A 108,772-nucleotide genomic window follows, 5' to 3' on the forward strand; every position below is an offset into this window, starting at 1 on the left:
CAGCCCGAGCAGGAGTACGCCGGGAACACCGCACGCCACCAGCACGAGTACGAGCCCGACGGCGGCCCAGAGCCGCCACCGCCGCCGCCGGGTGGCCGGAAGCTGCGGGCCCTCGGCTCGTTGACTGCCCCCGGTTCGGTCGTCGCCCTCGGCTCGGTCGTCGCGGTCGGCTCGGTCGTCGCCGTCGGCTGGCCGGGTGCCGTTCGGCCCGGCCGTTCCGACCGGGGCGTTGTCGACGGCGGGGGCCGGGTGGCCGGGTGGACCGTCGCCGTCCCGTGGCGCGGTGGCCGGCGGCTCGTCGCCGCTCGACGCCGCGCCGGCGGGCTGCTGGTCACCGTCGGTCACCGGCGAAGGGTACGACCAATCGGGCGTTCCGGGAAGACTCCCCGCGCGTCCCCGGAGCCAACTCGCTGTCGCGGCGCCTGTCGAGCTGATGTCACGGACGACTCAACCGCGAGGCGACCCGGCGGCCGGCAGCGACCTCCCCGCCGCCGCGCGCGACTGGTCACCGCCCCCGGCGAGATCTTGGTAGGAAGCGGCCCCTATGGGGGCCATGATCGTCCAAGATCCAGGATGGGTGAGGCGGCGGACGCGCGCCTGGGTGCACGTGGACGTTCGGCGGGTTGGGCGTGAGTCGTTTGCGACGTCAGCTCGACAGGCGGGCGACCAGAGGCGCCGCCCGGCCGCCGGGTCGGCTCGGGTCAGACCTTTTCGCCGGAGACGGTGAGCAGGGTCTTGTCGAGGGCCCAGAGGGCCACCAGGATCGCGCCGGGCACCGGCCGGCCGGCCAGGGCGAGCAGCACCCCGCCGGTGACGAAGCAGGCGGCCTGCACGCCCAGCTTGGCCGGCGCGGGCAGCGTCACGCCGGCCCGGGGCGAGCAGAACAGCCCCCAGACCACGGCGATCACCAGCGGCGCGCCGAGCCCGGCGAGCAGCCGCACCGGCCAGCCGGCGTCGAGGGTGAACCCCCACCAGCCGGCCGCCGCGAGCAGGGCCAGCTCCAGCAGGAAGATGAGCGTGAGCAGGGCGGCCTTCACCGGGACCTCCAGTTGCGGTACGCGGTGTCCAGCGCGGCCACCATCTCGTCGAAGGACCGGTCGATGTCGCGGGGCAGCCCGAACCCGCCGGCCGCCTCGAGGGTGATGAAGCCGTGCACGGCGGCCCGGAACATCCGGGTGGCGTCGACCGCCGCGTCGCCGCTGACGTCGTACCCGCGCAGGATCGCGTAGATGGCGCCCACGGCCCGTTCCGCGGCGGCGAGATGCTCGGGGTCGTCGGGGTCCGGCGCCCGCTGGGTGGCCGGGTAGCGGCCGGGGTGCCGGCGGGCGTACTCCCGGAGGGCGCTGGCGGCGGCGCGCAGCGCGTCGCCGCCGGCCCGGCCCGCGGCGGCGCTGGTCAGCTCGGCGGCGACCTCCGCGGTGGCCAGCACGGCCAGCTTCTGGTGCAGCGCGTCGACGCCCCGGACGTGCTTGTAGAGGCTGGGCAGCGCCACACCGAGCCGGGCGGCGAGCGCGGCCAGGGTGAGCCGGTCGTGGCCGACCTCGTCGGCGAGCACGGCCGCCTCGCGGACCACGGTCTGCGGGGTCAGGCCGGCCCTAGGCACGGGTGGTCACCGCCAGGAACTCCAGCAGGTCGGCGGCGGTGGCGTCGGGCTGGTCGGCGTGCGGGTAGTGACCGGAGTCGGCGATCATGCGCGCCTCGGCGGTGGCGAAGTGCCGGCGGGCGGCCCGCGCCTCGGCCCCGGGGTCCGGGAAGTCCGGGTCCTTCGTGCCCATGAGCACCAGCACCGGCTGCCGCACCTCCCGGGCCCGCGCGGTCCAGTGCGGGTCGACCGGCGCCACCACGCCGCGCACGGCGGCCATCCGGCCGCGCAGCTTGGCGACCAGCTCCGTCCGGTACGCGGCGTCGTCGGCCGGGCGCCCACACGGGAACAGGGTGCGGTGGAACATCCCGAACAGCCGTGGGCTGCGCAGCACGACCGCCTGGGTGGCCCGCAGCAGCGGGTTCGGCTTGGGCGGGGCGACGAACGGGCTGACCTGCACGATGCCGGTGACCAGCGCGGGGGCGTCGGCGGCGGCGAAGACCACGGCGGCGGCGCTGGACGAGCTGCCGACGAGGGTGGCCGGGCCGCCGCCGAGCGCCCGGACCACGGCGAGCAGGTCGCCGCCCACCTCCGCGGGGGCGTAGCTGGGCCAGCGCGGGCTGGAGTCACCGTGCCCGCGCACGTCGACCGAGGCGGTCCGGTAGCCGGCCGACACCAGCCGGGGCACCAGGTGCCGGAAGGACGCCCGGTTCTCCCCCATGCCGTGCGAGAGGACCACGAGCGGCCCCTCCCCGTGCACCTCGTACGCGATGGTTCCGCCGTCCCGCGCCACCTGGCTAACCGTCATAGCCATAAAGCTAATGCCATTAGCTTTCGGCGTCAAGGCCCCGGAACGCGGAACGGGCCGGCAGGACGACGTCCCACCGGCCCGTTCCGTTCAGCTCACTTCTTCGACATCAGGGCGCGGCCGAAGAACATCATGTTCGCCGGGCGCTCGGCCAGGCGGCGCATGAGGTAGCCGTACCACTGGTCACCGTAGGGGACGTAGGTGCGCACGGTGTAGCCGTCACCCACGAGGCGCTTCTGCTCCTCCGGGCGGATGCCGAAGAGCATCTGGAACTCGAACCGCTCCGGGCCGCGGTCGAACCAGCGGGCCCGGTCCTCGCCGATGGCGATCAGGCGCGGGTCGTGGGTGGCCAGCATCGGGTAGCCGTCCCCGGACATCAGCACGTTCAGGCAGCGCACGTACGACTTGTCGACCTCACGGGCGGACTGGTAAGCCACCGACTCGGGCTCCTTGTACGCGCCCTTGCAGAGCCGCACCCGGGAACCGGCGCCCGACAGCTCGCGGCAGTCCGACTCGGTCCGCCGCAGGTACGCCTGGAGCACCGCGCCCGTCGACGGGTAGTCCTTGCGGAGCTTCGCCAGGATGTCCAGGGTCGAATCGGTGGTGGTGTGGTCCTCCATGTCCAGGGTGACCGTGCTGCCGGCCGCGTCGGCCGCCGCGCAGATCGCCCGCGCGTTGTCGTACGCGAGCTGCTCGTCGAACATCTGCCCGAGCGCGGAGAGCTTCACGCTCACCTCGGCGGCCGGGGTGAGCCCGGCGGCGCCCAGCAGTCGCAGCAGCCTGAGGTATTCGTCCCGGGTGGCGTTCGCCTGCTCCGGGGTGACGGTGTCCTCACCGAGGAAGTCGAGGGTGACCGCTTGGCCATCGGCGACGAGTACGCGGGTCGCGCGCAGCGCGTCGTCGGTGCCGGCGCCGGCGACGAACCGGCGGACGACGTCCCGGGTGAACGGGGCCGTCGCGACGAGCCGCTCGACCTGGGATGACCGGGAGGCGGCGAGGATGACGGAACGGAGCATGAGCCGAGCGTAACGCCCGGCGGTGGGCCCGCGCCGGGGGGCGGCGGGCAACGTCACGCAGCGTTCCGGCGGGCACCGCGGGGCGGCCCCGCTGGCGGGGATCCGCTACAACCATCACGTGGAACGACGCCCCCGACGCCGGCTCCGGTCGGCCACCGTGCAGCTCGGCGCCCTGACCGCCCTGGCCCTCGCCCTGTCCGGCTGCAACAACGGATACGACGACGACGATGACGACTGCGCCCTCGGTCCGGCGGGCGGGGGCGGCGACACGGTCGCCCTGGCCCTGCGGGTCCCCGCGCCGGCCACCGCCGCCCGGGACACCCCGGCGCCGGTCGCCGCGCCCCTGCCCGAGCGCGGCGGCTTCGGCACCCACCTCGCCTCCTGCGGGGGCTGACGTGCGGCGCGAGGCCAGCACGCCGCGCCCGGACTGGGACGCCACGGTCCGGGCCCAGGGCCTGGTGTACGTCGACACCGAGCTGCCCGACGGCGGCGTCATGTCGTACTGGGACGAGACCGCCGCGTACGCCTTCGAGCTGGACGAGGTGCTCCGGCTGGAGGAGGCCACCGAGGAGCTGCACCGGATGTCGGTGGCCGCGGCCGAGCACGTGGTGGCCCGCAACCGGTACGCCGAGTTCGGCATCCCGGAGTGGGCCGCCGAGGCGGTCGCCCGGTCGCTGCGGGAGGGGCCGCCGACCCTCTACGGCCGCTTCGACCTCTGGTACGACGGCAGCTGGCCGCCGAAGCTGCTGGAGTACAACGCCGACACCCCGACCGCGCTGGTCGAGGCGAGCATTGTGCAGTGGTACTGGCTGGAGCACACCCGGCCGGACGCCGACCAGTGGAACAGCCTGCACGAGCGGCTGGTCGGCGCCTGGGCGAAGATCGGCGCCGGCCTGCACGACCCGCGGGTGCACGTGGTCTGGTCCGCGGAGGAGGAGTCCGGCGAGGACCAGATCACCGCCGGCTACCTGGCCGAGACCGCCCGCCAGGCGGGGCTCGACGTCACGCTCCTGCCGATCCAGCGGGTCGGCTGGGACGGCCGGCGCTTCGTCGACGCCGCCGACCGGCCCGTCACCACCTGCTTCAAGCTCTACCCCTGGGAGTGGATGCTGGCCGAGCCGTACGGGCCGCCGGCGCTGGAGCCGGGCACCCCCACCACCTGGATCGAGCCCGCCTGGAAGCTGCTGCTGTCGAACAAGGCGCTGCTGGCGGTGCTCTGGGAGCTCTACCCGGGCCACGACTACCTGCTCCCCGCCTACCTCGACTCGCCGCGCGGGATGACCGGGTACGTGGCCAAGCCGCTGTTCGGCCGGGAGGGCGGCTCGGTGCGCATCGTCACCGGCGGCACCGAGATCACCAATCCGGGGATCTACGGCGACGAGGGCTTCTGCTACCAGGAGTTCCGGGCGCTGCCCGAATTCGGGGGCAGCCGGATGGTGCTGGGCAGCTGGATCGTGGACGGCGAATCGGCCGGCGCGGGCCTCCGGGAGAGCGAGAGCCTCATCACGGACGGTTACGCGCGGTTCCTGCCCCACTACATCGACGCGCCGCGTACCCCGTGAGTCGTCTACCGTTGGGGTCGTGAACTTCGACGCGTACGCCCGGACCGGTGTTGATCTCGTCAACGCCCGCCTGGACGACCTCGACGACCTGCGGGCCATCTTCCCGGACGACAACGCGTGGATGCGCGACGAGGTCGCCGACCGGGACCTGGCGATCTTCCGGCGGGCGCAGAAGCGCCTGCGCGACGTCTTCGAGTACGGCACCTCGGGCCGGGACGCCGAGGCGGTGACGGAGCTGAACACGCTGCTGGAGGCGTTCCCCGTCCAGCCGCGCATCTCCGGCCACGACTCCTCCGACTGGCACATGCACGTGACCAGCCGGGGCGCCTCGGTCAGCTCCGAATACCTGGCCGGCGCGGTCTGGGGCCTGTCGGTCTGGCTCTGCGAGTACGGCAGCGCCCGGTTCGGGGTCTGCGCCGACGAGCGCTGCGGCAACGTCTACCTGGACACCTCGTCGAACTGCTGCCGGCGGTTCTGCTCGGAGCGCTGCGCCACCCGCTCGCACGTGGCCGCGCACCGGGCCCGCAAGCGCGCCGCCGTGGGCGACCAGGTGACCGTCCCGACCCAGCCCGAACCGCTCACCCCGGTCAGCTGACCGGCACGTCCCCGGCGTCAGGCGTCGACCGGGGAGGGGGCGGTCAGGTGGGCCCGGGCGAACTCGAGGGACTCGCGCAGGTCCGCCTCGCGGACCGCGCGGCTCTTCGCGCCCCGGGTGGTCACCTCGACCGCCACCGAGCCGGCGAAGCCCCGCCCGGCCAGCGAGCGGAGCAGCTCCGCGCAGGGCTGGCCGCCGCGCCCGGGCACCAGGTGCTCGTCGCGCCCCTCGCCGGTGCCGTCACCCAGGTGCACGTGGGCCAGGGCGGACCCCATCCGGTCGGCCATGGCCAGGGCGTCGGTGTGCGAGGCCGCGCAGTGCGACAGGTCCAGCGTGTACGCGGCGTAGCCGGTGTCGGTCGGGTCCCAGCCCGGCACGTACGGGACGAACTGCCGGCCGGCCATCCGCACCGGGTACATGTTCTCCACGGCGAAACGCAGCCCGTCGAAGCGGCCGGCGATCCGGTCGAGGCCGTCGGCGAAGTTGCGGGCGTAGTCACGCTGCCAGGTGAACGGCGGGTGCACCACGACGGTGGGCGCCTCCAGCGTCTCGGCCAGCTCGGCGGCCCTGCGCAGCCGCTCCCACGGGTCGGGGCTCCACACCCGCTGGGTGACCAGCAGGCAGGGCGCGTGCACCGAGAGGACCGGGACGCCGTAGTGGTCGGCGAGGCCGCGCAGCGCGCCCGGGTCCTGGCTGACCGGGTCGGTCCAGACCATCACCTCGATGCCGTCGTAACCGAGCGTCGAGGCCAGCTGGAACGCCGCCGCGGTCCGCTCAGGGAAGACCGAGGACGTGGACAGGAGCACCGGAACGCGGGAAGTCACGCCCCTCAGGGTAGCCGCACCCGCCACCGCGCATCGGGACGAGCATCCGCAAAATACGTAGAACGGCAGGCCAGGATCACATCGGCGCCAGCTGATCCAGCCGGCGCAGGATGACCCCCTCGCGCAGCGCCCAGGGGCAGATGTCCAGGCTGTCCACGTCGAGCCGGCGCATCACCGCCTCGGCCACCACCGCCCCGGCGAGGAGCTGGTGGGCCCGCTGCGCGCTGACCCCCTCCAGCTCGGGCAACTGGGCCGGCGGGATGTGCCGGATGAACCCGAGCACCTGCCGCAGCCCGGTGCGGGTCAGGCTGCGCCGCGCCCAGAGCCCCGCCCCGGAGGGCGCCGCGCCGGCCAGCCGGGCCAGCGTCCGGAACGTCTTCGAGGTGGCCACCGGACGCTCCCAGCCGACCTCGGTGAGCTGCTCGACCACCGGGTCGAGCTGGGCGTCGACGTACTCCCGCAACTCCTCGACGGCCTCGGCCGGCGGGGGAACGATGCCGGCCGCGTCGACCTTCAGCCGCTCGCGGCTCAGCCGCCCCGCACCCAGCGGCAGCGAGACCGCCACGTCCGGGCCCTCGTCGATGCCGGCAGCCAGCTCCAGCGAGCCGCCCCCGATGTCCATCACGAGCAGCCGGCCGGCGGACCACCCGAACCAGCGCCGCACCGCCAGGAAGGTCATCCGCGCCTCGTCCGCGCCGGAGAGCACCTCCAGGCGTACGCCGGACTCGTCCCGGACCCGGGCCAGCACCTCGCCGGCGTTGGTGGCGTCACGGACCGCGCTGGTCGCGAAGGCCAGCAGGTCGTCGGCCTCCAGCCCGTCCGCGGCCGCCCGGGCCATGCTGACGGCCTTGACCAGCCCGTCCGCGCCCACATCGGTCAGCGCGCCGTCCGGGCCGATCTGCTCGGCCAGCCGGAGCACCACCTTCTCGGAGTGCGCCGGCCACGGGTGGGCGCCGTGATGGGCGTCGACCACCAGCAGGTGCACCGTGTTGGAACCGACGTCGAGGACACCCAGTCGCATGGTGACGACCCTAGGGCCAACACGTTTCGCCGGCTCGCCAGCCGGGTGGGGTCACCCCGCGTACGCTGGTCCGGGTGACTGGGCAGATCGAACTTCACGTGCTGGTGGACGACCCCGACGACCCGCGCAGCCGGGAGGTCGGGCTGGACTTCCCCCGGGAGTGGATCGAGTTCGTCGACCCGGCCGACGCCAAGCACCTGGTGCGGGCCGACCTGACGTGGCTGCTCTCCCGCTGGACGTGCATCTTCGGCCGGGGCTGCCACGGCATCGTCGCGGGCCGGGCCGCGGACGGCTGCTGCTCGCACGGCGCGTTCTTCACCGACGGCGACGACGAGAAGCGGGTCCGGGCGGCGGTCAAGCGGCTCACCCCGGAGACCTGGCAGCACTTCCGCCGGGGCTTCAAGAACTGGACCGAGAACGACACGATCGACGGGAAGAACCCGGCCCGGCGGACGGCCACCCGCGCCGTCGACGCGCCCTGCGTCTTCCTCAACGACGCCGACTTCCCCGGCGGGGGCGGCTGCGCCCTGCACGCCCAGGCGCTGCGCGACGGGGTGCACCCGCTGGAATACAAGCCGGACGTCTGCTGGCAGTTGCCGATCCGCCGCGACCAGGACTGGCACAAGCGGCCGGACAACACCAAGGTGCTGATCTCCACGCTCGCCGAGTTCGACCGGCGCGGCTGGGGCGCGGGCGGTCACGACCTGGACTGGTGGTGCACCTCCTCCACCGACGCGCACGTCGGCGCCGAGCCGATGTACATCTCCTACGGTCCGGAGCTGACCGCCCTGATCGGCGCCCCCGCGTACGCGAAGCTGGCCGAACTCTGCGCGGCCCGACTCCGCCAGGGCCAGGTCGCCCCGCACCCGGCCACCGAGGGCTAGTCCCGCCCGGCGACCGGCAGCACGACGACGCCGTCGTCGTCACTGTGCACCTCGGCTCCGGGCGGGAAGACGCAGTTGCCGAACGACACCGGCACGTCCCGCTCGCCGGCACCGGTCTTGGCGCTCTTGCGCGGGTTCGTGCCGAGCGCCTTGATGCCGATCGGCAGGGCACCGAGGGCGACGACGTCGCGGACCGCGCCGTTGATCACCACGCCGGCCCAGCCGTTCTCCGCGGCGGTGCCGGCGATGAGGTCACCCATGAGGGCGGTGTGCAGCGAGCCGCCGCCGTCCACCACCAGCACCCGTCCCTCCCCGGGTTCGGCCACGATCGACTTGACCAGGGCGTTGTCCTGGAAGCAGCGCACCGTGACGGCCCGGCCGGCGAAGGCCCGGACACCGCCGAACTGGCGTAGTTGGGTGTCGCACGAGCCGAGGGCGTCGCCGTGCCGGTCGTAGAGGTCGGCGGTCGTGGGGGTCTCCATGGTCGTACCTTCTCTCTCATTCAGGGGTTCGGGTCCGCGGGCGGTGACCGGTGCAGGCGGGTGGCGGCGACGGCCGCGCCGGCCAGGCCGGCCGCGGTGCAGCCGAGGACGCCGGCCGCGCCGGTGCCGGCGGCGAGCGCGCCGGCCGCGCTGGGGATGAGAACCTGACCGAGCCGGTTGCCGGTGAGCCGCAGCGACATCGCCCGGCCGCGCAGCCCGGGCGGGGCCACCTCGGCCAGGAACGACATGGTCAGCGGCTGGCCCGCGCCCAGCCCGAGCCCGGCCACCGCGACCACGACCACCAGGACCGCGAACGGCAGCGGTGGCAGCAGCAGGGCCAGCCCGACGGCGGAGAGCACCAGGGTGCCGACCAGCACGACCCGCCGGCCGAGGGCCGCCACCAGCCGGCCGAGCAGGAGCCGGGACGCCATCGAGGCGACCGCCCGGACCCCGAGCAGGATGCCGATCGCACCGGCGGCGATGCCGCGTTCCGCGCCGAGCGCGGGCAGGTAGACCAGGGTGATGTCGACCGCCGCCAGGACGACGCAGCTCACCGTGAGGGCACGGGCCAGGCCGGGCTCGCGGAGCAGGTCGCGCAGCCCACCGGCGCCGGGACCGTCGGCGGCCTGCCGGTGGTGCCCGGACGGGCGCAGGAACAGCGCGACGACCAGCAGCGGCAGCGCCACCACCGTGGCGCCGAGGAAGATGGCCCGGGTGTCGGGAATCGTGCGGTCCCCGCCGAAGAGCACGATCAGGCCAGGGCCGAGCGCCTGCCCCAGCGAGGCCGCGAAGGTGTAGTAGCCGAACGCGGCGTCGTACCGGTCGGCCGGGGTGCGGTTGGCGACCAGCGCCTGCTGGGCGACCACCGCGCAGAGGTGCGCGGTGCCGAGCGCCATGCTGGCCAGGACCAGGCCGGCCACCGAGCCGGCGAGCAGCACGAAGCCGAGGCCGGCGGCGACCAGCAGGGCCGACCCGGCGAGCGCGACGCGGCGCTCGCCGAGCCGGTCCACGGCGTGCCCGGAGGGCACGGCCAGCACCAGGGGTACGACGGCGAAGCTGGCCCCGAGCAGGCCCAGCCACGCCCCCGGCACGTCCAGCTCCAACGCCCGGTACGCGGACGCCGGCCGGAGCATGAAGGTGACCGCCTGCACCGCGACGGTGTGCGTGAGCAGAAGGCCGGTCTGGGCGCGCCCAGGGACCCCCGAGCCCCCGGGCGCCACTCAGTCGGCCTTCACGGCGAGCACCGGGCAGGGCACCCGGAGCAGGATCTCCTGCGCGGTCGAACCCATGATCAACTTGCCGACCGGGGAGCGGTGCCGGATGCCGATCACGACCAGCGACACGTCCTCCCGCTCGGCGATAACCGGCTCGTCGCGGAACCGGGCCTGCTCGATCGCGGCCCGCAGGGCCGCCTCGCCCAGCGGCGAGGGGACGTACCCCACCAGCACCGTCATGCCGTCACCGACCTCCCGCGCAGCGGACGGACGACGAACCGGCCGATCAGCGGCCAGAGGAGCACCACGGCGACCGTGGCGTAGATCAGCCAGGACACCCAGCCACCGATCAGCCCGTGCAGCTCACCGCCGGAGAGCTGCAACGCGCGCCGGCCCTGCAGCTCGGCCCGCGGGCCGAGGATGGTGCCGACGATCAGCGGCAGGATCGGCAGCCCGAAGCGGCGCATGCCGAAGCCGAGCAGGCCGAGGGCGAGCAGCAGGTACAGGTCGAACGGCTGCGCGTTGACCGCGTACGCGCCCATCGAGGCGAAGAAGAGGATCCCGGCGTAGAGATAGGGGCGCGGGATCCGCAGCAGCCGCGCCCAGGCCGGGGCGAGCGGCAGGTTGAGCACCAGCAGCAGCAGGTTGCCCACGAAGAGGCTGGCGATCAGCGTCCAGACCAGGCTGGACTCCCGCGTGAAGAGCAGCGGGCCGGGCTGGATGCCGTACCCCTCGAAGGCGGCCAGCATCACCGCGGCGGTGGCGTTGGTCGGCAGGCCGATCGCCAGCATCGGCACGAGCGTGCCGGCGGCCGAGGCGTTGTTCGCGGCCTCCGGCCCGGCGACGCCCTCGATCGCCCCCCGGCCGAACTCCTCCGGGTGCTTCGTCAGCTTCTTCTCGGTCACGTACGACAGGAAGGTGGGGATCTCCGCCCCGCCCGCCGGCACCGCGCCGAACGGGAACCCGAACGCCGTGCCGCGCAGCCACGGCTTCCAGGACCGCTTCCAGTCCTGCCTGCCCATCCACGGCTGGCCGACCGGGATCACCTCGCCGGACTTGCGGCGCAGGTGCGCGGCGATCCAGAGCGCCTCGCCCACGGCGAAGATGCCGACCGCCACCACAACCACGTCGATGCCGTCGGCGAGCTGCGGCAGCCCGAAGGTGAGCCGCTGCTGGCCGGACTGGTCGATGCCGATCACGCCGATCACGAGGCCGAGCAGCAGCGAGGCGAAGCCGCGTACCCGGGACGCGCCGAGCACCGCGGTGACGGACACGAACGCCAGCAGCATCAGCGCGAAGTAGTCGGGTGCGCCGAGGCTGATCGCGAACTGCACCACCGGCGGCGTGACCACCACCAGCAGCACGGTGGCGATGGTGCCGGCGACGAACGAGCCGATCGCGGCGGTGGCCAGCGCCTGTGCGGCCCGACCTGCCTTCGCCATCTTGTTGCCCTCGATCGCGGTCACCACCGACGAGGACTCGCCCGGGGTGTTCAGCAGGATCGAGGTGGTCGAGCCGCCGTACATGCCGCCGTAGAAGATGCCGGCGAACATGATGAAGGCCTGGGCCGGCTCCATCCCGTAGGTGACCGGCAGGAGCAGCGCCACGGTCATGGCCGGGCCGATGCCGGGCAGCACGCCGACGGCGGTGCCGATGGTCACCCCGATCAGCGCGAACAGCAGGTTCATCGGGGTCAGCACGTTGGCGAACCCGTCGAGCAGATTGGCGAAGTTGTCCATCTACAGGATCCCTTGCAAAACGCCGGCGGGCAGGTCGACGCCGAGCCCGATGGCGAAGGTGTAGAACGTGATCAACGACAGCGCGACGGCGATCAGCAGGTTGCGCACGTAGTGCCGGTTGCCGAGGGCATAGGCCGAACCCCAGAAGAGGATCGTCCCGCTGATCACCCAGCCGAGCCGGTCGATGAGCACGGCGTTGACCAGGAACGCGCCGATCAGCAGCAGCACGGTGCGCCAGTCGATGGGAAGGCTCAGATCGACGTCCTCGCCGGCCTCCGGCTCGCCGGCGCCGCCCCGGGCCACGTCCACCGCGTAGATCGCCGCGATGACGAGCAGCAGCACGCCGAGCAGGATCGGCACCGGCTTGGGGCCGATCGGGTCGGCCGTGTTGATCGCGCTCCCGATCCGGGTCGTGGCGTCGAAGATGACCAGCGCGCCGACCAGGGCGAGAAACGCACAGACGCCGTACTGCGCCCGGTCGGGCCGCGGTGCCGGCTCCGCTCCGTCCGCGGCGGCCTCCGGGCCCGGCTGCGCCGGGATGTCCGGTACGGCCGGGGGCCGGGACGGCAGGTCGCCGTCCCGGTCCGGTCGCGTCGTCAGGTCGCTCATGCCAACCCGAGCTGCTTGAGCACGTCGGCCACGGCCTTGTCCTGCTCGGTGAGGAAGCTGCCGAACTCGTCGCCGGTGACGAACGCGTCGGTCCAGCCGCGCTTCTTGAGCTCGGCCTTCCACTCCTCCGACTCGTGCATCTCGGTCAGCACGTCGATCCAGACCTTCTTGTCGGCGTCGCTGATGCCGGGCGGCGCGACGATGCCCCGCCAGTTCGTGAAGACGAGGTCGATGCCGGCGGACTTCAGGGTCGGCACGTCCTTGAGCGCCTCGATCGGCGCCTCGCTGGTGACCGCGAGGACCCGGATCTGGCCGGCCTCGACCTGGTCGAGGAACTCGCCGAACCCGCTGGCGGCGAAGGCCACCTTGCCACCGAGGACGGCGGGCAGCAGTTCGCCGCCGCCGTCGTACGAGACGAAGTTGACCTGGCGGGGGTCGATACCGACGGTCTTGGCGAGCTGCATGGGCAGCAGGTGGTCGGGGCCGCCGGGCGAGGACCCGCCGCCGACCGCGATGCCCTTCGGGTTGGCCTTCCACGCCGCGACCAGGTCGTTGATGGTCTTGTACGGGGAGTTCTTCGGCACCACGATGGCGCCGGCCTCCTCGATCAGCTTGGCCAGCGGGGTGGTCTGGGTCAGCGTCGCCGACGACTTGGAGGTGTACGAGGCACCGACCACGCCCAGGCCCATCTGCATGGCCAGCTTGCCGTTGCCCTTCTCGTTCACGGTCCGCTGGAGGCCGACCGTGCCGCCCGCGCCGGGCAGGTTGAACACCTGCACGCCGGTAGCGATCTTGGCGTCCTCCATGACCTTCGCGGCGGTCCGGGCGGTGGTGTCGTATCCGCCACCCGGGGTGTTCGGGACCATGATCCGCAGTCCGCTGACCGGCTTGCCGTCGCTTCCGGAGCCGGCCTCGTCCTTGTCGGCCGTGGCACCACAGGCTCCCAGGGCGAGCGCCGTCGCGGCGGCCACGCCCATGACCAGCAGGTTTCTCCTAGTTGCCATCATGTTTCTCTTCCGTTTCGAATGAGTCCGGCGGCAAGATGATGGCCTTCGGGCGGGTCTCCCGTCTGCGTTGTGTCACCAGCGGAAGTTGAGGTCTTTGTGGTCGCGGTCACGTCCCGGCGCCGTACGCTCGCCGGGCAGTTGCTGATTCTCCAGCTCGCGATCATCGTCGTGGTGCTGGTGGCGGTGGCCGCCGTGTCACTGGCCCAGTCCGAGGCCACCTTCAAGCGGGTGGAGGGGGATCGGGTGGCGGCGCTCGGCGAGCAGCTCGCCGCCGACAGACTGCTGCGCGACCGGCTCAACCAGCCGGCGCCGGCCGAGACGATCGCGCCGCTGGTGCAGAACATGGCGACCCGGTCAGGGGTGACCTCGGTGACCGTGGCCGACGCGCGGGGCCGGGTGGTCAGCTCCACCAACCCGACCCTGGTCGGCTCGCTGCTGGGCGACCGCCTGGTGGGTGAGGGCCGGAGCTGGTTCGGCGAGCTGGAGATCGACGGATCCCGGGAACTGGTCGCCCAGGTGCCGGTGCTCGGCGCCCGCGAGGAGAACCTGGGGCGCCTTCTGGGCGTGGTGGTGATCGGCGAGAAGTCGCCGACCTGGTCGGAACGGCTGGTGGGAGCCTCGTCCTACCTGCTCACCTACCTGGGCATCGCCTGCGGCCTGGGGGTGGTCGGGTCGTGGCTGCTGGCCCGCCGGATCAAGCGGCAGACCCTCGGGCTGGAGCCCCGGGAGATCGCCGGCCTGGCCGAGCACCGGGAGGCGTTGCTGCACGGCATCGCCGAAGGGGTGATCGCGCTGGACCCGCAGCACCGGATCACTCTCGTCAACGCGGTCGGTCGGCGCCTGCTCGACCTGCCCGAACACTGCCTCGGCCGCAGCCTCGCCGAGCTACGGATCAACGGGCGGCTGCGGGACGTGCTGGCCGGGGCGGGCAGCGGGCCCGAGGCCCGGGACCAGGTGGTGGTCCGGGGCGGGCGGGTGCTCGTGATGAACCGGATGACGGTCCGCAAGGACGGTCGCCGGCTCGGCTCCGTCACCACCTTGCGGGACCGGACCGAGCTGGCCCGGCTGGAGCAGGAGATCGGTGGGTTCCGCAGCACCACGGAGCTGCTCCGGGCGCAGACCCACGAATTCGCCAACCAGTTGCACACCATCTCCGGGCTGATCCAGATCGGCGAGCACGACGAGGTGGTCCGGTACGTCGACGCGCTGAGCCGGCACCGTGCCTCGCTCGACCTCACGGTGACCAGCCGGATCCACGACACGGCGGTGGCGGCGCTGCTCATGGCCAAATCGGCGCTGGCCGCCGAGCGCCGGGTGGAGTTGCGGGTCTCCGAACGGACCGGGCTGGACCGGCTGCCGCCGGAGCTGGCCGCGGACGTGGCCACCGTGCTCGGCAACCTGCTGGACAACGCCGTCGAGGCGGTGGGTGGCGACCTGTCCGACCGCCCCGCCTGGGTCGAGGTCGAGCTGCGCCAGGACGCCGCCTCGGTCGAGATCGTGGTCCGCGACTCCGGGCCAGGGGTGGCACCGGAGCTGGCACAGGAGGTCTTCACCCACGGTTTCACCACCAAGGCGGCCGAGGGCGGCGAGCGCGGCATCGGCCTGGCGCTCACCCGGCTGGTCTGCCACCGTCGCGGGGGCGAGGTCGCGGTGACCAACACCGACGAGGGCGCGATGTTCACCGCCCGGATGTCGGGCTGAGCAGCGTGCCGGAGGGAGCGCGATGATCGACGTACTCGTCGTCGACGACGACTTCATGGTGGCCCGGATCCACCGCGGCTTCGTGGAGCGGATCGCCGGCTTCCAGGTGGTGGGCACGGCCAGCACCGGCGAGGAGGCGGTCGCCGCGGTCGACCGGCTCCGCCCCGACCTGGTTCTGCTCGATCTCTACCTGCCGGACATGTTCGGCCTCGACGTGGTGACCCGGCTCCGGGCCGCCCGGCACGACTGCGACGTGCTCGTGATCAGCGCCGCCAGGGAGGCGGAGGCGGTCCGCCGGGCGGTCCGCTACGGCGCGGTCAACTACCTGCTCAAGCCGTTCGGCTTCGACGAGCTGCGCACCCGGCTGGAGCAGTACGCCGTCCGCCGTACCGCGCTGCGCGCGGCGGTCGTCGCCGACCAGGCCGACGTCGACCGGGTGCTGTCCCGCAGCGGCTCTCCGGCCGCCATCGCGAGCCTGCCCCGGGGCCTCAGCCCGGAGACCGCCGAGCTGGTGGAACGCGCCCTGCGCGAGCACTCCGGGACGCTCTCGGCCAGCGAGTGCGCCGACCGGGTCGGCATCTCCCGGGTCAGCGCCCGCCGCTACCTGGAGCACTTCTCCGCCGCCGGGCGGGCCGAGGTCACCCTGAAGTACGGGGCGGCCGGCCGCCCCGAACGCCGCTACACCTGGCTGGCCTGATTCTGTACGGCCGGCTCGGCACCGCCCTCTTCATCATCAAGGTCGTCCGCTCGCCCCGTTGATCATGAAGTTATTGCCCGATGGAAGCGCTATCCCAGGCAATAACTTCATGATCAACGGGCTGGGTCGGCTCGGGCTGGGCTGAGACGCGCTGGCCGGCACCCCGGTTGTCGGGGTGCCGGCCAGCGGTCGTTGTCTGGTCAGCTGTTCCAGTGCTGGGCGACGATGTCGGTGGCCTGCTGCTCCCACTGGGCGTAGGCGTCCGGGTAGGCCGAGACCTGCACGGTCTGCGCGGCCTCGGTCAGCGGCATGCTCTCCCAGCCGTCGACCTGCTTCAGGCCCTTCAGGAACGCCAGGGTGGAGTACTCGGGGTTGGTGATCTGCTCCGGCGTGCCCCAACCGCTGGTCGGGCGCTGCTGGAACAGGCCCAGCGAGTCGTGGTCATTCTTATCGCCGAGGTGGCCCAGGTTCTCCAGCTTCGACTCCTGCAGGCTCGTGGCGATGGAGATGACCGCGGCCCGCTCGGGCAGGCCGGCCTTCTTCGTCGCCGCGATGATCGCCTTGGCGTTCGCGGTCTGCTCGTCGTTCAGATCGATGTGCGACTGGGCGCCCTGCACACTCACCGCCACCGGCGCGGTATGCACCGGCTCAGCAGCGTGGGCGGCGATCGGACCGGCGAAGACACCACCGGTGAAAGCCAGACCAGCAATACCCAGCACACTCTTACGCAGCATCGTGTTCATTACGGATGGCTCCATTCGGGGGTTGGCGCACACAGCCGATGGGGGTCGGCGGTGTATCGGTGTGCGCAAGCACCGTCAGGCGCTCAAGAAAGTCTTGGGGGGATCAGCCGGCGCGCGGGGCGAAGCCACTTCGCAGCGCCGGGACCATGTACAACGACCGGCGGCCCACCGTCATTCCGGGCCCGGCACACCCACCTCACCGGCAGGCGGCCCACCCCGTCGAGCAGGGCCTGGTCCTCGGCCGTTCACGGGATACAACGACCCCCGCCCGCCCACCATTCCACCGTCGGGATGCCGCCGGTCACACGGCGAAACGGACATCCCGCCCAGGCCGACACGGTCGGTGGAACGGTATGGAGGTATCCCGGCACCGGAGACACACATGGCGTTCCACTCAGCGGGGCGGGGCCGGCGCGAGAGCGGACATTCGATCCCAAGCCGAGCCGGCCCGGGGCTGGGGCACCCGGGCTGAATCGGCCGCCGGTAGCCGGGCGAAGCCCGGTGGGGTCCGCGGTTCGCGTACCCCTTGGGGTTACGGGCGTGGAACCCGGCCGGCGGGCGAAGGCCGCGGCCCTGGCGAGCGGCGGCCGACTCACTCCGGTTCGCGGCGCCGGCGGCAACCACGTACTGCCGGACCCCGCGAACCCGTCACGGCTCGAACTTGTAGCCCAGGCCCCGGACCGTGACGATGTAGCGCGGGGCGGACGGCTCCGGCTCGACCTTGGAGCGCAGCCGCTTCACGTGCACGTCCAGCGTCTTGGTGTCGCCCACGTAGTCGGCGCCCCAGACCCGGTCGATGAGCTGCCCGCGGGTGAGCACCCGGCCGGCGTTGCGGAGCAGCAGCTCCAGCAGCTCGAACTCCTTGAGCGGGAGCTGCACGGCGCCGCCGTCGACGGTCACCACGTGCCGCTCGATGTCCATCCGGACCGGCCCGGCCGCCAGGGTCGGCCCACCCGACTCGGTCGCGTCGGCGGTCTGCCGGCGCAGGACGGCCCGGATCCGGGCGACCAGCTCACGCGGCGAGTACGGCTTGGTGACGTAGTCGTCGGCCCCGATCTCCAGGCCGACCACCTTGTCGATCTCACTGTCCCGGGCGGTGACCATGATGATCGGCACGTGGGACCGCTGCCGGAGCTGGCGGCAGACCTCGGTGCCCGACATCTCCGGCAGCATCAGGTCGAGCAGCACGATGTCGGCACCGGTCCGGTCGAACTCGGTGAGGGCGGAGGGACCCGTCGCGGCGACGGAGACCTCGAAGCCCTCCTTGCGGAGCATGTAGGACAGGGCGTCGGAGAACGATTCCTCGTCCTCCACCACCAGTACGCGGCTCAACGGGTGTTTCCTTTCCTGTCGGTCAGACCTGCCGGAGCTCGGCCGGGCCGGCCTCGATCTCAGCGGAGGAGAGTGTCGCCTCCAGGTCGTCCGGGGGGCGGGTGGGCAGCCGGAGGGTGAACGTCGACCCCCCACCAAGAGTGCTCGACACATCCACCCGGCCGCCATGGTTGCTGGCGATGTGTTTGACGATGGCCAGACCCAGGCCGGTGCCCCCGGTTGCCCGGGAGCGGGCCTGGTCGGCCCGGTAGAACCGCTCGAAGATCCGGTCGACCTCGTTCGGGGCGATGCCGATGCCCTGGTCGGCGACGGCGATCTCGACGTGCTCCTCGGTGGCCCGGGCGGTCACCCGGACGGTGGTGTCCTCGCCCGAGTAGTTGACGGCGTTCTCCACGAGGTTCGCCACGGCGGTGGCGAGCTGGGTGTCGCTCCCGTACGCGGTGAGCCCGCGCTGCCCGTCCACGACGATCTCCACGTGCCGGGCGCTGGCCGCCGTGCGGGTCCGGTCGATCACCTCGGCGATCACGCAGTCCAGCGAGACGGGCTCGGGGGCGGGCTGCGGCTCGGCGCCCTGGAGCCGGGTCAGCTCCAGCAACTCCTGCACCAGCCGGCCGAGCCGGGTCGACTCGTGCTGGATCCGCTCGGCGAACCGCCGGGCGGCGACCATGTCCTCGGACAGCTCGGCCGGCCCGTCGCCCGCCGGTTCGGTGGCGTCCACCAGCGCCTCGGCGAGCAGTTGGAGGGCGCCGATCGGGGTCTTCAGCTCGTGGCTCACGTTGGCCACGAAGTCGCGCCGTACCCGGGCCAGCCGGTGCGACTCGGTGACATCTGCCGCCTCGATCGAGATGTAGCCGGCGCCCAGCCCCATGGCGCGCAGGTGCACGCCGAGCGGGTTGTCGCCCGCGCTGTCGCGACCGCGGGGCAGGTCCAGCTCGATCTCACGGCGCACGCCCGTGCGGCGGACCTGCCCGGCGAGGGTACGGATCAGGGGGTGCGCGGCGATGGAGCCGGGTGTCGCCCCGGTGCGGAGCAGGCCCATCGCCCGAGCGGCGGGGTTCACCAGCACCGGCATGTCGTCCGCGTCGAGCACCACCACGCCGGCGCGCAGGGCGTCGACGGTCTTGCGGCCGAGCCCGGAGAGCCCGCCCTGCTGGTCGTCGGGAATCGCGAGCCTCCCTGAACTGCGGCGGGAGGTCCTGCCTCCCGGCGACGCCGACCGGCGTCGCCATTCCTGAACGGGTCCGGACAGCAGCAGGCCGGCGACCAGTCCGGTCACCAGCGCCACGGCCACCGCGACCGCCACCGCCCATTCCACTCGGCGATCGTAGGGTCATTGTTAACCCGGCGATCGGGCAGAACGGGACGAATCACTCTCACTTTCGGGAATGTTCACTCGCGGGTCCCGCGTCGTTCACCCGCGTTCATCTTGACGCCGGTTCCCCGGGCCTACCGTGGGTCGCGCACCTGCTCACGCCGTATCCGGCCATCCGGTCGGTGCGGCGAACACCGACCCCCCAGGAAGTGACGATGCGCGACGAGTTCCGGGCCGACCTGCAGATTGTCAGCCAGCTGCTGGTGGACATGGCCGAGGGGGTGCGGGCGGCCATGCGGCAGGCCACCCGGGGCCTGCTCACCGCGGACCGCTCGGCGTCCGAGACGGTGATCGCGCGGGACGCCGAGATCGACGAGCTGTACCGGCACGTGGAGGAGCGGGTCTGCGACCTGCTGGCCCGGCAGGCGCCGGTCGCCTCCGACCTGCGCGCCATGATCACCGCCCTGCACGTGGCCGCCGACCTCGAGCGGATGGGCGACCTCGCCGACCACGTCGCCAAGACGGCGCTGCGCCGGCACCCGTCACCGGCGGTGCCCGCCGAGCTGCGCCCGGTCTTCACCGACATGGCGGCCATCGCCGACCGGATGGCCGAGAAGATCGCCTCGGTGCTGGCGAAGCCCGACGCCGACCTGGCCGCCGAGCTGGACCGCGACGACGACACCATGGACGACCTGCACAAGAGCCTCTTCGGCGTGCTGCTCGGCGACGACTGGCCGTACGGGGTGGAGACCGCGATCGACGCGACCCTGCTGGGCCGCTTCTACGAGCGCTTCGCCGACCACGCGGTGAACGCCGGCGAGCACGTGGTCTACCTGATCACCGGCGAGACCACGCCCTCGGCGGGCTGAGCCGGACACGACGAAGGCCCCCGGTCACCCGGGGGCCTTCGTCGTCGGGTCAGCGGCCCTGGTTGGCGACCGCGGCGGCGGCTTCCTTGGCCGCGTCCGGGTCCAGGTAGGTCCCGCCGAGGACCTGCGGGCGCAGGTTCGGGTCCAGGTCGTAGCGCAGCGGGATGCCGGTGGGGATGTTCAGCTTGGCGATCGCCTCGTCGGAGATCTCGTCGAGGTGCTTGACCAGGGCGCGCAGCGAGTTGCCGTGCGCCGCCACCAGCACGGTCCGGCCGGCCAGGATGTCCGGCACGATCGAGTCGTACCAGTAGGGCAGCATCCGGTCGACGACGTCCTTGAGGCACTCCGTGCGCGGCATCAGCTCGGTGGGCAGCAGCGCGTAGCGGGGGTCGCCGACCTGCGACCACTCGTCGGCGTCGTCGATGGGCGGCGGCGGGGTGTCGTAGGACCGGCGCCAGAGCATGAACTGCTCCTCGCCGTACTCGTCCAGGGTCTGCTTCTTGTTCTTGCCCTGCAGGGCGCCGTAGTGGCGCTCGTTGAGCCGCCACGACCGGCGCACCGCGATCCAGTGCCGGTCCGCGGCGTTCAGCGCCAGCTCGGCGGTGCGGATCGCACGGCGCATGACGCTCGTGTGCACCACGTCGGGCAGCAGGTTGTGCTCGCGGAGCAGCTCACCGCCGCGCCGCGCCTCGGTCTCGCCCTTGGCCGTCAGGTCGACGTCGACCCAGCCGGTGAAGAGGTTCTTGGCGTTCCAGTCGCTCTCGCCGTGCCGCAGCAGGACCAGCGTCCCGACGGTGGGCCCCTCGCTCGCAGTCATGCGGATCATCCTGCCGTACCGCGTCGGCGGACACGCGGGGACGGGTCGTGACGACCGCCACGTGGAAAAGCTGATGACCGGCGTTCCGGGGCGGCACTAGGTTGTAAGGCACAGAGGATAGCTCGGTCATTACCAATCGGGGGCGCGGGGATGCGGACGGTGCGGGGCTGGTTCCGGGACACGACAGGCGGGCTGCCGAGGACCTTCTGGTACCTCTGGACCGGCACCCTCATCAACCGGCTCGGCTCGTTCGTCCTGGTCTTCCTGGCCATCTACCTCACCCAGGAGCGCGACTTCTCGGCCTCGCAGGCCGGCCTGGTCATCGGGCTGTGGGGCGTCGGCGGCGCGGTCGGCACCACGATCGGCGGCACCCTGACCGACCGGTGGGGACGCCGGCCCACCCTGCTCACGGCGCATCTCGGCGCGGCCACCATGATGGTGGCGCTCGGCCTGGCCCGGCCGCTCTGGGCGGTGGCGCTGGGTGCGCTGCTGCTCGGCACCTTCGCCGAGGCCGCCCGTCCCGCGTTCGGCGCCATGATGGTCGACGTGGTGCCGGAGAAGGACCGGCTGCGCGCCTTCTCGCTGAACTACTGGGCGATCAACCTGGGCTTCGCCTGCGCCGCGGTGCTGGCCGGCGTCGCCGCCCAGTCCGGCTACCTGCTGCTCTTCCTGGTCGACGCGGCGACCACGCTGGTCACCGCACTGATCATCTTCACCCGGGTCGGTGAGACCCGGTCGGCGCACGCCGGCTCGGTGAGCAAGGGTGCGGCCGCCCCCGCGGGCGCCCTGCGGACCATCCTCGGCGACCGGGTCTTCCTGGGCTTCGTGGCCCTCAACCTGTTCGGCGCGCTGGTCTTCCTCCAGCACATCTCGATGCTGCCGATCGCCATGGGCGACTCCGGGCTGAGCCCCGCGACCTACGGCTCGGTGATCGCGCTCAACGGCGTGCTGATCGTGGTCGGCCAGCTCTTCGTGCCCAAGCTCATCAGGGGGCGGAGCCGCTCGCACGTGCTGGCGCTCGCCGCGCTGGTCATGGGCGCCGGGTTCGGGCTCACCGCGTTGGCCGACACCGCCTGGCTCTACGGCCTGACCGTGCTGATCTGGACGGTCGGCGAGATGCTCAACTCGCCGTCCAACGCGACCCTCATCGCCGAGCTGTCGCCCGCCGCGCTGCGCGGCCGCTACCAGGGGGCCTTCTCACTCTCCTGGCAGCTCGCCGGCGCGACCGCGCCGGTCCTCGGCGGCCTGCTCCGGGAGCACGCCGGCAACACCGCGCTCTGGCTGGGCTGCGCCGTGGTCGGCGCCGTGATGGCGGTGGCCCACCTGATCTCCGGCCCGGCCCGGGAGCGGCGCGCGACCCGGCTCCGCGGCGCGGGCGCCCTGGTCACGCCGGTCACCGTGGTCCGGACCCCGGTGCCGGAGGCGGCCGAGGCCGCGGCCACCGCGCCCGCCGAACCGGTCCGCGCCGGCTCCTGAGGTACGCCATCCGGCGGTCGTGACCAGCGCCACCAGGCGAACGCCGGGACGGGCCACTACGGTCAGCAGGGCGGATCGGTTAACAAACTTTCCCAGGAGGACGGGTGCGCGGCCTGCGGCGCTGGTGGGACGACACGGCCGGCGGGCTCCCCGCCACCTTCTGGTACCTCTGGTCCGGGCTGCTCATCAACCGGGCCGGCGCCTTCGCCATGCTGTTCCTGTCGCTCTACCTGACGGCCGCGCGGGGCGCCTCGGCGTCGCTCGCCGGCCTGGTGGTCGGGGCGTACGGGGCCGGCGGCGCGGCCGGCACGCTGCTCGGCGGGGTGCTGGCCGACCGGTGGGGCCGGCGGTCCACCCTGCTCGCCGCCCACCTGGGCGCGGCCGGACTCATGGTGGCGCTGGCGTTCAGCCGGCACCTGGCCGTCATCGCCGTGCTGGCCGCGCTCGTCGGGGTGGTGCACTCGATGCCCAGCCCGGCGTTCGTGGCCGCCATCGTGGACGTGGTGCCGGAGGCCCGCCGCTCCCGCGCGTTCAACCTCCAGTTCTGGGCGTTCAACCTGGGGATGGCGGTGGCCTCGCTGCTGGCCGGGGTGCTCGCCGAGGCGAGCTTCCTGGCGCTGTTCCTGGTCGACGCCGCGGCGACGCTGGCGGCCGCCGTGGTCATCGCGCTGAAGGTCCCGGAGACCCTCACCCGCCGCCCGGCGGTCACCGTGCGCGCGGTGGCGGGCCGGCGGCCCGGGCTGCACACCGCGCTGACCGACCGCACCTTCCTGACCTTCGTCGGGCTGACCTTTTTGCTGGCCGTGCTCACCATGCAGACCTCAACGATCATGCCGCTCGCGATGCGGGCCGACGGCCTGAGCCCCTCGGCGTACGGGCTGGTGGTGGCGCTCGGCGGCGCGCTGATCGTGGTCGGGCAGCTCTTCGTGCCCCGGCTCATCGAGCCCTTCCGGAAGTCGACCGTCCTGGCGGTCTCCACCGGGCTCATGGCGCTCGGCTTCGGGGCGCTGACCGTCGCCGACGGACTGCCGCTCTACCTGGGCGCGGCGGTGGTGTGGACGGTCGGCCAGATGCTCGCCGCGCCGCCGAACGCGCAGATCAACGCGGATCTCGCGCCGCCCGAGCTGCGCGCCCGCTACCAGTCGGTGTTCTACCTGACCTTCCCGGCCGCGTCCTTCGTGGCGCCGGCGCTGGGCGGGCTCAGCCTCCAGCATCTGAATGAGCGACACTGGCTGGTGGTGGGCGCCCTGGGCCTGGTCGCGGCGGCCGGTCATCTGCTGGCGGGGCCGCCCCGGGAACGCCGGGTCGCCGCGCTGCGGGCGGCGGCGGAACGGTCGAAGACGGTGCCGGCGGGGCGCTGACCCTCCCCGGAAACGGCTCGAGCGCCCACCACGACCCCCGTCGTGATGGGCGCTCGCACCGTACGCCCGGCGGCGGCGGGCGACCCTCACCCCCGTAAGCGTCGCCCGCTCGCGCCGCCGGTTCCACGGATGGCACCGTCCCCCAACGGTGTGCTCCATCCGATCCTCGCACCTCGCTTGCGCGGATCTGATCGATCCGCCGCTCCCCCGAACGATTCCAAGCGTGGCGCGGTGCAATAAAGTTAGTTCGCCCGGATTCCGGATTCAACCCGGATCGCTGTCTTACCCGTCACAGCATCCGTGTCGGAAACCCGGCTGTCCCTGCTCCGGTCTCTTCCCTGGCCAACAAGCGAATCCCCGTCGGCCATTCCCCTAAACCTCAGCCGTCCTCGCGATTCGGGTTCTCGGTCCGGAAGAAGTTGCTCTGCCGGCCGTCCCGCATCTGCTCCTGGTAGATCAGGTTCAGGCCGCGCAGGTCGAACGTCCGGAACCAGTCGTCCCAGCTCACCTCACGGATTCGGCTGCTCTCCCGGTATCCGGGGATGTTGAACGTCAGCACGCCGGGTCGGTCGCCGCGCTCGGTGCCGGCGATCGTGGCCGGCTTGGCGTTGCGGGCCCGGGCCCAACGCTGGATGACCTCGTGGTTGGTCGTCACCAGGCTCCGCCCCGGACGCTCGGGACGATCGTCCAGGGACATGATCTGCTGGGACGAACTCACCGACCGGGACGCCGACCGCCCGCTCCGGATCCGGGTGGTCGTTGCGGCCGTACCCCGTGCCCGGGCCGGCCCGGCCGCGGCGGGCGCCTTCTTCGCGGGCGCCGCCTTGGCAGCCGTCTTCCTCGCCGGGGCCGCCTTCGCGCGGGCGCCCGCCGCCTTCCTCGCGGGCGCCGCCTTGGCGCGGGTGCCCGCCGCCTTCTTCGCGGGCGCCGCCTTCGCGCGGGCGCCGGTGGCCTTCGCGGCCGGTGCGGCCTTGGCCCGCGACGGCGCGGTCCGGCGCGCCGCGGTCGTCTTCTTGGCCGCGGCCGTCTTCTTCGTCGCGGACGGCCGGCCCGCCGGGCCGGTGCTCTTCCGGGCCGCCCCGCCCTGTTCGGACCGCAGCGTCCGGACCATGGTCTTCACCAGGTCCGGCTTGCGCATGGCGGAGATCCCGGAGACCCCGCGCCGGCGCAGCTGGCCCCGGATGTCGTCGACCCTCATCCGGGAGATCTCGGATTCGTTGATGCCCGGGGTGTTCGGAGTCTGGTTGCCGGGCTTGCGTTTGGTCGCAGTCGTGCCGCGACTTGAGCTGTTCCGCTGAGCCATGGGACACGCTCCTCGACAGTCCGTCCTCGGCACGCGGTGGGTCCCAAGTGCCGCACCGCGCGGTGCGGCATACCCGTCAGGACGGGTCCGAACCTCCGGCGGCCGAGCCGGCCGGGGCCGAGGGCTCGAAGAGGTGGGCGAACGCGGCCAGATTGGCCGTCGACTCGCCCCGCTTGACCCGCCACTCCCACTCCCGGCGGATGGCGGTGCCGAAGCCGATCTCCAGCATGCTGTCGAAGGACTCGTCGGCGTAGGTCAGCACCGCCCCGAGCAGGCGGTCCAGCTCGTCCTCGTCGACCCCGGACAGGTTGACCCGCCCGGTCAGGTAGACGTCGCCGACCGCGTCGATGGAGAAGGACACCGCGTACATCCGGGCGTTGCGCTGGAGCAGCCAGGCCCACAGCTCCTCGCGGCGCTCGTCGGGCTGGCGCATCACGAACGCCTCGACCCGCAGCGCGTGCTCGCCGACGATGAGGTTGCAGATCGTCTTGAGCTTGTGGGTGCCCGGCAGGGTGACCGCGTACGACGTCTCGCCGGTGGACTCCCACTCCAGCTCGCGCTCGGCGCAGACGGCCTCGATCAGCGCGGCGACCTCACTCCTGCGGCTCATCGCACCCACTCTACGGCCGAGCACCGGAGGCCGCCGGGCCGGCGGCGCTCACCAGGAACAGGTGAGGGCGGGGTCGCCGAGCCGGCCGGCCAGCCGGACCCGGTGCTCGGCGATCGCCTCGCCGTAGACGGCGAGCAGGCTGGAAGCCGTGCGATTCCAGGAGAAGTCGCGGGCGTGCCGTTGGGCGCCCCGGGCCAGGGTGGCCCGGCGCAGCCGATCGGGCAGCAGGCGGGCCAGCGTACGGGCCCAGTCGACCGGATCGTGGCCGTCGATGAGGACGCCGCTGACGCCGTCCCGGACGGCGGTGACCAGCCCGCCCACGGCGGCGGCCAGCACCGGCGTGCCGCAGGCCTGGGCCTCCAGCGCGACCAGCCCGAACGACTCGTTGTGCGAGGGCACCGCGACCAGGTCGGCCGCGCGGTAGAGGGCGGGCAGGTCGTCGCCGGTCTGCGGCGGGAGGAACCGCACCCGGTCGGCCACGCCGAGCGAGCCGGCAAGCTCGATGAGGGCGGTGGGCCGGTCCAGCCCGGTGCCGCTCGGGCCGCCGCAGATCACCACGGTCACCTCGTCGGCGAGGGCGGGTTCCCGCTCGCGCAGCGCGGCGACCGCCCGGATCAGCACGTCGGGGGCCTTGAGCGGCTGGATCCGGCCGACGAAGGCCACCACGTAGCCGCCGGTCGGCAGGCCGAGGCGGCGGCGGGCCGCCAGCATGGCCGCGTCCCGGTCGCCGGGGGCCGGGCGGAAGCGGTCCAGGTCCACGCCGGGCTCCACCACGGCCACCCGGGCCGGCTCGGCGTCGTACCGGTCGATGAGGTCGCGGGCCTCGACCCGGGTGTTGGCGACCAGCCGGTCGGACTCGGCGACCACCTGCTCCTCGCCGATGACGCGGGCCTTGGGCTCGGGCCGGTCCCCGGCGGCGAGCTGGGCGTTCTTGACCTTGGCCAGGGTGTGCGCCGTGTGCACCAGCGGCACGCCCCAGCGCTCCTTGGCCAGCCAGCCCACCTGACCGGAGAGCCAGTAGTGCGAGTGGATCAGGTCGTAGTGGCCCGGCGGGCGGGCCGCCTCGGCGCGCAGGACCCCGGCCGTGAAGGCGCAGAGCTGGCCGGGCAACTCCTCCTTGGTGAGCCCCTCCAGGGGCCCGGCCATGACGTGCCGGACGCTCACCCCGGGCGCCATCTCGACCACCGGCGGCAGGTCGCCGGAGGTGGCCCGGGTGAAGATCTCCACCTCGACGTCGGCCTCGGCCAGCCGCCGGGCGACCTCCAGGATGTAGACGTTCATGCCGCCGGCGTCGCCCGTGCCGGGCTGGTGCAGCGGCGAGGTGTGCACGGAGAGGGTGGCGATGCGGCGCGGCCGGGGCCACGGCAGGGCACCTCGCTGACGACCGACACCGGTGTGCAAATCCGCCACGTCCGCTCCCTCTGTCACGGTTGATGCCGTCCCGCACGACCGGCGCTTCTCGGTCAACCTCCGCGCCGGATGTCATCTTCCCCATCGGGCTTCGGAAATGCGCCGCGGCGGGTCCCCGGCGTGACGGACCTCATCACCGCGCCGAGCGGGGCGGCGGGTGAGAATGACCGGATGACCTCAGTCGCCATCGTCACCGGGGCGTCCAGCGGGATCGGCGCGGCCACCGCCCGCCGGCTGGCCGCCGAAGGTTTCCACGTGCTCGCCGCCGCGCGGCGTACCGACCGGCTGGCCGGCCTGGTCGCCGAGATCGAGGCGGCCGGCGGCGCGGCCACCGCGGTGGAGTGCGACGTGACCTCCGACGGGTCGGTCGCCGGTCTCGCCGCCGCGGCCGCCGCCGCGCCCGGCCCGGTCACCCTGCTGGTGAACAACGCCGGTGGGGCGCGCGGCCTCGACCCGGTGGAGTCCGCCGACGTCGGCGACTGGCAGTGGATGTACGACGTCAACGTGCTCGGCACGCTCCGGGTCACCAAGGCGCTGCTGCCCGCGCTGGAGTCCTCCGGCGCCGGCACGGTCGTGATCGTCAGCTCCACCGCCGGGCACGTCGTCTACGAGGGCGGCGGCGGTTACACGGCGGCCAAGCACGCGCAGACGGCGATGGCCGGCACGCTGCGGCTGGAGCTGTGCGGCCGGCCGGTCCGGGTGATCGAGATCGACCCGGGCATGGTGAAGACCGAGGAGTTCGGCCTGGTCCGCTTCGGCGGCGACGCCGACCGGGCCGCCGCCGTCTACGCGGGGGTGGCCGAACCGCTGGTCGCCGAGGACGTGGCCGACTGCGTCGCCTGGTGCGCCACCCGCCCGCACCACGTCAACATCGACCAGCTCGTGGTCCGCCCGCTGGCGCAGGCCGCGCAGCACAAGGTGCACCGGACCTCCTGATGGTCCGGCCGCTCGGGGTCGTCACCCGGGGCACGACGAATCCGAACCGGCTCCGGCGGGTCGACAACTGGATCGCCGCGGCCTGCGGCGACGCGCTGCGCGCCGCCGCCGACCCCCTCGTGGTCGACCTGGGCTACGGCGCCACCCCGGTGACCGCCGTCGAGCTGCGGGCCCGGCTCGCCGCCGCCGTCCGCGCCGACGTCCGGGTGGTCGGGCTGGAGATCGATCCGGTACGCGTGGCCGCCGCCCAGCCGGCCGCCGACCCGCCCGGGCTCACCTTCGCCCGGGGCGGCTTCGAGCTGGCCGGGCTGCGTCCCGCCCTGGTGCGCGCGTTCAACGTGCTGCGCCAGTACGACGAGGGCGAGGTGGCCGACGCCTGGCGTACGGTCACCGGTCGGCTCGCCCCGGGCGGGCTGCTGGTCGAGGGCACCTGCGACGAGCTGGGGCGGCTCGGCGCCTGGGTGCTGCTCGACGCCACCGGCCCGCGCACGCTGACCCTGGCCGCGAAGCTCACCACCCTGGAGAGCCCGGCCCAGCTCGCCGAGCGGCTGCCCAAGGCGCTCATCCACCGCAACATCCCCGGCGAACCGATCCACGACCTGCTCCAGGCCCTGGAGAGCGCCTGGCACGCCACCGCCGGCTACGCCCCCTTCGGTCCCCGCGACCGCTGGACGAGGACGGTGGCCGCCGTGAAGGCGGCCGGTTGGCCCGTCCTGGACCGCCCCCGCCGCTGGCGCCTGGGCGAACTGACCCTCCCCTGGCCGGCGATCGCCCCCGCGGGCTAGATGGCGCAGTTGATCAGGACGGGTTCGGGGTGCAGGGTTACTCCGAGGCGGGTCTGCACGCCGTCGCGGATTTCCCGGGCCAGGGCGATCAGGGACGCCGTGCTTGCCGCGCCGGTGCGGTTCGTCAGGGCCAGGGTGTGCTTGGTGGAGATGGCGACGCCCTCGGGGCCGGTGTGGCCCCTGCCGAAGCCGGCCTTGTCGATCAGCCAGGCCGCGCTCACCTTGACCATGTCCCCCGGGCACGGCCAGGACGGCGGCTCGCCCAGGTCGGCGGCGCGCTCCCGGAGCCGCTCGTACGCCTCCGGCTCCAGCACGGGGTTGGTGAAGAACGAGCCCACCGACCAGGTGTCCGGGTCCTGCGGGTCGAGCACCATGCCCTTGCCGGCGCGCAGCCGCCGCACGGTGGCCCGGGCGTCCGCCAGCGGCACCCGGTCGCCCACCTCGACGCCGAGCGCGCGGGCCAGCTCGGCGTAGCGCACCGGGCCGGACAGCGGCGAGCGGGTGAGCCGGAAGTCGACCGAGAGCACCACCCAGCGGTCGCTGTACTTGAAGATGCTGCCCCGGTAGGCGAACCCGCAGTCCGCCGCCGGGATGCGGACCACAACGCGCCGGGTGCGGTCGTACGCCTCCACGGCGGTGATCGTCTCGGCCACCTCCTGGCCGTACGCGCCGACGTTCTGGATCGGGGTGGCGCCGGCCGAGCCGGGGATGCCGGAGAGGCACTCCAGCCCCGACCAGCCGCGCTCGACGGTGGCGGCGACCAGGTCGTCCCAGGGCTCGCCGGCCTCGACGCGTACGGTGACCGTGTCGGTGTCCTCGGCGACCACCTGGAAGCCCCGGGAGCGGATGAGCACGACGGCGCCCGGGAAGCCCTGGTCGCCGATCACCACGTTGCTGCCGCCGGCCAGCAGCAGGACGGCCTGCTCCCGGGCCTCCGCCTCCTGGACCTTCCGGACGATCTCGTCGGCGCTGGTGGCGACCTCCAGCCGCCCGGCGGGGCCGCCGAGGCGCAGCGTGGTGTAGCGCGCCAGGGTGGCCGGGTCGGTCGGGGCGGCTCCGGTCGTCGGTTCGGCGTAGACGTCTGACACGCCTCTCACCCTAGGCTGAGGGGTAGCCGCGGCACCCACTGGTGGCCCGGTCACCCCCGGGAGGATTGCGATGAGCAGACTGCACGGCACGAAGGACTTCTGGATCGGCGCGTTGCGGACGGAGGGTCCCGCCTTCGCCGCCGCCGTCGCGGAGGCGCCCCCCGACACTCCGGTGCTGTCCTGTCCCGGCTGGACGGTCTCCGACCTCGCCCATCACCTCACCAGGATGTACGTCTGGGCCCGCACGGTGTTGACCGCCGGGACGACCAGCCGTCCGGAGCGGCACGACCCGGAGCCGCCGGCCGGCCTCACGCCGGCTCAGTGGTACGGCCAGGAGTACGAGCGGCTGCTGGCGCTCTTCGAGACGCTGGACCCGGAGGCGCCGGCGTGGAACTTCGCCCCGCAGCCGAAGAAGGCGGCCTTCTGGCCGCGCCGGGCGGCGCACGAGACCGCGGTGCACCGCTGGGACGCCCAGCTCGCGATCGGCGCGGGTGAGCCGATCGAGGCGAAGCTCGCGGCCGACGGGGTGAGCGAGGTGCTGGACACCTGGCTGCCGGCGGGCCGGCGGGTCCAGCCCGGCCAGTGGCACGGGGTGGTCCAGCTGACCGCGACCGACGCCGCCCAGGAGTGGTACCTGCGGCTGCGCGGCGAGGGGATGGCCCTGCTGGACACCGCGACGATCCTCGACCACGACGAGCACCACGCCCGGGCGCAGATCACCGGCACCGCCAGTGACCTGCTGCTGGCGGTGATGGGCCGGATCAGTTTCGACGCCCTCGGGGTGGCGGGCGACCGCCGCCTGCTCGACGGGCTGCGGGTGGGCTGACCCCGCCGGGGGGTCGTGCGGCATCGGGCGGAGAGCGGCGTTTCCCACCGGAGCGCCACTCTCCGCCTTTTTCCGGACGCTCTGAGAGCGCTCTCTTGACACGGTCCGGGGCAGCCACCACCCTGTCGTGAGAGCGCTCTCTGAGTACCGGAACCGCCCGCCACCACCCGATACACCTAGAGGGGTCAGATAAGAGATGGTCACCTTCACGCGCCGCCGCCTGGCCGCGGTGGCCCTGGTCGCCACCACCGCGCTGCTGGGCGCCACCGCCTGCGGAGGCGGTGACGACGAGGCCGCCGCCGGTGGCCCGGTCACGCTCACCGTCGATGTCTTCGGCCAGTTCGGCTACGCGGAGCTCTACAAGGAGTACATGGCCAGCCACCCCGACGTGAAGATCGTCGAGCGGGGCACCGGCAGCAACCTGGACGAGTACTCGCCGAAGCTCACCCAGTGGCTCGCCGCGGGCAAGGGCGCGGGCGACATCGTCGCCATCGAGGAGGGCCTGCTCGTCGAGTACAAAGCCAACCCGCAGAACTTCGTCAACCTGCTCGACCACGGCGCCGCCGACCTGAAGGGCAACTTCCTCGACTGGAAGTGGAACCAGGGGCTCACCGCCGACGGCAAGCAGCTCATCGGCCTCGGCACCGACGTCGGCGGCATGGCCATGTGCTACCGCAAGGACCTGTTCGCCAAGGCCGGCCTGCCCACCGACCGCGAGGCCGTCTCGAAGCTCTGGCCCACCTGGCCGGACTACATCAAGGTCGGCGAGCAGTTCAAGGCGAAGAACACCGGCGCCGCGTTCCTCGACGCGGCGACCAACACGTTCAACACCATCCTGCTCCAGACCGCCGGCAACACCACCGGCTACAGCTACTACGACACCGGCGACAAGCTGGTCGTCGACAGCAACCCGGCGGTCCGGCAGGCGTACGACACCACCATGGACATCATCGACTCCGGCCTGTCCGGCCGGTACGGGTCGTGGTCGGAGGAGTGGGTGTCCGCGTTCAAGCAGTCGAAGTTCGCGACCATCGCCTGCCCGGCGTGGATGACCGGCGTCATCGAGGGCAACGCGGGGCCGGGCGCCAAGGGCAAGTGGGACATCGCCCAGGTCCCCGGCAACGGCGGCAACTGGGGCGGCTCCTTCCTGGCGGTGCCGAAGCAGGGCAAGCACCAGGCCGCGGCGATCGAGCTGGCGAAGTTCCTGACCAGCGCCAAGGGCCAGCTCGGCGCGTTCAAGGCCAAGGGCCCGCTGCCCTCCTCACCGCAGGCGCTGGCGGACCCGGCCATCGTCGACTCGACGAACGCGTACTTCTCGACGGCACCGGTCGGCAGGATCTTCGCCGAGGGCGCCAAGAACCTGAAGCCGGTCTACATGGGCCCGAAGAACCAGGCCGTCCGCACCGAGGTGGAGAACGCCGTCCGCTCGGTGGAGCTGGGCAAGCGCAGCCCGGAGCAGGGCTGGAACGACGCGGTCGGAAACGCCGAGAAGGCCGCTGCCAAGTAACCCGAGCCAGGCGTGCGGGCGGTCCCCGGTCGACGGGTGCCGCCCGCACGGCGGAAAGGAGTCCCGGGCCATGGCAGTCCAGCTCGACGCCCGCCCGCCGGTCGCACCGACGCCCGGCACCACCCGCCCCTCCCGAAGCGTCCGGCTCAGCCGGTTCGACACGAGGTACTCGCCCTACCTGTACATCGCCCCGTTCTTCCTGCTCTTCGGGGTCTTCGGGATCTACCCGCTGGCCTACACCTTCTGGGTCTCGCTGCACGACTGGGACCTGCTCGGCGCCGACCACCCGTTCGTCGGGCTCGACAACTACAGCGAGTTGCTGGCCGACCCGGACTTCTGGCACTCGGTGGTCAACACCCTGGGCATCTTCGTCATCTCCACGGTCCCGCAGCTGCTGCTCGCGCTCTGGCTGGCCAACCTGCTCAACCGGCAGCTCCGGGCCCGGACCACCTGGCGGATGGCGGTGCTCATCCCCAACGTCACCTCGACGGCCGCGGTGGCGATCGTCTTCGCGGTGCTCTTCGGCCGCGACTTCGGCATGATCAACTGGTTGCTCGACCACGTCGGCGTCGACGCGATCGACTGGAAGGCCAACCGGCTCGCCTCCTGGGTGGCCATCTCCGCCATGGTCGACTGGCGGTGGACCGGCTACAACGCGCTGATCTTCCTGGCCGCCATGCAGGCCATCCCGCGCGACCTCTACGAGTCCGCGGCCATCGACGGCGCCGGCCGCGCCCGGCAGTTCTGGTCGATCACCGTGCCACTGCTCAAGCCGACGATCATCTTCGCGGTCATCATCTCCACCATCGGCGGCCTCCAGCTCTTCACCGAGCCCCGCCTGTTCAACTCGGGCACCAACGCGATCCGCGGCGGGCCGCAGCGCGAGTCGCAGACCGTGACCATGTACATGTTCGAGAACGCCTTCGCGCCGCACTACAACTTCGGCTACGGCTCCGCAATCGCCTGGCTGCTCTTCGCGCTCATCGCGGTGGTCGCGGCCGTCAACGTCCTGCTCCTCCGCCGCCTCGGCGGCGGCGCGCGCAAGGAGGACCCCCGATGACCCGCCTCTGGTCGGCCGGCCGGCTCACCTACCTGGCGCTGGCCGTCACGGCCCTGATGTCGATCTTCCCGATCTACTGGATGTTCGTGGTGGCCAGCCGGACCAGCGACGCCATGGGCCAGGTCCCGCCGCCGCTCACCCCGGGCGGCAACCTCGGCGCCAACATCGCCCGGCTGTTCACCAACACCGACGCGTACTTCCTCACCGGGCTGGTCAACTCGGCGATCGTGGCCGGCACGGTGACCATCTCCGTGGTCTTCTTCTCCACCCTGGCCGGGTTCGCCTTCGCCAAGCTGCGCTTCCGCGGGCGCAACGCGCTGCTGCTGGTCATCGTGGCCACCATGATGGTGCCCACCCAGCTCGGCGTGATCCCGCTCTACCTGTTGATGACGAAGCTGAACTGGAACGACCGGCTGCCGGCGGTCATCGTGCCCGCGCTGGTCACCGGGTTCGGCGTGTTCATGATGCGCCAGTACGCCGGCCAGGCCGTCAGCACCGAGCTGATCGAGGCCGCGCGGATGGACGGCTGCAACACCGCGCGGATCTACTGGAACGTGGTGCTGCCCGCGCTGCGCCCGGCCGCCGCCGTGCTGGGCCTGCTCACCTTCATGACCACCTGGAACGACTTCCTGTGGCCGTACGCCGTGCTCAACGACCCGGAGAACCCGACCGTGCAGCTGTCGCTGCGCGCCCTGTCCGACGGCTACTACCAGGACATGTCGCAGGTGTTCACCGGGACGGCCATCGCCACCCTCCCCCTGCTGCTGGTGTTCGTCGCGTTCGGGCGGCAGATCATCGGCGGCATCATGGAAGGCGCGGTGAAGGCGTGACGGAACTCCGGTTCCCCGAGGGCTTCGTCTGGGGGGCGGCCACCGCCGCGTACCAGATCGAGGGCGCCGCCCGGGAGGACGGCCGCGGCGAGTCCATCTGGGACACCTTCAGCCGTACGCCGGGCCGGGTGTTCCAGGGGCACACCGGCGACGTGGCCTGCGACCACTACCACCGGTACGCCGAGGACGTCGCGCTGATGGCGGACCTGGGGCTGCGGGCGTACCGCTTCTCGGTCGCCTGGCCCCGGATCCGGCCCGACGGCACCGGCCCGGTCGACCCGCGCGGCCTGGACTTCTACGACCGGCTGGTGGACGCCCTGCTGGCCCGGGGCATCGACCCGTTCGTCACGCTCTACCACTGGGACCTGCCGCAGGCGCTGGAGGACCGGGGCGGCTGGACCGTCCGGGAGACCGCCGAGCACTTCGCCGACCACGCCCTCGCCGTGCACCAGCGCCTCGGCGACCGGGTCCGCACCTGGACCACGCTGAACGAGCCGTGGTGCTCGGCCTACCTCGGCTACGGCAACGGCGTGCACGCGCCGGGCCGGCGGGACGCGGGAGCGACGTTCCGGGCCGTACACCATCTGCTGCTCGGGCACGGCCTGGCGGCCCGGGCGCTGCGGGCGGCCGGCGCGGAGGCCGTCGGGATCACCCTCAACCTGGCCGACGTGCGGCCGGCCGACGGCGGCAGCGCGGCGGACGCCGCCGCCGTGCGGCTGGTCGACGGCCTGCAGAACCGGATCTTCCTGGGCCCGCTGACCGGCGCCGGCTACCCGGACGACGTGCTGGCCCACCTGAGCCGGATCGTCGAACCGGACTTCCTCCGGGACGGGGACGAGAAGCTGATCGCCGCGCCGCTCGACCTGCTGGGGATCAACTACTACTCGCCCACCTACGTGGCCGGCCGGACGGGCGGCGCCGGGAACAGCGCGTACCCGGGCACCGCGGGCAGCGTCGAGTTCCTGCCGCCGGTCGGGCCGCTCACCGACACGGGATGGATGATCGAGCCGGCCGGCCTCACCCGGCTGCTGGAGCGGGTGGCCGCCGACCACCCGGGCCTACCGTTGTTCATCACGGAGAACGGCGGGGCCTTCCCCGACCGGGACATCGACGGGACCGGCCGGGTGACCGACACCGACCGGATCGCCTACCTCGACGGGCACCTGCGCGCGGCGCACGACGCGGTCTCCCGCGGCGTCGACCTGCGCGGTTATCTCGTATGGTCGTTGCTGGACAACTTCGAATGGGCCGAGGGCTACCGGAAGCGGTTCGGGATCGTCCACGTCGACTACCTGACCCAGCGGCGCACACCGAAGGAGAGTGCCCGTTGGTACCAGGAGGTGATCTCCCGGAACGGGCTGTGACGAGGTGGTGGTGACGGGGATGACGACGGCACAGCGACCGACCCTGGAGGCGGTGGCCAGACGGGCCGGGGTGTCCCGGGCGACGGTCTCCCGGGTGGTCAACGGCTCCACCACCGTCGCCGAACCGATCCAGCAGGCGGTCCGCCGGGCCGTCGAGGAACTGGGGTACGTCCCGAACCTCGCCGCCCGCAGCCTGGTCACCCAGCGCACCGACTCGATCGCGCTGGTCCTGCCCGAGGCGGCCACCCGGGTCTTCTCCGACGACCAGGTGTTCCCGGGGATCATCCGCGGCGCGGCCCAGGAACTGGAGGCGGCCGACAAGCAGCTCGTGCTCATGCTGGCGGGCTCGCCGGCCGGGCACGAGCGGGTCGAGCGCTACACCACCGGGCGGCACGTCGACGGGGTGCTGTTCGCCTCCCTGCACGGCGAGGACCCGCTCCCCGGGCGACTGGCCCAGCTCGGCATCCCCGTGGTGTGCAGCGGCCGCCCGCTGGACGGCGCCCAAGTCCCGTACGTCGACGTCGACCACGTGGGCGGGGTCGCCGAGGCGGTCCGCCACCTGATCGCGAACGGTCGGCGGCGGATCGCCACCATCGCGGGGCCGCAGGACATGGTCGCCGGCATCGAGCGGTTGATCGGCTACCGCGAGACGGTCGCCGCCGCCGGCCTGCCGGAGCTGGTGGCGTACGGCGACTTCACCCGGGAGTCCGGCACGGCGGCCATGCGGCAACTGCTCGCCGCCGACCCGGAGCTGGACGCGGTGTTCGCGGCGTCCGACCTCATGGCGCACGCCGCGCTGCGCACCCTGCGGGAAGCCGGCCGGCGGGTGCCGGACGACGTGGCGATGATCGGGTTCGACGACATCGAGACGGCGGCGTACACCGAACCGCCGCTGACCACCGTGAAGCAGCCGATAGTGGAGCTGGGGCGGGCCATGACCCGGCAACTGCTCCGGATCGCCGCGGGCGAGCAGGTCGAGCTGGCGCTGCTGCTCCCCACCGAACTGGTCGTCCGCGACTCGGCGTGACCGGCCGCCCGGTAAACCCGTCGCGGGCGGGTGGGCGGCGGCCATAGGGTCGGCCCGATGACTGAGAACCCGATCCGACCTGCCCGCCCCGAGGACGCACCCGGTGTGGTGGCGCTGCGCGCCGTCGTCCACCCGTACCTGGTGCGCGGCGTCGAGTCGACCCGCCGCATGATCGCCCAGCCGCCGCCCGGTGAGGACTGGGAGGCCTGGGTGGCGGAGGTGGACGGGCAGGTGGTCGGCTGGGTGTCGGCGTACCGGAACAGCCACACCTCGGAGGCGAACGTCGGCGAGGTCTCCACCCTGCACGTCCACCCGGCGCACCGGCTCCGGGGAGTCGGCACGGCCCTCCTGGACGCCGCGCTCGGCCACCTGCGCCACATCGGGGCGAAGCGGCTGCTCACCTGGTCCCAGCCCGAGTCGCTCCCGTTCGCCCGCCGGCACGGCTTCGCGCCCAGTCGCGAGCTGCGCTACTCCGCGCTGGACCTCCGGCCCGCCCCGCCCATGCCCGAGCCGCCGCCCGGCGTGCGGCTGCTGCCGGCCGCCGAGGTGGACCCGCGCCGGATCCACCGGGTGGACGCCGAGGCGTCGGTGGACGAGCCGGGCGACGTCCCCACGGACGCGCTCGGCTACGAGATCTGGCACCACGAGGTCTGGGAGAACGTGGGCTTGGACAAGGGCGCCAGCACGCTGGTCGAGATGGACGGCACGCTGGCCGCCGTCAGCCTGGTCAAGCGGGACGGCGACCGGATGTGGTCGGACTTCACCGGCACCGTCCCGGAGCACCGTGGCCGAGGGCTGGCCCGCCTGGCGAAGCAGGCGGCGCTGCACCGGGCGGCGGCCAACGGGGTACGCACCGCGTACACCTCGAACGACGAGGCGAACGGGCCGATGCTGGCGATCAACACCCGGCTGGGCTACCGGCCGGTGGGCAGCCAGTGGTCCTGCCTGCGCGACCTCGACTAGCGCCCCGCGGCGACCCGGACAGCGGTCGCGTAGGTGTCGGCGCCGAAGAGCACCAGCCGGGCCTCGGTCACGTACGCCGGGGTGGCCGCATGCAGCGCGGCCAGCGCCTGCGCCACCGCGTCCTCGACCGGCCAGCCGTAGATGCCGGCGGAGATCAGCGGGAAGGCGACGCGCGCCGCGCCCAGCCCGTCGGCGACCCGGAGGCTGTTGGCGTAGCAGTCGCGCAGCAGCACCGACCGGTCCTCGCGCGGGGAGAAGACCGGCCCCACGGTGTGCACCACCCAGCGGGCCGGCAGGTGGCCGCCCGTGGTGGCGACCGCCTGGCCGGTGGGCAGGCCGTCCGGGTAGCGGGAGGCGCGCAGTGCCCGGCACTCCTCCAGGATGGCCGGTCCACCCGCGCGGTGGATCGCGCCGTCCACGCCCCCGCCGCCGAGCAGCGACGAGTTGGCCGCGTTGACGATGGCGTCGACCTGCTGCGCGGTGATGTCCCCCTCGATCAGGACCGTCTCCATGTCACCCCTCCTCGACGACGGACTGCCCGAGCGCCCGCCGGGCCAGCAGGGTGGCCCCGGCCACGGCGGCCGGCATGACCAGCACCGCGCCGAGCGGGATCAGGAAGCAGACGAAGACCGCCACCCCGAACCCCAGGGTGGCCGGCCGGTCCGCCCTGAGCAACGACCGCCGCTCCGGCAGTCGCATGCCGCGCCGGTAGAACGGTGCGCCGACCAGCTCCAGGGCGAGGAACCAACCACCCACCAGGGCGCCGACCACCGGGACCACCGTCTGCCCGACCACCGGGATGAAGCCGGCCGCGAACAGGGGTACGCCGACCAGCGCGGAGATGGCCACCAGGCGCAACGAGTCGAGGATGCTGCGCCGCAGCGAGGCCCAGAACGGCACCTCGACCGCGCCGGGCGTACCGCCGAGGCGGTCCTCCACCCGCTCGGAGATCTTCTCGTAGAACGGGTCGCCGACGGCCAGCGTGACCGCCGTGAAGGTGAGCACCCCGAGCAGGCCGGCCAGCCCGACGACGGCCAGCCCGGCCGCCACCCGGATGAGGCTGCGCCAGGTTTCCGACCAGTCGTCCGCGAACGGGGTGACCAGCGCGGCCAGGTCGTCCACGAAGTACAGCAGGGTGGCGAACAGGGCCACGAAGATCGCGCCGGTGATCAGCGCCGGCACGACACCGAGCAGCATGAGGCCGGGGCTGCGGACGTAGAGGCCGAGACCGCGCAGCAGCAGGCCGGCGCCGGCGAGGAAACGGGTGACGGCGCCGGTCACGGGCGCGGCGAGGCGGGGTGCGTCCACGACGGCACAGCCTAGTGGCCACGCACACCCCGCCAGCCTGTTAGGAGGGGGCCCCTGTACTACCGGAGGCGTTAATAGGGGGCCCCTCCTTTCACAATGGGCGGGTGCGCGCGTCCCGGTTGATCTCTTTGGTGCTTCTGCTTCAGGCGCGGGAGGCGATGACCGCGGCCGAGCTGGCCCGCGAGCTGGAGGTCTCCGAGCGCACCGTCTACCGGGACGTGCTGGCGCTCTCCGCCGCCGGGGTGCCGGTCTACGCCGACCGCGGCCGGGCCGGCGGCTACCGCCTGCTCGGCGGCTACCGGACCCGGCTGACCGGGCTGACGCGGGACGAGGCGGAGGCGCTCTTCCTGGCCGGGCTGCCCGGCCCGGCCGGCGACATGGGGCTCGCCGACGCGGTGGCCGGCGCCGAGTTGAAGGTGCTCGCCGCGCTGCCGCCGAGCCTGCGGGACGCGCCCGCCCGCACCGGCCAGCGGTTCCACCTGGACGTGCCGGGCTGGTTCCGGGAGTCCGGCCCGCCGCCGTGGCTGGCCGAGCTGGCCCGGGCGGTCTGGCGGGACCGGCAGGTCGAGCTGCGGTACCGGCGCGGCGAGCGGGAGGTGACCCGGTCGGTCGCACCGTACGGGCTGGTGCTGAAGAACGGCGTCTGGTACCTGGTCGGGCGGGTCGGCGACGGGTGGCGGACGTACCGGGTGGACCGGGTGGTCGGCGTCGAGGTGAGCGACGAGGGCTTCGATCGGGACGAGGGCTTCGACCTCGGGGCGTACTGGCGGGAGCAGGCCGAGGCGTTCCTGCGGGACATCCTCCGGGCCGAGGTCACCGTGCGGCTCAGCCCGGCCGGGCTGCGCGCGTTGCGGCACCTGGTCGACGCCCCGTTCGTCCACGCCGAGGCGGTCGCCGCCGCCGGCCGGCCCGACGGGCAGGGCCGGGTGGTGCTCCGGCTGCCCGTCGAGTCGGTCGAGGTGGCGTACGCCCAGTTGCTGGCGCTCGGCCCCGAGGTGGAGGTGCTCGACCCGCCGGAGCTGCGGGCCCGCTGCGCCGAGGCGGCCCGCCGCGCGGCCGCGCTCTACGCCGGGGAGCCGGACGCCGGTCAGCGGTAGCCGGCGTCGTTCGCCGGCTTGCCGGGCCGGACCACCTCCTCGTAGTAGCGCGCCCAGTGCGGGCGGGTGCCGTCGAGGTCGGTGAAGCCGTACACCTGGGCCAGCCCGCCGCTGTCCACGGACTTCCCGTTCCAGCGGGCCCGGTCCGGGTCGGCGGCCAGCGCGGCCACGGCGCGCCCCACGAAGGCCGGCGTCTCCGACATGACGAAGTGCGGGTCGGTCGCCGCGCCGTCACGCCAGGTCGCCTCGGTGACGCCGAAGTGCTCCAGCATGGCCTCCGAGCGCAGCCAGCCCGGGGTGAGCGCGACCGCCGTGGCGCCGTGCGGCGCCAGCTCGTGCGCCTGGCTGAAGGCGAGCCGGTTCACCGAGACCTTGGCCAGGTCGTAGAAGACCGAGAGCCGGTACTCGGTGTCGTTGTACTCCTTGGTCCCGTCGCCGATCTCGACGACGAGGCCGCCCGGGTTGCGGATCAGCAGCGGCAGGGCGAAGTGGCTGGTGATGATGTGGGTGTCCACGGCCAGCCGGAGGGTGCGGAAGCCGGCGTCCAGGGGTTGCTCCCAGACCGGCTTCTCCCAGGTGATCAGCGGGTCGGCGCCCCAGATGTCGTTGACCAGCACGTCGAGCCGGCCCTGCTCGGCGTCGATCCGCGCGACGAGGCGGCGGACCTGCTCGGGGTCGAGGTGGTCGACGGCGACGGCGATGCCGCGGCCACCCGCCGCGGTCACCCGCTCGGCGGTCTCCTCGATGGTCTCCGGCCGGCCCATCTCCGACCGGCGCTCCCGGGTGGAGCGGCCGGTGGCGTAGACGGTGGCCCCGGCGGCGCCGAGCTGGACGGCGATCTGTCGCCCGGCGCCCCGGGTCGCGCCCGCAACGAGCGCGATCTTCCCTGTCAGCGGTGTCGTCATGGGACCACCGTGGCACCGATACCTGACAGCGGAGGTCCGGATTCGGCGGCGTCACGCGAACCGCCCCGGCCGGCCTCAGTCGACCAGGCGCACCCGCACCCGGCGGTTGGCGCGGCCCTTGCTCTCCACCTTGACCACCTGGACCTTGCCGATCTGGGCCGTGGAGGCGACGTGGGTGCCGCCGTCGGCCTGCACGTCCAGCCCGACGATGTCGACGATCCGCACCTCCTGCTCGTCCGGCGGGATCAGGTTCGACTGGGTGCGGATGATGTCCGGCAGGGCCAGCGCATCGGCCCGGGGCAGCACCCGGACGGCGACCGACCGGTCGGCGGCCACCTCGGCGTTGACCAGGTCCTCGATGCGGGCCTTGAAGTCCGGCGGCACCTCGGGGAGGTTGAAGTCCATCCGGGCCTCGCCTGGTTCCATGTTCCCGCCGGTGACCAGCGCGCCGAAGTCGCGGAACACCACCCCGCACAGCACGTGCAGGCCGGAGTGGGTGCGCATCAGCATGGTCCGCCGGGTGTCCTCGACCGCGCCGGCGACGGCGGTGCCGACCGGCGGCACCGGGTCACCCTCGGCCGGAACGAGCCAGAGGTCGTCGCCCTTGCGGGTGCCCACGATCCGGGTCTGCACCCCCTGCCAGAGCAGCACCCCGTGGTCCGGCGGCTGCCCGCCGCCGCCCGGGTAGAAGGCCGACCGGTCCAGCACGATGCCCTGCTCGGGATCGGCCGCCAGCACCGTGCACTGCCACTCCCGCAGGGTGGGGTCGGCGAGGTCGAGACGGTGGGTGCGGCCGTGGTGTGTGACGCCCATGACCGCCGACGTTACCCGTTGAGGAACGTCGAGATCCGCTCCCGCAGGTCGGCGCGTTCCGTCCAGAGCACGCCCGGCCGGTCGTACACGTGCAGGGTGGCCCGGGGCAGCGCGGCGGCCAACTGCTCGGCGACGGCGACCGGGTGCAGGTCGTCACCCGCGCAGCCGATCACCAGGGCCGGCGCGGTGACCCCGGCGAGCACGCCGGCGTCGCGCAGCGGGGCCTGCTCGGGCAGGCCGGCCAGGCCGGGCGCGAGCCCGTCGCGGAGCAGCTGGTCGAGCCGCTGCCGCAGGTAGGCCCAGCCGGCCGGGGTGTTGCGGACCGACGGCGGCAGCTCCAGCGACACCACGTCGGCCAGCGCGGAGGCGTCCCCGTCGGCCACGGCGTCGAGCAGGTCGGTGAGCCGCGCCCGGGCCACCTCGCCACGCGGGGTGTCCAGCACCGCCGGCAGGAAGAAGACGAGCTTCTCGAAGCGTTCGGGGCTCTCGGCGAGCAGGCGGCAGAGCGCGCCGGCGCCGAGGCTGGCCCCGAAGGCCCGGGTGGCGCCGCCGAGGTCGGCCACGGCGCGGAGGTCACGGGCCAGGTCCAGGTAGTTCCACGGGCCGGGCGGCGAGTCGGACCGGCCGTGCCCGCGGAACTGGAAGAAGAGCCGCCGGCCGCTGACGCCGCTGCCGAACGGGCGGGTGGTGGCGATGCCGTTGCCCAGCCCGTGCGCGAACACGGTGACCGGGTCACCGGTGCCGGTGACCAGGCGCTCCAGGCGCACGCCGTGCGGGGTGGTGACCAGCTCGGTCTCCGGCTCCGGCAGGGCCGGCCGGCCGGTTCGGGGCGCGCCGGGGCCGGGGCCCCAGGTGCGGGGGCCGCCGTCGGGCGGCGGTGGCCAGCGGAAACCTCTCACCAGGAGCCTCCGCCGCCGTGCAGGTCGCGCAGCCCGACGCGGACGTCGAGCAGGTAGATCAGCGCCGCCGCGATGCCGATCAGACCGAAGATGCTCAGCACGCCACCCCCGACACCGAGCAGGGTCAGCACCATGCAGACGGCCAGGATGGCGATCCACCCGCCCTTGGGAAGGGTGCCGATGGCCGCGAAGGCATCGGAGCGCTGGGTGATCGCGTGCACCAGGGAGACAGCCTCGATGACCAGAGCGAACACGAGCAGGATCAGCTCGATCACGAGGCGGACGTCGTCGAAGAAGAGCGGCGCGGCGTAGGCCATGTCGGCAAGCTTATGCCGAGACCCCGGAAACGTCCGACAGGACGGCGTCCGGGGTCTCGGTCCAGGTTCGACCTACTCGGCGGCGGGGCGGGTGCGCTTCGTGGTCTTCGGCAGCTTCGCCGACGGGGTCGCCTTGGCGGCGGTCGCCTTGGTGGCCCGGGTCCGCTTCACGGCGGCCGGCTTGGCCTCGACGACCTCGGCCACCTCGGCCGGGGTGGGCACCGCGGCCGGCTGGGCGGCCGGCGCGGCCGGGGTGCTGTCGGCCTCGGTCGCCTCGATGTCGGCGTTCACCGTGTCGGCGGCCTCCAGCACGCCCGCGCCGACGACCCGCTCACCGCGGGCGACCAGCTCGGCGTACGCGGCCAGGGCGCGCTCCTGCGCGGCCTGCGCGCCGGCCAGCACGGCGGCGGCGTTGCGGCCGGCGGCCTCCCGCAGCTTGTCCAGGTTGGCCGCCTCGCGGAGCTTGTCCAGGTTGGCGGCCTCGCGGAGCTTGTCCAGGTCGAGGTCGCCCGAGCCGGCCTTCTCCCGCAGCCCGGTCGCGGTCAGGTTGGCGGTGCGCAGCGTCTCGGTCGCCTTCTGGCGCAGCTCGAAACCGGTGACGACGGCCTTGCCGCCGAGGTCGGCGACGACGCGGGTGCCGAGGTCACCGACCACGGTGGGCAGCTTGCGCAGCTGCTGGAGGGCCAGCTCGCCGGCGCCGGCGGCGGCGTAGACGGGGGCCGGGATGCGGTTGGTCTTCGGCTGGGTCATGACTGCTCCTCTTCGGCCGCACCGGCGGCCTTCCGGACCACCCTGCGGGCGGTCTTCTTCTGGGGGACGGCGGTGGTCGGGGCGGGCGCGTGGCCCGCCTCGGTGACGGCGACCGACTCGAGGACCGCCTCGGTCGGGGTGCCGTCCGGTGTCGTGGGGCCGGTCGCGGCCGGCGCGACGGTGGCGGGGGCCTCCGGCGCGGTGGCCGGCTCGGCCGGTTCCGTGGCCGCCTGGGCCGTCGCAGTCGCCTCGGCGGCCGTCGCGGTCGCCTCGGCGGCCGTCGCGGTCGCCTCGGCGAGGCGCGCGTTCTCCCGGCGGAACGTCTCGTAGATCTGGGTGAGCGACTGCTTCTGGGCCATGGTCAGCTCGGGGTCGACGGCGATCGCCGCGAGCACGCCCTGCCCCTCCTTGTCGTCCAGCAGCCCGGCCCGCAGGTACATGGCCGGGGTGGAGACGCGCAGGGCGCTGGCGAGCTGCTGGAGCACCTCGGCGCTCGGCTTGCGCAGGCCGCGCTCGATCTGGCTCAGGTACGGGTTGCTGACGCCGGCCTGCTCGGCGAGCTGCCGCAGTGAGATCTTCGCGTTGCGGCGCAGGTCGCGAATGAACCCGCCGACGTCGGGAAGGTCCTTGCTGGTGGCCATGACTCCACGCTAACCCGTGCTGCTAGCTGCTGCAAGCAAAATGCTTGCCAGAGTTAGCAAGGTCACCGATAGCCGGTTGCGCGCCCGATGCCCGATCCGTACGGTGCCCCCGTGGCGAAGATCGAAGTCAACGGTGCCCTGCTCACGTACGACGAGGTGGGCAGTGGCAGCCCCGTGGTGCTGCTGCACGCCGGCATCGCGGACCGGCGGATGTGGCGCGGACAGGTGCCCGCGCTCGCCGCCGGGCACCGGGTCATCGCCGTCGACCTGCGCGGCTACGGCGACTCCGAGCTGCCACCCACCCCCTTCGCGCACCACGACGACGTGATCGGCCTGCTCGACGGGCTGGGCGTGGCGCAGGCCGCCCTGGTGGGCTGCTCGTTCGGCGGCAAGGTCGCGGTGGACACCGCGCTCGCGTACCCGGAGCGGGTCGCCGCGCTGGCCCTCTTCGGCGCCCCGGTCTCCGGCAACGAGTGGTCCGAGGAGACCGAGCAACTCTGGGAGCAACTGGTCGGCGACGTCGACCCGGAGGACTTCGGCGCGACCGCGGCCGGCGAGGTGCGGTTCTGGGTGGTCGGCCCGACCCGCGAGCCGTCCGACGTCGACCCGGAGCTGATCCGGTTCGCCGAGGAGATGGACCGCCGGGCGCTCGCCGCCGAGCAGGCGCTCAGCGCGGTCGAGGCCGGCGAGCTGGACCCGCCGGCGATCGACCGGCTGGCTGAGCTGCGGATGCCGGTGCTGGCCGGCGCGGGCGCGGACGACCTGGCCGACATCCGCCGGCTGGCCGACCGGATCGCCGCCGAGGCCCCCCGGGGCGAACGGCTGCCGGACGTCCCGGACGCCGGTCACCTGCTGCCGCTGGAACGCCCCGAGCCGGTCAACGCCGCGCTGCTCGACTTCCTCCGCTGACCGCCCCGGTCACCAGACCGGGCGGACCGCCCCGACCGAGATCCCGCCGCCGAGCAGCGGGATCTCGGCGTACTCGGCCAGCACCGGGGCCTCGACGCCGAGTCGGCGCAGGGCCGACACCAGCACCGGCATCCGGGCCCGCCCGGCGCCGTCGTCGATTTTGAGCGCCACCGCGCCGACCTCCGGCACCGCCGCGGCGATCACGCCCTCCGCGCCGACCTTGGCCAGCAGCCCGGGTACGCCGCGCATCAGCCGGGTGTCGTCGGCCTGGGTGCCCCCCACCAGTTCCGGGTACGCCCGCATGGCGTCGGCCACCGTCCGCTCGACGGTGCCCGGCTCGGCGGAGACCAGCCGCAGGAACGCCCGCGCCAGCCCGGTCAGCGAGACGGCCAGCACCGGAGCGCCGCAGCCGTCCACCCCGACGGCCGCCGCCCTCTCCCCGGTGAACTCCTCGATCGCGGCGGTGAGCCGCTGCTGGAGCGGGTGCTCCGGCCGCCAGTAGCCGTCCAGCGGCCAGCCGGCGGCCAGGCAGGTGAGCAGCATGCCCGTGTGCTTGCCGGAGCAGTTCATCAGGACCCGGGACGGGCCACCCCCGGCACGCAGCACCGCCTCCCGGGCCGCCTCGCCGACCGGCAGGTCCGGCGGGCAGTGCAGCGCTTCCTCGGCCAGGCCGGCGCCGCGCAACAGGGCACGGACCCGCTCGACGTGGAACTCCTCGCCGGCGTGGCTCGCCGAGACCAGCGCCACGTCGGCCGGGTCGGTCAGCGGCAGGCCGGCCCGGAGCATCCCGATCGCCTGCATCGGCTTGTTGGACGACCGCGGGAAGACCGGCGAGGTGGCGTCACCCGCCCCGGACACCGGCGCGCCGACGGCGTCGAGCACCGCGACGGACCCACGGTGGAAGCCCTCCACGAACCCGGACCGGACCACCTCGGCGAGCGGCACGCCGCCCTCGTACGTCTTTCCCACGCAGTGGACGGTACCGACGGGCTCGACGGGGCCGGCACCGGGGTGACCAGGGACGCCGGCCGCCGACGTACAGGGGTGGCGGGCCGGCCGTCGCTTACACGCCGAGCAGCGCCCGGGCCTCGGTGGTGGTCAGCGGGGGGCGCTGGGCGAGCTGGGCGAAGCCGACCGCGCGGGCGACCAGTTGCATGTTGGACTCGACCGGCCGGCCCTTCGCGTAGGTGACCGTGTCCTCCATGCCGACCCGCAGGTGACCGCCGGCCGAGAGCGAGGCCAGCAGCACGGGGATCGTGGTGCGCCCGATGCCGGTGGCCGAGAAGGTGGTGCCCTCCGGCAGGTCGCGCAGCATCTGCTGGGCGGCCACCAGCGTGGCCGTGGTGCCCGGCATGCCGCCCGGCACCCCCATCACGAAGTCGACGTGCACGTGCCCGCCGTGCGGCAGGCCGTACTTGCCGAGCAGGCGCTGGAGCGCCGTGAGGTGACCGAGGTCGAAGATCTCGTACTCGGGGACGACCCCCCGCTCCTGCATCCGGGTGTGCAGGTCGACGATGAACTCCCAGCGGTTGAGGAACACGTCGTCGCCGAAGTTGACCGTGCCCATGGTGCAGGAGGCCATGTCCGGGCCGGCGTCGAGCACGGCCAGCCGGGCGGCCTCCGGGTCGGTCACCGCGCCGCCGGAGGAGAGCTGCACGATCAGGTCGGTGCTCTGCCGCAGCGCCGCCACGGTCTCCCGCAGCCGACCCTGGTCGAGGGTGGGCTTCGCCTCGTCGTCGCGGATGTGGACGTGGATCACGGCGGCGCCGAGCGCCTCGCACTCCTTGGCGGTCAGCAGCAACTCGTCGAGGGTCACCGGCAGCGCCGGCACCTCCGTCTTGGCCGACTCCGCGCCGGTGGGGGCAACCGTGATCAACGTCCCTGTGGTCATGCCGGGATCCTAAACCGCCGGCTCCCCTCCGGTCGACAGCCGGAAGCAGCAGAATCGGCCGCGACGGCGACCAGAAGCAGAAGATTTTCCGCTTCACCGCCGCCTGCGCGGCATCCCTTACGCCGGATCGATGGCGGCAGCCGTCTCCTCCACCATCAGCGGGGCATCCTCGGCAACGTTCCGCTTGACCACGGCGAGGGCGATCTGGCCAAGCTCGAAGTGGTGCACCGCGGTGCCCACGAAACCGACCGCCCGGCCGTCCAGCGTCACCGGCGTGCCGACGGCCGGCAGCTGGTCGGTGGTCACCCCGTCCAGGTGCAGCAGGACGAGCCGGCGCGGCGGCTTGCCCAGGTTGTGCACCCGGGCCACCGTCTCCTGACCCCGGTAGCAGCCCTTGTCCAGGTGCACGGCCGACCCGATCAGGCCCACCTCGGCGGGAATCGTCCGGTGGTCGGTGTCCACCCCGGCCCGGGCCTGCCGGGCGGCCACCCGCACCGCCTCGTACGCCCACAGCCCGGCCACCGGCACACCGGCGCCGCGCAGCTCGTCGACCACCTGGGTCATCGCCGCGCGAGGCACCAGCAGGTCGACGCCGAGCGCCACCCGCCGGGCCCAGCCGCCGACCGGCAGCGGCTTCACGTCGTACACGACGGAGGGCCGGGACGGCAGCTCGCCGGAGCGGAACTTCGGACCCGGCACCGCGACCACGTCGGGCGCGGCCAACCCGGTCACCCCGAGGGTGTCGAGCGCGCCGGTGGCCTCCGGCCCGACCAGCGAGAGCAGCGCGTGGTCGGCCGTGACGTCGCGCGGGTCGACCTTGCTGAAGAAGCGCATCTTCTCCAGGTAGGACAGGAGGCCCCCGGTCATCCCGGGCTCGGTGTCCAGCCAGGTGGTCTCGCCGTCCTCGGCGACCAGGGCGTGCTGCTCGACGTGCCCGTGCGGGGAGAGCACGAGCAGCTCGCTGCCCTGCCACGGCCGCAGCGCGGCCAGGTGCTGGCTGGTCAACGTGTGCAGCCAGGTCATCCGCTCCTCGCCGGGGACCGCGATCACGCCCCGGTGCGAGCGGTCGACCAGGCCCACGCCGGTGGCGAGAAGGCGCTGCTCGCGCATCGGGTCGCCGTAGTGGGCGGCCACCGGGCCGACCCCCGCCGCCCGGTGGGCCGGCTCCGGCTGCTCCCGGGTCTCCTCGTCGATGGCCTCGGCGGTCACCGCGCCCGCGATGTCGATCATTTCTGTTCCCCGTCCTCGCACTGGCCGCAGACGCCGAACAGCGCCACGTGCCCGATGTCGACCTGGAATCCCCGCTGCGCGGCCAGCTGGTCGGCCAGCGGCCGGAGCAGCTCGGGGTCTATCTCGTCGATCGCACCGCACTCCCGGCAGACCAGGTGGACGTGCTGGTGCTCACCGGCCGCGTGGTAGGTCGGCGAGCCGTGCGACAGGTGGGTGTGGGTCACCAGACCGAGGCGCTCCAGCAGCTCCAGCGTCCGGTAGATGGTGGTGATGTTGACCCCGGCAGCCACCTCACGCACCGCCGTGTGCACCTGCTCCGGCGTGGCGTGCCCCAGGTCGAGGACGGCCTGGAGGACCAGCTGCCGCTGCGCCGTCAGCCGCAGCCCACGGGAGCGGAGCAGTTCCGCCAGGGAGGATTCTGACACCGTCCGATCATAGTTCGGCCGCCGCGCCGGTCCGCCCGCCGCCGGGGTACGCCACTACGCTGCGCTCGTGGTGGCGACGCGGGTGGCCGTGCCGGGCCGGGGCGTCGTGCCGGCCGGTGAGGCGGTGCTGCGCGGCGACGACCGGGGCGTGCTGCACGGCGACGGCCTCTTCGAGACGATGCACCTGCGCGGTGGGGAGCCCTGGCTGCGCGACGCCCACCTGGCCCGGCTGCGGGCCGGCGCGGCGGCCATCGGGCTGGCCCTGCCCGCCACCGGCGTGCTGGTCGAGCTGCTGGACACCGTCCGCGCGGGCTGGCCGTCGGAGGTCGAGGGCGCGGTGCGGCTGGTCTGCACCCGGGGGCCGGAGGGCGGCGGGCCGCCGACGGTCTACGCCACGCTGGGCGAGGTGCCGGCCGCCGCGCGGCGGGCCCGGCGGGACGGGGTGACGGTCGCCACCCTGCCGCTCGGGGTGGCCGCCCGGTCCCGCCCCGAGCTGGGCTGGCTCCCGGCCGGTGTGAAGTCCACCTCGTACGCCCTGAGCACGGCCGCCCGCCGCTGGGCCGAGCGGGCCGGGGTGGACGACGTGCTCTGGGTCTCCACCGACGGCTACGTGCTGGAGGCGCCCACCGCCAACGTGGTCTGGCTCAGCGGCGCCACCCTGTGCACCGTCCCGGCGACGGAGACCGGGGTGCTCCCCGGGGTGACCGCCCGCTGGCTCCTCGACCACGCCCACGAGCTGGGCCTGGCGACGGACGAACGTCTACCCACCCCGGCCGACCTGCACGAGGCCGACGCCGTCTGGCTCACGTCATCCCTCCGCGGCCTGGCAGAGGTGACCTCCCTGGACGGAACCCCCCGCCCGCGCTCCCCCCTGACCGCACCCCTCCTCACCCTCCTGGGCTTCCCCCGGCCCTGACCGGCCGCCCACAGGCGGCGTTGATCATGAAGTTATTGCGCCGACACGCCGATGCGGCGGGCAACAACTTCATGATCACGAGGGCTGGGCGGGGGTGGGCCAGGGCGGGAGGGTGGGGTCAGCCGGCTACGCGGGTCAGGCGGGCAGACAGGTGCGGGCTCAGCGGGTGGCCCAGGGCGGCCATCTCCTGGGCGTACAGGAGGGCGCCCTCCACGATGCCGAAGAGGCGGGCGCCGGCCGTGACCTCCTTCGCCGTGGCGGTACGGACCACCGCGTCGGTGGCGAACTCGATCTGGGTGCCCTTGCGCTTGCCGATGTGCAGCTCCATCACACCGGTGGGCGTGGTCATGAGCGCTTCCAGCTCGTCGGTGACCCGGTCGCCGTCCAGCACCGGACGCCACCAGCCCACCTCACGGCCGGCCGGGCGGACCGGGCGGCTCTGCTCGTCGAGGATCCAGGCACGGGACTCGTAGAACAGGAACGGCCGGCCGTCGTGGCTGATCCGGATCTCCTGGGCGAAGTCGAAGTCCTCGATGGTGGGGAACCCGCCGCGACCCCGCCCGCGCCACACCCCGATGTACGGCAGCAGGCCGTCCAGGCTCCGGTGCAGCTTCGGGCCGACGCGCAGGTCGTGGCTCTCCTCGTACGGGTACGGGTCGACCGGCGGCGCGTTCAGCCACGGCGGCTGAAGCGGGTTCTCACTCACCATTTTCCTCTCGAAATGCGTACTGCGACGTAGACCAGGCCACCGGCGAGCGCGCCCAGGCCGGCGACCAGCAGGCTGACGAACCCGATCTCGGTAACCATCCCGGCCATCCTATGCTGGGCGTCATGGCCCGCACTCTCGTCGTCAAGGCCACCGCCGGAGCCGACGCCCCGGAGCGGTGCGCGCAGGCCTTCACGGTCGCCGCCACCGCGGCCGCCGCCGGGGTGGAGGTGTCGCTCTGGCTCACCGGGGAGTCGACCTGGTTCGCGCTGCCCGGGCGGGCACAGGACTTCGAGCTGCCGCACTCCGCGCCGCTCGCCGAACTGCTGCACGTCATCCTGACCACCGGCAGGGTGACCGCCTGCACCCAGTGCGCGGCCCGCCGCGACATCGGACAGGACGACGTCATCCCCGGCGTACGGATCGCCGGGGCGGCGGTCTTCGTCGAGGAGGCGATGGCCGAGGGCGCCCAGGCCCTCGTCTACTGACCCGCCCCGGGCCGCCCGGAGAATGTCCGTTCCGCGTGGACTGCCGATCCTGACCCGACATGTCCGGCTGCTGCCTACGATCCTGATGTGGGCGAGGCGATCGAGCAGTTCTTCGCGTCACTGCCGGCGCGTGCCCCGGCGGTGCTGCGCGGGCCCACCCGCGGCCGTCTCCAACTGGACCTGACCACCGGGAACCGCACCGAGCATTGGTTCCTGGAGATCGCGCCGGGATCCGTCCGGGTCAGCCGGGAGCAGTTGCCGGCCGACGCCGTCTTCACGGTCAGCGCCGAGCTGTTCGAGGAGCTGATCACGGGCCAGGAGGCCGGCATGGCGGCGGTGCTGCGCAACGAGGCCACGTTCAGCGGCACCGTGGTGCTCTTCCTGATGTTCCGCCGGTTCTTCCCCGGCCCGCCCGGTGTCCGGGACCCCCGGGAGACCGCCCGCGAACACGTCCGGCGGTCGGCATGAAGGAACGGGTCAGCATCCTGGACGGCAACACCTTCCTGGTCAGCGACCGGCGCGGCGACATCGAGCCGTCGTTCGACTTCCCCACCGGGCTCTTCTCCTTCGACACCCGGTTCATCTCGACCTGGCTGCTCACCCTCAACGGGCAACGGCTGCACGCGCTCTCGATCGACGACTCGCTGTCCTACCGGACCCGGTTCTTCCTGGTGCCCGGTGAGCCCACGCACTACCTGGACGCCAAGGTCTCGATGATCCGCAGCCGGTCGATCGGCGGCAGCTTCGAGGAGGAGCTGACCCTGCTCAACCACTCCGGGCAGGAGGTGGAGTTCGTCCTCCGGCTGGACATCGGCTCCGACTTCGCCGACCTGTTCGAGATCAAGCACCAGCGGCAGAAGAAGGGGCACACCACGCCGACGGTCAGCGAGAACCAGCTGCGGCTCACCTACCGGCGGGAGGGGTTCCACCGGGAGGCGGTGGTGGCCAGCAGCGAACCCACCGAGGTCGACCGGGAGGGGATGACCTTCCGACTCCGGGTCGGGCCGCACGGCGAGTGGACCACCCAGCTGCACGTGGCGACGAAGATCTTCGGGGCCCGCGGGGAGGACATCCGGTCCACCCTGCCGCTCGGCGGGCAACGCTCGGTGGGAGCCATCCACGCCGAGCAGAACGCGCTGATCGAGCGGGCTCCGAAGCTCGGCTGCGACTGCCAGCCCCTCGCCGGAGCGTACCGGCGCAGCCTCAACGACCTGGCCGCCCTCCGGTACGAGTCGATCGCGCTGGGCGTGCGGCTGCTCGCCGCCGGCCTGCCCTGGTTCATGACCCTGTTCGGGCGGGACAGCATCTTCACCTCGCTCCAGGTGCTGCCGTTCCTGCCGGAACTCGTCCCGCCGACCATCCTCATGCTGGCCGGCCTCCAGGGCAGCCGGCTGGACGACTTCCGGGACGAGGAGCCCGGCAAGATCCTGCACGAGCTGCGCTACGGCGAGACCGCCGGCTTCGAGGAGCAGCCGCACTCGCCGTACTTCGGCTCGGCCGACACCACCGCGCTGTTCGTGATCCTGCTCGACGAGTACGAGCGGTGGACCGGGGACACGAAGCTGGTCAAGCAGTTGGAGCACGAGACGCGGGCGGCGCTGGCCTGGCTCGACACGTACGGGGACCTGCTCGGCACGGGCTACGTCTGGTACATGACCCGCAACCCGGAGACCGGCCTGTCGAACCAGTGCTGGAAGGACTCCTGGGACTCGATCTCCTACTCCGACGGCCGGCTGCCGCCCTTCCCCCGGGCCACCTGCGAACTGCAGGGCTACGCGTACGACGCCAAGCTGCGGGGCGCCCGCCTGGCCCGGACCTTCTGGAACGACCCGGCGTACGCCGACCGGCTGGAGCGAGAGGCGGCGGCGCTGAAGGAGCGGTTCAACCGGGACTTCTGGATCCCCGGGCGGGAGTACTACGCGCTCGCCCTGGACCCGGACGGGCGGCACGTGGACGCGCTCAGCTCCAACATCGGCCACCTGCTGTGGAGCGGCATCGTCGACGAGTCCCGCGCGGCGACCATCGCCGGGCACCTGCTCGGGCCACGGCTCTTCTCCGGCTGGGGCGTGCGGACGCTCGCCGACGACCAGGGCCGCTACAACCCGATCGGCTACCACGTGGGCACGGTCTGGCCGTTCGATAACTCGATCATCGCCTGGGGCCTGTGGAAGTACGGCTTCCGGGACGAGGCCGGGCAGATCTGCGACGCGATGCTGAGCGCGTCCCGCTACTTCGACGGCCGGCTCCCCGAGGCGTTCGCCGGCTACGAGCGCGACCTCACCGACTATCCCGTGGAGTACCCGACCGCGTGCAGCCCGCAGGCCTGGTCCGCCGGCACCCCGCTCCTGCTGCTGCGGGTGATGCTCGGCCTGGAGCCGCAGGGCGAGCACCTGATCATCGATCCCGCCGTGCCGGGCGGGATGGGCCGGGTGGAGCTGCTGGACATCCCCGGCCGGTGGGGCCGGGTGGACGCCCTGGGGCGCAGTCGCGGGCCGCACGACGAGCGCCACGGGCGCTGACCGGCCGGCTCAGCCCCGGCAGGTGGTGGTGACGGCCACCCGTACCCGGTCGTCGACCCGCTCGGCCAGCACCGCGAAGCCGCCTCGCAGGGCGTACTCCTCGGCGGAGTCGCGGAGCACCCGGGAGCCGTCGGCGGCGTCCCGGAAGGCCGCCGCCAGCGAGGACCCGGCCGGCCCGCCCGCCGTCTCGGCCCGCGCCGTGCGGGCCGTTCCGCCCCCGGGGCAGGGCGCCGCGAGCACCTGGACGGGACCGGCCGCGCCGCCCCAGCGGCGCACGGCCCGGTCGGCCTCCGCGGTCTCGGCCGCGGCGTCGGCCGCCGGGGGCCGGTAGCCCGCCCCCACCGGCCGGCAGCCGGTGGTGGCGGTGAGCAGCACCCGGCCCGGCCCCGTGGACCGGCCCTCGACCGCGACGAACTCCCCGGCGTCGGCGCGCAGCCGCGGCTCGCCGTCGAACGTCGAGACGCCCGCCCGCCAGTCCGGCGGCAGCCGGTCGGCCACCCGCTGGAGCAGCTCGCGTCCGTCGTCGCCGGCCGTCACGACCGTCACGCCGCGCTCCAGCTCGGCGCCCTCGTCCAGCGGGGTGACCCGGCAGCCCCGCTCGATCCGGTCCGGCAGGAGCGCCGGCACCCCGTCCCGCCCGACCGCGGCGGTCAGCCGGCCGAGTGCCCGGTCCACCACGGGCCCGGCCTGGTCCAGCGAGCGCTGCTCCTTCACGGTCGGCGGGTCGTGCCGCACCGACCACCAGGTCAGCCCGGCGAGCAGCACCGCCCACGCCGCCGTGGCGGCCACCAGCCAGCGCAGCCAACTCCGGCCGGCGGCCGGCTGGTCGGGACGGGTCGGCGGGGCGTATCCCGCCTGGACGGCCTCACTCACCGGGCCATGGTGTCACGCCGCGACGACCGTCCGGGCCGCGCCTCGGCCCACCCGACAACGAGCCGGTCGCGGACCGCCGGGACAGTCCCGGAAGGGGCGCCGGAACGGCTCGTGGCCCGTCGCCCCTCGACACTCCGCGGAGCAGGGCGGCGGGCGCCGGAACGGCTCGTGGCCCGTCGCCCCTCGGGGCGACGGGCCACGATCAGAGCGTGGGTCAGGCGGCGACCGTGACGGTCACCTCGTTGATCCCGCGGGCGGCGGTGACGGCGGTGTCGCCGTTGCCGTGCCGGGAGAGCGCCCGCAGGGTCCAGCTGCCCGGCGCGGCGAAGAACCGGAACTGCCCGGTCGGGGAGGTCACCACCTCGGCGGTGAACTCGCCCGTCGAGTCGAGCAGCCGGACGTACGCGCCCGGCACGGCCTCGCCGGACTCGGCCGTGACCAGGCCGGTGATGACGGTTTCCTTCTCCAGGTCCAGGCTGGCCGGGAGGGGGGCGGCCTGGTCCGGGGCGGCGCAGCCCGCGGCGGTGGGAGCGGTCATGAGGATCACGCCTCCCCCGGCTCGTCGCCGAGCGCGACCGGCACGCCGACCAGCGAGCCGTACTCGGTCCAGGAGCCGTCGTAGTTCTTCACGTTGCGGTGGCCGAGCAGCTCCTGGAGCACGAACCAGGTGTGCGAGGAGCGCTCGCCGATCCGGCAGTAGGCGATGGTCTCCCGGCTGTCGTCCAGCCCGGCGTCGGCGTAGATCCTGCGCAGCTCGTCGTCGGACTTGAACGTACCGTCCTCGTTGGCGGCCTTGGACCACGGGACGCTGATCGCGGTCGGCACGTGGCCGGCCCGCTGGGCCTGCTCCTGCGGGAGGTGGGCCGGGGCGAGCAGGCGGCCGGCGAACTCGTCGGGGCTGCGCACGTCGACCAGGTTCTTCGTGCCGATCGCGGCGACGACCTCGTCACGGAAGGCGCGGATCGAGGTGTCCGGCGCCTGCGCGACGTACTGCGTCGCGGGGCGCTGCACCGGGTCGGTGACCAGCGGGCGGGCGTCCAGCTCCCACTTCTTGCGGCCGCCGTCGAGCAGCTTGACGTCGCGGTGGCCGTAGAGCTTGAAGTACCAGTACGCGTAGGCGGCGAACCAGTTGTTGTTGCCGCCGTAGAGGATGACGGTGTCGTCGTTGCCGATGCCCCGCTCGGAGAGCAGCGCCGCGAACTGGTCCTGGTTGACGAAGTCCCGACGCACCGGGTCCTGGAGGTCGGTGCGCCAGTCGAGCTTGACGGCGCCGGCGATGTGGCCGGTGTCGTAGGCCGAGGTGTCCTCGTCGACCTCGACGAAGACGACGCCCGGGGCGTCGATGTTCTTCTCGGCCCACTCGGCCGAGACGAGTGCGGTGTCGCGACTCATCAGATCACTCCCTGTGAGGATGGATGGTGAGCCAGCGCGCGGAGATCGAAGTCGGTGATTGTCGCACCACGCGCGGGACCCAGAGCTAGGAACGGATCACGGGTACGTGCGACGGCGCCGCTGCCGGGCGATCAGGGGGAGAACCGGAGGGTACGCGGACCCTGTGTGCCGGTGGCCGCTAAGCGGCCGAGGACAGCCCCGCCGTCAGATGACGGGGCGACACAGGCAGGTGGCCACGCGGCACAGGTCGACCGCGCGCCGTTTGGTGAGGAGCGTCCCCATGGACAGGGACACTACCAGCCGGCCCGGACGCTGCCACCGGGCCGACCAGCATCCGGGACACGGCCGGGGCGGTGGGCGGAGGCTCAGCCGGCGGAGTTGATGGGCACGTTCCGCGCGTCGGCGGTGACCACGAGGCCCTCCGGCCTGGGCTCCACCTTGCGCACGTTGAGCTGGAAGGGCAGCTCCGGCAGGGGCACGTCGACGGAGATGCCCTTGGCGTAGTTGGCCAGCAGCGTCTTGGCGAGCGGCAGGTTGGGCAGGCCCTCGGCGGTCACGTCGTTGAAGCGCAGGGCCACCTTGCCGCCCGCGACCGTCACGTCGGCGGTGCCGTTGACGGTGAGCTTGGCGCCGAGGATGTCGACCGGCGCGGTGACCGCGAGCTTGCCGTTCCGCTCGCCCAGGGTGAGCCCGGGGCGGTCGAGCAGCTTCGCCAGGCTGTCGTAGGTCACCGTGCCCCGGCCGTCCACGGTCTCGGCCACCACATCGCCCTGGCCGGAACGGAGGGTGTCCAGCGACGCCGTGACGTCGTGGGCGTCCACGTCCAGCCGCGGCACGCTGACCGCGTCGCCCTGCACCTTGCCCTGCACGTCGGTCAGCACGATCGAGATGCGCTCGTACTTCCCGGCGAGCACCTGGGTGAGGAACGGGAAGCCACCGACCTCGACCTGGGGCGCCGAGGACTGCGCGTCCTGCTTGGCGACCTCCTTCTTCACCTGGTCGGCGATGGCCCGCTCGGCGACGCCGGCGGCCACCCGGTCGGCGACGACCAGGAGCCCGGCCAGGACCAGCAGCAGGACGACGAAACCGACCAGCAGCTTCCGGCCCCGCCGCCGGGGTCGGCCCTCATTCGCCGGGTACGCCTCTGCCACGCCGCCTCCTGCCCTCGTCGATCGCCGCGCCTCGCGCCGCAACCGTACTTACCCGACGCGCCGTTTCCCCAACCGCGCGCTCAGAGGAAGAGCACGCACATGGCGTACGCGGCCGGCGCGGCGAGCGCGAAGCCACCCAGCGGGCCCTGCATGTGCCGGGCCACCCACATGGTCGGGGGCTCGCCCGCCATGAGCCGGCCCGCCTCGGCGTACCCCACGGCGAGGTCGGCCAGGACGGCGGTGCCCGCCGTGACCAGGCCGACCAGCGCGGCGCTGGTCGGGGTGAAGCCGACCAGGTAGCTGCCGAGCACGGCGCTGGTCAGGGTGCCGAGCATGGCGCCGGCCACGACGCCGGCGGCGCCCCGGGGCACCTGCGGGGCGAGCCGCGGCCAGGGGGCCACCGCGTCGGTCAGCCGCGCCACCAGCAGGGCCACCCCGGTGGCCGTGAGGCAGACGGTGATCGCCTGGGTGCCCTTCGGGATCCGGCTGAGCACGATCAGCGTGGCGAACGCGACCACCCCCACGACGATGAGCAGGGTGCTGCCCAGCGAGTCGGTCACCCGGACCCGGTCCACCCGGCGGAAGAGCTGGCCGAGCACGGCGAGCACGAAGCCGGCGGCCGCCGCGTAGCCGAGGGGGGCCAGGCCGGCGATGTCCGACTGCACCGCGGCGGCGTCGGCGATCCCGGCCGCCGCGGCGCTGACCAGCGCGACGACGAGCAGCGCGGGCGGCCGCATGGCCATCGTCCACGCGAGCACGAAGAGCAGTTGGACGCCGAAGATGATGAACGCGAAGGGCAGCCGGTGCCCGGGGCCGGCGGTCTGCGCGCCGAGCACCAGGCCCACGCCGAGCAGCGCGGCGAAGCCGGCGACGGTCAGCGCGAGCGGGCGGCGCACCGGGACCGGGGGCACCTCCTCCTCGGGCGCCTCGTCGGCCTCGTCGTCGGGACGCCGGCCCGGGCCGCCCTTGCGGAGCCGGCGGGGGCCCTTCCGCTCCCGCCCGCCGCTGTCGTCGGCCGGGCCGGTGCGCGGGGCCGGCGGGTAGCCACGGGCAGGGCCGGCGGGCCCGGGGGCCGGGCCGGCGGACCATGGTTCACGGCCGGTGTCGGGCGAGGTGGAGGGAAACACGCACCGATCGTGCCAGACCCGGCCGGTCGGGCGGAGTCACGGTTTCGGCAACGTTAAAACCTGTGCCGCGATCGGGGGCAGAACAGACAAACAGGAAAGGGTACGGAGGTGACGGCCGGGCGATCCGCTACGCTCAAGCCGTTACCCGCCCGTCAGCGACGCCGGGACCCACGCAAATTCTCAGCGTCACCCGTCACGGGTTGCCGCTGGTCGCGCGCGGCCTGAGTGCCGCCGGGACGGAGGTGATCGTGTGGAGCTCCTGCTGCTGGTGACCGCGCGCGCAGGTGAACCATCGGCGGTGCTGCCGGCGCTCGACCTGCTGCCGCACTCGGTCCGCACCGCGCCGCGCGACGTCCGCACGCTGGTCTCCGGCCCGACCCCGGACGCCGTCCTGGTGGACGCCCGCGCCGAGCTGAGCGAGGCCCGGGCGACCTGCCGGATGCTGCACGCCACCGGGCTGGGCGTGCCGCTGGTCGCGGTCGTCACCGAGGCCGGGCTGATCGCGCTGAACGCCGACTGGGGCGTGGACGACGTGATCCTGGCCGGGGCGGGTCCGGCGGAGGTGGAGGCCCGGCTGCGGCTCGCGGTCGGCCGGCTGAGCAACGCGACGGCGGGCGCCGGCGGTTCGATCCGGGCCGGCGAGCTGACCATCGACCCGGACACCTACGCGGCCAAGCTGAAGGGCCGCCCGCTCGACCTCACCTACAAGGAGTTCGAGCTGCTGAAGTTCCTCGCCCAGCACCCGGGCCGGGTGTTCACCCGGGACCAGTTGCTCCGCGAGGTCTGGGGCTACGACTACTTCGGCGGCACCCGCACGGTCGACGTGCACGTCCGGCGGCTGCGCGCCAAGCTCGGCTCGGAGTACGAGTCGATGATCGGCACGGTGCGGCAGGTGGGCTACAAGTTCGTCGTGCCGCCGTCGCGCTCGCTGCCGGAGTCGGAGCCCGCCCCGCTGCCCGTCTGACCTCGGCACTCTGGGGCGTCCCCCATCGGGGATGCTTCCCCCCTTTTGCCCTTTTTGCCCACTCAGTCAGACCTACTCTGACTGCCGGATCTGCCGGGCGAAGGGGGCGACGGTGCGTGCTGTGACCACGGGGGCGAAGAACGGCCGGGCCGGCTGATGTCGGCTTCGACACTGCGCGCGGCCGGGATGGTGACGGTGGTGGTGGCCGCGCTGCTCGGCTCCGCGTTCGCGCTCGGGCGCAGCCTCATGCCCGAGCAGCCGCACCGGGGCAGCGGCGTGGCGGCCAGCGTCCACGCCCCGCACTACGGCGACCAGCCACCCAGCACCGAGTTCCCCGGCCCGCCGGCCGGCCACGGCGAGCCGAGCCCCGACGCCAGCCCGAGCGCCCCGGACAACGGCCGCCGGGCCGACGACAGCGAGGGCCCGTACGGCGCGGAGGTCAGCACCGGCTCGGCCCGGATCGCGCTGACCTTCGACGACGGTCCCGACCCACAGTGGACACCGCAGGTGCTCGCCCTGCTCAAGGAGTACGGCGTGCACGCCACCTTCTGTGTGGTCGGCGAGAACGCGGAGGCCCACCCGGACCTCGTCCGGTCGATCGTGGCCGACGGGCACAGCCTCTGCAACCACTCCTGGAACCACGACATCACCCTGGGCGAGCGTTCACCGCAGGCGATCCGGAACGACCTGATGCGCACCAACGACGCGATCCTGGCCGCGGCGCCGGACGCGCGGATCGCGTACTTCCGGCAGCCGGGTGGCGCCTGGACGTATCCGGTGGTGTCGGTCTGCGAGGAGCTGGGCATGACGCCGCTGCACTGGGCGGTGGACCCGACGGACTGGCAGGTGCCCGGCGCCGACAAGATCACCGAGACGGTGCTGACCCAGACCAGGCCGGGCTCCATCGTGCTCATGCACGACGCGGGCGGCGACCGCTCCGGCACGGTCGAGGCGTTGCAGCGCCTGCTTCCCGAACTGCTGCACCGCTTCCAGCTCGAGGCGCTGCCCACCGGCACCACGTGAGCACCGCCACCGTCCGGTGCCCGCGTCCGGCATGATCGGCGGCCCCCCGGCCGCTACGGTGGCGGGATGAGCAGCACCACGCCGACCGCCGACCGTGTCGCCCGCGCCGACCGGCTGGCGCCGGTCGAGGTCGCCGAGGTGCTGGCGCTGGCCCGCACCGCCGGCGACGCGGACGGCGCGGACCCGCTCGACGAGCACGTGCTGCTCCGGCTGCGCGACCCCGAGGCCCCCGCCGTGCACCTCACCGCCCGGGCCGCCGACGACACCCTGACCGGATACGCGCACCTCGACACCACCGACCCCGCCGAGGGGATCGGGGTGGAACTGGTGGTGCATCCGGCGTACCGGCGGCGCGGCACCGGACGGGCGCTCGCCCGGGGCGTGCTGGCCGCCGCCTCCGGACCGCTGCGCGCCTGGGCGCACGGCGACCACCCGTCGGCCGCCGCGCTCGCCGTCGACCTGGGCTTCACCCGCGCCCGGGTGCTCTGGCAGCTGCGCCGCCCGCTGACCGCCGCGCTGCCCGAGCCCGCCCTGCCCGAGGGGGTACGGCTGCGCGCGTTCCGCCCCGGCGAGGACGACGACGCCTGGCTGGCGGTCAACAACGCGGCCTTCGCCCAGCACCCCGAGCAGGGCCGGTGGACCACCGACGACCTGCGGCTGCGCCTCGCCGAGCCCTGGTTCGACCCGGCCGGTTTCCTGCTCGCGGAGGATGCGGCCACCGGCCGGCTGCTCGGCTTCCACTGGACCAAGGTGCACGAGCGCCCGGGCTCGGCCCGGATCGGCGAGGTCTACGTGCTCGGGGTGGACCCCTCCGCGCACCGCGGCGGCCTCGGCCGGGCGCTCACCACGGCGGGCCTGTCCTACCTGCGCCACCGGCGGGGGCTGGACCGGGTGATGCTCTACGTGGACGACTCGAACGCCGCCGCGGTGGCCCTCTACGAGCGGCTGGGCTTCGCCCGCTGGTCGGCGCACGTCAACTACCACCTCGGCTGACGCCCCGGCCATCTCCCCGCCCGCCGGACAGCGGTCACGGCCGCGTCACGCGGTGGACTCGGCCGGGTAACGGCTGCCCGGAAAAATCGTACTATTAGCGATAGCGGGCTGCCGGTTCACGAAATGGACAACCGGCACTCAGGCGACGGCCACCCGGCTGGCCGCGCCTGTTCATCTTCCGTTCATTTCCGACCGGCGAACCGTCTACCTGGCACTTCTACCTTTCCTTTCAGCCGGTCAGCGCCGGCACCCGGGAGACCGGGCGACCTGACAAAGACGTGAAGGGAAACCCCTCAGGTGAAGCTCCAGCGGCACGGCGCCATTGCCTGCCTCGCTCTTACCGCGGTGCTCGGTCTCAGCGCCTGCGGCTCGGACAACAACGAGCCGACCGGCACCTCCGCCTCCGGCTCCGCCGCGGCGGTCGACTGCGGCAAGGGCACGCTGAACGCGCAGGGCTCCTCCGCGCAGAAGAACGCCATGTCCGAGTGGATCAAGGCGTACCAGCAGCAGTGCGCCGGCACCACGATCAACTACGAGCCCACCGGCTCGGGCGCCGGCATCCAGGCCTTCATCGCCGGCACCGCCGACTTCGCCGGCTCCGACTCCGCGCTCAAGCCGGAGGAGCAGCCGCAGGCCGACGCCAAGTGCGCCGGCGGCCAGGCCCTCAACCTGCCGATGGTCATCGGCCCGGTGGCCATCGTCTACAACGTCGGCGGCGTGGACAACCTCCAGCTCACCCCGGCCACCCTGGCGAAGATCTTCGCCGGCACGGTGACCAAGTGGGACGACCCGGCGATCAAGACCGACAACCCGGACGCCAAGCTGCCGTCCACCGCGATCCAGGCGGTGCACCGCTCCGACGAGTCGGGCACCACCGACAACTTCACCAAGTACCTGTCGAAGACCGCCGAGTCCGACTGGACCTTCGGCAACGCCAAGGCGTGGAAGGCCCCGGGCGGCGTCGGCGCGGCCAAGTCCGACGGTGTGGCCGCCAAGGTCAAGAGCACCGAGGGCACCATCAGCTACGTCGAGTGGTCCTACGCCGAGAACGGCGGCCTCAAGAAGGCCAAGGTCAAGAACGGCGCCGGTGAGTTCGCCGAGCTGACCGCCAAGTCGGCCGGCAAGACCATCGCCGGGGCCAAGATCGAGGGCCAGGGCAACGACCTCAAGATGTCGATCGACTACAAGACCACGGAGGCCGGGGCGTACCCGATCGTCCTGGTCACCTACGAGATCGTCTGCAGCAAGGGCCTCGCGGCCGACAAGCTGCCGGTGGTCAAGGGCCTGCTGGGCCACGCCGCCAGCGCCGAGGGCCAGCAGGACCTGGTCGAGCTGGGCTACGCCCCGCTGCCCGACTCGGTCCGCGCCAAGGTCGAGACCGCGGTCAAGAGCCTCTCCTGACGCACTGACCACACACCTCCTCTATCGAAGCGAGCGAGCAGATGGGTGACACCCCTCACCGCTCGGCGCACGCCGGCACCGGTGGGACCCGCGTGGCCACGAGCCACGAGTGGCCCGCCGGTGCCTCGGCGCGTGTGGCCGAGCCCTCCGGCATCCCTGGCATCCCCGACAACGGCCTGGGTGGCGGCGGCGGGCTGCCCCGGGCCCGGGCCTTCGGCGCGGAACGCGCGTTCCGTGGCCTGACCCTGGCCGCCGGCACCACCGTCCTGGTGGTCATCGCGGCCATCGCGATCTTCCTGATCGCCAAGGCCGTGCCGGCGCTGCGGGACAACACCGAGTCCTTCTGGACCTTCGAGGGCTGGTTCCCGAACGACGACCCGCCGAAGTTCGGCATCGGGGCGCTCGCCTTCGGCACCGTGCTCACCGCGCTGCTCGCCCTGCTCATGGCGGTGCCGGTGGCGCTGGGCATCGCCCTCTACCTGTCGCACTACGCCCCGCGCCGGCTGGGCAACGCCCTCGGGTTCCTCATCGACCTGCTGGCCGCCGTGCCCAGCGTGGTCTTCGGGCTCTGGGGCCGGGACTACTTCGCCCAGCCGGTCGCCGACCTGTCGGCCTGGCTGCACCGGTACTTCGGCTGGATCCCGATCTTCGGCGACGGCCCGTACGGAAACTCGATCCTGCTCGGCTCCGTGGTGCTGGCGATCATGGTGCTGCCCATCGTCACCTCGCTCTCCCGCGAGGTGTTCCGGCAGACCCCGACCGCCAACGAGGAGGCCGCCCTCGCCCTGGGCGCCACCCGCTGGGAGATGGTCCGCACCGCCGTCCTGCCCTACGGCCGGCCCGGCGTGATCGCCGCCGTGATGCTGGGCCTGGGCCGGGCGCTCGGCGAGACCATCGCCCTGGCGCTGACCCTCGGCTCCACCTACGCCATCTCGTTCAACGTCCTGCAGAGCGGCGGCAACTCGATCGCCGCGAACATCGCGAACCGGTTCGCCGAGGCGAACGACACCGGCCGGGGCGCCCTGATCGCCTCCGGCCTGGCGCTCTTCGCGATCACGCTGATCGTCAACATCACCGCGCGGGCGATCATCTACCGCCGCCGCGAGTTCACGGAGTCGGCGGCGTGAGCGCGAGGAGAGAGCCGGGGTTGCGAGCCCCGCAGTCGCGAACTGAAGGAAGCCCCGCATGACCACCACCGTCACCTCCCACCGCCCGCAGCCGCCGGCCCAGCCGCTCACGCTGCGCGCCCGGCGACTTCCCGCGTACGCCGCGCCCGTCATCGCCGTGGCGGCCCTGCTGGTTTCGGCCGGCATCGTCTACGGCGCCGGCATCGGCGGCCCGGTGCTGGTCGTGGTCCTCGGCGCGCTGCTCTACCTGGGCGGCCTCTACGCCGCCGCGAACACGGTGGAGGGCCGTCGGGCCGCCCGCAACCGGACCTGGAGCGCGCTCATCCACTCCGCCTTCGTGCTGGCGGTCCTGCCGCTGGCCTCGGTGGTCTGGACACTGGTCAGCAAGGGCTCCGAGCGGCTGGACGGCAACTTCTTCGGCACCTCGATGAACAACATCGGGGCCCGGGACGCCAACGGCGGCGCCTACCACGCCATCATCGGCACCCTGGAGCAGGTCGGCATCGCCACGCTGATCACCGTCCCGCTCGGCGTGCTCTGCGCGATCTACGTGGTCGAGTACGGCCGGGGCCGGTTCGCCTTCACCATCCGCTTCTTCGTGGACGTGATGACCGGCATCCCGTCGATCGTCACCGGCCTGTTCGTGCTGGCCTTCTGGGTGCTGATCGTGTCGCCGTGGTTCAACGACGGCCGGCCGGGCTTCTCCGGCTTCGCCGCCGCGCTGGCCCTGAGCGTGCTCATGCTGCCGACCGTGGTCCGGTCCACCGAGGAGATGCTCCGCCTCGTGCCGGCCCCGCTGCGCGAGGGCGCCTACGCCCTCGGCGTACCGAAGTGGAAGACCATCCTGCGGGTCGTCCTGCCGACCGCGCTGCCCGGCATCGTCACCGGCATCATGCTCGCCATCGCGCGGGCGGCCGGCGAGACCGCGCCGGTGCTGCTCGTGGCCGGCGGCGGCGCCGCGATCAACTTCAACCCGTTCGAGAACAACCAGTCGTCGCTGGCCCTCTTCGTCTACCAGCAGGCCGGCGAGGCGTCGAAGTACTCGCCGGCACGGGCGTGGACCGCGGCGCTGACCCTGGTCGCCCTCGTCCTCGTCCTCACCGTCGCGGCGAAGTTGCTGGCCCGTCGCAACCGGCTCGGCCGATGAACCCCGGAGGTACCACCACCATGGCCAAGCGCATCGAAGCCACCGACGTCACCGCCTACTACGGTGGGTTCAAGGCGATCGAGAACATCAACCTGACCGTCGAGCCGAAGACGGTCACCGCCCTGATCGGCCCGTCCGGCTGCGGCAAGTCCACCTTCCTGCGGTCGGTCAACCGGATGCACGAAGTGCTCCCGGGCGCCCGGGTCGAGGGCAGCCTGACCATCGACAACCAGGACATCTACGACCGGGACGTCGACGTCACGGCGGTCCGGCGGATGATCGGCATGGTCTTCCAGCGGCCGAACCCGTTCCCCACCATGAGCATCTTCGAGAACGTGGTGGCCGGCCTGCGGCTCAACGGTGTGCGGCGCAAGTCGATCCTGGAGGAGGCGGCCGAAAAGGCGCTCCGCTCGGCGAACCTCTGGGACGAGGTCAAGGACCGGCTCGGCAAGCCGGGCGCGGGCCTCTCCGGCGGTCAGCAGCAGCGGCTGTGCATCGCCCGCACCATCGCGGTCGAGCCGCAGGTGGTGCTCATGGACGAGCCCTGCTCGGCGCTGGACCCGATCTCCACGCTGGCCATCGAGGACCTGATGTTCCAGCTCAAGGACAAGTTCACCATCATCATCGTCACGCACAACATGCAGCAGGCCGCCCGGGTCTCGGACCGCACCGCCTTCTTCTCCATCGAGAAGACCGGCGACCCGGGCCGGCTGATCGAGTACGACAACACGCAGAAGATCTTCAGCAACCCGAGCCAGAAGAAGACCGAGGACTACATCACCGGCCGCTTCGGCTGAGGCGCAAGGAAGGGCCCCTTCTTAACGCCTACGGCATAGGAAGGGGCCCTTCTTAACGCGCTCCCCTGCTCAGCGCAGCGCGGCGAAGAACTCCCGCAGGTCCGCCACCAGAAGGTCGGGCACCTGGTGGGCGGCGAAGTGCCCGCCCCGGTCGTACGTGTGCCAGGAGACGATGTTCTTGTGGTCGCGCTCGGCGAGCGTGCGGATCGACTGGAAGTCCCAGGCGAAGTTGGCCAGGCCGAGCGGCACGGTGGTGGGGTCGGGCACGGTGGTGCCCCGCCCGTTGACCTTCTGCGTCGGGTGCACCGCCTCGGCATCCTCGTAGTAGTAGCGGGCCGCCGAGGCGGCCGTGTTGGTCAGCCAGTAGATGGTCGTGTTGGTGAGCACGTGGTCGACGTCGATCTGGTCCCCCATGAGCTGGCCCAGCCAGCCGAGCAGGCCCACCGGCGAGTCGGCGAGGGCGTGCGCCACGTTCTGCGGCTCGGTCGAGTGCAGCTTGTCGTAGCCGCCCCGCCGCTGCACGAACCAGTCGGCGAACGCCACCTTGCCCCGCTCCTCCTCGGTGAGCGCGGCCAGCTCGGCCGGGTCACCGGACGGCAGGGAGAAGACCTGCGTGACGTGCACCCCCAGCACGTGCTCCGGGTCGGCCCGGCCCACCTCGGGCGACACGAACGCGCCGAGGTCGTTGCCGGCCGCGCCGTACCGCTCGTAGCCGAGGCGGCGCATCAGCTCGGCCCACGCGCGGGCCACCCGGTGCCGGTTCCAGCCGCGCTCCCGGGTCGGCCCGGAGAAGCCGAACCCCGGCACCGACGGGATGACGAGGTGGAAGGCGTCGGCGGGGTCGCCGCCGTGGGCCCGCGGGTCGGTCAGCGGACCGATCACGTCCAGCCATTCCGCGACGGTGCCCGGCCAGCCGTGGGTGAGGACCAGCGGGGTGGCGTCCGGCTCGGGCGACCGCACGTGCAGGAAGTGCACCCGCTGCCCGTCGATCTCGGTGGTGAACTGCGGGTACGCGTTGAGCCGCGCCTCCCACTCCCGCCAGTCGTAGGCGGTGCGCCAGCGCTCGGCCAGCCGCCGCACCCAGCTCAGCGGGACGCCGTACTCCCAGCCGGGCGGAATCGGGCCGGCGGGGGCGGCCGGGTCCGGGTCGGCGGGCAGCTCCTCGGCCCAGCGGGTCCGGGCCAGCCGGTCGGCGAGGTCGTCCAAATCGGCCTGCGGGACGGCGATACGGAACGGGACGATCGCGGTGTTGTCTGCCATGCCTCTGAGCGTAGGAACGAATTAGGAACACTCCGTTCCTAATACGCTGGCAGAATCCGCGAAATGTTGGAGACCTCGGCGCGGCTGCTGCGCCTGCTGTCGCTGTTGCAGACCCCACGCGACTGGACCGGCGCCGAACTGGCCGAGCGCCTCGCGGTGAGCACCCGGACCGTCCGCAACGACGTGGAGCGGCTGCGCGAGCTCGGCTACCCGGTGCACGGCACCCGGGGCGCCGTCGGCGGCTACCGGCTGGGCGCGGGCGCGGCCCTGCCCCCGCTGCTCCTCGACGACGAGGAGGCGGTGGCGGTGGCGGTCGGGCTGCGCACCGCCGCGGGCGGCAGCGTCGCCGGCATCGAGGAGACCTCGCTGCGGGCGCTGGCCAAGCTGGAGCAGGTACTCCCCCACCGGCTGCGCCGCCGCGTCACGGCCCTGCACACGCACACCGTCCGCGTGCCGCACGACCAGCCCGGCCCGACCGTGGACGCCGGAACGCTCAGCGTGATCGGGGCCGCCTGCCGGGACCGGGAGCGCCTCCGGTTCGACTACGTCCGGCACGACGGGACCGCGGACCGGCGGGACGTCGAGCCGTACCGGCTGGTCAACTGGGGCCGGCGCTGGTACCTGGTGGCCTTCGACCCGGCGCGGGCCGACTGGCGCACCTTCCGCGTCGACCGGATCAGCCCGCGTACCCCGACGGGTCCCCGGTTCGCGGCCCGCGAGCTCCCCGGTGACGTGGTGGACCGGGTCCGGCACGGCGTCTCCTCGGCCGCCTGGCGGCACCGGGCGCGCATCCGGGTGCACGCCCCCGCCGAGGTGGTGGCCGACCGGATCAACCCGGCCGTCGGCAGCGTCGAGCCGGCCGGCGACGCGGCCTGCCTCCTGCACACCGGAGCCGACCGGCTGGAGACGATCGCGGTCTGGCTCGGCCTGCTCGACCTCGACTTCACCGTCGAGGACCCGCCCGAACTGGCCGACCTGCTGCGTACCCTCGCGGCCCGCTACCTCCGCGCCGCCGGCTGACCGTCAGGAGAGGCGGAAGCGGGGCGCCTCGGCGTCGGAGAGGTCGAGGTGCGGGGTGACCGGGGTGCCGGGGTCCCGTTCCGCCGCCGCGCGGGCCACTCCGGCCAGGTCGCCGGCGGCGGCGACCTCGCCCAGGGTGACCATCGTGGGCGGAAGCATGGTCAGCTCGCCGGCCTCCGCCCGGGCCAGGGCGTCCGCCGGGCGCAGCCACAGCGTGTGGTCGGCCTCGCCGGAGACGTCCCGGGTCCGCTGCCCCTCCGGCAGCAGGGCGACGAAAAAGTACGTGTCGAAGCGGCGCGGCTCGAACTCCGGGGTGATCCACCGGCTCCACGGCAGCAGCAGGTCGGACCGGAGCGTGAGGCCCTTCCCGGCCAGCAGGTCGGCGAAGCCGGCACGCCGGGCCACGAGATCCTGCCGGGCCGCCTCCCAGTCGTCCCCGCTCACGTCCCCCACCACGGTCCCGCCGTCCGGGCCGGCCAGCAGCACGCCCGCCTCCTCGAAGACCTCCCGGGCCGCGGCGCACACCACCGCCTGCGCGGCGGCCGGGTCGAGGCGGAGGCGCTCGCCCCACCCGGCCGGCGTCGGGCCGGCCCAGCCCAGGTGAGCCTGCGAGTCGGAACGGTCCACGCCGCCGCCGGGAAAGGCGTACATCCCCCCGAAGGTCATCGCGGCCACCCGGCGGATCAGGTAGACCTCGAAGTCGGCGCCGGCCGGGCGGAGCAGCAGCACGGTGGCGGCCACTCGCGGCACGGCCGGCACACCGCCCTCGGCACGGAACCGGCGGGCGTGCTCCACCAGGGCAGGAGGTGCGGCGAAGCCGTCGATCGTCATGCCCCGAGCCTAGTTCCCGTCCAGTGGATCATGCATTCGGCGACGGGACGGTGTCAGACCGGGTCGCTACGGACCCCGATCTTGGAGACTTGCCGTTCGCCACGAACGTCAACTTCCAAGATCTCGCCGGCAAGGCGGCGTCCGGCGCCGGTCGGCGCCACCTCGCCAAGAAGCGGCCGGGAGGGCCCCGGCTGGCACCGATCGACACGCTCACAGTCGGGCGCATCTGGGATGCCGCAGAGGTCAGGGCATACGCCGAACGACGCGGCCAGCGCCTCGCCGACGAGGAGTAGCCAACCCCGATCTCGATCCGGGGCATCCGCGAGGAGCGGGCTCACGGGGCTGCGCGCACCGACGCCGCATGGCAGGGTCGTGGCCCATGATCGATGAGTTCGCGAAAGAGTACCTGCACCACGACCTGCGCCACATCCGCGAGACGATGCTGTGGAAGCTCGACGGATTGTCCGAGTATGACGTCCGCCGCCCCCTGACCGCGACGGGGACCAACCTCCTCGGCCTGGTCAAGCACCTCTCGTTCACGGAGGCCAGGTACTTCGGCGAGGTCTTCGACCGGCCGTTCCCCGAGCCCCTGCCCCGGTGGGACGCCCCCGACGACGGCACCGACATGTGGGCGAGCGAGCACGAGACGCGCGAGGAGATCATCCAGCGCTACCGGCGGGTGTGGGAGCACTCGGACGCGACGATCGACGCCCTCGCGATCGACTCGCCCGGCCATGTGCCCTGGTGGCCACGCCCCAACGTGAAGCTGTTCAACATCCTGGTCCACGTGCTCACCGAGACGAGCCGGCACGCCGGTCACGCCGACATCCTGCGCGAACAGCTCGACGGCTCCACGGGGGCGGCAGCCGAATACGCCCACCTGGAACCCGACCGGGCGACCTGGGCGGCGCGGGTCGCGACGATCGAGGCGGCCGCCAGAGCAGCGGGCGCGCCGCGCTGAGCTTCCCGACGGGTGGATCTTCGTCCCGCCCGTGCGACGGTCCGGGATAGCGTGCCGGCATGACGCGTTCAAGTCACGCCACCGGTGCGGTAATCACGGATGCGGCAGGCGCCCAGCTAGAGGGGCTGTGAGAGGCCCTAGAAATGCCAAACAGCCCCGGCCTAGTTGGACTAGGCACCGGGGCCGAGCGGGCGCGGGAAGGGGTCCTGCGGGGGTCAGGCGCGACGGCGGCGGCTCGTCGGAACGGGCCGACAGGCCGGGTGGCGTACGGGGTGCGGCTCGCCGAGCTGGTCGGCGATCCACGCGCACAGGTCGTCGATGAGGTCGGGCGGGAAACGGGGCGGCGTCGGGTCGTCTCCCTCGTGGGCGCTCATGGGGTCGGAGGATACGCCGAACGCCCCGCCGGAGGAGTCGTCTTTTACGGCGGCGGGTCCTACTTGGAGACCCCGCGCTCGTCTATCCGATTTGAAGTGGTTGGGCCGTGAGATCGGCGCCTCGTGCGCCGGTTCACGTCAGCGCGCCCAAGTTTCCCTGTGTCAGCTTCGGCCACTACAGTTTCAAGCATGCCGGAGATGGTGCAGCCCCACGTCAAGCTGATCGCGTGGACCCAGTTCCAGGCCCCGGACGACGTGCCGTGGTCGACCGACGCCGAGGGCGACCAGGCGCTGACCGACGCCCAAGGCGGCCGAAGCCTCCGGTGAAACAACGACGGCACCCGTTGACGCGGGTGCCGTCGCGAAGAAACACCCGTTGACGCGGGTGCTTAGTTACGAGCAGTTCAAATCCGTTCGCCCAAGAACAGAGGAGGTCCTACTCGCATGTCCACCACTCTACGACCCGGCGGGAGCCGACGTAAGAAGCACCCCCGGAACCGTGGTGTGTCGCATCTCTGGCTAACCCTAATCATGGCAGCGGGTTTCGCCGGTTACCTCGCCCTCCAGTATCCGCAGGTGCAAACGCCGATACTCGTCGCCGTGGGAGTCCTCACCGTGCTTATCCTGATGGTCGACCGGGACCGGGACCGGGAGTAGCGACCGCCGAAGGCCCCCGGCTGACCGGAACGACTCCGGCGGCCGGGGGCTTCTGCATGTCCAACCTCGGCGGTGCGGCTGTTCACCAACGACTTCAGCATGGACATGTTCATGGTCGACCCGACGAACCTCGTCGACTTAACGACTACCGGCATCGCCGACGACCCGAGGCTGCACAAGAAGGTCGTCGGCGACCAGGGGCCGGCACCTCCACGCCCTGCCGACCACCGGCATCATCGACGTCTTGAACCTGCGCCTGTTCATCGGCGACCAGGGCTTGGACTACAACATTCAGATCGCCTACCTCGACTTCCTCTACGTGGTGAAGCTACGCACCCTCGAGTACAACCTGAGGCTGCACAAGAAGTTCGTCGAGGCGGCCGGGGACGCTCGCGGGGTGGTGGGGTGCGGGTGCAGGCGGTCAAAACCCGAACGTCTCTCGCTCGGTGGGCGCAGTTGGCCGGTAGATGGCGTCGGGGTTGGCCGCGATCCACGCGGCGGCCAGGGCGTCCCAGTCACGGCGGCCGTACCGCATCGCGTAGAGGCGGGCCTCTACGTAGACCATCCAGGGGTTGACGGTCGGCGCGTCGGTCGTCCAGCCGGTGTTAGCTCGCCGGGGCTGGACGCGGGCCAGCGGGTCGAAAGGCGGCGCGGTCTCAGGGCGCGCGGCGTACCACGCTCGGGCGGCGGCGACGGTGAGGTCGGCGCGGTCGACGCCGGCCGGGAGCAACGTCGCCGCGTATCGCTGGGCCGCTCTCCGGACGGCGTCCAGGGTGCGCGAGGCGTCGTCGGGGCCGTCGGGGTAGTCGGACGGTCGGAAGGGCGGCCACTGGCGGCCACCGAAGGCGACGGCGACGGCGGCTTCGCGCCCGCGGCCGGCGCGGAGGGCTGCGCGGCGGCTCATCCGTTCCGCCTCCAGCGCTGGCCGACGAGAGCGCGGCCAGCATTCGACGCGGCCGACGGCTCGGCGAGGTGCAGGCCGACGCTACGGAGGGCCGTCACGGCGGCGGATCGCGCCATGCGGGCCTCGCCGACGAGCGGGTTAGCGACGAGCTGGCCTCGGTAGCCGGGGACGATCCACTGGTCGCCGATCGCCTCCTCGGCGCGGTCGGCCAGGGATACGAGCTTGACGGCCTGGACGAGGGCGCCGAAGCCGACGGCGGTGATCGTGTTGCCGTTCTCCTCCAGGACGTCGTGCCAGAGGTCCAGGGCGTCGGACGTGAGGCCACCGGGCGGGGTTACGGAGGGTGATTCGGGAGGGTTGGGGACGGGGGTTAAGTCCGTTTCACGCATGGATTCTCCAAAGTGTGCAGAGGGTCGACACGTATGGCGAGGCCGCCACGCTAAGCCGCTTCGGTGTCGGGCCGGGTCGGGCAAGGGCCCCTTCCCCACCCCTGGTCACGCTGAGTGAAGTTCACGCAGAGTCAGTCGTCGGCCAGCTCGGCCACGCGGTCGAGAGTGAGGGCGTGGCCGAGCGGCACGGGGTCGCCGACGCGCTCCAGGTCGACGGCTCGACGTGCGTAAGACGTCTTACGCATGAGGGCGACGCGCCGCGCGCACGGCGACGCCGGCCCAACCTCGCCGAGGGATAGCGAGGCCGGGCCGGGTGCCGGGGCAGGGGCAGGGGCAGGGGTGGGCCGGGGTGGGGTGGGGTGGGGTGGGGTGGGGCGTCAGTCGTCGGCGGCCTGGGCGTCGGGTGCGGTGCCGGCCTCGGCGGCGGCGATCGTCGACTGTGCCAGGACGAGGCGAGCGACCTCGCGGCTGATGGCCGACGGCGTCTGCGCCTTCACGTACGGGGCGAGCGCCGGGCTCAGCCCGTAGTGCGCGAGCCGCTGCTCGACGAGGTCGTCTCGGGTGAGGCGCTTCTCGGTCTCGCGGTGGCGAGCGATCTCGGCGGCCTCGGCGACGGCGCGGTCGGCGCGCTCAGTGGTGCGGTTTACGTCCGGCATCGTTACGCCTTCGTCTCGTAGCGGCCCAGGGCCGGGTTCCACACGATGCCGCCGGCCTTCGGCGCGTCGGGGTCGTCGTTGAAGTGCGCGAGCCGGGCACCGCGGCCGAGGTCCGGCGCGGCGAGCGGGTCGGCGGCGTACGCCTCGGCCGGGATACCGGCGGTCGCCGTGCGGACGTCCCGCCAGGCTTTGTCGACCCGGGCCGACAGGTCGTCGCGGGTGATCGCGTCCTGCCGGGAGACCTTCGCGTAGTGGTCGCCGACCAGCGCGACCATTGCGCGGCGGCGGTCGACGTTCGGCTCGACGTGGGCGGCGACCGTATCCAGGTTGGCGGCGGCCAGCATGACGGCGCGCGCACGGGCGTACGCGTCGGCGGCCTCCTGGGCGGCCCGCTCGGCCTTGGCGGCCAGCTCGGCGAGCGGCGCCAGGATGATCGGCCGCAACTCGGCGCGGTGGGCAGGGATGCTTGCCTCGGCGGCGCGAGCGGCGACCTGGGCGCGGCGGGTACACGCCCTTACCTCGGCCTGGGCGTGGGCGAGCCGGGCGGCCGTGTGCGCGGGGTCGATCGCGGCCGGCAGCTTGGCCTTACCGTCGCGGATCGCGGCGGCGATCTCGGCCTTGTTGTCGGCGGCGGCGTCGTTGATCTCGTCGATCTTCGCGAGGGCCGCGCGAGTCGCGTCCTGGGCGTCGTCGAACGCGGCGAACGTGTCGCGCACGGCGGCCGGGCATCGGGGGTCCGCCAGGACGGCGGCGGGCAGGGTGGCGTCCAGGGTGACGAATTGGCCGTAGGTGTGCATAGGGGCGGTTCCTTTCGTGGTGGGCGGTTACTGGCCGTCGGCCGGGCGGTCGGCGGCGGGGTCGACGTAGGCGTAGACGGGCGTGCCGCACAGGACGGCGACGAGCCGGTAGCCGGCGCTCATCGTGGCGACGGACGCGGCGTTTACGGGCCGCTCGTGAGTGGAGGTCGGCGGGGCAGCGGGCAGGCGAGTCGACCGGCGCGGGTTGCGGGTCGCGGAATTGCGGCGGGGCACGGCGGGTTCCTTGGGGGTCAGGCGGTGGGGCGGATGAGGTTGCGGCGGTGGCCGTGTTCGCTCTCGGCGACGATCTCGGCAAGGGCGCGAGCGACCCGAGCGTCGGGCCGGGCGACCGGCGGCGGGGTCGGTAGGTCGGGCGCCGACGAAGGCGGGCGGCGGTAGTCACGGGGCATTGGGCGGAGTCCTTCGCGGGGTGTGCGGGGTGTCGGGGTCGGTCATGGGCGGGCCTCTCTGGGCAGGGGCGACGGCCCGACCTCGCGGGGAAGCCGGGCCGTCGAGCGGGCGGGACTACATGGCGCGGTGACGGGCGAGCCGAGCGAGTCGGGCTTCGCGCTCCTCGGGCGTCGCGGGCGGGAGGAGGTCGAGCGACAACCCGTCCGAGCGGGCGGTCGTCTCATCACGCGGGGAAAGAGCGAGGTCTTCTGTTCTCGGACCGAACCCGAACCCGGACTGTGGACTCCCCTTAAGGGGGGAGTCCGAGTCCGGGTTTAGTTCGGAGGATTTACTTGGACTAGTCCGGGTTGAGTCCGGGTTTAGTCCGGGTTCCGGGTTAGGTTCGTCGGCCCGGAACGGCCGTGCGGACACGAGCCGCGAGCCGCCGCCCCGTCCCTGGCGCCGCTCCTCGGTGACGTAGCCCTCCTCGACCAGCAACGCGAGCGCCTGGGCCTTGCCGGCAGTCGCGCCGGGTACCTCAGCCTTGAGGGCCGTCCGCGTGGCTTCGGTATTCGTCTCGATCCACTGCGAGATGCGCTCCATAAGGACCGTCGGCCGGAAGGGCCTCGCCTCGCCTGTCTCGGCGTCGTACGTCTCGGGGTTGTCGACCACGTAGGCCGTGCGGCCCGGCGTCGTCGAGTCCAGGACGACCCGCGCGGCCTCCTGGGTCCGGTCGGCCTTCGACCACATGCCCGCGTGCGACCGCACCCAGCCGGGCCGGTCCTTGGCGACGCGGAGAACGATGATCCCTCGCTTGCCCGGCGCGATCGGCTCGACGGGGGCGACGTTGTACGCGATGCCGTCAAGTCCCGCCATCTTGTGCTGCGACCCGATCGCGAACCGGCCGCGCCCGTCGTTGGACTTGGTGACGTGGTCGACGCACACCACGGCGGCCGTCGTCTCGTCGGCGATGCGCCGGGGCACGGCTCGGATGAACTCGGCGACCTCGGTCCCGCTGTTCGGGTCGAAGCCGTAGACCATGAGCGCGTCGGTGATTCCGTCGACCGTGGCGAAGCGGTAGCGCTCGCGGAGAACGCCGGCGAACTCCCGCTCGGCGTCGGTGCCGGGCAACGGCTTCTCGCTCGGGCGGATGTACGTCAGGCCGTCGGCCAGTACGCCGAGCGGCACGCCGAGGGCCAGTAGGCGACGCCCGACGGTCTGTAGGTCGCTCTCAAAGTCGACGAACAGCGCCCGCTCGCCCGCGTTCAGCGCCTCGGCGGCGGCCAGCAGGGCGACCCAGGATTTACCGGACTCGCTCTCGCCCATAAGCCAGTGCACGCGGCCGGGGTAGAACAGCGCGATGCCGTCGGCGCGGCGCAGAATCTCGGTCCGCTCGGGCTCGTAGTCGCCGGACAGGGCGGCCAGGACGTCTTGCGGCGCCCAGCTCGTCGCGGTCTTGCCGGCGCTCTCGTCCATCTTCAGGGCGTGCCGGACGGAGAACGTCGTCTCGCTCGCGCCGGGCAGGACGTCGGCGGCGGCCAGGTCCAGGCCAGCGACGATCGCCCCGGCCGAGCAACTACCGGACAGGCACCACACGCGGGCCGTGCCGTCGTAGTCCGGGTCGAGGTGGAGATACCGCCAGCGGTGGCAGACGGGGCACATGCCGGTCCGCCGGAACGTGAGGCCCTCCTCGGACCGGGCGTCGGACCGCTTGGCGATCGTGTCGAAGGCGGTCATCAGTGGCCCGCCTCGGAGGGGACCGGCCCCAGGTCGAGCACCGGGCCGACGTGTGGCCGGCGGTGGACCGTTCCGCCGAACATTGCGAGGGCGACGTCGCGGAGTTCCTTACGCGTGAGCGGCTTGGGCGCGTTGACGCCGCGCAGGGGCGGATATTCGCGGAGGTGCGCGAGGCGGTATGTGGCGTCCAGCTCGTCGAGGAAGAGGCGAGGGCGGCGGCCGTCCGGCGCGTTGACGTACTGGCCGTTTACACGCGCCCGGTCGCGGGCGTCGAGCAGGACGGCCTGGGCGACACGGGTCCGCTCATCGTTGCGGAACTTGGCCCACGCGACGGGGTCGGCGGCGATCACTGGGATGACTCCTTCAGAGCGGCGAGAATGCGGGCGGCCTCGGGCGAGGTCTTGGCGTACGCCTCCAGGCGGTCGACGACGTCCAGGCGCAAGAGCTGACGGCCGCGGTAGGCGGCCTGATTGCATCGGGCCGAGCAGTAGATCCGGCGCGGGTCGGCGTCCTCGGCGATCGGGTGGTCGGGGTTCCACTGGCAGGCACGCATGAGCGACCTCCTTTCGGTTTGTTATCGAGGAAGGGCAAGAAAAAGGCGCCCCCGCCGGGGAGCCAGGGCCCAGCGGGGGCACCAACGCGAGCGGGCCACCGTCGCCAGAGGGATAGCCGCTTGCGTGCATTGGGGGCGAGCAAGCGGGCCGGCGCCCACCTTCGAAAACACCGGCCCGCCGCGCTCAAACTCGCGAGCGGCCTCGCCCAGAGGCACCGCGAGGAGCAGAGGGGAAAACCCCTCCTCACTCCATAGCAATACGGCGACAGGCCGAGGCCTCGGCGTCAGTAGTTCGCCGGGAAGCCGGCCAGCGCCTCGGGGTGATACTCGGCGAGCCACTGGGCCGCGGGGTCGTTGCCGCGACGTCCGGCGGTCCGCTCGCAGTACCCGTCGGGGACGAAGCCCGACGCGGCCAGGCTGAAGACGGCCAGGCCTTCGCCGTGGACTTCGGCGGCCAGGTCGTCAACGTCGTACGTCCAGTCATCTACCGCGCGCCGGACTTCGACGCGGGGACGCGTCGCACGCCGGGCAACAAGCTCGCGGACGTGGTCGGGCACCTCGACCGGCGGGGCGGCATCGCGCGCGCGGTAGGCCCGCTTGTCCTCGGTTTTCTGCGCGCGGCGGCACGCCGGGTGATAGGTGGGCCGGCGGCCTCGGCCTGAGTAGGTGATCCGCTCGTGGCAGACCGGACACGGGTCGGGGAGGAGGATTTCCATGGGTGGGCTCTTTCGGGGCTAGGGCCGTCGGGTGCGGCCCTCGTAAGTCAGGGCGCCGGGTCGCGCGCTGGAGCGCTGCGGGGTCCGACGTTGTTAGCTGGCCGTTGTCGGCCGTTTGCGAGTCGGCCACGCGACGGGCTGTGGGCTCGGTCACCGGGCCTATGCGCCAGCGGGGGGGCGAGCGGTTCACGTCCGCCGCTGGCGCATGGGCTAGCGGCTCCCGGTATTCAGAACCGCTGTCGACCGGCCCACGCGGTGCTCTCGGTCCCATGTGTATTGACCATTGATGGGACTATCGATGTGTGGGGGATGCCATCGCTTGGTACGGCGCGGTCCTGTCGACTGCCTCGCTGTTCGTTGCGTTCATGGCCTGGCGCAGTTCTGGTCCTCGGACCAAGGCAAGAGTCCTGATCGTGGAGCCGCCAGACGGGCGCAAGCTGCACGTCGAAGTGACGAACACCGGGCGAGCTGACGTCTCTATCGACGAGATTTGCCTCGCGTACGGAGTCCCGTCGCCGAATTCGGTACTAGAGTCACTACCTCGTCACATACGGGCCGAGCCGCTGGAGGGGCCAGCCTTACCACATCGCCTACTCGCCGGCTCCTCGTCTACTTGGTGCATCTCGCCCGCCTCGCTGGAGTCGAAGCTCGGCCATCAACTCGAAAGGTCGGACAAGATTTTTGCGGTCGTCCATACCGCGCACGGCAACGTCAAGGGGGACGTCGTGTTTCCGGGGGCGATCATCCCCGTGTACGTCCGCCGCGCCGCCGGCTGGCTGGATCGCTTCGATCGAGCCATTGCTCGGCTTGACGAGAGACAAAGACGGTGGGAGGGGCAGGGCCGGGAGCGCCTTCGGCGCTGGGATGAGCGCCTAGACGCGTCGGAATCCCGACACGAGGATTGAGCCGAAGCCGCCCTCGGCGGTGTGCCGGGGCGGCCTCGGGGACGGTGCGGGTCAGTCGGCGAGGGGGTGTTTAAACCCGTCCAGCGGGCCGGTCACAGGCCGGTCGTGCTGGGTCTTGTTCAGGACCTCGGCCCAGGCGTCGACCATCGGGCGGCCGTCGCGGGCGAACTCGCGGAGGATGTCCTCCACGATCTCGCGCACGATTCCGGCCACTTCGCTGAGGCCCGGCCGGGGAAGCCAGCCGATCGCGGTCCAGTCCTTCCTGGTGAGGTGGCCGACGACCTCGCCGACGCAGCGGATCGTGAAGATTTCGCCCACGCCGGTGTAGTCGTGCGACGGGTAGGCGGGCGGGGCATAGACAAGCTCGGCCGGTTGCGGTCTCCAGGGCATCGGGGCTCCTCGGTTGGGCGGGACGGGGCCGGCGGCCGTGGTGGACACCGGCCCCGCTGGCGGACGTTAGGCGGCGGCTACGACAAGAGCGGGCGTCGCGACAGACTGGCGCGGCCAGTGTCGCTGCGCCGTGCGGACACTGACGCCGAGGTCGGCGGCGACGCTCGCCGGGGTCGCGCCCGGCGCGGCGGCAGCGTCGCGGATGACGTCGGCGGACGACAGTCGCGACGGGCGGCGGGTCGGTGTCACGGCGGCGACCGGGGCGACGACACGGGCGGACGACAGATCGGCGACGGGGGCCGGGGGCACGTCGGCGACCGGGGCGGGCGTCACGTCGGCCACCGGGGCGACGACACGCTCGGGCGTCGCGGTGTCGGCGACGGTGGCGGGCGACGACGAGAAGACGAGCTTGACCAACGCCATAAAGGCCAGCGCCGGGACGGCCGACAGGATGCCGCCAGATAGGCCCGGCTTCGCGACGGCCAATTGCGCGGCCAGCGACAGACCGGCGGCGACGACGAGAAGCGCCAGCGGGTAGCCGGCCGGCTTGGCGGCGCGGCGACGTCGGCGGATGTCCAGCAGCGCGGCCACGGGGACGAGCTCGGATATGCACGCGTTGGCCCAGCCGAACCAATCCGGCGTACCGGCGGGGCTGTTGGTCATCGTCCAGTCGTGGACGTGTGTAAACGACGCTGCGCCAGCGGCCAGGCCGACGACGAGCAGGATCGCCACGAGGACGACAGACTCGGCCCGCTCGGCGCGGGTCGGTCGGTAGGTAGGCTCGGACATAGCGGAACCTCCAGAGTTCCGTTAGGGCCTCGGCAGCGCTGCAATCGCTCGCCGGGGCCTGCCTTATTCGGGGGTCAGTTCTCTTCCGTCGGGCGCACCCACGCGATCGAGACGCGGGACGCAACCGGCGTCCGGCGTCCGAGCGTGGGGGCTTTCGCGACCGTGATGCGGCGGACGAACAGAGCGACCATGGCGCGCCGTTCAGGCAGGGCGGCGCGGTCCCACCACGAGCCGGGGCCGATCGGGTCCTCGCCGGGCTCGCCGAGCCATTCCCCGATCGGGAGGGTCGGCGAGGCGGTGGCGTCGATGGCGGCAAGCTGGGCGGTTAGCGTCTCGATCCGCCCGCCGAGGGCGCGCTCCTCCTCCAGGAAACGGCGCTGGCCGATCGTCCCCGAGTAGCCGCCCTTCTTGCGGTCGTCGTACAGCGTGTCGAGGCTGCGCTCGGCGTCGTCCAGCTCGCCCGCGATCGCGCCACGCTGGGCGGCGGTCGCCGGGTCGGCGCTGGCGAGGCCGAAGAGGCGCGTAGCTTCGGCGATCGTCTCCAGGACGTCGAGGTCGTCGGCGGTGTCGGCGGTGGCGATCAGGGCGAAGATGCGCCGGGCGACGTAGTCGTCTAGTAGGTCCTGCTGGACGGTGCAGTCTCCGGCGTGCTGGTCGGGCTGACGCACTCCAACGGGCCGAGTGCACCGATACGCAGACCATCTGAGACTGTCGTTCCGGCGGTGCGACTTCATCCGTGCGCCGCACCCGCAATGCAGGATTCCGAGCGATGACAACAGCGACGGCGCGGGGGATGCGGTGGGGGCAGTCTGCGGCGTGCGGCCTGCGAGCCGGTCCTGTAGCTCGTACCAGGTCGCCGGGTCGATGATCTCGGGGTGCGCCTTGACGGGCTTACCCTCCTCGTCGCGGATGATCCGGTAGCCAGCGATTCCTGTGCTCTTCCGGCCGTCCGGGCGGACGGTGTAGACCACCTCTGCGCCGAACCCGGCGATGCGTGGGTCGCGCAGGATGCGCGCGAGGGTCCGGGGCGACCACTGGCTACCGGCGTCTACCTTGCCGACCGTGGCACCTCGCGTCGGCACGTCGGATTCGTTGAGCCACCTTGTGACTGCCAGCAGCGGTGCCGGACGGACCGGGTCGAGCACTCGGGCGACCATGTCGCGAATCACGGCGGCTTCGTCGTCGCGCCGGGTGAGGATCTGCACGGCGATCGGGCGCCCGTCGGCGTTCGTGCGAGTCTCGGGGCTCAGCGCGAACCCGTATGGTGGCTTCCCCGAGGTGTACCCGCCGAGGGCCTTGGCGGCGTCCTTCGCGCCCTTGACGGCAATGCTCTTGTTCTTGGACTCACTGTGCGCGGCGTCCAGGCGCATGATCAGGTGGATGAGATCCATAAGGTTGCCCTTGCGGAACTCGCCCTCGGTGACCGAGATGATCGTGACGCCTCGGTTAAGGAGGTCGGTCACGACCGGGATCGCGTCGAGGGGGTCCGCACGGGAGAAGCGGCTCACGTAGTAGACGATGATCGTGTTTACACGCCCGGCGCGGCAGTCGGCGATCAGTCGCTCAAAGCCGGGACGCTCGGCCCCACTGAACGCGGAGATGCCGAGGTCTTCGTAGCTACCGACCCAGGTCGCCTTCATCTGCTCGGCGCGGGCACGATTGGCGTCGCGCTGGGTCGCGGGGGATGCCTCGGACTTGTTCTCGCGGGCCTTGGATTGCCGGACGTAGCCGGCGGCGCGTACTTGAAGGGGTGACATGGTCGCGAAATATACCCCCGGTGGCATGACACGTTGGGGAATCCTGGCCACCGGAACCATCGCCGCCCGCTTCGCCGAGGACCTGCGGCTGGTGCCGGGGGCCGAGCTGGTGGCGGTCGGCTCGCGTACCCGGGAGAGCGCCGAGCTGTTCGCGAAGCGGCACGGCATCCCCCGGGCGTACGCCTCCTGGGCGGAACTGGCCGCGGACCCGGACGTGGACGTCGTCTACGTCGCCACCCCGCACGCCGCGCACCACGAGGCGGCCCTCACCTGCCTGGCCGGCGGCAAGGCCGTGCTGGTGGAGAAGCCCTGCACGCTCGACCTGGCCACCACCACGGAGCTGGTCGAGACGGCCCGCGCCCGTGGCCTCTTCCTCATGGAGGCCATGTGGATGCGCACCAACCCGCTGATCCTCCGGGTGCTGGAGCTGATCGCGGACGGCGCGATCGGTCCGGTGACGCACGTCCGGGCGGACTTCGGCGTGGCCGGCCCGTTCCCGCCGGAGCACCGGATGCGGGCCCGCACGCTGGGTGGTGGCGCCCTGCTCGACCTCGGCGTCTACCCGCTGAGCCTGGCCCACCTGCTGCTCGGCGTGCCGCAGCAGGTGCACGCCTGGGCGCAGCTGGGCCCGGAGAAGGTGGACGAGAACACGGGCATTGTCCTGGGCTGGGACTCGGGGGCCGTCGCGACGCTGAGCTGCGGGATGGTCGGCGCCACCGCGATCACCGCCGCCGTCACCGGCACGACCGGGCGGATCGACCTGCCGGAGCCGTTCTACCGGCCCGATGCCGCGGTGCTGCACCGGCTCGGCGCCGAGCCGGAGACCATCTCCGCCGACCTGACCGGCGGCGGCTACCAGTACGAGGCGATCGAGGTGCAGCGCTGCCTCGCGTCGGGGCTGATCGAGAGCCCGCTGGTGCCGCACGCCGCCACCCTGGAGGTGATGGGCCTGCTGGACGACATCAAGGCCCGGATCGGCGTCACTTACGCGTGAGGAAAGGGCCCCTTCTTAACACCCCAGGGCGGGCTGTTAAGAAGGGGCCCTTTCTCTACCGGAAGCGTTAATAGGGGGCCCTTCCTTACGGCTCAGAACAGCGGGCGGACCAGCAGGTACGCCAGGCAGGCGATGGCCGCGGCGGCCGGGAACGTGATGATCCAGGCGATCACGATGTTGCCGGCCACGTTCCAGCGGACCGCGGAGAGCCGCTTGGTCGCGCCGACACCCATGATCGCCGAGGTGATCGTGTGGGTGGTGGAGATGGGGGCCTTCAGCACCAGGGCGTTGAAGTAGAGCACGGCGCTGGCCACGGTCTCGGCCGCGAAGCCCTCCGCCGGGCCCAGGTCGATGATCTTCCGACCCAGGGTCCGGATGATCCGCCAGCCGCCCGCGTAGGTGCCGGCCGCCAGCATGGCCGCCGAGGTCCAGAACACCCACTGCGGAATGTGCGTCTTGTTGTCCTGGTAGCCGCCGGTGTAGAGGGCCAGCACGATGATGCCCATGGTCTTCGCGGCGTCCTGCATGCCGTGGCCGACCGACATGGCGGCGGCCGAGGCGGTCTGCGCCCAGCGGAAGCCCCGGTTGAGCTTGCCGGGCTGCCCCTTCCGGAACAGCCACAGGATGCCCAGCATCACCAGGAAGCCGAGGATCAGGCCGACCACCGGCGACAGCACCATCGGGATGAGGACCTTCTCGACGATGTTGCCCCACTGCACGACGCCGTCGGCGGCGAAGAGGGTCGCCCCGACCAGGCCGCCGAAGAGGGCGTGCGAGGAGGACGACGGCAGGCCGAAGTACCAGGTGATCAGGTTCCAGGCGATCGCGCCGAGCACGCCGGCGAAGACCACCCCCAGGCTGGCCACCCCGGGCGGCAGGGTGACCAGGCCGTCGCCGACCGTCTTGGCCACCCCGGCGCCGAAATGCGCGCCGACGAAGTTGCCGACGGCGGCCAGCGCGAGGGCGATCCGGGGGGTCAGCGCCCGGGTCGAGATGCTCGTGGCGATCGCGTTGGCCGCGTCATGGAAGCCGTTCGTGTAGTCGAACGCCATGGCGACCGCGATCACCGCCAGCACGGCGATGAGTTCGGGGGTCACGGGATCAGGACTCCTTGACCGCGATGGTCTCGACGGTGTTGGCGACGTGCTCGAAGGCGTCGCAGGCGGCCTCCAGCTCGTCGGCCACCTCCTTCATCTTCAGCACCGTGAGCGCGTCGTACTCACCGCTGAAGAGGCGGACCAGCAGCATCCGGTACGCCTGGTCACCGTCGTTCTCGAGGCGGTTGCACTCGATCCAGTAGTCCTCGAGATCCTTCATCGACTTCAGCCGGGGCATCGCCTCGGCGGTCAGCTTGGCCTGCTGGTCGAGGACGTTCACCAGCTCGTGCATCTCGCGCGGCAGCGAGGGCAGCTTGGTGAGGCCGTAGAGGTAGAGCAGGTTGCCGACCGCCTCCAGGTGGTCCATCACGTCGTCGAGCAGCGAGCCCAGACGGTAGATGTCCTCCCGGTCGAACGGGGTGATGAAGGTGGAGTTGATCTTCTTGTACAGCTCGTGGGTGATCTGGTCGCTGTCGTGTTCGATGTCGGTGAGCCGCTCGCTCACCGACTGGATCTCGACGTCCGGCAGGCCCAGCTCGTTGAGCAGCGCGGTCCCCTTCACCAGGTTCTGCGCGGCCCTGGTGAAGAGCTCGTAGAAGGCGCCCTCGGTGGGGCGGAAGGAAAACTTCACAGCACGGACCTCGTCGTGTCGGTGGAAGGGTGGCCGTCGCCCCGGAGGACGCCTGCTCTGCGCATGCTAGGGACCCCGTGGAACCGGGCAGCCGTCGGCCCACCCCTGGTCAGGCCCGATTCACCGCTCGTTCACCTGCTGTTCACCTTGCCCCGACCCGCCCTCGCTCCGCAGCCGGTCCCGCTCCCGCGCGAGGTCGAAATCGGCAGGCGGATACCCCAGATCCAACCCGTCGAACGTCTCCCGGAGCAGGTGCGCCACCGCCCAGTCGCGGTACCACTTCCGGTCCGCCGGCACCACGAACCAGGGCGCGGCGTCCGGGCCGCACCGCTCGATCGCCTCGGCGTACGCCGCCTGGTAGTCGCCCCAACGGGCCCGGGTGTCCAGATCGCTGGGGTTGTACTTCCAGTGTTTCGTCGGGTCGGTGAGCCGCTCCATCAGCCGCTCACCCTGCTCGGCGTGCGAGATGTGCAGCATGACCTTCACCACGGTCACCCCGTTGCCGGCCAGCTCCCCCTCGAATTCGTTGATCAGGTCGTAGCGGCCCCGCCAGGTGGCCTCGTCGACCAGGCCCTCCACCCGGGCGATGAGCACGTCCTCGTAGTGCGAGCGGTTGAACACACCCACGTAGCCGGGGGGCGGCAGGGCCTGGCGGATCCGCCACAGGAAGTCGTGCCGCCGTTCCTCCTCGGTTGGCGGCCCGAACGAGCGGATGTGCAGCCCGAGCGGGTTCATGGCGCCGGCCACCCGCTTGACCGTGCCGTCCTTGCCACCGCAGTCCATGGCCTGGAGCACCAGCAGCACCCGACGCGGCCGGTCGCCGGCCAGATGGGCGCCGGCCTGGGTGGGTGCGCTGGTCGCGCTGTCCGGGCCGGCCGCGCTCTTCGCGGACGCGAACAGCATCTCCTGCTGCCGGCCGAGTTCCGCGCCGAGCAGCTCGACCTGCCCCCGCGCCCACTGCTTGCGCCCCTTGCCGTGCCCGGCCGCCGCGGGCAGCCCCGGGGTCGACCGGGGATCCACCGCCGCCAGGTCCACCGGGCCCGGGCCGACCCGGAGCAGTTCCCGCATCGACCCGCCCTCGGGCCGCACCACGTCGTCGCCACCGCTCATCCCACGATCCTCACCCAGCCCGCCGGTCCCCGCCTCCCGAGCGATGTCACACCGGGCGGGCCGCGGCGCATCCAGAGGTACGGGGAGAATGGGGACTCCGGGCGGGAGGAGCGCGACGTGCACGAGCGGGCGGCGGAGTTCGAGGCGGAACGCGGGCATCTGTTGGCGGTGGCGCAGCGCATGCTGGGCAGCCGCAGCGAGGCCGAGGACGCGGTGCAGGAGACCTGGCTGCGCTACGAGGGCGCCCTCGCCGACCCGGCCGCCCGCGAACAGGTCCGCGACCTGCGGGGCTGGCTCACCACCACCTGCTCCCGGATCTGCCTGGACGTGCTCCGGTCCGCCCGGGTGCGCCGCGAGGCGTACCCCGGTCAGTGGCTGCCGGAGCCGGTGGTGCGCGCGGCGCCGACGGCGGACGGTTTCGCCCCCGACCCGGCCGAGCGGGCGGTCCGGGCCGACCAGCTGGGCACCGCCCTGCTGGTGGTGCTGGAGCGGCTGACGCCCGAGCAGCGGGTGGCGTTCGTGCTGCACGACGTCTTCGCCGTGCCGTTCGCCACGGTCGCCGAGGTGCTCGGCACGACCCCCGCGGCGGCCCGGCAGCTCGCCTCGCGGGGTCGCCGCGCGGTCACGGCGCCGAATGTCACCCGGCACACCGCCGACCTGGCCGAGCAGTACAAGGTGCTCGCCGCGTTCGTGGCGGCGGTCGAGTCCGGCGAGCTGGACCGGCTGGTCGAGGTGCTCGCGCCGGACGTGGTGGTGGTCGGCGACAGCGGCGGCCACTTCCCGGCCGCCCGCCGGCCGGTGGTCGGCGCCGAGCTGGCCGGCCGCTTCCTCCTCGGCCTCTTCGGCCAGGCCGCGCGGTACGGCGACGTGCACGCCCGGCCGGTGCTGGTCGACGGCGCGCTGGGCTGGCAGGCGGAGACGGTGTTCCGGGACGGGCGGCCGCTGCGGATGGTCACCTCGTTCGCCGTGCACGAGGGGCGGGTCACCGGCGTGTTCAACCAGCTCAACCCGGAGAAGGTGGCCCACCTGAGCGGCGTCGGGGGCGAGGACTGGCCGCCGCGCTTCTGACGGCCCGGCTCAGACCACCAGGGCCAGCCACTTCCGGTAGGAGGTGGCGAACGGCTCGGTGCCGTCGTCGAGCGCGCCGAGCAGCCAGCGGGCCGCGGCCTCGGCCTCGGCCACCACGTCGTCGGGGTAACCCCAGCGGGCCCGGTGCTCGGCGAACTCGTCCTCGTCGCGCAACTCGACCAGGCCGGTCTCCCGCCGGCGCACCACGTCCAGGTCGAGATCGACCAGGTGGACCGTCTCCTCACCCTCCCAGCGGGCCGGGGTGGCGATGTCGCAGTAGACCTCGCTGGTGCGCGGGGGCGGGTTGAACATGCCGGTCCACCAGCCCTGTCGGGGCACCAGCAGGACGAACGGGATCCGCTCCACGGAGGGCCGGCCGTGGTAGACCGACTCGGTGCCGGCCGGGACGCCGAGCCAGACACCGAGGTCGTCCTCGGCGAGGCGGCGGGCCGGGTAGTCGCGGTGTGCGCTGCCGTCGTACTTGCGGTAGATCACGCGGACCACGTCGCTCGGCATGACTGGCACCCTAACCGATTCCGGCCACGCGACGCGATCGGCAGGTAACCGGACGCGACCTGCCCGGCCACGCCACGCGGCGGAGCGACCCACCCCCTGTCGGCCCAGCCGGGTACGGTCGCACGGTGACCGCGCCCCGCACCGCCACCGGCCCCGTTCCGAAGAAGCGCCGGGGCGGCCGGCCCGGCGGCGGCGAGCTGCTGGCCGCGGCGGTCGGCGCGGTCCCCGGCGGCGCGGCCCGGCCCGGCCAGCAGCAGATGGCCGAGGCGATCGAGCGCAGCGTCGCCACCGGCGAGCACCTGCTGGTGCAGGCCGGCACCGGCACCGGCAAGTCGTTGGCCTACCTGGCCCCGGCGCTGACCGTGGACGGCCCGGTGGTGGTCTCCACCGCCACCCTGGCGTTGCAGTCCCAGCTGGTCGACCACGACCTGCCCCGGCTGGCCGACGCGGTCGAGCCGGTGCTCGGCCGCCGCCCCACCTTCGCCGTGCTCAAGGGGCGGCACCACTACCTCTGCCTGGCCCGGCTGGACAGCTCGGTCGAGGAGGAGCCGGAGGACGCTCTCTTCGACGCGCCGCGCCCCGCCGGCGGGAAGTGGCTCGGTGAGGCGGGCCGGCTCGGCAAGCAGATGCAGCGGCTGCGCGACTGGGCGGAGAAGACCGCCACCGGCGACCGGGACGAGCTGGACCCGGGCGTGGACGACCAGGTGTGGCGGAGCATCTCGATGCCGGCCCGCGAGTGCGTGGGGGCCACCCGCTGCCCGTTCGGCCAGGAGTGCTTCGCGGAGGCGTCCCGGGCCCGCGCCCGCGAGGCCGACATCGTGGTGACCAACCACAGCCTGCTCGCCGTCGACATGATCGCCGGCCGGCACATCGTGCCGCCGCACAAGCTGCTCGTGGTCGACGAGGCGCACGAGCTGGCCGACCGGGTCTCCTCGGCGGCGCAGGCCGAGCTGGAGCCCCAGCTCATCGACCGGTCCGCCCGCCGGGCCCGGCCGCTGCTCCGGCCGGAGGTGGCCGAGCGCCTCACCGAGGCCGGCGACGCGCTGGCCGTGGGGCTGGCCGAGGCGCCGGCCGGGCGGCTCACCGCCGGCCTGCCGCCCGCGCTGCGCGAGGCGTGCACCCTGCTCGACGCGGCCACCCGGGCGGCGCTGGAGGCGATCGGCGACGTCAAGGCCGACGACCCGGACCCGGTGCGCAAGCAGCAGGCCAAGGCTGTGCTGGACGAGCTGTCGAAAACCGCCCAGCGGCTGCTGGAGGAGGCCGACCACGACGTGGCCTGGGTGGAGAAGCCGGAGAACGGCAGCCGCCGGGCGCTGGTGGTGGCGCCGCTCTCGGTCGCCGGCACCCTCGCCACCCACCTCTACGACGAGCGCACCGTGGTCGCCACCTCGGCCACCCTGGCGCTGGGCGGCCGGTTCGACACGGTGGCCCGGGCGCTGGGGCTGGACGCGCCGCCGCCCGCCCCGCCGTCCCCGGCCGCCGCCGCGCTGGCCACCGCGGCCGCCGCCGGCCGCGCCGGCACCACGCCCCCGGTGGCGAGCACCGACGGCAGCAGGGCGGCGATCGGCACGGTCCCGGCCACCGAGGGGCCCGGCTGGACATCGCTCGACGTCGGCTCGCCCTTCGACTACGCCCGGCAGGGCATCCTGTACGTCGCGGCGCACCTGCCCCGGCCCAGCGTGTCCGGGCTGCCGGAGGCGGCCGGCGAGGAGCTGCTGGCGCTGGTCGGTGCGCTGGGTGGGCGTACGCTCGGGCTCTTCTCCTCGCGGCGGGCCGCGCAGCAGGCGGCGGAGCTGCTCCGCGCGCGCACCGACCTGCCCGTGCTGCTCCAGGGCGAGGAGGCGCTGCCGCTGCTGGTCCGCCGGTTCCGCGAGGAGCGGGAGAGCTGCCTGTTCGGGGTGATGTCGCTCTGGCAGGGGGTGGACGTGCCGGGCGACGCCTGCCAGCTCGTGGTGATCGACCGGCTGCCGTTCCCCCGCCCCGACGAGCCGCTCGCGGCGGCCCGGGCGGCGGCCGTCGACGCCGGCGGCGGCTCCGGTTTCGCGGCGGTGAGCGTGCCGATCGCGGCTGTCCGGCTGGCCCAGGGGGTCGGCCGGCTCATCCGGGCCACCGGCGACCGGGGTGTGGTGGCGGTGCTCGACTCCCGGCTGGAGACCGCGCGGGGCTACGGCTCGTTCCTGCGCCGCTCACTGCCCCCGTTCTGGTACACCACCCGCCCGGACGTGGCCCGGGGCGCGCTGGAGCGGCTCGGAAAGAGCTGACGCCCGCGCCTCCCCCGGGCAGGGGCGACGCGGGCGTCCAGGGCTGCGTGCGGTCAGGGGGCCTGGGAGGCGACCACCACGGCGTCCGGCGGGGTGTCCGGCACGGTCCGCGCGGCCAGGCGGCGGATCGCGGTGTTGAGCACGGCGATCAGCGGCACCGCGACCAGCGCGCCCGCGATGCCGGCCAGCACCACCCCGGCGGCGATGCCGATGATCACGGCGAGCGGGTGGATGGCCACCGCCCGGCCCATGATCAGCGGCTGGAGCACGTGCCCCTCGACCTGCTGCACACCGATCACCACGCCCAGGATGATCAGTGCGGTCACCGGGCCGCTGTCGACCAGCGCCACCAGCACGGCCACCACGCCGGACAGGAAGGCGCCGACGATCGGGATGAACGCGCCCAGGAAGACCAGCGCGGCCAGCGGGAACGCGAACGGGATGTCGAAGATGACGAGGAAGATGCCGATGCCCACGGCGTCGATGAAGGCGACCAGCACGGTGGCCCGCACGTAGGCGCCGAGCGTCCCCCACGAGGCCCGGCCGGCGTCGTCCACCTTCCAGCGGGCGTTCACCGGCAGCAGCCGGACCAGGAACCGCCAGATCCTGCTGCCGTCCCGGAGGAAGAAGAAGGTCGCGAAGAGCACCAGGACCGTGCCGGTGAGCACCTCGGCAAGCGTGGCCGCGGTGTTGAGCGCCCCGCTGGTGAACTTCTCCGTGTTGTCGTTGATCCAGCTCTGCGCCTCGTCGATGTAGCGGTTGAGCTGGCCGTCGGAGAGGTGCAACGGGCCGGTCTTGAGCCAGTTCTGGATCTGCCGGACGCCCTGCGACGACTTCTCGCTCAGCTCCGGCACGCCCTGGATGAACTCGTTCACCACGAGGGTCAGCGTGCCGATCACCGCGACCAGGCCGCCGACCAGCACCACGCCGGTGGCCAGCGACCGGGGCAGGCGGGCCCGGAGCAGCCAGCCCACCGCCGGGGCGAGCAGCGCGGAGAGCAGCAGCGCGACCGCCAGCGGGATGATCACGATGCGGATCGTGCCGACGATCTTCAGCACGGACCAGGTGACGATGCCGACGACGATGAGCCGCCAGCACCAGGCCGCGGCGATCCGCAGCGCGTGCGGCACCTCCACGTCGTCCTGGCTGGTGGTCGAGGAGTGCACGGGGGCCGGGGGCTCCGCGCCCACCACCGTCGCCGTCGGGGGCGCCACCGGGCCGGGCGAGGAGGGCGAAGCCACGCGCTCGGCCGTTTCGGCCCGCCGGGCCCGCGCCGACTCACGGCCGGACTCGTATGCGCGGCGGAGCCGTCCGCGCATCCGCTCGAAGCGACTCAAGCGCACCTCCCGCAAACTGGTCCGCCCACGACACAGGGGGGACAGGATACGTCCATCCGCCCCACCCTAGGGCGACTGCGCCACACATTGCCCCCCGGTCGCCCCGCCCAACCACAGCGGAATCGACCGGCGGGCACGCGGTAGCGTCTTCGCGTGACCGCCGACCAGAACCTCGACGCCGGCCTGCCGATCCGCCTGCTGCACGACCGCGTGCTGGTGCGCACCGAGAACGGCGAGGGGGAACGCCGTTCCACCGCCGGCATCGTGATCCCGGCCACCGCGGCCGTCGGCAAGCGGTTGGCCTGGGCCACCGCCGTGGGCGTCGGCCCGCACGTCCGCTCCATCGTCTCCGGGGACCGGGTGCTCTTCGACCCCGACGACCGTTCCGAGGTCGAGCTGCACGGCCGGGCGTACGTCCTGCTCCGCGAGCGGGACGTGCACGCCGTGGCGGCCGAGCGGGTGGACAAGGAGCCGACCGGCTCGACCGGCCTCTACCTGTAGGCGCGGCCCCCGCCGTTTGCCGCGCTGCCCGGCGGGAAGCCCCAGGCACGACCGCGCCCTGGGGAGGGACCATGCCGATCGTCGTGAAGAAGATCCTGACCTGGGGATTCGTCGCGTTCCTGATCTACTTCATGGCGTTCCGGCCGGACGGCGCGGCCCAGCTGTTCAAGGGCATCGGGGTGGCCCTCATGGCCATCGCGCAGGGCCTCGGCGACTTCCTCACCGGCCTGATGACCTGACCCCCCTCCTCGCTCCGGGATCAGGCCGGGGGCCAGGGGGCCGCGGAGCGGTGGCCGTGCCAGCCGGACGGGCCGTAGCCGGGCGGGAAGGCCGGGGGCGGCGGCGGGGCCAGCACCACCGGGATCGGCACCACGGGCTCATCCGGGGCCTCGACCGGGCGCCGCGACCCGTCCGGGAAGCGCAGGTGGTAGCGCTGCCCGTCCCAGACCCCGACCGGCGCCTGCGGGTCCCGGCCCACGAAGAACGCCCGGTACGCCCCGATCGCGTCGAGCAGCTCCCGCTCCTCCCGTGCCGTCCGGTCCCGCTCGGCGGGCTTGCGGTCCAGGCCTCGGCGCATCCCGTCGCGCAGCAGGGCCAGCCGGGTGGCGGCGAACTGGTAGCCGCGCATCGCCTTGACCCCGCCGTCACCGGCCACCCGCCGGGCCCAGCTGCGGGCGGCGTGCCGCCGGCCCAGGCTGCCCAGCGCGGCCACCTCCGGCGGGGTGAGCCAGCCGGCCCGCACGTAGTCCGGCAGGGTGCGCTCGGTGAGCCGCCCCTCCCAGGCGCGCAGCCAGACGGCCAGCCCGACCATCCCGAAGAAGATCGGCACCATCACGCCGATGTAGCCGTAGAGCGCGATCAGCGGCTGCCCGGTGGCGGCGGCCAGCGAGGGCAGCAGGTTCCAGGTGCCGTGCAGCATCATGGCCAGCAGCAGGCCGGCGATCGGGGCGAGGAACCGCACCCGCCGGTCGGCGGTGCGCGCGGCGACGCCCAGCCCCACACCGGTCATCGAGGTGAACAGCGGGTGGGCGAAGCCGAAGAGCAGGATCCGCACGATGAAGATGGCGATCACCTGGCGCGCGCCGGTCGCCGGGCCGTACTCCTCGACGCCCGTGCGGTAGCCGTAGCCGCCCAGGTAGAGGATGTTCTCCACCATGGCGAAGCCGACCGCGGAGAGCCCGCAGTAGACCAGGCCGTCGGTGACCCCGGAGAACTCCCGGCGCCGGAAGATCAACAGCAGGAGCGGGCCGGCCGCCTTGGTCAGCTCCTCGATGAACGGGGCGACCAGCACGGCGGTCAGCGCCGCGGGCAGCCCCCAGTCGTCGAACAGCCGGGCACCGGTCTCGTTGACCAGCAGCGAGATGGCGGTGGAGACGAACGCGCCCCAGGCGAAGCAGAAGATCAGATATTTCAGCGGCTCCGGCTCGTAACGGTCGAGCCAGAGGAAGCAGGAGACCAGCACCGGCACCGGCAGGATCGCCGCGAGCACGCCGACCAGCAGCGCCTCCGCGCCGAGACTCTCGCCCAGCGTGAAGACCATGAAGACCGCGCCGGCGGCGATGAGCAGCACCACCCCGGCCAGCGCCAGGAACCGCCGCCAGCCGAGCCGGCGCAGCGGCATCCGGGGGGCCGGCGACCCGGGCGGGACGGCGGGCGCGGTCGGCGGCGGCGGCAGGGCTCCGCCGGGCGGGGTGACGGCCATGCGGTCAGCGTAGTCACCCGCGACCCACTGGTCCGGTCGCATCGCGACCGCTATGCTCCCGTTCAGGTCACGAGCGCCAGCGTCAAGCCCCGGCTTGCTGGCCGGCAACCCTCGTCGAGTTCGCGGTGGGGTGCCCCGGGTGATGACCGGGCCCAGCCCGAACCGCGTGCTGGGCAAGCGCGGACCCCGTCCCGGTGCCCACCCACCCGGGGTCCCCCTGGACCCGGGAGGCTCCGGCATGACCGTCACCCTCGTACCCTCGCTGCCCACGCTCGTCACCCCGAGCCGGCCGGACCCGCTCGGCGTGCTCGGCGTACCGGGGGAGATCAACCTGGACCACGCCGCCAGCGCGCCGTGCGCGCGGGCCGCGGCCGACGCGGTGGCCGAGCTGCTGCCCTGGTACGCGAGCGTGCACCGCGGCGCCGGCGCCCTGTCGCGGCGCTGCACGCTGGCCTACGAGCGGGCCCGGCAGACGGTCGGCGACTTCCTGGGCGCCCGCCCCGACGACCACGTGATCTTCACCCGGAACACCACCGACGCGCTGAACCTGCTGGCCCGGGCGCTGCCCGCCGGGACCACGGTGGTCACCTTCGCCGGCGAGCACCACGCGAACCTGCTCCCGTGGCCGCGCGGCTCGGTCCGGCTCCCGGTGCCGGACGGCCCGGGCGGCGCGGTCCGCTCCCTCGACGCCGCCCTGAGCGAACTGTCCCGCGACGCCCGCCCCGGCCTGCCCGTGCTGGTCGCGGTGACCGGCGCGAGCAACGTGACCGGGGAGCGCTGGCCGGTGGCCGACCTGGCCCGGGTGGCCCGCCGGCACGGCGCCCGGATCCTGGTGGACGCCGCGCAGCTCGCCCCGCACGCCCCGGTGGACCTGGCGGCGCTGGACGTCGACTACCTGGCGCTGTCCGGCCACAAGCTGTACGCCCCGTTCGGCGCCGGCGTGCTGGTCGGCCGGGCGGACTGGCTGGACGCGGCCGCGCCGTACCTGGCCGGCGGCGGGGCCACCAGCCACGTCGGGGCGGCGACCCACGAGGTGCGGTGGGCCACCGGCCCGGCCCGGCACGAGGCGGGCACCCCGAACCTGCTCGGCGCGGTGGCCCTGGCGGCGGTGTGCGCGGCGCTGGCCGATGCCGACCGCGACGCGCTGCACGCCCGCGAGCAGGCGCTGGTGGGCCGGCTCCGGGCGGGCATCGCCGCCCTGCCGCATGTGGTGGAGTTGCGCACCTTCGGGCCGGCCGCGCCCCGGGTGGGCATCGTCAGCTTCGTGGTCGCCGGCCGGGACTCCGCCGAGGTGGCCGCCCACCTGGCGACCGCGCACCGGATCGGCGTCCGGGACGGCCTGTTCTGCGCCCACCCGCTCGCCCGCCGCCTGCTCACCGAGGCGGCGACCCGCAGCGGCCGCCGCGACCTGCCCCCGACCGCCCTCCGCGCCAGCCTCGGCCTGGGCACCACGAGGTCCGACGTCGACGCCCTCCTGACGGCCCTGTCCACCCTCCCCTGAGCCGGCGTCAGCCGACCGGGGGTGCGGTCGGGGGCTTGGGGGCGGGGTGCTGCTCGGTGGTCTCGCCGGAGCGCTGCTCCCGGTCGCCGAACGACTGGCGGACCAGGCGGTTCGCCTCGTCCTGGTCGACGCCGGAGGCCACCAGCAGGTCGCTCGCCGTGGTCCGCACCTGGGCGATCACGACGCTGCCGGAGAAACCCACCCCCTCGGCGTACGCCCGGCCGGCCTCGCTGACCGCGCGCAGCGCCCGCTCCCGGGCCTTCTCCGGCTCCTCGCCGGCGGCGAACTCGTGCCGCAGGAGGCGCACGGACTCGGCCAGGTGGGCGATCGAGTCGGGCATCGGCTCCGGGACGGGCTCCTCGTCCTCGATCATGGTGACCGACCGGCGGATGAGTGTGCCGCTGTTCCGCATCGCCCGGTCGATCGGGTCCGCCGCCTCAGCGTAGTGGGTCAGTTCGTCCCGCCGGTGCCACCGGGCCGGCGAGATGGTGGCGGTCTCCTTCGCGCCCTCGATCGCCTCGGAGAGCGCGGCCAGCTCATCCTTGTTCTCCCGGAGCCGGAACAGCGCCTGCTGGGCCGTACCCCGGTCCCGGGTGCGCAGTGCCTCGGCGCAGATGTCGAGCTGCCCGGCGAGCAGGTCCAGCGCCGGCCGAGCCGCCCGGTTGATCACGCGGAGCGGGTTGAGTGGCAGCAGGATCGCGGTGACCAGCAGCGCGATGCCGCCGCCGATGAAGGCGTCGACGAAGCGGGGGATCTCCAGGTTCTGGGTGGACGGGCTGAGCGTCACGATCAGCACCGCCGTGGCCGCCGCCTGGATGACGATGGCCACGCTCGCCCCGGCGAAGACTGTCAGCAGGATCGCCGCGGTGACCACCAGGCCGAGCTGCCAGGCGCCGGTACCGAGGAAGTAGATCAGCAGATCGCCGACGAAGACCCCGACCGCCACCCCGATGATCAGCTCGACGGTCCGGCGGAACCGCTGGCCGACCGAGGCGGCCAGGGTGCCGACCGCCGAGATCGGCGCGAACACCGGCTGCGGATTGTTCAGCAGCACATGGGAGACCAGGTAGGCCAGACCGGCCGCGAGGCCCGCCTGGACCGCCAGGCCGGTCGCCGCGCGCACCCGGTGCAGCCGGTCGCGCAGCGTGGCCTTGCTGCGGTGCCGGAGCTGCTCCACGGCCTCGGAGATCTGCGCCCCGTCGACGTCGACCAGTCCCTCGCGCAACGCGGTACGCCGGAAGAACGGCGGTCGTCGGTCCCGGGCCACGGCCATGGCCGGTACTACCCGTCCCGCCTGCGCTGAATCCTCGGCACCGGGGTGGGGCAGACTGCACGGGGTGGACGAGCTGATCGATCGGTGGCGGAACGCGGCCCGGGCGGCGGGGGCGACCGATCCCGCCGCCGTCGAGCGGGGCGGGGCACGGCTGCTGGCCGGCTGGCGGGAGCCGCACCGGCACTACCACACGGTGAGCCACCTGCGGGCCGTGCTCGACGTGGTCGACACGTACGCCGGGTCGGCCCGCCGCCCGGACCTGGTCCGGCTGTCGGCGTGGTGCCACGACGCGGTCTACGACCCGCGGGCCGGCGGCGACGCCAACGAGCGGGCCAGCGCCGAGCTGGGTGGGGACCTCCTCGCCGCCGCCGGGCTGCCGGCGGACGCGGTGACCGGGGTACGCCGGCTGGTGCTGCTCACCGCCGGCCACGCGGTCGGGCCGGACGACCCGGACGGGGCCCTGCTCTGCGACGCCGACCTGGCGATCCTGGCCGCCGTGCCCGCCGACTACGACCGCTACGCCGCCGCGGTCCGCCGGGAGTACGCCCACGTCGCCGATCCGGACTTCCGCGCCGGCCGGGCCGCCGTGCTGACCGGCCTGCTGGCCCTCCCGGCGCTCTACCGGCTTCCCGAGCCGCGCACCCGCTGGGAGTCCCGGGCCCGTGCCAACCTCACCCGGGAACTCGCGACCCTGCGCTGATCCCGGCGCCCCGCGGCGTTGCCGGACCGCCGGGGGCGGGGACCGCGCGGGGCTTGGGGCGGCGCAGGTCGGCGGCGCGGAGCAGGCGCACGATCTCGCGGGACGGGACGAGTCGGGCGCCCAGCCAGACGGCCATCGGGACGCGGTCGGCCGGAAGGTCGTAGTGGTCCCGGTCGAAGCCGCGCCGGGGCAGGCCCAGCGCCTCGGCGAAGGCGTGCAGCTCGGCGTACGAGACATCGCTGACCAGGTGCGACCAGAGCCGCCCCCGCCAGGGCACCGCGGGCGGGTCCAGGTAGAGCATGGCGACCAACGGTACGCCCGGTTGGTCATCCCCGCCGGCACGACCTAGCCTTCCCGGCATGGCCGCCCATCCGCTCCTCGACGACCTGCGGACCGCTCTCGGTGACGCCGCCGTGCTGACCGACCCCGACCTGCTCGCGAACCACGCGCGGGACGAGGCCGACCTGTGCGAGGCGGGCATCCCCCTGGTGGTGGTCCGCCCGCGCGACACCGCGGGGGTGGTGGCGGTGGTCCGCGCGGCGGCCCGGCACGGCGTACCGGTGGTGCCGCAGGGGGCGCGCACCGGGCTGGCCGGCGCGGCGAACGCGGTGGACGGTGCGCTGGTGCTGAGCACCGTGGCGATGGACCGGATCCTGGAGGTCGACCCGGTCAGCCGGATCGCCGTGGTGCAGCCCGGCGTGGTCAACGCGACGCTGGCCGGGGCGGTCCGCGAGCACGGCCTCTGGTACCCGCCCGACCCCGGCTCCTGGGAGTCGTCCACCATCGGCGGCAACGTCGCCACCAACGCCGGTGGGATGTGCTGCGTGAAGTACGGCGTGACCACCGAGTACGTGCTCGGTCTGGAGGTGGTGCTCGCCTCCGGCGAGGTGCTGCGCACCGGCCGCCGCACCGCCAAGGGCGTCGCCGGCTACGACCTGACCCGGCTCTTCGTCGGCTCGGAGGGCACCCTCGGCGTGATCACCGAGGTGACCGTGGCCCTGCGCCCGGCTCCCGAGGAGTCGCTGACCCTGGTCGCGGTCTTCCCCACCACGGCGGCGGCCGGCACCGCCGTCGCCGGGATCGCCGCGCGCGGGCTCACCCCCAGCCTGCTGGAACTGCTGGACCGCACCCACCTGCGGGCCATCGAGGCGTACCGACCGATGGGCCTGCGGACCGACGCGCAGGCGCTGCTGCTGGCGGCCGTGGACACCGGCTCCCGGGCCGCCGACGACCTGGCCCGGCTCGCCGAGGTGTGCACGGCGGCCGGGGCCGACGAGGTCTACGCCGCCACCGACGCGGCCGAGGCGGCCGCCCTGCTCCAGGCGCGGCGGCTGGCCCACCCGGCCATGGAGAAGTTCGCCGCCGACGCCTTCCCCGGCGGCAACGGCGGCCTGGTCATCGACGACGTGGCGGTGCCGCGGGGCGCGCTGGCGGCACTGCTCGACGGGGTCGCCCGCATCGCCGAGGAGTGCGCCGTGCCGATCGGCGTGGTGGGGCACGCCGGGGACGGCAACATGCACCCGAACATCGTGGTCGACCGGGCCGACCCGGCCAGCCTGGCGCGCGGCCGGCGGGCCTTCGACGAGATCATGCGGCTCGGGCTGGAGCTGGGCGGCACCTGCACCGGCGAGCACGGCGTCGGCCTGCTCAAGCGGGACTGGCTGGCCCGCGAGATCGGCCCGGTCGGCGTCCGGGTGCACCAGGCGATCAGGACCGCGCTGGACCCGGCGGGGCTGTTCAACCCCGGCAAGGTGTGCTGACGCTCAGCCCTTGTCCTCGGCCGGGGTGGCCTGGGTGATCAGCAGCAGGACCTGGTAGGCCACCGGCGGCTTCGGCTCGCCCGGGCAGTCCTGGATGGTGATGGTCAGTCCCGGCGGGATGAGCAGGGTCGAGGTCAGGGCGTCGATGCAGCCCTGCTTGTAGTGCCGGGCCTCGTCGGTCTCCCGCGCCAGGGCCGGGTCGGCGAGCATGTCCTGCAACCGCTGCGTCTGCTCGGGGGTGAACGCACCGGTCGAGTCGACCCCGTCGCCCGCGCAGTCGCGGCACTGCCACCGCCCGGTCGGGTCCACCTCCAGGGTGCGCGGCGGCCCGCCCGACCCGACCTGCTGCACCAGCGAGACCCGCCGCCCGTCCGGCGTCGGCGGGGCGGCGCTCTCCTTGCCCGGTGTGGTGGCACCCTCGGCCCGACCGAACAGCGAGCAGCCGGACAGGGCGACCGCCAGCAGGACGCCGACGGACACAGCACGGACGTGCGACCAGGATGGGCGAACCACGCGGGGAAACCTACACTTCCGTAGGTAAGCCCGTAACCCTCCGGACCGACGTTACCCGCGGGTCACCGCGACGGCAGTTCGACGCTGTCGCCGTCGCTGCCCCGGTCCGCCGCGAAGCCCCGCACGTCCGGCGCGCCCAGCCGGGCCGCGTCGGCCGCCACGTCGTCCGCCATCAGCTGCGACTGCCGCTCGGCCTCCACCCGGGCCCGGTAGTGGGCCACCTCGCGGGCGCGGGTCACCTCGTCCCAACCCAGCACCGCACCCATCAGCTCGGCGGCGTGCTCCGCCGACTCTAGGCCGCGGTGGCTGGTCTCGATGGAGATCCGGGTACGCCGGGTCAGCACGTCCTCCAGGTGCAGCGCCCCCTCGGCGCGGGCCGCGTACGTCACCTCGGCGGCCAGGTATTCCGGTGCGCCGGCCAGCGGGGACCCGAGCAGCGGATCGGCGTCGACCAGAGCGAGCAGGTCGAGGGTGAGGGTGCCGTAGCGCTCCAGCAGGTGCTCGACCACCCCGACCGGCACCCCGTGCCGGCGGGCCAGGTCGGCCCGGTCCCGCCACATGGCCGCGTACCCGTCGGCGCCGAGGAGCGGCAGGTCGGCCGTGCGCGACGGGCGGGTCCACCCCAGCCGGTGCACCGCCCGGTCGACCACGTCGGAGGCCATCACCCGGTAGGTCGTGTACTTGCCGCCGGCCACCAGCAGCAGCCCGAGCATCGGCTCGATGACCGCGTGCTCCCGGGAGAGCTTCGAGGTGGAGTCCGCCTCGCCGGCCAGCAGGGGGCGCAGCCCGGCGTAGACGCCCTCGATGTCGGCGGTGGTGAGCGGGCGGTCCAGGACCGTGTTGACCCGCTCCAGCAGGTAGTCGATGTCCTTGGCCGTGGCCGCCGGGTGGGACCGGTCCAGCCGCCAGTCGGTGTCGGTGGTGCCGATGATCCAGTGGCCGCCCCACGGGATGACGAACAGCACGCTCGTGGCGGTGCGCAGGATCAGGCCGGCCTCGCCGGTGATCGCCGAGCGGGGCACCACCAGGTGCACGCCCTTGGAGGCCCGGACCCGGAAGCCGGGGCGCAGCCCGACGTCGTTGAGCATCCGGGACATGTCGTCGCTCCACACGCCGGTCGCGGCGATCACCGTGCGGGCATGTACCTCGAACTCGGCGTCCGGCGAGCCGGCCGGTGCCTCCAGGTCGCGGACCCGGACCCCGGTGACCTCCCGGGCCTGCCGGATCAGGCCGACCGCCCGGGCGCTGGTCACCACGGTCGCGCCGAGGCTCGCGGCGGTGCGCGCCAGCGTCACCACCAGGCGGGCGTCGTCGACCTGGCCGTCGTAGTAGCGGATCGCGCCGGCCAGCTTGTCGGGCCGCAGGCTCGGGAAGATCCGGTGGGCGCCCTCCCGGGTCAGGTGCCGGTGCAGCGGCATGCCGCGCCCGCCGCCGAACAGCCCGGCGAAGACGTCGTAGGCGGCCACGCCGGCCCCGTAGTAGGAGCGGCGGAAGAGCCGGCGGGGCAGGTCGCGCAACCCGCCCTCGGCGGGCAGCGGGACCAGGATCGGCACCGGGCGCACCAGGTGCGGGGCGAGCCGGGTGGCGAGCAGCCCGCGCTCGGTCAGCGCCTCGTGTACCAGGTGGAACTCCAGCTGTTCCAGGTAGCGCAGGCCGCCGTGGATCAGCTTGCTGGACCGGCTGGAGGTGCCGGCGGCGTGGTCGCGCGCCTCCACCAGGGCCACCTTCAGGCCGCGCGACGCGGCGTCGAGCGCGGCGCCCGCACCGGTCACGCCACCGCCGATGACCAGCACGTCGAACCGCTCGGCGCGGAGTCGGCGCAGGTCGTCGGCGCGGCGCTCGGCGGAGAGCTGACCGGCCGCGGATCGGGACACATTAGGGTCGCGCACCTGTCCACCGTAACCGGCGCCGCACTCCGGCGGCAGGCACCCGCCGCGCCGTACGGTGAGGGCCATGCAGCCGGGCCCACCCACCGCTCCCCTCCCTCCGTTCCCTCACCCTCGCCCCGGCACCGGGCCGTGGCCGGTGGTCGCCGCGGCGGTGACCGGCGTCTGGGCCGTGCTGGTCACGGTGCCCGGCCAGCTCGTCGGCTGGGTGGTCGACCAGTTGGTGCTGGTCTCCGGCCTGGACCGCTCGGTGGCCGTCTGGCCGGTGGTCGCGCTGGTCACCGTGCTGCTGGTGGGCGCGCCCACGCTGGCGCTCGCGCTGCTCCCCCGCTCTCCCGCGATCCGGGCGACCGGCCGCGCCTGGCTGGCCGGCACGCTCGTGCTCGGCGCGCTGACCCTGCTCCGCGCGCTGCCGCCGGTGCACCACGAGGCGTACCTGGCGGCACTGGCCGCGACCGCCGCGCTGGGCGCACTGGTCCTCGGGTGGCTGGCCCGCCGCAGGTCCACCCCGCCGGTGCCGGCCGGCACGCCGGCCGGTCCCGGTGGCCGGGGAGGGCGGTTCGGGCCGGTGACGCTGCTGGCGGCGGCCGCCGGGCTCGCCTCGCTGCTGCCCTGGGCGTGGGTGGGCGCGCTGGGCGGCACGCTGGAGACCCTGCTCGCCGGCCTGGCCGGCGCCGCGCTCGGCGCGCTCGCCGGCGTGCTCCTCGGCCCCGCGTTCTGGGCCGCGTTCGCGGTCGGCGCGCCGCCCCGGCCGGCCCGGCTGGTGCTGGTCGGCGGGCTGGTCGCCGGGGTGACCCTGGCGCTGCTGGGTGCCGGGGCCGGTCAGTCCGGCGCGCAACTGCCGGGCCTGCTCCTGCTGCCACCGCTCGGCTTCGTGCTGGGCGCGCTGGAGGCGGCGGCCCGGCACGCCGGCCGGCCGGCCGGGCGCCGGCCGGTGCGCTGGCTGGTCGGCCTCGCGCTGCTCGGCCCGCTGGCGTTCACCGACCCGGAGGAGGTCACGGTCCTGCTGGCGACCACCCGCGACGTCCCGTTCTGGGTCGCGGTCGCGACGGGCGTCGCGTTCGCCGTCGCGGTCCTGCTCGCCGTCGGGTACGGCGTGCTGCTGGCCCGGCCCCGCGCCCGCGCGCCCCGGCGCGGCCTGGCCGGGCTGGCGGCCGGCGCCGTGCTCGCCGCCCTCGTCGTGGTGTACGCCGTCCCCGGCCAGCCCGGCCTGCACGGCGAACGCCTGCTGGTGGTGCTCCGCGAGCAGGCCGACCTCACCGGCATCCCCGCCGGGGCGCCCGGTCGCGCCGGCCGGGACACCCGGGCGGCCGAGGTCTACCGGCGGTTGGTGGCCACGGCCGAACGCAGCCAGGGCGACCTGCGCCGCGAGCTGGACCGGCTGCGCCTGCATCCGACGCCGTACTACCTGGTCAACGCCATCGAGACGGACGGCGGGCCGGCGGTCCGGGCCTGGCTCGCCGGCCGGCCGGAGGTGGCCCGGGTGCTGGTCAGCCAGCGGTTGCGCCCGTTGCCGGCGGCGGCACCCCCGACCCGGGGCGACGTGCCGGCGCCGACCGGCCCGACCTGGAACGTCTCGCTGGTCGGCGCGGACCGGGTCTGGTCGGAGCTGGGCGTGACCGGCGCGGGCGTGGTGGTGGGCAGTTCGGACTCCGGGGTGGACGGCCGGCACCCGGCCCTGGCCGCCGGCTTCCGGGGCGGCGACGACTCCTGGTACGACCCCTGGGAGCACCGCCCGACGCCGGCCGACCGGGGCGGCCACGGCACGCACACGGTGGGCAGCGCGGTGGGCCGGAACGGGATCGGGGTGGCCCCGGGCGCGAGCTGGGTCGGCTGCGTCAACCTCGACCGCAACCTGGGCAGCCCGGCGCGCTACCTGGACTGCCTGCAGTTCATGCTGGCCCCGTTCCCGCCCGGCGGGAATCCGCTCACCGACGGGCGGCCGCACCGGGCCCCGGACGTGCTGACCAACTCGTGGGGCTGCCCGCCGGTCGAGGGCTGCGACCCGGGGGCGCTGCGCCCGGCGACCGCCGCGCTGGCCGCGGCCGGCATCCTGGTGGTGGCAGCCGCCGGCAACACCGGCCCGCACTGCGGCTCGATCGCCGACCCGCCGGCGCCGTACCCGGACGTGCTCACGGTCGGTGCGGTCGACCGGGCCCGCCGGCTCACCGAGTTCTCCAGCCGGGGGCCGGCGGCCGGGGGCGCCGCCAAGCCGGACCTGGTCGCGCCGGGCGCCGGGGTGCCGTCGGCGTACCCCGGGGGCGGTTACGCCACTCTGGACGGCACCTCGATGGCGACCCCGCAGGTGGCCGGCGTGGTGGCGCTCATGTGGTCGGCCAACCCGGCGCTGATCGGCGACCTGGACCGCACGCGGCGCATCCTCACCGAGACGGCCACGCCGGCCGGGGCGCCCGCCGGCGCGCCCTGCGGCGGCGCCCGGAATCTGGGCGGCGCGGGTCTGGTCGACGCGTACGCGGCGGTCCGCGCCGCGCGGGGTGCGGGCCTCGGTTAACAACCCTGTCCATTGACCGGCGGATGACCTAGGGTCCCGTCCATGGACGTGGAGATCATCGAGCTGGGTCCGGACCGCCTGGCCGAGGTCGTCGACCTCTGCCGCCGCGCCCTGGATCTGCCGGAGGACGCCGCCGAGGCGCCGGCCATCGTGGCCACCCTCGCCGACCGCGCGGCGGCCGACCGGCCGGTGCTGCGGCTCGGCGCGGTCCGCGGCGGCACGCTGGTCGGGGTGCTGGTCGGCTCGCTGTCCGCGCGCGATCCGCGGCTCGGTCACGTGGACCTCGTGGCGGTGGCCCCGGAGGAGCGCCGCCAGGGGCTCGGCGGGTCGCTGCTGGCGGAGGCGGAGGCCCGGCTCGCCGGGCTCGGCGCGGCCGAGCTGCTGCTGGCCGGGAACCCACCGCACTACGCCTGGCCCGGCATCGACGTGCGCTACACCCCGGCGGTCTGCGCCGCGCTGCGGCTGGGCTACCGCCAGGACCGGACAGCCTGGAACATGACCGCCGACCTCGGCGAGGGCTCGACGGCGCTGCGTTCCACCGAGGCCGCCGAGCAGCGGCTGGCCGGGCGGGGCGTGACGGTACGCCGGGCCGAACCGGCTGACCTGCCGGTGCTGGCCGAGTTCGCCCGCACCACCTTCGGTGGCACCTGGGACGGTGAGCTGGCCGGCTCGGTCGGCCGGCCGGACGCGGGCGCGCACCTGGCCGAGCGGGACGGCGAGGTCCTCGGCTTCGCCGCGTACGGGTCGTCGCGGCCGAGCTGGTTCGGGCCGATGGGGACCGCGCCGGCGGTCGAGGGCTCGGGGATCGGCGGGGTGCTGCTCCGGCGCTGCCTGCGCGACCAGGCGGCGGCCGGGTTCGGGGCGGCGCAGATCGGCTGGGTGGGCCCGGTGCCGTTCTACTCGGGGGCCGCGGGCGCGCGGATCGAGCGGGTGTTCTTCCTGTACCGGAAGGCACTGAACGGACAGAAGTAATTAAAGTTACATAGACGGCAATAATGCCGTTCGGCCTCCTCTGCCATCGACCGGCCCCTACGGTCGGGGATTAGAGGAGGCGGGCATGACCACGGACGACGAACGGACCGACGACCAGCCGGCGAGCTGGCGACCGGTCGGCGAGCTTCCCGGCCAGCTGCCGTTCGACCGGCTCGACTTCGGCGACGCCGAACAGCTCGCAGAAATGACCGGCGCGGACGGGCCCTCGGCCGACGAACCACTGCAACCGGTGGACGAACCGATCCGGCTCACACCGCCCTACGACCGGGCGCACAAGCGACGCAACCAACGCCGACTGCCGACCTGAGACATACGGAAAAAGGGGGCGGACCGCTGACGCGGCCCGCCCCCTTTCGGCGTGCTGGGTGAAGCTGGACTCAGAAGTCCATCTCCCCGCCACCCGGGCCAGCCGGGGCGGCCGGGGTCTTCTCCGGCTTGTCCGCCACGACGGCCTCGGTGGTGAGGAACAGCGCGGCGATCGAGGCGGCGTTCTGCAGCGCGGAACGCGTCACCTTGGCCGGGTCGATGATGCCCGCGGCCAGCAGGTCCACGTACTCGCCGGTCGCGGCGTTGAGGCCGTGACCCGGGTCGAGGTTGCGGACGCGCTCGACGACGACGCCACCCTCCAGGCCGGCGTTGACGGCGATCTGCCGCAGCGGGGCGTCCAGCGCGATCTTGACGATCTGCGCGCCGGTCGCCTCGTCGCCGGCCAGGTCCAGCTTGTCGAAGGCGGTCTTGCCGGCCTGCACCAGCGCGACGCCACCACCCGGGACGATGCCCTCCTCGACGGCGGCCTTCGCGTTGCGGACGGCGTCCTCGATGCGGTGCTTGCGCTCCTTCAGCTCGACCTCGGTGGCCGCGCCGACCTTGATCACCGCAACACCGCCGGCCAGCTTGGCCAGGCGCTCCTGCAGCTTCTCGCGGTCGTAGTCGGAGTCGCTCTTCTCGATCTCGGCCCGGATCTGGTTGACCCGGCCCTGGATCTGGTCGGCGTCGCCGGCGCCGTCGACGATGGTGGTCTCGTCCTTGGTCACCACGACCTTGCGGGCGCGGCCCAGCATGTCGAGGCTGACGGCGTCGAGCTTGAGGCCGACCTCCTCGCTGATGACCTGACCACCGGTGAGGATGGCGATGTCGGCCAGCATGGCCTTGCGGCGGTCACCGAAGCCCGGCGCCTTGACGGCGACCGACTTGAAGGTGCCGCGGACCTTGTTGACCACCAGGGTCGCCAGGGCCTCGCCCTCGATGTCCTCGGAGATGATCAGCAGCGGCTTGCCCGACTGCATGACCTTCTCGAGGATCGGGAGCAGGTCCTTCACCGACGAGATCTTGCTGTTGACGATCAGGAGGTACGGGTCGTCGAAGACGGCCTCCATACGCTCCGGGTCGGTCATGAAGTAGGCGGAGATGTAGCCCTTGTCGAAGCGCATGCCCTCGGTGAGCTCGAGCTCGAGGCCGAAGGTGTTGCTCTCCTCGACGGTGATGACGCCTTCCTTGCCCACCTTGTCCATCGCCTCGGCGATGATCTCACCGACGCTGGGGTCAGCGGCGGAGATGGAGGCGGTGGAGGCGATCTGCTCCTTGGTCTCGACGTCCTTGGCGAGCTTCAGCAGCTCCTCCGAGACGTTGGCCACAGCGGCCTCGATGCCCCGCTTCAGGGCCATCGGGTTGGCACCGGCGGCCACGTTGCGCAGGCCCTCACGGACCAGGGCCTGGGCCAGGACGGTCGCCGTCGTCGTGCCGTCACCGGCCACGTCGTCGGTCTTCTTCGCGACCTCCTTGACCAGCTCGGCGCCGATCTTCTCGTAGGGGTCCTCGAGCTCGATCTCCTTGGCGATGCTCACACCATCGTTGGTGATGGTGGGGGCACCCCACTTCTTCTCGAGCACGACGTTGCGGCCCTTGGGGCCGAGGGTCACCTTCACGGCGTCGGCGAGCTGGTTCATGCCCCGCTCGAGGCCGCGGCGCGCCTCTTCGTCGAACGCGATCATCTTGGCCATACGGCGTTGTCCTCCTGGACACTCACGGGCCACCCGAGGGTTCCCCGGATGGGCCGTCTGGTGTACGCACCTTGGGACGTCGCCACCTGGCGACGACGACGTCTCCTCGGTCGGGCCGGACAGCCCGCGACGACCGGCCCCGTGCCGCTCCGGCGCCATCTCGGCACCGGATCGGCCGTGGCCCTACCGCCCCGACCATTGGCACTCACCGTACGCGAGTGCCAATGACTTGTTTAGCACTCTCCCTAGCCGAGTGCAAGCACGCTGCCCCCGCTCAGCCGAGTTCCGCGGCCAGCCGGGCGGCGTTCACCGGGGCTTCGTGGGCCCGCTGTTCGGCGTAGGTGGCGACCAGCCCGACGAGCTGCGCCAGGTAGGCCGGTGTCGCCAGCACCGCGCCCACCACGGCCAGCGTCACCGCGCCCGCGGCGGTGCCCGGCGCGCCCATCGGGTCGACCCCGAAGACGAGCTGGTTTACCAGCCCGAGCACACCGTCCAGCACGGCGGCGGCGACCAGCACGCAGATGACCAGCGCCACCCGGCCCAGCACCATGCCGAACCGCTGGTGGAACATCCGCCAGGCCCGGCCGATCGGCTCCTGCCGCTCGAACAGGTAGATCGGGCCGAACAGGGCGAACGCGAACGCCGCGTAGAGGCCGGGCAGCAGGCAGAAGCAGGCGCCGACCGTGATCAGCAGCGAGGCCACGATGGTCCAGCCCCAGAGGCCGAGGGCGCGCCGCACCCCGTAGCGGAGCGCCGCGCCGACCCCGACCGGCTCCCCGGCCGCCTGGCGGGCGACCACCCAGGTGCCGGCGGCCCAGCCGGCGCTCTGCAGCGGGCCGAAGATCAGGGCGGCGAGGAGCACCGCACCGTAGAAGGCGAACACGTGCTCGAAGTAGCCGCTGGGCAGCACCGGCGTGCCGTCCGCGCCGGTGACCGGCTGCTCCGTCGGGGCGAGGGCGAGGGAGATGACCGCGATCACCGTGGCCGGGACGGTCTGGGTGAGCAGCATGATCGGCAGGAGCTGCCGCCAGCCGCGCCGCAGCGCGCCCCCGCACCGGCTGAACCAGCCGCCGACGCCCGCGTGCGGCGGGGTGACCAGCGGATCCTGCGGGTCGAGGCCCGGGTGCCAGCCGTACGGCTGGCCGGGCAGCGGGTAGCCGGGGTAGGCCGCGCCGGGCAGCGGAGCGCCACCGGCCGGCCCGGCCCAGACCTGCGGCGGCCCGGCGGGGTACGCCGGGTAGGGGCCCCAGGGCTGCCCAGCCGGGTACGGATCCCAGGGCTGCCCGGCCGGGTACGGGTCCCAGGGCTGGGTGCCGGCGCCGGGCTGGCCGGGTGCGGTGAACCCACCAGGACCGACCTGCGAGCCGGCCGGGGCGGACGGGCCGGGTTGGGCCGGCACCGGAGGGTCGGCCGGAGCAGCAGGACGAACGGGGTCGGTCGGGGTGGGGGACCCGGGCGCGGTGGGGTCGACCGCATGCCCCGACGCCGGGGCCGGCGCGGCGGCCGGCGGCGTGGACCGGGTCGGGTCGACCGGGGCACCGGGCGACGCCGGGGGCACCGGCTCGGCGGAACCCGACGGGGGCAGGTCGGACATGAACCCTCCTCAGCAGCGGCGGCTGGAACGGCTCATGATCTTCCACGGCGCGGGCCTGCGCCGCAGCCCCCTCGTCGGGGTGGGTCGGCCGCCGATCGGGCGGCGGCCACGGTAGATCAGGCGATGACGCGGACCCGCTCGGCCTGCGGACCCTTCTGGCCCTGGGCGATCTCGAACTCGACCCGCTGGCCGTCGTCCAACGCCTTGTAGCCGTCCATCTCGATCGCGGAGAAGTGGACGAAGACGTCCTGCCCGCCGTCGACGGCGATGAAGCCGTAGCCCTTTTCGGAGTTGAACCACTTCACGGTGCCCTGTGCCACGGTGCACTTCCTCACTCTGCGCGGCGTTCCACGACCCCGGAAACCGGCGGACCGGCACCGGCGAGCCACCGGTTCGGCGATCGGCGACGGCCGCTGAATCGGGTGACCGAAATCGCACGCTACACGAGGCGTGACGACCGCGCACGACCACAAATCGGGCATATTCCGGGCGTGGTCCGGGCCCGGCCAGGCGCGCCTGACGGCCCTTCCGGTATGCATGCGACATGACCAGCGCGCCCACCACGACCACCACCGTCCGCCGGGTCCACCCGGCCGACGCGGCCCGGATGCGGGCGCTCCGGCTGGAGATGCTGGCCGACTCCCCGCTGGCGTTCCTGGAGACCGTGGCCGAGGCCGCCGCCCGGCCGCACGCCGAGTACGCGGCCCGGATCGCCGCCGTCTCGCACGGGGAGCACAACGCCCAGTTCGTGGCCGACCCGGGCGGTCGGCTGGTCGGCCACGCCGGCGGCACGGTCGCCCCGGACGAGCCGGGGGTGACCGTCATCTACGCCGTCTACATCACGCCGGCCTGGCGGGGCAGCGGGCTGCTCGGCGCGCTGGTGGACGAGGTGGCCGCCTGGTCCCGGGCGTGCGGCCGGCCCGAGCTGATGCTGGAGGTGGTGGTCGGCAACGACCGGGCCTGCCGGGCGTACGAGAGGCTGGGCTTCGTGGACACCGGCGTGCGCGTCCCACACCCGCGCATCCCCACGCTCCACGAACTCCAGATGCGCCGTCCCGCCTGAAGCCGGATGTTAGGAAGGGCCCCTTGCTCTACCGGAGGCGTTAACAGGGGGCCCTTCCTTGCGAGACGTCAGACGTGGCGGCGGCTCTGGACGATGCGGAAGCGGTTCGCCACGTACGCGCCGTCCGTCAGCGCCGAGTTCGCCGCCGGGTTCGCCCCCGAGCCGTGGAAGTCGGAGAACGCCGCCGACTGGTTGACGAACACCCCGCCGGTCAGGTTGCAGGACAGGTGCACGCCGGCGTCGATGGCCGCCGCCTCGGCCGCGTCCAGCACCGCCTCGTCGGTCGAGTAGACGCCGGCGGTCAGGGCGCCCTTCTCGCCGACGGTCGAGCGGAGGATCTCCAGGCTGTGCGCGGTCGAGTCGGTCGCGATGGCGAACGAGATCGGGCCGAACCACTCCCGGGAGTAGGTCGGCGTGTCGGCCGCCTCGAGCTTCACGACGGTGGGCGTCCGCACCACGGCGTCGGGGAACGACGGGTGCGCCACGGTCCGCGACTCCAGCACCGGCTCGCCGACCTTGGTGACCTCCTCCAGCCGCTCCAGCACGCCGTCGTTGACGATCGCGCCGGTCAGCTCGACGCCCCGGGCCGGGTCGGCGGTGAGCTTGGCGACCGCGCCGGCGATGCCGGCGGCCACCTCGTCGAAGCTCTTGTGCCCCTGGTCGGTCTCGATGCCGCCGCGGGGGATCAGCAGGTTCTGCGAGGTGGTGCACATCTGGCCGCTGTACAGGGTCAGCGTGAAGCCCAGGTTGCGGCACAGCCCGGCGAAGTCGTCGGTGGAGTCGATCACCACCGTGTTGAGGCCGGCCTTCTCGGTGTAGACGGCGGCCTGCCGGGCGTTGGCCTCCAGCCAGTCGCCGTACTCGGTGGAGCCGGTGAAGTCGACGATCTTGACGGCCGGGTGCAGGGCCAGCGTCGAGGCGAGCTTCTCGCCGGCCGCCTCGGGGGCGAGCTGCACGAGGTTGGGGTCGAAGCCGGCCTCGGCGAGCACCTGCCGGGCGTACTTCACGGTGATGGCGAGCGGCAGCACGGCGCGCGGGTGCGGCTTGGCGACCACCGGGTTGCCGGTGGCCAGCGAGGCGAACAAGCCCGGGTACGAGTTCCAGGTCGGGAAGGTGTTGCAGCCGATCACCAGCGCCACGCCGCGGGGCACCACGTGGAACGTCTTGCTCATCCGCAGCGGGTCGCCCTTGCCGGCGGCCTTCTCCCAGCCGGCCGTGCCCGGGTGCCGGGTCATCTCGGCGTACGCGTAGGCGATCGACTCCAGCGCCCGGTCGAGCGCGTGCGCGCCGCCGGCCTGGAAGGCCATCACGAAGGCCTGGCCGCTGGTGAACTGCACCGCGTTGGCCAGCTCGAAGATGTTCTTGTGCAGCCGGTCGAGGATCTCCAGGCAGACGCCCACCCGGGCCTGCGGGCCGGCGTCGCGCCAGGCCGGCAGGGCGGCGGTGGCGGCGGTCACCAGCTGGTCGGCGGTGGCGTGCGGGTAGCGCACGTCGAGCGCCAGCCC

Annotated in this window: 117 protein-coding genes, 1 pseudogene and 1 riboswitch (2 of these 119 running past the window's edge); of the genes and pseudogenes, 48 read left to right on the top strand and 70 right to left on the bottom strand. The window is 73.3% G+C overall.

All coding sequences use genetic code 11. The annotated features are described in order from the left end of the window. The 5 genes from ABZS80_RS08430 to ABZS80_RS08450 form a co-directional block, all read right to left on the bottom strand. A protein-coding gene (locus tag ABZS80_RS08430) for a hypothetical protein (RefSeq protein ID WP_355055111.1) crosses the window boundary here: on the bottom strand, positions 1-345 show its start. Its footprint begins 1,158 nt before the window's first position; the window shows 345 of its 1,503 coding nt (coding positions 1-345); the start codon lies at positions 343-345; the stop codon falls past the left edge of the window. Positions 346-701: 356 nt separating this feature from the next. Next, complete coding sequence (locus ABZS80_RS08435; RefSeq protein WP_355055112.1) at positions 702-1,037, bottom strand: YrdB family protein; 336 nt, start codon at positions 1,035-1,037, stop codon at positions 702-704. Continuing rightward, complete coding sequence (locus ABZS80_RS08440) at positions 1,034-1,603, bottom strand: TetR-like C-terminal domain-containing protein (RefSeq protein ID WP_355055113.1); 570 nt, start codon at positions 1,601-1,603, stop codon at positions 1,034-1,036. The genes ABZS80_RS08435 and ABZS80_RS08440 overlap by 4 nt, the downstream gene beginning before the upstream one ends. Then, complete coding sequence (locus tag ABZS80_RS08445; RefSeq protein ID WP_355055114.1) at positions 1,596-2,390, bottom strand: alpha/beta hydrolase; 795 nt, start codon at positions 2,388-2,390, stop codon at positions 1,596-1,598. The genes ABZS80_RS08440 and ABZS80_RS08445 overlap by 8 nt, the downstream gene beginning before the upstream one ends. A gap of 95 nt (positions 2,391-2,485) precedes the next feature. Then, positions 2,486-3,406, bottom strand: coding sequence for a proline dehydrogenase family protein (locus tag ABZS80_RS08450; protein WP_355055115.1), 921 nt, complete (start codon positions 3,404-3,406; stop codon positions 2,486-2,488). Between the two features lie 118 nt (positions 3,407-3,524). Between ABZS80_RS08450 and ABZS80_RS08455 the strand changes: the two genes are divergently transcribed. From ABZS80_RS08455 to ABZS80_RS08465, 3 genes are read left to right on the top strand one after another with little or no spacing between them, the layout of a single operon-like run. Beyond that, positions 3,525-3,800: a hypothetical protein gene (locus ABZS80_RS08455; protein WP_355055116.1), complete on the top strand. Its 276-nt coding sequence runs from the start codon at positions 3,525-3,527 to the stop codon at positions 3,798-3,800. A 1-nt stretch (position 3,801) separates the two neighbouring features. Next, the gene (locus ABZS80_RS08460; protein WP_355055117.1) at positions 3,802-4,968 is read left to right on the top strand and encodes a glutathionylspermidine synthase family protein; all 1,167 of its coding nucleotides are present in this window, start codon (positions 3,802-3,804) and stop codon (positions 4,966-4,968) included. Between the two features lie 19 nt (positions 4,969-4,987). Beyond that, on the top strand, positions 4,988-5,563 hold the full coding sequence (locus tag ABZS80_RS08465) for a CGNR zinc finger domain-containing protein (RefSeq protein ID WP_151460872.1): 576 nt from the start codon (positions 4,988-4,990) through the stop codon (positions 5,561-5,563). A gap of 17 nt (positions 5,564-5,580) precedes the next feature. Here the strand turns inward: ABZS80_RS08465 and ABZS80_RS08470 are convergent, their stop codons facing one another. Together ABZS80_RS08470 and ABZS80_RS08475 are read right to left on the bottom strand one after the other, a co-directional pair. Further along, positions 5,581-6,387: a sugar phosphate isomerase/epimerase gene (locus ABZS80_RS08470; RefSeq protein WP_192579694.1), complete on the bottom strand. Its 807-nt coding sequence runs from the start codon at positions 6,385-6,387 to the stop codon at positions 5,581-5,583. Between the two features lie 76 nt (positions 6,388-6,463). Beyond that, positions 6,464-7,408 (bottom strand): Ppx/GppA phosphatase family protein, encoded by a 945-nt coding sequence (locus ABZS80_RS08475; RefSeq protein WP_151460873.1) that lies wholly within the window; start codon positions 7,406-7,408, stop codon positions 6,464-6,466. 74 nt (positions 7,409-7,482) lie between these two features. On the opposite strand from ABZS80_RS08475, the gene ABZS80_RS08480 reads away from it, so the two are divergent. Further along, complete coding sequence (locus ABZS80_RS08480; protein ID WP_151460874.1) at positions 7,483-8,292, top strand: hypothetical protein; 810 nt, start codon at positions 7,483-7,485, stop codon at positions 8,290-8,292. Here the strand turns inward: ABZS80_RS08480 and rraA are convergent. From rraA to ABZS80_RS08510, 6 genes are all read right to left on the bottom strand, one after another. Next, positions 8,289-8,774, bottom strand: coding sequence for a ribonuclease E activity regulator RraA (rraA, locus tag ABZS80_RS08485; RefSeq protein ID WP_151460875.1), 486 nt, complete (start codon positions 8,772-8,774; stop codon positions 8,289-8,291). The two genes, ABZS80_RS08480 and rraA, sit on opposite strands and share 4 nt — an antisense overlap. A 20-nt stretch (positions 8,775-8,794) precedes the next feature. Continuing rightward, positions 8,795-9,925, bottom strand: coding sequence for an MFS transporter (locus ABZS80_RS08490; protein ID WP_355055118.1), 1,131 nt, complete (start codon positions 9,923-9,925; stop codon positions 8,795-8,797). 69 nt (positions 9,926-9,994) lie between these two features. Beyond that, positions 9,995-10,228, bottom strand: coding sequence for a universal stress protein (locus ABZS80_RS08495; protein WP_355055119.1), 234 nt, complete (start codon positions 10,226-10,228; stop codon positions 9,995-9,997). Continuing rightward, positions 10,225-11,727 carry a tripartite tricarboxylate transporter permease gene (locus ABZS80_RS08500; protein WP_355055120.1) on the bottom strand — a complete coding sequence of 501 codons (1,503 nt, stop codon included), beginning with the start codon at positions 11,725-11,727 and terminating at the stop codon, positions 10,225-10,227. The genes ABZS80_RS08495 and ABZS80_RS08500 overlap by 4 nt, the downstream gene beginning before the upstream one ends. Beyond that, positions 11,728-12,336 carry a tripartite tricarboxylate transporter TctB family protein gene (locus tag ABZS80_RS08505; RefSeq protein ID WP_355055121.1) on the bottom strand — a complete coding sequence of 203 codons (609 nt, stop codon included), beginning with the start codon at positions 12,334-12,336 and terminating at the stop codon, positions 11,728-11,730. Next, a complete protein-coding gene (locus tag ABZS80_RS08510) occupies positions 12,333-13,340 on the bottom strand; it encodes a tripartite tricarboxylate transporter substrate binding protein (protein WP_355055122.1) in 1,008 nt (335 codons plus the stop codon). The genes ABZS80_RS08505 and ABZS80_RS08510 overlap by 4 nt, the downstream gene beginning before the upstream one ends. Before the next feature lie 141 nt (positions 13,341-13,481). On the opposite strand from ABZS80_RS08510, the gene ABZS80_RS08515 reads away from it, so the two are divergent. Next, positions 13,482-15,044, top strand: coding sequence for an ATP-binding protein (locus tag ABZS80_RS08515; protein WP_355055123.1), 1,563 nt, complete (start codon positions 13,482-13,484; stop codon positions 15,042-15,044). Between the two features lie 22 nt (positions 15,045-15,066). Further along, complete coding sequence (locus ABZS80_RS08520; RefSeq protein WP_355055124.1) at positions 15,067-15,741, top strand: response regulator; 675 nt, start codon at positions 15,067-15,069, stop codon at positions 15,739-15,741. Positions 15,742-15,941: 200 nt separating this feature from the next. Here the strand turns inward: ABZS80_RS08520 and ABZS80_RS08525 are convergent, their stop codons facing one another. The 3 genes from ABZS80_RS08525 to ABZS80_RS08535 form a co-directional block, all read right to left on the bottom strand. Next, the gene (locus ABZS80_RS08525; protein ID WP_355055125.1) at positions 15,942-16,484 is read right to left on the bottom strand and encodes a hypothetical protein; all 543 of its coding nucleotides are present in this window, start codon (positions 16,482-16,484) and stop codon (positions 15,942-15,944) included. A 648-nt stretch (positions 16,485-17,132) separates the two neighbouring features. Beyond that, positions 17,133-17,816 carry a response regulator transcription factor gene (locus ABZS80_RS08530; protein ID WP_355055126.1) on the bottom strand — a complete coding sequence of 228 codons (684 nt, stop codon included), beginning with the start codon at positions 17,814-17,816 and terminating at the stop codon, positions 17,133-17,135. Between the two features lie 22 nt (positions 17,817-17,838). Continuing rightward, complete coding sequence (locus ABZS80_RS08535) at positions 17,839-19,131, bottom strand: ATP-binding protein (protein WP_355055127.1); 1,293 nt, start codon at positions 19,129-19,131, stop codon at positions 17,839-17,841. 212 nt (positions 19,132-19,343) lie between these two features. On the opposite strand from ABZS80_RS08535, the gene phoU reads away from it, so the two are divergent. Then, positions 19,344-19,997 carry a phosphate signaling complex protein PhoU gene (gene phoU / locus ABZS80_RS08540; protein ID WP_355055128.1) on the top strand — a complete coding sequence of 218 codons (654 nt, stop codon included), beginning with the start codon at positions 19,344-19,346 and terminating at the stop codon, positions 19,995-19,997. A gap of 49 nt (positions 19,998-20,046) precedes the next feature. Here the strand turns inward: phoU and ABZS80_RS08545 are convergent, their stop codons facing one another. Continuing rightward, on the bottom strand, positions 20,047-20,814 hold the full coding sequence (locus ABZS80_RS08545) for a phosphoglyceromutase (protein ID WP_355055129.1): 768 nt from the start codon (positions 20,812-20,814) through the stop codon (positions 20,047-20,049). 150 nt (positions 20,815-20,964) lie between these two features. Here ABZS80_RS08545 and ABZS80_RS08550 point away from each other — a divergent pair, with 150 nt between their 5' ends. Continuing rightward, positions 20,965-22,290, top strand: coding sequence for an MFS transporter (locus ABZS80_RS08550; RefSeq protein WP_355055130.1), 1,326 nt, complete (start codon positions 20,965-20,967; stop codon positions 22,288-22,290). Between the two features lie 104 nt (positions 22,291-22,394). After that, a complete protein-coding gene (locus tag ABZS80_RS08555; protein WP_355055131.1) occupies positions 22,395-23,651 on the top strand; it encodes an MFS transporter in 1,257 nt (418 codons plus the stop codon). A gap of 379 nt (positions 23,652-24,030) precedes the next feature. On the opposite strand, the gene ABZS80_RS08560 is transcribed toward ABZS80_RS08555, so the two are convergent. From ABZS80_RS08560 to mshA, 3 genes are all read right to left on the bottom strand, one after another. Further along, a complete protein-coding gene (locus ABZS80_RS08560) occupies positions 24,031-24,954 on the bottom strand; it encodes a hypothetical protein (RefSeq protein ID WP_355055132.1) in 924 nt (307 codons plus the stop codon). A gap of 76 nt (positions 24,955-25,030) precedes the next feature. Next, positions 25,031-25,564 (bottom strand): YbjN domain-containing protein, encoded by a 534-nt coding sequence (locus ABZS80_RS08565; RefSeq protein ID WP_355055133.1) that lies wholly within the window; start codon positions 25,562-25,564, stop codon positions 25,031-25,033. Between the two features lie 48 nt (positions 25,565-25,612). Continuing rightward, positions 25,613-26,974 carry a D-inositol-3-phosphate glycosyltransferase gene (gene mshA / locus ABZS80_RS08570; RefSeq protein WP_355055134.1) on the bottom strand — a complete coding sequence of 454 codons (1,362 nt, stop codon included), beginning with the start codon at positions 26,972-26,974 and terminating at the stop codon, positions 25,613-25,615. A 171-nt stretch (positions 26,975-27,145) separates the two neighbouring features. Here mshA and ABZS80_RS08575 point away from each other — a divergent pair, with 171 nt between their 5' ends. Continuing rightward, complete coding sequence (locus tag ABZS80_RS08575; protein ID WP_355055135.1) at positions 27,146-27,910, top strand: SDR family NAD(P)-dependent oxidoreductase; 765 nt, start codon at positions 27,146-27,148, stop codon at positions 27,908-27,910. Next, a complete protein-coding gene (locus tag ABZS80_RS08580; protein WP_355055136.1) occupies positions 27,910-28,695 on the top strand; it encodes a class I SAM-dependent methyltransferase in 786 nt (261 codons plus the stop codon). Before ABZS80_RS08575 ends, ABZS80_RS08580 begins: the two co-directional genes overlap by 1 nt. Here ABZS80_RS08580 and ABZS80_RS08585 read toward each other — a convergent pair. Beyond that, positions 28,692-29,783: a UDP-N-acetylmuramate dehydrogenase gene (locus tag ABZS80_RS08585; RefSeq protein ID WP_355055137.1), complete on the bottom strand. Its 1,092-nt coding sequence runs from the start codon at positions 29,781-29,783 to the stop codon at positions 28,692-28,694. The genes ABZS80_RS08580 and ABZS80_RS08585 overlap by 4 nt on opposite strands. A 70-nt stretch (positions 29,784-29,853) precedes the next feature. Here ABZS80_RS08585 and ABZS80_RS08590 point away from each other — a divergent pair, with 70 nt between their 5' ends. The 7 genes from ABZS80_RS08590 (at position 29,854) to ABZS80_RS08620 (ending at position 37,360) form a co-directional block, all read left to right on the top strand. Further along, positions 29,854-30,609 (top strand): maleylpyruvate isomerase family mycothiol-dependent enzyme, encoded by a 756-nt coding sequence (locus ABZS80_RS08590; protein WP_151460894.1) that lies wholly within the window; start codon positions 29,854-29,856, stop codon positions 30,607-30,609. 196 nt (positions 30,610-30,805) lie between these two features. Beyond that, positions 30,806-32,116, top strand: coding sequence for an ABC transporter substrate-binding protein (locus ABZS80_RS08595; protein WP_355055138.1), 1,311 nt, complete (start codon positions 30,806-30,808; stop codon positions 32,114-32,116). A 70-nt stretch (positions 32,117-32,186) separates the two neighbouring features. After that, positions 32,187-33,176, top strand: coding sequence for a sugar ABC transporter permease (locus tag ABZS80_RS08600; protein WP_355055139.1), 990 nt, complete (start codon positions 32,187-32,189; stop codon positions 33,174-33,176). Next, positions 33,173-34,006 (top strand): carbohydrate ABC transporter permease, encoded by an 834-nt coding sequence (locus tag ABZS80_RS08605; RefSeq protein WP_355055140.1) that lies wholly within the window; start codon positions 33,173-33,175, stop codon positions 34,004-34,006. Before ABZS80_RS08600 ends, ABZS80_RS08605 begins: the two co-directional genes overlap by 4 nt. Continuing rightward, on the top strand, positions 34,003-35,370 hold the full coding sequence (locus ABZS80_RS08610) for a GH1 family beta-glucosidase (protein ID WP_355055141.1): 1,368 nt from the start codon (positions 34,003-34,005) through the stop codon (positions 35,368-35,370). Before ABZS80_RS08605 ends, ABZS80_RS08610 begins: the two co-directional genes overlap by 4 nt. Before the next feature lie 19 nt (positions 35,371-35,389). Then, on the top strand, positions 35,390-36,397 hold the full coding sequence (locus ABZS80_RS08615) for a LacI family DNA-binding transcriptional regulator (protein WP_151460899.1): 1,008 nt from the start codon (positions 35,390-35,392) through the stop codon (positions 36,395-36,397). Between the two features lie 57 nt (positions 36,398-36,454). Then, positions 36,455-37,360 carry a GNAT family N-acetyltransferase gene (locus ABZS80_RS08620; RefSeq protein WP_355055142.1) on the top strand — a complete coding sequence of 302 codons (906 nt, stop codon included), beginning with the start codon at positions 36,455-36,457 and terminating at the stop codon, positions 37,358-37,360. Here the strand turns inward: ABZS80_RS08620 and ABZS80_RS08625 are convergent. Then, positions 37,357-37,872 carry an O-acetyl-ADP-ribose deacetylase gene (locus ABZS80_RS08625; RefSeq protein WP_355055143.1) on the bottom strand — a complete coding sequence of 172 codons (516 nt, stop codon included), beginning with the start codon at positions 37,870-37,872 and terminating at the stop codon, positions 37,357-37,359. The genes ABZS80_RS08620 and ABZS80_RS08625 overlap by 4 nt on opposite strands. A 1-nt stretch (position 37,873) precedes the next feature. After that, positions 37,874-38,668, bottom strand: a complete 795-nt coding sequence (locus ABZS80_RS08630; protein WP_355055144.1) for an EI24 domain-containing protein — start codon at positions 38,666-38,668, stop codon at positions 37,874-37,876. A 104-nt stretch (positions 38,669-38,772) separates the two neighbouring features. On the opposite strand from ABZS80_RS08630, the gene ABZS80_RS08635 reads away from it, so the two are divergent. After that, on the top strand, positions 38,773-39,765 hold the full coding sequence (locus tag ABZS80_RS08635; protein ID WP_355055145.1) for a YafY family protein: 993 nt from the start codon (positions 38,773-38,775) through the stop codon (positions 39,763-39,765). Here the strand turns inward: ABZS80_RS08635 and ABZS80_RS08640 are convergent. The 6 genes from ABZS80_RS08640 to ABZS80_RS08665 all read right to left on the bottom strand — a co-directional run bounded on the left by ABZS80_RS08640 (position 39,756) and on the right by ABZS80_RS08665 (position 44,090). Continuing rightward, positions 39,756-40,670: an SDR family oxidoreductase gene (locus tag ABZS80_RS08640; RefSeq protein ID WP_355055146.1), complete on the bottom strand. Its 915-nt coding sequence runs from the start codon at positions 40,668-40,670 to the stop codon at positions 39,756-39,758. The genes ABZS80_RS08635 and ABZS80_RS08640 overlap by 10 nt on opposite strands. Positions 40,671-40,745: 75 nt before the next feature. Beyond that, positions 40,746-41,483 carry an alanyl-tRNA editing protein gene (locus tag ABZS80_RS08645; RefSeq protein WP_355055147.1) on the bottom strand — a complete coding sequence of 246 codons (738 nt, stop codon included), beginning with the start codon at positions 41,481-41,483 and terminating at the stop codon, positions 40,746-40,748. 11 nt (positions 41,484-41,494) lie between these two features. After that, positions 41,495-42,382 carry an alpha/beta hydrolase gene (locus ABZS80_RS08650; RefSeq protein WP_355055148.1) on the bottom strand — a complete coding sequence of 296 codons (888 nt, stop codon included), beginning with the start codon at positions 42,380-42,382 and terminating at the stop codon, positions 41,495-41,497. After that, positions 42,379-42,699: a DUF2516 family protein gene (locus ABZS80_RS08655; protein WP_151460907.1), complete on the bottom strand. Its 321-nt coding sequence runs from the start codon at positions 42,697-42,699 to the stop codon at positions 42,379-42,381. Before ABZS80_RS08655 ends, ABZS80_RS08650 begins: the two co-directional genes overlap by 4 nt. Before the next feature lie 72 nt (positions 42,700-42,771). Next, positions 42,772-43,449, bottom strand: coding sequence for a hypothetical protein (locus tag ABZS80_RS08660; protein ID WP_355055149.1), 678 nt, complete (start codon positions 43,447-43,449; stop codon positions 42,772-42,774). Next, positions 43,446-44,090 (bottom strand): helix-turn-helix transcriptional regulator, encoded by a 645-nt coding sequence (locus ABZS80_RS08665; RefSeq protein ID WP_355055150.1) that lies wholly within the window; start codon positions 44,088-44,090, stop codon positions 43,446-43,448. Before ABZS80_RS08665 ends, ABZS80_RS08660 begins: the two co-directional genes overlap by 4 nt. Before the next feature lie 111 nt (positions 44,091-44,201). On the opposite strand from ABZS80_RS08665, the gene ABZS80_RS08670 reads away from it, so the two are divergent. Next, the gene (locus ABZS80_RS08670; protein ID WP_355055151.1) at positions 44,202-44,999 is read left to right on the top strand and encodes an alpha/beta hydrolase; all 798 of its coding nucleotides are present in this window, start codon (positions 44,202-44,204) and stop codon (positions 44,997-44,999) included. 9 nt (positions 45,000-45,008) lie between these two features. Here ABZS80_RS08670 and ABZS80_RS08675 read toward each other — a convergent pair whose 3' ends face one another. The 4 genes from ABZS80_RS08675 to ABZS80_RS08690 all read right to left on the bottom strand — a co-directional run bounded on the left by ABZS80_RS08675 (position 45,009) and on the right by ABZS80_RS08690 (position 48,545). Continuing rightward, positions 45,009-45,968 (bottom strand): asparaginase, encoded by a 960-nt coding sequence (locus ABZS80_RS08675; RefSeq protein ID WP_355055152.1) that lies wholly within the window; start codon positions 45,966-45,968, stop codon positions 45,009-45,011. Between the two features lie 94 nt (positions 45,969-46,062). After that, positions 46,063-46,890 (bottom strand): 3-keto-5-aminohexanoate cleavage protein, encoded by an 828-nt coding sequence (locus ABZS80_RS08680; RefSeq protein ID WP_355055153.1) that lies wholly within the window; start codon positions 46,888-46,890, stop codon positions 46,063-46,065. Positions 46,891-47,007: 117 nt separating this feature from the next. Then, on the bottom strand, positions 47,008-48,120 hold the full coding sequence (locus tag ABZS80_RS08685) for a folate-binding protein (protein WP_355055154.1): 1,113 nt from the start codon (positions 48,118-48,120) through the stop codon (positions 47,008-47,010). Further along, entirely contained in the window at positions 48,117-48,545 is a 429-nt protein-coding gene (locus ABZS80_RS08690) for a Fur family transcriptional regulator (protein ID WP_151460914.1), read from the bottom strand. The genes ABZS80_RS08685 and ABZS80_RS08690 overlap by 4 nt, the downstream gene beginning before the upstream one ends. A 67-nt stretch (positions 48,546-48,612) precedes the next feature. Here ABZS80_RS08690 and ABZS80_RS08695 point away from each other — a divergent pair, with 67 nt between their 5' ends. After that, positions 48,613-49,461, top strand: coding sequence for an aminotransferase class IV (locus tag ABZS80_RS08695; protein WP_355055155.1), 849 nt, complete (start codon positions 48,613-48,615; stop codon positions 49,459-49,461). Between the two features lie 118 nt (positions 49,462-49,579). Here ABZS80_RS08695 and ABZS80_RS08700 read toward each other — a convergent pair whose 3' ends face one another. Further along, complete coding sequence (locus tag ABZS80_RS08700) at positions 49,580-50,170, bottom strand: FABP family protein (RefSeq protein WP_151463357.1); 591 nt, start codon at positions 50,168-50,170, stop codon at positions 49,580-49,582. Beyond that, positions 50,164-50,268, bottom strand: a complete 105-nt coding sequence (gene mtfM, locus ABZS80_RS08705) for a small membrane protein MtfM (RefSeq protein WP_275587258.1) — start codon at positions 50,266-50,268, stop codon at positions 50,164-50,166. Before mtfM ends, ABZS80_RS08700 begins: the two co-directional genes overlap by 7 nt. Positions 50,269-50,280: 12 nt before the next feature. Here mtfM and ABZS80_RS08710 point away from each other — a divergent pair, with 12 nt between their 5' ends. The 3 genes from ABZS80_RS08710 (at position 50,281) to ABZS80_RS08720 (ending at position 53,174) form a co-directional block, all read left to right on the top strand. Then, complete coding sequence (locus ABZS80_RS08710) at positions 50,281-50,655, top strand: DsrE family protein (protein ID WP_355055156.1); 375 nt, start codon at positions 50,281-50,283, stop codon at positions 50,653-50,655. An 87-nt stretch (positions 50,656-50,742) separates the two neighbouring features. After that, on the top strand, positions 50,743-51,123 hold the full coding sequence (locus ABZS80_RS08715) for an SCP2 sterol-binding domain-containing protein (RefSeq protein WP_355055157.1): 381 nt from the start codon (positions 50,743-50,745) through the stop codon (positions 51,121-51,123). Then, the gene (locus tag ABZS80_RS08720) at positions 51,120-53,174 is read left to right on the top strand and encodes a glycogen debranching N-terminal domain-containing protein (protein ID WP_355055158.1); all 2,055 of its coding nucleotides are present in this window, start codon (positions 51,120-51,122) and stop codon (positions 53,172-53,174) included. The genes ABZS80_RS08715 and ABZS80_RS08720 overlap by 4 nt, the downstream gene beginning before the upstream one ends. 9 nt (positions 53,175-53,183) lie before the next feature. On the opposite strand, the gene ABZS80_RS08725 is transcribed toward ABZS80_RS08720, so the two are convergent. The 6 genes from ABZS80_RS08725 to ABZS80_RS08750 all read right to left on the bottom strand — a co-directional run bounded on the left by ABZS80_RS08725 (position 53,184) and on the right by ABZS80_RS08750 (position 57,717). Further along, a complete protein-coding gene (locus tag ABZS80_RS08725) occupies positions 53,184-54,047 on the bottom strand; it encodes a hypothetical protein (protein ID WP_355055159.1) in 864 nt (287 codons plus the stop codon). A 214-nt stretch (positions 54,048-54,261) separates the two neighbouring features. After that, the gene (locus ABZS80_RS08730; RefSeq protein ID WP_151463362.1) at positions 54,262-54,585 is read right to left on the bottom strand and encodes a DUF1416 domain-containing protein; all 324 of its coding nucleotides are present in this window, start codon (positions 54,583-54,585) and stop codon (positions 54,262-54,264) included. Between the two features lie 5 nt (positions 54,586-54,590). Next, positions 54,591-55,439: a sulfurtransferase gene (locus ABZS80_RS08735; protein WP_355055160.1), complete on the bottom strand. Its 849-nt coding sequence runs from the start codon at positions 55,437-55,439 to the stop codon at positions 54,591-54,593. A gap of 204 nt (positions 55,440-55,643) precedes the next feature. After that, positions 55,644-55,721: an Ms5788A family Cys-rich leader peptide gene (locus ABZS80_RS08740; protein ID WP_311202345.1), complete on the bottom strand. Its 78-nt coding sequence runs from the start codon at positions 55,719-55,721 to the stop codon at positions 55,644-55,646. An 83-nt stretch (positions 55,722-55,804) separates the two neighbouring features. Beyond that, complete coding sequence (locus ABZS80_RS08745; protein WP_355055161.1) at positions 55,805-56,590, bottom strand: DUF2993 domain-containing protein; 786 nt, start codon at positions 56,588-56,590, stop codon at positions 55,805-55,807. Positions 56,591-56,670: 80 nt separating this feature from the next. Next, complete coding sequence (locus tag ABZS80_RS08750) at positions 56,671-57,717, bottom strand: hypothetical protein (protein WP_355055162.1); 1,047 nt, start codon at positions 57,715-57,717, stop codon at positions 56,671-56,673. 250 nt (positions 57,718-57,967) lie between these two features. On the opposite strand from ABZS80_RS08750, the gene ABZS80_RS08755 reads away from it, so the two are divergent. The 7 genes from ABZS80_RS08755 (at position 57,968) to pstB (ending at position 65,169) form a co-directional block, all read left to right on the top strand. Then, on the top strand, positions 57,968-58,681 hold the full coding sequence (locus ABZS80_RS08755) for a response regulator transcription factor (protein ID WP_091267462.1): 714 nt from the start codon (positions 57,968-57,970) through the stop codon (positions 58,679-58,681). Positions 58,682-58,837: 156 nt separating this feature from the next. Then, the gene (locus ABZS80_RS08760; RefSeq protein WP_355055163.1) at positions 58,838-59,704 is read left to right on the top strand and encodes a polysaccharide deacetylase family protein; all 867 of its coding nucleotides are present in this window, start codon (positions 58,838-58,840) and stop codon (positions 59,702-59,704) included. Positions 59,705-59,770: 66 nt separating this feature from the next. Beyond that, a complete protein-coding gene (mshD, locus tag ABZS80_RS08765; protein WP_355055164.1) occupies positions 59,771-60,697 on the top strand; it encodes a mycothiol synthase in 927 nt (308 codons plus the stop codon). Between the two features lie 297 nt (positions 60,698-60,994). Next, positions 60,995-62,098, top strand: a complete 1,104-nt coding sequence (gene pstS / locus ABZS80_RS08770) for a phosphate ABC transporter substrate-binding protein PstS (protein WP_355055165.1) — start codon at positions 60,995-60,997, stop codon at positions 62,096-62,098. Positions 62,099-62,139: 41 nt separating this feature from the next. Next, on the top strand, positions 62,140-63,225 hold the full coding sequence (gene pstC, locus ABZS80_RS08775; protein WP_355055166.1) for a phosphate ABC transporter permease subunit PstC: 1,086 nt from the start codon (positions 62,140-62,142) through the stop codon (positions 63,223-63,225). 58 nt (positions 63,226-63,283) lie between these two features. Next, positions 63,284-64,372 carry a phosphate ABC transporter permease PstA gene (pstA, locus tag ABZS80_RS08780; RefSeq protein WP_355055167.1) on the top strand — a complete coding sequence of 363 codons (1,089 nt, stop codon included), beginning with the start codon at positions 63,284-63,286 and terminating at the stop codon, positions 64,370-64,372. Positions 64,373-64,392: 20 nt separating this feature from the next. Further along, positions 64,393-65,169, top strand: coding sequence for a phosphate ABC transporter ATP-binding protein PstB (gene pstB, locus ABZS80_RS08785; RefSeq protein WP_151463371.1), 777 nt, complete (start codon positions 64,393-64,395; stop codon positions 65,167-65,169). A 69-nt stretch (positions 65,170-65,238) separates the two neighbouring features. On the opposite strand, the gene ABZS80_RS08790 is transcribed toward pstB, so the two are convergent. After that, positions 65,239-66,429 (bottom strand): epoxide hydrolase family protein, encoded by a 1,191-nt coding sequence (locus ABZS80_RS08790; RefSeq protein ID WP_355055168.1) that lies wholly within the window; start codon positions 66,427-66,429, stop codon positions 65,239-65,241. Between the two features lie 63 nt (positions 66,430-66,492). On the opposite strand from ABZS80_RS08790, the gene ABZS80_RS08795 reads away from it, so the two are divergent. Then, positions 66,493-67,449: a YafY family protein gene (locus tag ABZS80_RS08795; RefSeq protein ID WP_355055169.1), complete on the top strand. Its 957-nt coding sequence runs from the start codon at positions 66,493-66,495 to the stop codon at positions 67,447-67,449. Between the two features lie 3 nt (positions 67,450-67,452). Here ABZS80_RS08795 and ABZS80_RS08800 read toward each other — a convergent pair whose 3' ends face one another. After that, positions 67,453-68,280, bottom strand: a complete 828-nt coding sequence (locus ABZS80_RS08800) for an NUDIX hydrolase (protein ID WP_355055170.1) — start codon at positions 68,278-68,280, stop codon at positions 67,453-67,455. Between the two features lie 89 nt (positions 68,281-68,369). Between ABZS80_RS08800 and ABZS80_RS08805 the strand changes: the two genes are divergently transcribed. Both ABZS80_RS08805 and ABZS80_RS08810 read left to right on the top strand, forming a co-directional pair. Beyond that, positions 68,370-68,573 (top strand): hypothetical protein, encoded by a 204-nt coding sequence (locus ABZS80_RS08805; protein ID WP_355055171.1) that lies wholly within the window; start codon positions 68,370-68,372, stop codon positions 68,571-68,573. A gap of 86 nt (positions 68,574-68,659) precedes the next feature. Next, on the top strand, positions 68,660-69,241 hold the full coding sequence (locus tag ABZS80_RS08810; RefSeq protein WP_355055172.1) for a DinB family protein: 582 nt from the start codon (positions 68,660-68,662) through the stop codon (positions 69,239-69,241). 215 nt (positions 69,242-69,456) lie between these two features. On the opposite strand, the gene ABZS80_RS08815 is transcribed toward ABZS80_RS08810, so the two are convergent. Then, on the bottom strand, positions 69,457-69,615 hold the full coding sequence (locus ABZS80_RS08815; protein WP_355055173.1) for a hypothetical protein: 159 nt from the start codon (positions 69,613-69,615) through the stop codon (positions 69,457-69,459). Between the two features lie 198 nt (positions 69,616-69,813). On the opposite strand from ABZS80_RS08815, the pseudogene thyX reads away from it, so the two are divergent. Then, positions 69,814-69,915, top strand: a pseudogene (thyX, locus tag ABZS80_RS08820) (FAD-dependent thymidylate synthase); the annotation flags it as partial. Between the two features lie 231 nt (positions 69,916-70,146). Further along, complete coding sequence (locus ABZS80_RS08825; RefSeq protein ID WP_355055174.1) at positions 70,147-70,272, top strand: hypothetical protein; 126 nt, start codon at positions 70,147-70,149, stop codon at positions 70,270-70,272. Positions 70,273-70,693: 421 nt separating this feature from the next. Here ABZS80_RS08825 and ABZS80_RS08830 read toward each other — a convergent pair whose 3' ends face one another. The 12 genes from ABZS80_RS08830 to ABZS80_RS08885 all read right to left on the bottom strand — a co-directional run bounded on the left by ABZS80_RS08830 (position 70,694) and on the right by ABZS80_RS08885 (position 80,255). Continuing rightward, on the bottom strand, positions 70,694-71,176 hold the full coding sequence (locus ABZS80_RS08830) for a hypothetical protein (RefSeq protein ID WP_355055175.1): 483 nt from the start codon (positions 71,174-71,176) through the stop codon (positions 70,694-70,696). Beyond that, on the bottom strand, positions 71,173-71,565 hold the full coding sequence (locus ABZS80_RS08835; protein ID WP_355055176.1) for a hypothetical protein: 393 nt from the start codon (positions 71,563-71,565) through the stop codon (positions 71,173-71,175). Before ABZS80_RS08835 ends, ABZS80_RS08830 begins: the two co-directional genes overlap by 4 nt. Positions 71,566-71,942: 377 nt before the next feature. Continuing rightward, entirely contained in the window at positions 71,943-72,221 is a 279-nt protein-coding gene (locus ABZS80_RS08840; RefSeq protein ID WP_355055177.1) for a hypothetical protein, read from the bottom strand. A 2-nt stretch (positions 72,222-72,223) separates the two neighbouring features. Continuing rightward, positions 72,224-73,018, bottom strand: a complete 795-nt coding sequence (locus ABZS80_RS08845; protein ID WP_355055178.1) for a hypothetical protein — start codon at positions 73,016-73,018, stop codon at positions 72,224-72,226. A 251-nt stretch (positions 73,019-73,269) separates the two neighbouring features. Beyond that, positions 73,270-73,428 (bottom strand): hypothetical protein, encoded by a 159-nt coding sequence (locus ABZS80_RS08850; RefSeq protein WP_355055179.1) that lies wholly within the window; start codon positions 73,426-73,428, stop codon positions 73,270-73,272. Between the two features lie 115 nt (positions 73,429-73,543). Beyond that, positions 73,544-75,004 carry an AAA family ATPase gene (locus ABZS80_RS08855; RefSeq protein WP_355055180.1) on the bottom strand — a complete coding sequence of 487 codons (1,461 nt, stop codon included), beginning with the start codon at positions 75,002-75,004 and terminating at the stop codon, positions 73,544-73,546. A 140-nt stretch (positions 75,005-75,144) separates the two neighbouring features. Further along, positions 75,145-75,495 carry a hypothetical protein gene (locus ABZS80_RS08860; RefSeq protein WP_355055181.1) on the bottom strand — a complete coding sequence of 117 codons (351 nt, stop codon included), beginning with the start codon at positions 75,493-75,495 and terminating at the stop codon, positions 75,145-75,147. Beyond that, positions 75,492-75,698, bottom strand: coding sequence for a hypothetical protein (locus ABZS80_RS08865; protein ID WP_355055182.1), 207 nt, complete (start codon positions 75,696-75,698; stop codon positions 75,492-75,494). Before ABZS80_RS08865 ends, ABZS80_RS08860 begins: the two co-directional genes overlap by 4 nt. 284 nt (positions 75,699-75,982) lie before the next feature. Next, a complete protein-coding gene (locus tag ABZS80_RS08870; RefSeq protein ID WP_355055183.1) occupies positions 75,983-76,414 on the bottom strand; it encodes a hypothetical protein in 432 nt (143 codons plus the stop codon). Between the two features lie 956 nt (positions 76,415-77,370). After that, positions 77,371-77,709, bottom strand: coding sequence for a hypothetical protein (locus tag ABZS80_RS08875; RefSeq protein WP_355055184.1), 339 nt, complete (start codon positions 77,707-77,709; stop codon positions 77,371-77,373). A 66-nt stretch (positions 77,710-77,775) separates the two neighbouring features. Continuing rightward, on the bottom strand, positions 77,776-78,498 hold the full coding sequence (locus tag ABZS80_RS08880; RefSeq protein WP_355055185.1) for a DUF2637 domain-containing protein: 723 nt from the start codon (positions 78,496-78,498) through the stop codon (positions 77,776-77,778). A 74-nt stretch (positions 78,499-78,572) separates the two neighbouring features. After that, positions 78,573-80,255, bottom strand: coding sequence for a recombinase family protein (locus ABZS80_RS08885; RefSeq protein ID WP_355055186.1), 1,683 nt, complete (start codon positions 80,253-80,255; stop codon positions 78,573-78,575). Between the two features lie 25 nt (positions 80,256-80,280). Here ABZS80_RS08885 and ABZS80_RS08890 point away from each other — a divergent pair, with 25 nt between their 5' ends. After that, positions 80,281-81,249, top strand: coding sequence for a Gfo/Idh/MocA family oxidoreductase (locus tag ABZS80_RS08890; protein WP_355055187.1), 969 nt, complete (start codon positions 80,281-80,283; stop codon positions 81,247-81,249). Positions 81,250-81,341: 92 nt separating this feature from the next. Here ABZS80_RS08890 and ABZS80_RS08895 read toward each other — a convergent pair whose 3' ends face one another. From ABZS80_RS08895 to ABZS80_RS08905, 3 genes are all read right to left on the bottom strand, one after another. Then, positions 81,342-82,346 (bottom strand): inorganic phosphate transporter, encoded by a 1,005-nt coding sequence (locus tag ABZS80_RS08895; RefSeq protein WP_355055188.1) that lies wholly within the window; start codon positions 82,344-82,346, stop codon positions 81,342-81,344. A gap of 4 nt (positions 82,347-82,350) precedes the next feature. After that, positions 82,351-82,977: a DUF47 family protein gene (locus ABZS80_RS08900; protein WP_355055189.1), complete on the bottom strand. Its 627-nt coding sequence runs from the start codon at positions 82,975-82,977 to the stop codon at positions 82,351-82,353. A 120-nt stretch (positions 82,978-83,097) separates the two neighbouring features. Further along, entirely contained in the window at positions 83,098-84,087 is a 990-nt protein-coding gene (locus ABZS80_RS08905; RefSeq protein ID WP_355055190.1) for a PPK2 family polyphosphate kinase, read from the bottom strand. A gap of 117 nt (positions 84,088-84,204) precedes the next feature. Here ABZS80_RS08905 and sigJ point away from each other — a divergent pair, with 117 nt between their 5' ends. After that, the gene (gene sigJ / locus ABZS80_RS08910; RefSeq protein WP_355055191.1) at positions 84,205-85,155 is read left to right on the top strand and encodes an RNA polymerase sigma factor SigJ; all 951 of its coding nucleotides are present in this window, start codon (positions 84,205-84,207) and stop codon (positions 85,153-85,155) included. Positions 85,156-85,164: 9 nt separating this feature from the next. Here the strand turns inward: sigJ and ABZS80_RS08915 are convergent, their stop codons facing one another. Continuing rightward, a complete protein-coding gene (locus tag ABZS80_RS08915) occupies positions 85,165-85,671 on the bottom strand; it encodes a DUF402 domain-containing protein (protein ID WP_151463380.1) in 507 nt (168 codons plus the stop codon). A gap of 125 nt (positions 85,672-85,796) precedes the next feature. Here ABZS80_RS08915 and ABZS80_RS08920 point away from each other — a divergent pair, with 125 nt between their 5' ends. Beyond that, positions 85,797-87,932: an ATP-dependent DNA helicase gene (locus tag ABZS80_RS08920; RefSeq protein ID WP_355055192.1), complete on the top strand. Its 2,136-nt coding sequence runs from the start codon at positions 85,797-85,799 to the stop codon at positions 87,930-87,932. A gap of 53 nt (positions 87,933-87,985) precedes the next feature. Here the strand turns inward: ABZS80_RS08920 and ABZS80_RS08925 are convergent, their stop codons facing one another. Continuing rightward, positions 87,986-89,251, bottom strand: a complete 1,266-nt coding sequence (locus ABZS80_RS08925; protein WP_355055423.1) for an AI-2E family transporter — start codon at positions 89,249-89,251, stop codon at positions 87,986-87,988. Between the two features lie 171 nt (positions 89,252-89,422). On the opposite strand from ABZS80_RS08925, the gene ABZS80_RS08930 reads away from it, so the two are divergent. Both ABZS80_RS08930 and ABZS80_RS08935 read left to right on the top strand, forming a co-directional pair. After that, positions 89,423-89,770, top strand: coding sequence for a co-chaperone GroES (locus tag ABZS80_RS08930; RefSeq protein ID WP_355055193.1), 348 nt, complete (start codon positions 89,423-89,425; stop codon positions 89,768-89,770). Positions 89,771-89,841: 71 nt separating this feature from the next. Then, positions 89,842-90,009, top strand: a complete 168-nt coding sequence (locus ABZS80_RS08935) for a hypothetical protein (RefSeq protein ID WP_192579869.1) — start codon at positions 89,842-89,844, stop codon at positions 90,007-90,009. 20 nt (positions 90,010-90,029) lie between these two features. On the opposite strand, the gene ABZS80_RS08940 is transcribed toward ABZS80_RS08935, so the two are convergent. Beyond that, on the bottom strand, positions 90,030-91,514 hold the full coding sequence (locus ABZS80_RS08940) for a PrsW family intramembrane metalloprotease (RefSeq protein ID WP_355055194.1): 1,485 nt from the start codon (positions 91,512-91,514) through the stop codon (positions 90,030-90,032). Between the two features lie 23 nt (positions 91,515-91,537). Then, a riboswitch (SAM riboswitch) is annotated at positions 91,538-91,658 on the top strand. A 52-nt stretch (positions 91,659-91,710) separates the two neighbouring features. Here ABZS80_RS08940 and ABZS80_RS08945 point away from each other — a divergent pair. Beyond that, positions 91,711-92,973 carry an aminotransferase class V-fold PLP-dependent enzyme gene (locus ABZS80_RS08945; RefSeq protein WP_355055195.1) on the top strand — a complete coding sequence of 421 codons (1,263 nt, stop codon included), beginning with the start codon at positions 91,711-91,713 and terminating at the stop codon, positions 92,971-92,973. A 7-nt stretch (positions 92,974-92,980) separates the two neighbouring features. On the opposite strand, the gene ABZS80_RS08950 is transcribed toward ABZS80_RS08945, so the two are convergent. After that, the gene (locus tag ABZS80_RS08950; protein WP_355055196.1) at positions 92,981-94,240 is read right to left on the bottom strand and encodes an FUSC family protein; all 1,260 of its coding nucleotides are present in this window, start codon (positions 94,238-94,240) and stop codon (positions 92,981-92,983) included. 70 nt (positions 94,241-94,310) lie between these two features. Here ABZS80_RS08950 and ABZS80_RS08955 point away from each other — a divergent pair, with 70 nt between their 5' ends. Continuing rightward, on the top strand, positions 94,311-94,946 hold the full coding sequence (locus ABZS80_RS08955; RefSeq protein WP_355055197.1) for a metal-dependent phosphohydrolase: 636 nt from the start codon (positions 94,311-94,313) through the stop codon (positions 94,944-94,946). Here the strand turns inward: ABZS80_RS08955 and ABZS80_RS08960 are convergent. Further along, a complete protein-coding gene (locus ABZS80_RS08960; protein WP_355055198.1) occupies positions 94,918-95,247 on the bottom strand; it encodes a DUF4031 domain-containing protein in 330 nt (109 codons plus the stop codon). The two genes, ABZS80_RS08955 and ABZS80_RS08960, sit on opposite strands and share 29 nt — an antisense overlap. A 58-nt stretch (positions 95,248-95,305) precedes the next feature. On the opposite strand from ABZS80_RS08960, the gene ABZS80_RS08965 reads away from it, so the two are divergent. Next, positions 95,306-96,706, top strand: coding sequence for an FAD-linked oxidase C-terminal domain-containing protein (locus ABZS80_RS08965; protein WP_355055199.1), 1,401 nt, complete (start codon positions 95,306-95,308; stop codon positions 96,704-96,706). Positions 96,707-96,709: 3 nt separating this feature from the next. Here the strand turns inward: ABZS80_RS08965 and ABZS80_RS08970 are convergent, their stop codons facing one another. Together ABZS80_RS08970 and ABZS80_RS08975 are read right to left on the bottom strand one after the other, a co-directional pair. After that, on the bottom strand, positions 96,710-97,219 hold the full coding sequence (locus ABZS80_RS08970) for a hypothetical protein (RefSeq protein ID WP_355055200.1): 510 nt from the start codon (positions 97,217-97,219) through the stop codon (positions 96,710-96,712). Positions 97,220-97,281: 62 nt separating this feature from the next. Further along, complete coding sequence (locus ABZS80_RS08975) at positions 97,282-99,108, bottom strand: glycerol-3-phosphate dehydrogenase/oxidase (RefSeq protein WP_355055201.1); 1,827 nt, start codon at positions 99,106-99,108, stop codon at positions 97,282-97,284. Between the two features lie 64 nt (positions 99,109-99,172). Between ABZS80_RS08975 and ABZS80_RS08980 the strand changes: the two genes are divergently transcribed. The 3 genes from ABZS80_RS08980 (at position 99,173) to ABZS80_RS08990 (ending at position 102,917) form a co-directional block, all read left to right on the top strand. After that, positions 99,173-101,617, top strand: a complete 2,445-nt coding sequence (locus tag ABZS80_RS08980; protein WP_355055202.1) for a S8 family serine peptidase — start codon at positions 99,173-99,175, stop codon at positions 101,615-101,617. Between the two features lie 42 nt (positions 101,618-101,659). Beyond that, the gene (locus ABZS80_RS08985; protein WP_355055203.1) at positions 101,660-102,589 is read left to right on the top strand and encodes a GNAT family N-acetyltransferase; all 930 of its coding nucleotides are present in this window, start codon (positions 101,660-101,662) and stop codon (positions 102,587-102,589) included. Positions 102,590-102,674: 85 nt separating this feature from the next. Further along, a complete protein-coding gene (locus ABZS80_RS08990; RefSeq protein WP_355055204.1) occupies positions 102,675-102,917 on the top strand; it encodes a hypothetical protein in 243 nt (80 codons plus the stop codon). A 70-nt stretch (positions 102,918-102,987) separates the two neighbouring features. On the opposite strand, the gene groL is transcribed toward ABZS80_RS08990, so the two are convergent. From groL to ABZS80_RS09005, 3 genes are all read right to left on the bottom strand, one after another. Then, positions 102,988-104,610: a chaperonin GroEL gene (gene groL / locus ABZS80_RS08995; RefSeq protein ID WP_091317388.1), complete on the bottom strand. Its 1,623-nt coding sequence runs from the start codon at positions 104,608-104,610 to the stop codon at positions 102,988-102,990. A 274-nt stretch (positions 104,611-104,884) separates the two neighbouring features. After that, positions 104,885-106,204 (bottom strand): hypothetical protein, encoded by a 1,320-nt coding sequence (locus tag ABZS80_RS09000; RefSeq protein ID WP_355055205.1) that lies wholly within the window; start codon positions 106,202-106,204, stop codon positions 104,885-104,887. 116 nt (positions 106,205-106,320) lie between these two features. Then, positions 106,321-106,524: a cold-shock protein gene (locus tag ABZS80_RS09005; RefSeq protein ID WP_067305333.1), complete on the bottom strand. Its 204-nt coding sequence runs from the start codon at positions 106,522-106,524 to the stop codon at positions 106,321-106,323. Positions 106,525-106,748: 224 nt separating this feature from the next. Between ABZS80_RS09005 and ABZS80_RS09010 the strand changes: the two genes are divergently transcribed. Beyond that, the gene (locus tag ABZS80_RS09010; protein ID WP_355055206.1) at positions 106,749-107,267 is read left to right on the top strand and encodes a GNAT family N-acetyltransferase; all 519 of its coding nucleotides are present in this window, start codon (positions 106,749-106,751) and stop codon (positions 107,265-107,267) included. Between the two features lie 68 nt (positions 107,268-107,335). On the opposite strand, the gene paaN is transcribed toward ABZS80_RS09010, so the two are convergent. Further along, positions 107,336-108,772 carry the 3' portion of a phenylacetic acid degradation protein PaaN gene (paaN, locus tag ABZS80_RS09015; protein WP_355055207.1) on the bottom strand. The gene runs 237 nt beyond the window's last position, so the window shows 1,437 of its 1,674 coding nt (coding positions 238-1,674); its start codon lies beyond the right edge, outside the window; it ends in the stop codon at positions 107,336-107,338.

It is taken from the genome of Micromonospora sp. NPDC005305, assembly GCF_040607315.1.
Classification (GTDB): Bacteria; Actinomycetota; Actinomycetes; order Mycobacteriales; family Micromonosporaceae; genus Micromonospora.

Excerpts from the sequence above, each read along its gene's own strand:
- ABZS80_RS08445 (WP_355055114.1), bottom strand. The coding sequence starts at position 2,390 with ATGACGGTTAGCCAGGTGGCGCGGGACGGCGGAACCATCGCGTACGAG.
- ABZS80_RS08450 (WP_355055115.1), bottom strand. The coding sequence starts at position 3,406 with ATGCTCCGTTCCGTCATCCTCGCCGCCTCCCGGTCATCCCAGGTCGAG.
- ABZS80_RS08475 (WP_151460873.1), bottom strand. The coding sequence starts at position 7,408 with ATGCGACTGGGTGTCCTCGACGTCGGTTCCAACACGGTGCACCTGCTG.
- rraA (WP_151460875.1), bottom strand. The coding sequence starts at position 8,774 with ATGGAGACCCCCACGACCGCCGACCTCTACGACCGGCACGGCGACGCC.
- ABZS80_RS08495 (WP_355055119.1), bottom strand. The coding sequence starts at position 10,228 with ATGACGGTGCTGGTGGGGTACGTCCCCTCGCCGCTGGGCGAGGCGGCC.
- ABZS80_RS08500 (WP_355055120.1), bottom strand. The coding sequence starts at position 11,727 with ATGGACAACTTCGCCAATCTGCTCGACGGGTTCGCCAACGTGCTGACC.
- ABZS80_RS08505 (WP_355055121.1), bottom strand. The coding sequence starts at position 12,336 with ATGAGCGACCTGACGACGCGACCGGACCGGGACGGCGACCTGCCGTCC.
- ABZS80_RS08510 (WP_355055122.1), bottom strand. The coding sequence starts at position 13,340 with ATGGCAACTAGGAGAAACCTGCTGGTCATGGGCGTGGCCGCCGCGACG.
- ABZS80_RS08520 (WP_355055124.1), top strand. The coding sequence starts at position 15,067 with ATGATCGACGTACTCGTCGTCGACGACGACTTCATGGTGGCCCGGATC.
- ABZS80_RS08525 (WP_355055125.1), bottom strand. The coding sequence starts at position 16,484 with ATGAACACGATGCTGCGTAAGAGTGTGCTGGGTATTGCTGGTCTGGCT.
- phoU (WP_355055128.1), top strand. The coding sequence starts at position 19,344 with ATGCGCGACGAGTTCCGGGCCGACCTGCAGATTGTCAGCCAGCTGCTG.
- ABZS80_RS08545 (WP_355055129.1), bottom strand. The coding sequence starts at position 20,814 with ATGACTGCGAGCGAGGGGCCCACCGTCGGGACGCTGGTCCTGCTGCGG.
- ABZS80_RS08550 (WP_355055130.1), top strand. The coding sequence starts at position 20,965 with ATGCGGACGGTGCGGGGCTGGTTCCGGGACACGACAGGCGGGCTGCCG.
- ABZS80_RS08560 (WP_355055132.1), bottom strand. The coding sequence starts at position 24,954 with ATGGCTCAGCGGAACAGCTCAAGTCGCGGCACGACTGCGACCAAACGC.
- ABZS80_RS08565 (WP_355055133.1), bottom strand. The coding sequence starts at position 25,564 with ATGAGCCGCAGGAGTGAGGTCGCCGCGCTGATCGAGGCCGTCTGCGCC.
- ABZS80_RS08575 (WP_355055135.1), top strand. The coding sequence starts at position 27,146 with ATGACCTCAGTCGCCATCGTCACCGGGGCGTCCAGCGGGATCGGCGCG.
- ABZS80_RS08580 (WP_355055136.1), top strand. The coding sequence starts at position 27,910 with ATGGTCCGGCCGCTCGGGGTCGTCACCCGGGGCACGACGAATCCGAAC.
- ABZS80_RS08590 (WP_151460894.1), top strand. The coding sequence starts at position 29,854 with ATGAGCAGACTGCACGGCACGAAGGACTTCTGGATCGGCGCGTTGCGG.
- ABZS80_RS08595 (WP_355055138.1), top strand. The coding sequence starts at position 30,806 with ATGGTCACCTTCACGCGCCGCCGCCTGGCCGCGGTGGCCCTGGTCGCC.
- ABZS80_RS08600 (WP_355055139.1), top strand. The coding sequence starts at position 32,187 with ATGGCAGTCCAGCTCGACGCCCGCCCGCCGGTCGCACCGACGCCCGGC.
- ABZS80_RS08605 (WP_355055140.1), top strand. The coding sequence starts at position 33,173 with ATGACCCGCCTCTGGTCGGCCGGCCGGCTCACCTACCTGGCGCTGGCC.
- ABZS80_RS08615 (WP_151460899.1), top strand. The coding sequence starts at position 35,390 with ATGACGACGGCACAGCGACCGACCCTGGAGGCGGTGGCCAGACGGGCC.
- ABZS80_RS08620 (WP_355055142.1), top strand. The coding sequence starts at position 36,455 with ATGACTGAGAACCCGATCCGACCTGCCCGCCCCGAGGACGCACCCGGT.
- ABZS80_RS08625 (WP_355055143.1), bottom strand. The coding sequence starts at position 37,872 with ATGGAGACGGTCCTGATCGAGGGGGACATCACCGCGCAGCAGGTCGAC.
- ABZS80_RS08640 (WP_355055146.1), bottom strand. The coding sequence starts at position 40,670 with ATGACGACACCGCTGACAGGGAAGATCGCGCTCGTTGCGGGCGCGACC.
- ABZS80_RS08645 (WP_355055147.1), bottom strand. The coding sequence starts at position 41,483 with ATGGGCGTCACACACCACGGCCGCACCCACCGTCTCGACCTCGCCGAC.
- ABZS80_RS08655 (WP_151460907.1), bottom strand. The coding sequence starts at position 42,699 with ATGGCCTACGCCGCGCCGCTCTTCTTCGACGACGTCCGCCTCGTGATC.
- ABZS80_RS08660 (WP_355055149.1), bottom strand. The coding sequence starts at position 43,449 with ATGACCCAGCCGAAGACCAACCGCATCCCGGCCCCCGTCTACGCCGCC.
- ABZS80_RS08665 (WP_355055150.1), bottom strand. The coding sequence starts at position 44,090 with ATGGCCACCAGCAAGGACCTTCCCGACGTCGGCGGGTTCATTCGCGAC.
- ABZS80_RS08680 (WP_355055153.1), bottom strand. The coding sequence starts at position 46,890 with ATGACCACAGGGACGTTGATCACGGTTGCCCCCACCGGCGCGGAGTCG.
- ABZS80_RS08685 (WP_355055154.1), bottom strand. The coding sequence starts at position 48,120 with ATGATCGACATCGCGGGCGCGGTGACCGCCGAGGCCATCGACGAGGAG.
- ABZS80_RS08700 (WP_151463357.1), bottom strand. The coding sequence starts at position 50,170 with ATGGTGAGTGAGAACCCGCTTCAGCCGCCGTGGCTGAACGCGCCGCCG.
- mtfM (WP_275587258.1), bottom strand. The coding sequence starts at position 50,268 with ATGGTTACCGAGATCGGGTTCGTCAGCCTGCTGGTCGCCGGCCTGGGC.
- ABZS80_RS08710 (WP_355055156.1), top strand. The coding sequence starts at position 50,281 with ATGCTGGGCGTCATGGCCCGCACTCTCGTCGTCAAGGCCACCGCCGGA.
- ABZS80_RS08720 (WP_355055158.1), top strand. The coding sequence starts at position 51,120 with ATGAAGGAACGGGTCAGCATCCTGGACGGCAACACCTTCCTGGTCAGC.
- ABZS80_RS08730 (WP_151463362.1), bottom strand. The coding sequence starts at position 54,585 with ATGACCGCTCCCACCGCCGCGGGCTGCGCCGCCCCGGACCAGGCCGCC.
- ABZS80_RS08735 (WP_355055160.1), bottom strand. The coding sequence starts at position 55,439 with ATGAGTCGCGACACCGCACTCGTCTCGGCCGAGTGGGCCGAGAAGAAC.
- ABZS80_RS08740 (WP_311202345.1), bottom strand. The coding sequence starts at position 55,721 with ATGGGGACGCTCCTCACCAAACGGCGCGCGGTCGACCTGTGCCGCGTG.
- ABZS80_RS08760 (WP_355055163.1), top strand. The coding sequence starts at position 58,838 with ATGTCGGCTTCGACACTGCGCGCGGCCGGGATGGTGACGGTGGTGGTG.
- mshD (WP_355055164.1), top strand. The coding sequence starts at position 59,771 with ATGAGCAGCACCACGCCGACCGCCGACCGTGTCGCCCGCGCCGACCGG.
- pstC (WP_355055166.1), top strand. The coding sequence starts at position 62,140 with ATGGGTGACACCCCTCACCGCTCGGCGCACGCCGGCACCGGTGGGACC.
- pstA (WP_355055167.1), top strand. The coding sequence starts at position 63,284 with ATGACCACCACCGTCACCTCCCACCGCCCGCAGCCGCCGGCCCAGCCG.
- pstB (WP_151463371.1), top strand. The coding sequence starts at position 64,393 with ATGGCCAAGCGCATCGAAGCCACCGACGTCACCGCCTACTACGGTGGG.
- ABZS80_RS08790 (WP_355055168.1), bottom strand. The coding sequence starts at position 66,429 with ATGGCAGACAACACCGCGATCGTCCCGTTCCGTATCGCCGTCCCGCAG.
- ABZS80_RS08795 (WP_355055169.1), top strand. The coding sequence starts at position 66,493 with ATGTTGGAGACCTCGGCGCGGCTGCTGCGCCTGCTGTCGCTGTTGCAG.
- ABZS80_RS08800 (WP_355055170.1), bottom strand. The coding sequence starts at position 68,280 with ATGACGATCGACGGCTTCGCCGCACCTCCTGCCCTGGTGGAGCACGCC.
- ABZS80_RS08810 (WP_355055172.1), top strand. The coding sequence starts at position 68,660 with ATGATCGATGAGTTCGCGAAAGAGTACCTGCACCACGACCTGCGCCAC.
- ABZS80_RS08815 (WP_355055173.1), bottom strand. The coding sequence starts at position 69,615 with ATGAGCGCCCACGAGGGAGACGACCCGACGCCGCCCCGTTTCCCGCCC.
- ABZS80_RS08825 (WP_355055174.1), top strand. The coding sequence starts at position 70,147 with ATGGCAGCGGGTTTCGCCGGTTACCTCGCCCTCCAGTATCCGCAGGTG.
- ABZS80_RS08830 (WP_355055175.1), bottom strand. The coding sequence starts at position 71,176 with ATGAGCCGCCGCGCAGCCCTCCGCGCCGGCCGCGGGCGCGAAGCCGCC.
- ABZS80_RS08835 (WP_355055176.1), bottom strand. The coding sequence starts at position 71,565 with ATGCGTGAAACGGACTTAACCCCCGTCCCCAACCCTCCCGAATCACCC.
- ABZS80_RS08840 (WP_355055177.1), bottom strand. The coding sequence starts at position 72,221 with ATGCCGGACGTAAACCGCACCACTGAGCGCGCCGACCGCGCCGTCGCC.
- ABZS80_RS08845 (WP_355055178.1), bottom strand. The coding sequence starts at position 73,018 with ATGCACACCTACGGCCAATTCGTCACCCTGGACGCCACCCTGCCCGCC.
- ABZS80_RS08850 (WP_355055179.1), bottom strand. The coding sequence starts at position 73,428 with ATGCCCCGTGACTACCGCCGCCCGCCTTCGTCGGCGCCCGACCTACCG.
- ABZS80_RS08865 (WP_355055182.1), bottom strand. The coding sequence starts at position 75,698 with ATGCGTGCCTGCCAGTGGAACCCCGACCACCCGATCGCCGAGGACGCC.
- ABZS80_RS08870 (WP_355055183.1), bottom strand. The coding sequence starts at position 76,414 with ATGGAAATCCTCCTCCCCGACCCGTGTCCGGTCTGCCACGAGCGGATC.
- ABZS80_RS08875 (WP_355055184.1), bottom strand. The coding sequence starts at position 77,709 with ATGCCCTGGAGACCGCAACCGGCCGAGCTTGTCTATGCCCCGCCCGCC.
- ABZS80_RS08880 (WP_355055185.1), bottom strand. The coding sequence starts at position 78,498 with ATGTCCGAGCCTACCTACCGACCGACCCGCGCCGAGCGGGCCGAGTCT.
- ABZS80_RS08885 (WP_355055186.1), bottom strand. The coding sequence starts at position 80,255 with ATGTCACCCCTTCAAGTACGCGCCGCCGGCTACGTCCGGCAATCCAAG.
- ABZS80_RS08890 (WP_355055187.1), top strand. The coding sequence starts at position 80,281 with ATGACACGTTGGGGAATCCTGGCCACCGGAACCATCGCCGCCCGCTTC.
- ABZS80_RS08905 (WP_355055190.1), bottom strand. The coding sequence starts at position 84,087 with ATGAGCGGTGGCGACGACGTGGTGCGGCCCGAGGGCGGGTCGATGCGG.
- ABZS80_RS08915 (WP_151463380.1), bottom strand. The coding sequence starts at position 85,671 with ATGCCGAGCGACGTGGTCCGCGTGATCTACCGCAAGTACGACGGCAGC.
- ABZS80_RS08925 (WP_355055423.1), bottom strand. The coding sequence starts at position 89,251 with ATGCGCGGACGGCTCCGCCGCGCATACGAGTCCGGCCGTGAGTCGGCG.
- ABZS80_RS08935 (WP_192579869.1), top strand. The coding sequence starts at position 89,842 with ATGCCGATCGTCGTGAAGAAGATCCTGACCTGGGGATTCGTCGCGTTC.
- ABZS80_RS08940 (WP_355055194.1), bottom strand. The coding sequence starts at position 91,514 with ATGCGACCGGACCAGTGGGTCGCGGGTGACTACGCTGACCGCATGGCC.
- ABZS80_RS08945 (WP_355055195.1), top strand. The coding sequence starts at position 91,711 with ATGACCGTCACCCTCGTACCCTCGCTGCCCACGCTCGTCACCCCGAGC.
- ABZS80_RS08960 (WP_355055198.1), bottom strand. The coding sequence starts at position 95,247 with ATGCTCTACCTGGACCCGCCCGCGGTGCCCTGGCGGGGGCGGCTCTGG.
- ABZS80_RS08965 (WP_355055199.1), top strand. The coding sequence starts at position 95,306 with ATGGCCGCCCATCCGCTCCTCGACGACCTGCGGACCGCTCTCGGTGAC.
- ABZS80_RS08980 (WP_355055202.1), top strand. The coding sequence starts at position 99,173 with ATGCAGCCGGGCCCACCCACCGCTCCCCTCCCTCCGTTCCCTCACCCT.
- ABZS80_RS08985 (WP_355055203.1), top strand. The coding sequence starts at position 101,660 with ATGGACGTGGAGATCATCGAGCTGGGTCCGGACCGCCTGGCCGAGGTC.
- ABZS80_RS08990 (WP_355055204.1), top strand. The coding sequence starts at position 102,675 with ATGACCACGGACGACGAACGGACCGACGACCAGCCGGCGAGCTGGCGA.
- groL (WP_091317388.1), bottom strand. The coding sequence starts at position 104,610 with ATGGCCAAGATGATCGCGTTCGACGAAGAGGCGCGCCGCGGCCTCGAG.
- ABZS80_RS09000 (WP_355055205.1), bottom strand. The coding sequence starts at position 106,204 with ATGTCCGACCTGCCCCCGTCGGGTTCCGCCGAGCCGGTGCCCCCGGCG.
- ABZS80_RS09010 (WP_355055206.1), top strand. The coding sequence starts at position 106,749 with ATGACCAGCGCGCCCACCACGACCACCACCGTCCGCCGGGTCCACCCG.